Source organism: Natronococcus pandeyae, assembly GCF_008122205.1.
Taxonomy (GTDB): domain Archaea; phylum Halobacteriota; class Halobacteria; order Halobacteriales; family Natrialbaceae; genus Natronococcus; species Natronococcus pandeyae.
The window spans coordinates 284,816-396,378 of the sequence record NZ_PHNJ01000002.1 but is presented as its reverse complement, the minus strand read 5'-3'; the positions used below and the strand labels follow the sequence as shown (position 1 = coordinate 396,378).

Annotated in this window: 108 protein-coding genes, 1 tRNA gene and 1 pseudogene (1 of these 110 cut by a window edge); 58 read left to right on the top strand and 52 right to left on the bottom strand. The window is 64.8% G+C overall.

The annotated features are described in order from the left end of the window. Positions 1-71: 71 nt before the first annotated feature. The 5 genes from CV102_RS05515 (at position 72) to CV102_RS05495 (ending at position 5,248) form a co-directional block, all read left to right on the top strand. Positions 72-923 carry a CBS domain-containing protein gene (locus CV102_RS05515; protein WP_148856887.1) on the top strand — a complete coding sequence of 284 codons (852 nt, stop codon included), beginning with the start codon at positions 72-74 and terminating at the stop codon, positions 921-923. Next, positions 916-2,697, top strand: coding sequence for a glycine--tRNA ligase (glyS, locus tag CV102_RS05510; RefSeq protein WP_148856886.1), 1,782 nt, complete (start codon positions 916-918; stop codon positions 2,695-2,697). The genes CV102_RS05515 and glyS overlap by 8 nt, the downstream gene beginning before the upstream one ends. Before the next feature lie 339 nt (positions 2,698-3,036). After that, positions 3,037-4,179 carry a bacterio-opsin activator domain-containing protein gene (locus CV102_RS05505; RefSeq protein WP_148857112.1) on the top strand — a complete coding sequence of 381 codons (1,143 nt, stop codon included), beginning with the start codon at positions 3,037-3,039 and terminating at the stop codon, positions 4,177-4,179. Positions 4,180-4,226: 47 nt separating this feature from the next. Next, on the top strand, positions 4,227-4,559 hold the full coding sequence (locus tag CV102_RS05500; RefSeq protein ID WP_148856885.1) for a HalOD1 output domain-containing protein: 333 nt from the start codon (positions 4,227-4,229) through the stop codon (positions 4,557-4,559). 98 nt (positions 4,560-4,657) lie between these two features. Continuing rightward, complete coding sequence (locus CV102_RS05495; RefSeq protein WP_148856884.1) at positions 4,658-5,248, top strand: dolichol kinase; 591 nt, start codon at positions 4,658-4,660, stop codon at positions 5,246-5,248. Positions 5,249-5,306: 58 nt separating this feature from the next. Here the strand turns inward: CV102_RS05495 and CV102_RS05490 are convergent, their stop codons facing one another. Then, complete coding sequence (locus CV102_RS05490) at positions 5,307-5,954, bottom strand: helix-turn-helix domain-containing protein (RefSeq protein ID WP_148856883.1); 648 nt, start codon at positions 5,952-5,954, stop codon at positions 5,307-5,309. An 83-nt stretch (positions 5,955-6,037) separates the two neighbouring features. Between CV102_RS05490 and CV102_RS05485 the strand changes: the two genes are divergently transcribed. Next, positions 6,038-6,967, top strand: a complete 930-nt coding sequence (locus CV102_RS05485; RefSeq protein WP_148856882.1) for a DUF6176 family protein — start codon at positions 6,038-6,040, stop codon at positions 6,965-6,967. A 351-nt stretch (positions 6,968-7,318) separates the two neighbouring features. On the opposite strand, the gene CV102_RS05480 is transcribed toward CV102_RS05485, so the two are convergent. Then, positions 7,319-8,785, bottom strand: coding sequence for a flippase (locus CV102_RS05480; protein WP_148856881.1), 1,467 nt, complete (start codon positions 8,783-8,785; stop codon positions 7,319-7,321). Positions 8,786-9,278: 493 nt separating this feature from the next. After that, the gene (locus tag CV102_RS05475; RefSeq protein WP_148856880.1) at positions 9,279-9,779 is read right to left on the bottom strand and encodes a TspO/MBR family protein; all 501 of its coding nucleotides are present in this window, start codon (positions 9,777-9,779) and stop codon (positions 9,279-9,281) included. Positions 9,780-9,917: 138 nt separating this feature from the next. Between CV102_RS05475 and CV102_RS05470 the strand changes: the two genes are divergently transcribed. From CV102_RS05470 to CV102_RS05460, 3 genes are all read left to right on the top strand, one after another. Next, positions 9,918-12,356: a DEAD/DEAH box helicase gene (locus CV102_RS05470; RefSeq protein WP_148856879.1), complete on the top strand. Its 2,439-nt coding sequence runs from the start codon at positions 9,918-9,920 to the stop codon at positions 12,354-12,356. Between the two features lie 253 nt (positions 12,357-12,609). Continuing rightward, positions 12,610-14,205 carry an HTTM domain-containing protein gene (locus CV102_RS05465; protein ID WP_148856878.1) on the top strand — a complete coding sequence of 532 codons (1,596 nt, stop codon included), beginning with the start codon at positions 12,610-12,612 and terminating at the stop codon, positions 14,203-14,205. A gap of 100 nt (positions 14,206-14,305) precedes the next feature. Next, positions 14,306-14,722, top strand: a complete 417-nt coding sequence (locus CV102_RS05460; protein ID WP_148856877.1) for a thiol-disulfide oxidoreductase DCC family protein — start codon at positions 14,306-14,308, stop codon at positions 14,720-14,722. Here the strand turns inward: CV102_RS05460 and CV102_RS05455 are convergent. The 4 genes from CV102_RS05455 to CV102_RS05440 form a co-directional block, all read right to left on the bottom strand. Continuing rightward, positions 14,719-15,498 (bottom strand): Sjogren's syndrome/scleroderma autoantigen 1 family protein, encoded by a 780-nt coding sequence (locus tag CV102_RS05455; protein ID WP_148856876.1) that lies wholly within the window; start codon positions 15,496-15,498, stop codon positions 14,719-14,721. The two genes, CV102_RS05460 and CV102_RS05455, sit on opposite strands and share 4 nt — an antisense overlap. 63 nt (positions 15,499-15,561) lie before the next feature. Beyond that, positions 15,562-15,993, bottom strand: coding sequence for a GNAT family N-acetyltransferase (locus CV102_RS05450; RefSeq protein ID WP_148856875.1), 432 nt, complete (start codon positions 15,991-15,993; stop codon positions 15,562-15,564). A 129-nt stretch (positions 15,994-16,122) separates the two neighbouring features. Further along, the gene (locus CV102_RS05445; RefSeq protein WP_148857111.1) at positions 16,123-16,581 is read right to left on the bottom strand and encodes a TIGR00725 family protein; all 459 of its coding nucleotides are present in this window, start codon (positions 16,579-16,581) and stop codon (positions 16,123-16,125) included. A gap of 110 nt (positions 16,582-16,691) precedes the next feature. After that, positions 16,692-17,936 (bottom strand): MFS transporter, encoded by a 1,245-nt coding sequence (locus CV102_RS05440; RefSeq protein WP_148856874.1) that lies wholly within the window; start codon positions 17,934-17,936, stop codon positions 16,692-16,694. A 168-nt stretch (positions 17,937-18,104) separates the two neighbouring features. On the opposite strand from CV102_RS05440, the gene mdh reads away from it, so the two are divergent. Further along, on the top strand, positions 18,105-19,019 hold the full coding sequence (gene mdh, locus CV102_RS05435) for a malate dehydrogenase (RefSeq protein ID WP_148856873.1): 915 nt from the start codon (positions 18,105-18,107) through the stop codon (positions 19,017-19,019). 158 nt (positions 19,020-19,177) lie between these two features. Beyond that, positions 19,178-20,383 carry an inorganic phosphate transporter gene (locus CV102_RS05430; protein WP_148856872.1) on the top strand — a complete coding sequence of 402 codons (1,206 nt, stop codon included), beginning with the start codon at positions 19,178-19,180 and terminating at the stop codon, positions 20,381-20,383. A gap of 5 nt (positions 20,384-20,388) precedes the next feature. Here CV102_RS05430 and CV102_RS05425 read toward each other — a convergent pair whose 3' ends face one another. Both CV102_RS05425 and CV102_RS26525 read right to left on the bottom strand, forming a co-directional pair. Then, entirely contained in the window at positions 20,389-20,823 is a 435-nt protein-coding gene (locus CV102_RS05425) for a universal stress protein (protein ID WP_148856871.1), read from the bottom strand. A gap of 63 nt (positions 20,824-20,886) precedes the next feature. Continuing rightward, positions 20,887-21,180 (bottom strand): cytochrome P450, encoded by a 294-nt coding sequence (locus tag CV102_RS26525; RefSeq protein WP_233710644.1) that lies wholly within the window; start codon positions 21,178-21,180, stop codon positions 20,887-20,889. Here CV102_RS26525 and CV102_RS05420 point away from each other — a divergent pair. Then, positions 21,078-21,800, top strand: a complete 723-nt coding sequence (locus CV102_RS05420) for a helix-turn-helix domain-containing protein (protein WP_233710643.1) — start codon at positions 21,078-21,080, stop codon at positions 21,798-21,800. The two genes, CV102_RS26525 and CV102_RS05420, sit on opposite strands and share 103 nt — an antisense overlap. A gap of 56 nt (positions 21,801-21,856) precedes the next feature. On the opposite strand, the gene CV102_RS05415 is transcribed toward CV102_RS05420, so the two are convergent. Further along, complete coding sequence (locus CV102_RS05415; RefSeq protein WP_148856869.1) at positions 21,857-22,102, bottom strand: ferredoxin; 246 nt, start codon at positions 22,100-22,102, stop codon at positions 21,857-21,859. Positions 22,103-22,262: 160 nt separating this feature from the next. On the opposite strand from CV102_RS05415, the gene CV102_RS05410 reads away from it, so the two are divergent. Beyond that, a complete protein-coding gene (locus tag CV102_RS05410) occupies positions 22,263-23,012 on the top strand; it encodes a class I SAM-dependent methyltransferase (protein WP_148856868.1) in 750 nt (249 codons plus the stop codon). A gap of 85 nt (positions 23,013-23,097) precedes the next feature. Here CV102_RS05410 and CV102_RS05405 read toward each other — a convergent pair whose 3' ends face one another. Next, the gene (locus CV102_RS05405; protein ID WP_148856867.1) at positions 23,098-24,333 is read right to left on the bottom strand and encodes an RNA-guided endonuclease TnpB family protein; all 1,236 of its coding nucleotides are present in this window, start codon (positions 24,331-24,333) and stop codon (positions 23,098-23,100) included. Positions 24,334-24,387: 54 nt separating this feature from the next. Between CV102_RS05405 and CV102_RS26975 the strand changes: the two genes are divergently transcribed. From CV102_RS26975 to cgi121, 5 genes are all read left to right on the top strand, one after another. Then, complete coding sequence (locus tag CV102_RS26975) at positions 24,388-24,522, top strand: hypothetical protein (RefSeq protein ID WP_267903114.1); 135 nt, start codon at positions 24,388-24,390, stop codon at positions 24,520-24,522. 633 nt (positions 24,523-25,155) lie between these two features. Further along, positions 25,156-25,512, top strand: coding sequence for a DUF7344 domain-containing protein (locus CV102_RS05400; protein ID WP_148856866.1), 357 nt, complete (start codon positions 25,156-25,158; stop codon positions 25,510-25,512). Continuing rightward, positions 25,509-26,243, top strand: a complete 735-nt coding sequence (locus CV102_RS05395; RefSeq protein ID WP_148856865.1) for a DICT sensory domain-containing protein — start codon at positions 25,509-25,511, stop codon at positions 26,241-26,243. The genes CV102_RS05400 and CV102_RS05395 overlap by 4 nt, the downstream gene beginning before the upstream one ends. A 142-nt stretch (positions 26,244-26,385) precedes the next feature. Then, a complete protein-coding gene (locus tag CV102_RS05390; RefSeq protein ID WP_148856864.1) occupies positions 26,386-28,725 on the top strand; it encodes an ATP-dependent DNA helicase in 2,340 nt (779 codons plus the stop codon). Next, positions 28,725-29,228, top strand: coding sequence for a KEOPS complex subunit Cgi121 (gene cgi121, locus CV102_RS05385; RefSeq protein WP_148856863.1), 504 nt, complete (start codon positions 28,725-28,727; stop codon positions 29,226-29,228). The genes CV102_RS05390 and cgi121 overlap by 1 nt, the downstream gene beginning before the upstream one ends. A gap of 33 nt (positions 29,229-29,261) precedes the next feature. Here the strand turns inward: cgi121 and CV102_RS05380 are convergent, their stop codons facing one another. Both CV102_RS05380 and CV102_RS05375 read right to left on the bottom strand, forming a co-directional pair. Continuing rightward, positions 29,262-30,044 (bottom strand): iron-sulfur cluster assembly protein, encoded by a 783-nt coding sequence (locus CV102_RS05380; protein ID WP_148856862.1) that lies wholly within the window; start codon positions 30,042-30,044, stop codon positions 29,262-29,264. Beyond that, a complete protein-coding gene (locus tag CV102_RS05375) occupies positions 30,044-31,108 on the bottom strand; it encodes an amidohydrolase family protein (protein WP_148856861.1) in 1,065 nt (354 codons plus the stop codon). The genes CV102_RS05380 and CV102_RS05375 overlap by 1 nt, the downstream gene beginning before the upstream one ends. Before the next feature lie 185 nt (positions 31,109-31,293). On the opposite strand from CV102_RS05375, the gene CV102_RS05370 reads away from it, so the two are divergent. Beyond that, entirely contained in the window at positions 31,294-32,337 is a 1,044-nt protein-coding gene (locus CV102_RS05370; RefSeq protein WP_148856860.1) for an NAD(P)-dependent alcohol dehydrogenase, read from the top strand. 10 nt (positions 32,338-32,347) lie between these two features. Here CV102_RS05370 and CV102_RS05365 read toward each other — a convergent pair whose 3' ends face one another. Continuing rightward, positions 32,348-32,878: a GNAT family N-acetyltransferase gene (locus CV102_RS05365; RefSeq protein WP_148856859.1), complete on the bottom strand. Its 531-nt coding sequence runs from the start codon at positions 32,876-32,878 to the stop codon at positions 32,348-32,350. Between the two features lie 111 nt (positions 32,879-32,989). On the opposite strand from CV102_RS05365, the gene CV102_RS05360 reads away from it, so the two are divergent. Next, positions 32,990-34,351, top strand: coding sequence for an oxidoreductase (locus CV102_RS05360; RefSeq protein WP_148856858.1), 1,362 nt, complete (start codon positions 32,990-32,992; stop codon positions 34,349-34,351). A gap of 15 nt (positions 34,352-34,366) precedes the next feature. On the opposite strand, the gene CV102_RS05355 is transcribed toward CV102_RS05360, so the two are convergent. The 3 genes from CV102_RS05355 to CV102_RS05345 all read right to left on the bottom strand — a co-directional run bounded on the left by CV102_RS05355 (position 34,367) and on the right by CV102_RS05345 (position 36,240). Further along, a complete protein-coding gene (locus tag CV102_RS05355; RefSeq protein WP_148856857.1) occupies positions 34,367-35,110 on the bottom strand; it encodes a rhodanese-like domain-containing protein in 744 nt (247 codons plus the stop codon). Between the two features lie 138 nt (positions 35,111-35,248). Then, a tRNA-Gln gene (locus CV102_RS05350) sits at positions 35,249-35,321 on the bottom strand. Positions 35,322-35,454: 133 nt separating this feature from the next. Next, the gene (locus CV102_RS05345) at positions 35,455-36,240 is read right to left on the bottom strand and encodes a homing endonuclease associated repeat-containing protein (protein ID WP_148856856.1); all 786 of its coding nucleotides are present in this window, start codon (positions 36,238-36,240) and stop codon (positions 35,455-35,457) included. Positions 36,241-36,345: 105 nt separating this feature from the next. Here CV102_RS05345 and CV102_RS05340 point away from each other — a divergent pair, with 105 nt between their 5' ends. Both CV102_RS05340 and CV102_RS05335 read left to right on the top strand, forming a co-directional pair. After that, complete coding sequence (locus CV102_RS05340; RefSeq protein WP_148856855.1) at positions 36,346-36,936, top strand: IMP cyclohydrolase; 591 nt, start codon at positions 36,346-36,348, stop codon at positions 36,934-36,936. A gap of 55 nt (positions 36,937-36,991) precedes the next feature. Then, positions 36,992-37,720, top strand: a complete 729-nt coding sequence (locus CV102_RS05335) for an SDR family NAD(P)-dependent oxidoreductase (RefSeq protein ID WP_148856854.1) — start codon at positions 36,992-36,994, stop codon at positions 37,718-37,720. Positions 37,721-37,845: 125 nt separating this feature from the next. On the opposite strand, the gene CV102_RS05330 is transcribed toward CV102_RS05335, so the two are convergent. Together CV102_RS05330 and CV102_RS27200 are read right to left on the bottom strand one after the other, a co-directional pair. Continuing rightward, positions 37,846-38,679 (bottom strand): class I SAM-dependent methyltransferase, encoded by an 834-nt coding sequence (locus CV102_RS05330; RefSeq protein WP_148856853.1) that lies wholly within the window; start codon positions 38,677-38,679, stop codon positions 37,846-37,848. Between the two features lie 112 nt (positions 38,680-38,791). After that, positions 38,792-39,544 (bottom strand): annotated as a pseudogene (locus CV102_RS27200) (helix-turn-helix transcriptional regulator); the annotation flags it as partial. Positions 39,545-39,674: 130 nt separating this feature from the next. Between CV102_RS27200 and CV102_RS05320 the strand changes: the two are divergent. Next, positions 39,675-40,490 carry a helix-turn-helix transcriptional regulator gene (locus CV102_RS05320; protein WP_187432862.1) on the top strand — a complete coding sequence of 272 codons (816 nt, stop codon included), beginning with the start codon at positions 39,675-39,677 and terminating at the stop codon, positions 40,488-40,490. A 42-nt stretch (positions 40,491-40,532) separates the two neighbouring features. On the opposite strand, the gene CV102_RS05315 is transcribed toward CV102_RS05320, so the two are convergent. After that, positions 40,533-41,690 (bottom strand): pyridoxal phosphate-dependent aminotransferase, encoded by a 1,158-nt coding sequence (locus tag CV102_RS05315; protein ID WP_148856852.1) that lies wholly within the window; start codon positions 41,688-41,690, stop codon positions 40,533-40,535. Positions 41,691-41,819: 129 nt separating this feature from the next. Between CV102_RS05315 and CV102_RS05310 the strand changes: the two genes are divergently transcribed. Together CV102_RS05310 and cysE are read left to right on the top strand one after the other, a co-directional pair. Continuing rightward, positions 41,820-42,488 (top strand): metallophosphoesterase family protein, encoded by a 669-nt coding sequence (locus CV102_RS05310; RefSeq protein WP_148856851.1) that lies wholly within the window; start codon positions 41,820-41,822, stop codon positions 42,486-42,488. 251 nt (positions 42,489-42,739) lie between these two features. Further along, positions 42,740-43,249, top strand: a complete 510-nt coding sequence (gene cysE / locus CV102_RS05305; protein ID WP_148856850.1) for a serine O-acetyltransferase — start codon at positions 42,740-42,742, stop codon at positions 43,247-43,249. Positions 43,250-43,273: 24 nt separating this feature from the next. Here cysE and CV102_RS05300 read toward each other — a convergent pair whose 3' ends face one another. Further along, positions 43,274-43,663, bottom strand: coding sequence for a hypothetical protein (locus CV102_RS05300; protein ID WP_148856849.1), 390 nt, complete (start codon positions 43,661-43,663; stop codon positions 43,274-43,276). Positions 43,664-43,752: 89 nt separating this feature from the next. Then, on the bottom strand, positions 43,753-45,153 hold the full coding sequence (locus tag CV102_RS05295; RefSeq protein ID WP_148856848.1) for a phosphoglucomutase/phosphomannomutase family protein: 1,401 nt from the start codon (positions 45,151-45,153) through the stop codon (positions 43,753-43,755). Between the two features lie 122 nt (positions 45,154-45,275). On the opposite strand from CV102_RS05295, the gene CV102_RS05290 reads away from it, so the two are divergent. Together CV102_RS05290 and CV102_RS05285 are read left to right on the top strand one after the other, a co-directional pair. Next, positions 45,276-45,863, top strand: coding sequence for an NADPH-dependent FMN reductase (locus tag CV102_RS05290; RefSeq protein WP_148856847.1), 588 nt, complete (start codon positions 45,276-45,278; stop codon positions 45,861-45,863). 192 nt (positions 45,864-46,055) lie between these two features. Beyond that, a complete protein-coding gene (locus tag CV102_RS05285) occupies positions 46,056-46,622 on the top strand; it encodes a hypothetical protein (RefSeq protein ID WP_148856846.1) in 567 nt (188 codons plus the stop codon). Between the two features lie 193 nt (positions 46,623-46,815). On the opposite strand, the gene CV102_RS05280 is transcribed toward CV102_RS05285, so the two are convergent. From CV102_RS05280 to larB, 3 genes are all read right to left on the bottom strand, one after another. After that, a complete protein-coding gene (locus CV102_RS05280; protein WP_148856845.1) occupies positions 46,816-47,070 on the bottom strand; it encodes a GIY-YIG nuclease family protein in 255 nt (84 codons plus the stop codon). Between the two features lie 102 nt (positions 47,071-47,172). After that, positions 47,173-47,322, bottom strand: a complete 150-nt coding sequence (locus CV102_RS27370; RefSeq protein WP_252488735.1) for a DUF7563 family protein — start codon at positions 47,320-47,322, stop codon at positions 47,173-47,175. A 122-nt stretch (positions 47,323-47,444) separates the two neighbouring features. Continuing rightward, positions 47,445-48,203: a nickel pincer cofactor biosynthesis protein LarB gene (gene larB, locus CV102_RS05275; RefSeq protein ID WP_148856844.1), complete on the bottom strand. Its 759-nt coding sequence runs from the start codon at positions 48,201-48,203 to the stop codon at positions 47,445-47,447. Between the two features lie 264 nt (positions 48,204-48,467). On the opposite strand from larB, the gene CV102_RS05270 reads away from it, so the two are divergent. After that, positions 48,468-48,635 carry a DUF1931 family protein gene (locus CV102_RS05270; RefSeq protein ID WP_086888072.1) on the top strand — a complete coding sequence of 56 codons (168 nt, stop codon included), beginning with the start codon at positions 48,468-48,470 and terminating at the stop codon, positions 48,633-48,635. Positions 48,636-48,835: 200 nt separating this feature from the next. Here the strand turns inward: CV102_RS05270 and fni are convergent, their stop codons facing one another. After that, positions 48,836-49,894, bottom strand: a complete 1,059-nt coding sequence (gene fni, locus CV102_RS05265) for a type 2 isopentenyl-diphosphate Delta-isomerase (RefSeq protein ID WP_148856843.1) — start codon at positions 49,892-49,894, stop codon at positions 48,836-48,838. A gap of 129 nt (positions 49,895-50,023) precedes the next feature. On the opposite strand from fni, the gene CV102_RS05260 reads away from it, so the two are divergent. Next, positions 50,024-50,440 carry a hypothetical protein gene (locus tag CV102_RS05260; RefSeq protein WP_148856842.1) on the top strand — a complete coding sequence of 139 codons (417 nt, stop codon included), beginning with the start codon at positions 50,024-50,026 and terminating at the stop codon, positions 50,438-50,440. A gap of 15 nt (positions 50,441-50,455) precedes the next feature. Here CV102_RS05260 and rpiA read toward each other — a convergent pair whose 3' ends face one another. Further along, positions 50,456-51,163: a ribose-5-phosphate isomerase RpiA gene (gene rpiA, locus CV102_RS05255; protein ID WP_148856841.1), complete on the bottom strand. Its 708-nt coding sequence runs from the start codon at positions 51,161-51,163 to the stop codon at positions 50,456-50,458. A gap of 641 nt (positions 51,164-51,804) precedes the next feature. On the opposite strand from rpiA, the gene CV102_RS05250 reads away from it, so the two are divergent. Beyond that, positions 51,805-52,533, top strand: coding sequence for an ABC transporter ATP-binding protein (locus CV102_RS05250; protein WP_148856840.1), 729 nt, complete (start codon positions 51,805-51,807; stop codon positions 52,531-52,533). After that, on the top strand, positions 52,533-53,828 hold the full coding sequence (locus tag CV102_RS05245; protein WP_148856839.1) for an ABC transporter permease: 1,296 nt from the start codon (positions 52,533-52,535) through the stop codon (positions 53,826-53,828). The genes CV102_RS05250 and CV102_RS05245 overlap by 1 nt, the downstream gene beginning before the upstream one ends. Positions 53,829-53,949: 121 nt before the next feature. On the opposite strand, the gene CV102_RS05240 is transcribed toward CV102_RS05245, so the two are convergent. Then, the gene (locus CV102_RS05240) at positions 53,950-54,564 is read right to left on the bottom strand and encodes a DUF5518 domain-containing protein (protein WP_148856838.1); all 615 of its coding nucleotides are present in this window, start codon (positions 54,562-54,564) and stop codon (positions 53,950-53,952) included. 154 nt (positions 54,565-54,718) lie between these two features. Next, positions 54,719-55,807 carry an AI-2E family transporter gene (locus CV102_RS05235; protein ID WP_233710635.1) on the bottom strand — a complete coding sequence of 363 codons (1,089 nt, stop codon included), beginning with the start codon at positions 55,805-55,807 and terminating at the stop codon, positions 54,719-54,721. A 135-nt stretch (positions 55,808-55,942) separates the two neighbouring features. Here CV102_RS05235 and CV102_RS05230 point away from each other — a divergent pair, with 135 nt between their 5' ends. Both CV102_RS05230 and CV102_RS05225 read left to right on the top strand, forming a co-directional pair. After that, positions 55,943-57,151: a thiamine ABC transporter substrate-binding protein gene (locus tag CV102_RS05230; RefSeq protein ID WP_148856837.1), complete on the top strand. Its 1,209-nt coding sequence runs from the start codon at positions 55,943-55,945 to the stop codon at positions 57,149-57,151. 188 nt (positions 57,152-57,339) lie between these two features. Next, positions 57,340-57,651, top strand: coding sequence for a DUF7521 family protein (locus tag CV102_RS05225; protein ID WP_148856836.1), 312 nt, complete (start codon positions 57,340-57,342; stop codon positions 57,649-57,651). Positions 57,652-57,691: 40 nt separating this feature from the next. Here CV102_RS05225 and CV102_RS05220 read toward each other — a convergent pair whose 3' ends face one another. From CV102_RS05220 to CV102_RS05200, 5 genes are all read right to left on the bottom strand, one after another. Continuing rightward, complete coding sequence (locus CV102_RS05220; RefSeq protein WP_148857108.1) at positions 57,692-60,064, bottom strand: ATP-dependent DNA helicase; 2,373 nt, start codon at positions 60,062-60,064, stop codon at positions 57,692-57,694. Between the two features lie 115 nt (positions 60,065-60,179). Then, complete coding sequence (locus tag CV102_RS05215; RefSeq protein ID WP_148856835.1) at positions 60,180-60,806, bottom strand: metal-dependent hydrolase; 627 nt, start codon at positions 60,804-60,806, stop codon at positions 60,180-60,182. A gap of 62 nt (positions 60,807-60,868) precedes the next feature. After that, positions 60,869-61,834: a metal ABC transporter permease gene (locus tag CV102_RS05210; protein ID WP_148856834.1), complete on the bottom strand. Its 966-nt coding sequence runs from the start codon at positions 61,832-61,834 to the stop codon at positions 60,869-60,871. 2 nt (positions 61,835-61,836) lie between these two features. Then, positions 61,837-62,589, bottom strand: coding sequence for a metal ABC transporter ATP-binding protein (locus CV102_RS05205; protein ID WP_148856833.1), 753 nt, complete (start codon positions 62,587-62,589; stop codon positions 61,837-61,839). A gap of 75 nt (positions 62,590-62,664) precedes the next feature. Further along, positions 62,665-63,660, bottom strand: a complete 996-nt coding sequence (locus tag CV102_RS05200) for a metal ABC transporter substrate-binding protein (protein ID WP_148856832.1) — start codon at positions 63,658-63,660, stop codon at positions 62,665-62,667. A gap of 491 nt (positions 63,661-64,151) precedes the next feature. Here CV102_RS05200 and CV102_RS05195 point away from each other — a divergent pair, with 491 nt between their 5' ends. Further along, positions 64,152-64,739 carry a DUF1684 domain-containing protein gene (locus tag CV102_RS05195; RefSeq protein ID WP_148856831.1) on the top strand — a complete coding sequence of 196 codons (588 nt, stop codon included), beginning with the start codon at positions 64,152-64,154 and terminating at the stop codon, positions 64,737-64,739. A gap of 178 nt (positions 64,740-64,917) precedes the next feature. Here the strand turns inward: CV102_RS05195 and CV102_RS05190 are convergent, their stop codons facing one another. Next, positions 64,918-65,598, bottom strand: a complete 681-nt coding sequence (locus tag CV102_RS05190; protein ID WP_148856830.1) for a class I SAM-dependent methyltransferase — start codon at positions 65,596-65,598, stop codon at positions 64,918-64,920. Between the two features lie 297 nt (positions 65,599-65,895). On the opposite strand from CV102_RS05190, the gene CV102_RS05185 reads away from it, so the two are divergent. From CV102_RS05185 to CV102_RS05170, 4 genes are all read left to right on the top strand, one after another. Then, on the top strand, positions 65,896-66,942 hold the full coding sequence (locus CV102_RS05185; protein ID WP_148856829.1) for an extracellular solute-binding protein: 1,047 nt from the start codon (positions 65,896-65,898) through the stop codon (positions 66,940-66,942). Between the two features lie 184 nt (positions 66,943-67,126). Continuing rightward, entirely contained in the window at positions 67,127-68,629 is a 1,503-nt protein-coding gene (locus CV102_RS05180) for an ABC transporter permease (RefSeq protein ID WP_148857107.1), read from the top strand. A gap of 109 nt (positions 68,630-68,738) precedes the next feature. After that, complete coding sequence (locus CV102_RS05175) at positions 68,739-69,317, top strand: DUF7090 family protein (protein WP_148856828.1); 579 nt, start codon at positions 68,739-68,741, stop codon at positions 69,315-69,317. Positions 69,318-69,396: 79 nt separating this feature from the next. Then, positions 69,397-69,714, top strand: a complete 318-nt coding sequence (locus CV102_RS05170) for a nucleoside triphosphate pyrophosphohydrolase (RefSeq protein WP_148856827.1) — start codon at positions 69,397-69,399, stop codon at positions 69,712-69,714. Between the two features lie 46 nt (positions 69,715-69,760). Here CV102_RS05170 and CV102_RS05165 read toward each other — a convergent pair whose 3' ends face one another. From CV102_RS05165 to CV102_RS05150, 5 genes are all read right to left on the bottom strand, one after another. After that, positions 69,761-70,543, bottom strand: a complete 783-nt coding sequence (locus CV102_RS05165; protein ID WP_148856826.1) for a DUF7089 family protein — start codon at positions 70,541-70,543, stop codon at positions 69,761-69,763. After that, entirely contained in the window at positions 70,543-70,632 is a 90-nt protein-coding gene (locus CV102_RS27365) for a hypothetical protein (protein WP_449289625.1), read from the bottom strand. Before CV102_RS27365 ends, CV102_RS05165 begins: the two co-directional genes overlap by 1 nt. Positions 70,633-71,016: 384 nt before the next feature. Then, positions 71,017-72,201 carry an OapC/ArvC family zinc-ribbon domain-containing protein gene (locus tag CV102_RS05160; RefSeq protein ID WP_148856825.1) on the bottom strand — a complete coding sequence of 395 codons (1,185 nt, stop codon included), beginning with the start codon at positions 72,199-72,201 and terminating at the stop codon, positions 71,017-71,019. Further along, complete coding sequence (locus tag CV102_RS05155) at positions 72,201-72,602, bottom strand: DUF2073 domain-containing protein (RefSeq protein ID WP_148856824.1); 402 nt, start codon at positions 72,600-72,602, stop codon at positions 72,201-72,203. Before CV102_RS05155 ends, CV102_RS05160 begins: the two co-directional genes overlap by 1 nt. Positions 72,603-72,607: 5 nt before the next feature. Next, positions 72,608-73,246, bottom strand: a complete 639-nt coding sequence (locus CV102_RS05150; protein WP_148856823.1) for an Era-like GTP-binding protein — start codon at positions 73,244-73,246, stop codon at positions 72,608-72,610. 1,552 nt (positions 73,247-74,798) lie between these two features. Here CV102_RS05150 and CV102_RS05145 point away from each other — a divergent pair. Further along, positions 74,799-76,529 (top strand): Cdc6/Cdc18 family protein, encoded by a 1,731-nt coding sequence (locus CV102_RS05145; RefSeq protein ID WP_148856822.1) that lies wholly within the window; start codon positions 74,799-74,801, stop codon positions 76,527-76,529. 129 nt (positions 76,530-76,658) lie between these two features. Here the strand turns inward: CV102_RS05145 and CV102_RS05140 are convergent, their stop codons facing one another. Continuing rightward, positions 76,659-77,699, bottom strand: coding sequence for a S26 family signal peptidase (locus CV102_RS05140; protein WP_148856821.1), 1,041 nt, complete (start codon positions 77,697-77,699; stop codon positions 76,659-76,661). A 96-nt stretch (positions 77,700-77,795) separates the two neighbouring features. On the opposite strand from CV102_RS05140, the gene CV102_RS05135 reads away from it, so the two are divergent. After that, positions 77,796-79,337: a DNA-directed DNA polymerase II small subunit gene (locus tag CV102_RS05135; protein WP_148856820.1), complete on the top strand. Its 1,542-nt coding sequence runs from the start codon at positions 77,796-77,798 to the stop codon at positions 79,335-79,337. On the opposite strand, the gene CV102_RS05130 is transcribed toward CV102_RS05135, so the two are convergent. After that, complete coding sequence (locus tag CV102_RS05130) at positions 79,330-79,773, bottom strand: hypothetical protein (RefSeq protein ID WP_148856819.1); 444 nt, start codon at positions 79,771-79,773, stop codon at positions 79,330-79,332. The genes CV102_RS05135 and CV102_RS05130 overlap by 8 nt on opposite strands. A 222-nt stretch (positions 79,774-79,995) precedes the next feature. On the opposite strand from CV102_RS05130, the gene CV102_RS05125 reads away from it, so the two are divergent. From CV102_RS05125 to CV102_RS05110, 4 genes are all read left to right on the top strand, one after another. Then, on the top strand, positions 79,996-81,174 hold the full coding sequence (locus CV102_RS05125; RefSeq protein ID WP_148856818.1) for an aspartate kinase: 1,179 nt from the start codon (positions 79,996-79,998) through the stop codon (positions 81,172-81,174). Between the two features lie 286 nt (positions 81,175-81,460). Continuing rightward, positions 81,461-81,607, top strand: coding sequence for a DUF1328 family protein (locus CV102_RS05120; RefSeq protein WP_148856817.1), 147 nt, complete (start codon positions 81,461-81,463; stop codon positions 81,605-81,607). A 247-nt stretch (positions 81,608-81,854) separates the two neighbouring features. Continuing rightward, positions 81,855-83,201 carry a tryptophanase gene (locus CV102_RS05115; protein ID WP_148856816.1) on the top strand — a complete coding sequence of 449 codons (1,347 nt, stop codon included), beginning with the start codon at positions 81,855-81,857 and terminating at the stop codon, positions 83,199-83,201. A 131-nt stretch (positions 83,202-83,332) separates the two neighbouring features. Next, positions 83,333-83,950: a CHRD domain-containing protein gene (locus tag CV102_RS05110; protein WP_148856815.1), complete on the top strand. Its 618-nt coding sequence runs from the start codon at positions 83,333-83,335 to the stop codon at positions 83,948-83,950. A 109-nt stretch (positions 83,951-84,059) separates the two neighbouring features. Here CV102_RS05110 and CV102_RS05105 read toward each other — a convergent pair whose 3' ends face one another. Beyond that, positions 84,060-84,422, bottom strand: coding sequence for a hypothetical protein (locus CV102_RS05105; protein WP_148856814.1), 363 nt, complete (start codon positions 84,420-84,422; stop codon positions 84,060-84,062). A gap of 74 nt (positions 84,423-84,496) precedes the next feature. Further along, positions 84,497-84,913 (bottom strand): GNAT family N-acetyltransferase, encoded by a 417-nt coding sequence (locus CV102_RS05100; protein WP_148856813.1) that lies wholly within the window; start codon positions 84,911-84,913, stop codon positions 84,497-84,499. 230 nt (positions 84,914-85,143) lie between these two features. Here CV102_RS05100 and CV102_RS05095 point away from each other — a divergent pair, with 230 nt between their 5' ends. Genes CV102_RS05095 through CV102_RS05080 form a run of 4 tightly spaced genes read left to right on the top strand, consistent with a single transcriptional unit; the run spans position 85,144 to position 88,335 of the window. After that, the gene (locus CV102_RS05095; RefSeq protein WP_148856812.1) at positions 85,144-86,079 is read left to right on the top strand and encodes a substrate-binding domain-containing protein; all 936 of its coding nucleotides are present in this window, start codon (positions 85,144-85,146) and stop codon (positions 86,077-86,079) included. Between the two features lie 12 nt (positions 86,080-86,091). Further along, positions 86,092-86,808 carry an ABC transporter permease gene (locus CV102_RS05090; RefSeq protein ID WP_148856811.1) on the top strand — a complete coding sequence of 239 codons (717 nt, stop codon included), beginning with the start codon at positions 86,092-86,094 and terminating at the stop codon, positions 86,806-86,808. After that, positions 86,805-87,572, top strand: coding sequence for an amino acid ABC transporter ATP-binding protein (locus CV102_RS05085; RefSeq protein ID WP_148856810.1), 768 nt, complete (start codon positions 86,805-86,807; stop codon positions 87,570-87,572). Before CV102_RS05090 ends, CV102_RS05085 begins: the two co-directional genes overlap by 4 nt. A gap of 31 nt (positions 87,573-87,603) precedes the next feature. Continuing rightward, entirely contained in the window at positions 87,604-88,335 is a 732-nt protein-coding gene (locus tag CV102_RS05080; protein ID WP_148856809.1) for a TOBE domain-containing protein, read from the top strand. A gap of 420 nt (positions 88,336-88,755) precedes the next feature. On the opposite strand, the gene samp2 is transcribed toward CV102_RS05080, so the two are convergent. Together samp2 and CV102_RS05070 are read right to left on the bottom strand one after the other, a co-directional pair. After that, complete coding sequence (gene samp2, locus CV102_RS05075; RefSeq protein WP_148856808.1) at positions 88,756-88,980, bottom strand: ubiquitin-like small modifier protein SAMP2; 225 nt, start codon at positions 88,978-88,980, stop codon at positions 88,756-88,758. Between the two features lie 573 nt (positions 88,981-89,553). Next, a complete protein-coding gene (locus CV102_RS05070; RefSeq protein ID WP_148856807.1) occupies positions 89,554-90,642 on the bottom strand; it encodes a bactofilin family protein in 1,089 nt (362 codons plus the stop codon). Positions 90,643-90,808: 166 nt separating this feature from the next. Here CV102_RS05070 and CV102_RS05065 point away from each other — a divergent pair, with 166 nt between their 5' ends. Beyond that, positions 90,809-91,798, top strand: a complete 990-nt coding sequence (locus CV102_RS05065) for a replication factor C small subunit (RefSeq protein ID WP_148856806.1) — start codon at positions 90,809-90,811, stop codon at positions 91,796-91,798. A gap of 12 nt (positions 91,799-91,810) precedes the next feature. Here CV102_RS05065 and CV102_RS05060 read toward each other — a convergent pair whose 3' ends face one another. The 3 genes from CV102_RS05060 to CV102_RS05050 form a co-directional block, all read right to left on the bottom strand. Continuing rightward, positions 91,811-92,935, bottom strand: a complete 1,125-nt coding sequence (locus CV102_RS05060; RefSeq protein ID WP_187432861.1) for a HAMP domain-containing histidine kinase — start codon at positions 92,933-92,935, stop codon at positions 91,811-91,813. A gap of 118 nt (positions 92,936-93,053) precedes the next feature. After that, the gene (locus CV102_RS05055; RefSeq protein ID WP_148856805.1) at positions 93,054-93,749 is read right to left on the bottom strand and encodes a hypothetical protein; all 696 of its coding nucleotides are present in this window, start codon (positions 93,747-93,749) and stop codon (positions 93,054-93,056) included. Beyond that, entirely contained in the window at positions 93,746-94,426 is a 681-nt protein-coding gene (locus CV102_RS05050; RefSeq protein ID WP_148856804.1) for a hypothetical protein, read from the bottom strand. The genes CV102_RS05055 and CV102_RS05050 overlap by 4 nt, the downstream gene beginning before the upstream one ends. Positions 94,427-94,674: 248 nt before the next feature. Between CV102_RS05050 and alaS the strand changes: the two genes are divergently transcribed. After that, positions 94,675-97,455: an alanine--tRNA ligase gene (gene alaS, locus CV102_RS05045; RefSeq protein WP_148856803.1), complete on the top strand. Its 2,781-nt coding sequence runs from the start codon at positions 94,675-94,677 to the stop codon at positions 97,453-97,455. Positions 97,456-97,606: 151 nt separating this feature from the next. On the opposite strand, the gene CV102_RS05040 is transcribed toward alaS, so the two are convergent. Beyond that, on the bottom strand, positions 97,607-98,593 hold the full coding sequence (locus CV102_RS05040; protein ID WP_148856802.1) for an acetamidase/formamidase family protein: 987 nt from the start codon (positions 98,591-98,593) through the stop codon (positions 97,607-97,609). Between the two features lie 209 nt (positions 98,594-98,802). Then, positions 98,803-100,107, bottom strand: a complete 1,305-nt coding sequence (locus CV102_RS05035) for an ArgE/DapE family deacylase (RefSeq protein WP_148856801.1) — start codon at positions 100,105-100,107, stop codon at positions 98,803-98,805. Between the two features lie 205 nt (positions 100,108-100,312). On the opposite strand from CV102_RS05035, the gene CV102_RS05030 reads away from it, so the two are divergent. From CV102_RS05030 to CV102_RS04995, 8 genes are all read left to right on the top strand, one after another. Then, a complete protein-coding gene (locus tag CV102_RS05030; protein ID WP_187432860.1) occupies positions 100,313-101,371 on the top strand; it encodes a Bug family tripartite tricarboxylate transporter substrate binding protein in 1,059 nt (352 codons plus the stop codon). A gap of 175 nt (positions 101,372-101,546) precedes the next feature. Further along, positions 101,547-102,464, top strand: coding sequence for a hypothetical protein (locus CV102_RS05025; RefSeq protein ID WP_148856800.1), 918 nt, complete (start codon positions 101,547-101,549; stop codon positions 102,462-102,464). Further along, the gene (locus CV102_RS05020) at positions 102,461-103,972 is read left to right on the top strand and encodes a tripartite tricarboxylate transporter permease (RefSeq protein ID WP_148856799.1); all 1,512 of its coding nucleotides are present in this window, start codon (positions 102,461-102,463) and stop codon (positions 103,970-103,972) included. Before CV102_RS05025 ends, CV102_RS05020 begins: the two co-directional genes overlap by 4 nt. A gap of 99 nt (positions 103,973-104,071) precedes the next feature. Then, positions 104,072-105,322, top strand: a complete 1,251-nt coding sequence (locus CV102_RS05015; protein ID WP_148856798.1) for a M20/M25/M40 family metallo-hydrolase — start codon at positions 104,072-104,074, stop codon at positions 105,320-105,322. Positions 105,323-105,380: 58 nt separating this feature from the next. Continuing rightward, entirely contained in the window at positions 105,381-106,175 is a 795-nt protein-coding gene (locus CV102_RS05010) for an alpha/beta fold hydrolase (RefSeq protein ID WP_148856797.1), read from the top strand. Between the two features lie 87 nt (positions 106,176-106,262). After that, positions 106,263-107,552 (top strand): AMP-binding protein, encoded by a 1,290-nt coding sequence (locus tag CV102_RS05005; RefSeq protein ID WP_148856796.1) that lies wholly within the window; start codon positions 106,263-106,265, stop codon positions 107,550-107,552. 212 nt (positions 107,553-107,764) lie between these two features. Next, positions 107,765-109,075: an RNA-guided endonuclease InsQ/TnpB family protein gene (locus tag CV102_RS05000; protein ID WP_148856795.1), complete on the top strand. Its 1,311-nt coding sequence runs from the start codon at positions 107,765-107,767 to the stop codon at positions 109,073-109,075. 208 nt (positions 109,076-109,283) lie between these two features. After that, entirely contained in the window at positions 109,284-110,012 is a 729-nt protein-coding gene (locus CV102_RS04995) for a type 1 glutamine amidotransferase (protein ID WP_148856794.1), read from the top strand. 346 nt (positions 110,013-110,358) lie between these two features. On the opposite strand, the gene CV102_RS04990 is transcribed toward CV102_RS04995, so the two are convergent. Continuing rightward, a protein-coding gene (locus CV102_RS04990; RefSeq protein ID WP_148856793.1) for a (Fe-S)-binding protein crosses the window boundary here: on the bottom strand, positions 110,359-111,563 show its 3' portion. It continues 994 nt past the right edge of the window; only the last 1,205 of its 2,199 coding nucleotides appear in the window; the start codon falls outside the window, past its right edge — the gene reads right to left on this strand; its stop codon occupies positions 110,359-110,361.

Below are 111,563 nucleotides of genomic sequence, written 5' to 3'. Positions count from 1 at the left end.
TCGGAAACCGAGACGATAGACCGGCGTGTGAAACACTGGGTTTATACTCATTTTGGCCGTACCGTGGGGATATGAACGTAGTCGACGCGATGACGCCGCGGGAGGACGTGGTAACCGTCGAACTCCCAGGTACCCGAGAGGACGTACTCGAGTACCTGCAGGAACAGTCGTTCTCGTCCGTGCCGGTCGTCTCGGAAACCGACGAGAGAGTGGAGTACAGAGGGCTGATTTCCCGAGACGTGCTGATCGAGCAGCCCGACGAAGACCAGCTCGTCATGCTGATGGACGAGGTCCCGACGACGACAGCCGAGACCACGCTCGAGGAGGTCGCACAGCTGATGGTCGAGGAGGGCGCGCGCCGCGTGCCGGTCGTGGACGGAGAGCTCGAGGGGATCGTCACGGTGACCGACGTGATCCACGCGATCGCGGCGGGGGACCAGGAGACCGACGACACCGTCGGCTCACACGCGAGCGAGGACGTGAACACGAGCTACGAGGGCGCGCCGCTGCCCGTCGCCGAACGTGAACTCTACTACGCGAACGTCCCGTACACGGTCGCACTCGACGACGACGGCCGGATGAGCGGCGTACTCACGGAGGTCGACATCATCGACGTCGCCCGTATCGTCGAGGGCGAGGAGGAGACGGGTGACAACTTCCCCGACCAGGACTCCGAGTGGTCGTGGGAGGGAGTCAAGGGTGTCGGGAGCCGCTACCTCCCGACACGGGACATCGAGATCCCGAACGGGCCGGTCCGCGAGTTCATGAGCGACGAGGTCGTGACGGTCTCGGCCGAGAGAACGGTTCAGAAGACCGCACAGCTGATGATCAGCAACGACATCGAACAGATCCCGATGGTCACGGGCGAGCAACTCGTCGGCATCGCCCGCGACGTCGATCTTTTGGAGGCACTCTATGAGTGAGCAACGACAGACGGACGTAGCCGAGACGGACGAATCGACGAGCGAGAAACTGGTCGAACTGGCCAAACGGCGGGGCTATTTCTTCCAGTCCTCCGGCGCCTACGGCGGCGTCGGCGGGTTCTACACCTTCGGTCCGCAGGGTGCCGCACTGAAGGGCAACGTCGAAGACGCCTGGCGCGACCGCTTCGCCGTCGCGGAGGGGAACATGGAGATCGACGCGCCGACGATCATGCCCGAACCCGTCTTCGAGGCGTCGGGCCATCTCGACGGCTTCGACGACATGCTCGTCGAGTGTCCGGAGTGCGGCGAGAGCCACCGCGCGGATCACGTCGTCGAGGACAACACCGAGTACGAGGACGCCGAGAGCCTCCCGATCCCGGAGGTCGAAGACGTCATCGCCGAGTACGAACTCGTCTGTCCCTCCTGTGACGCCGGCCTCGCGGGCCAGGCCGTCGAGGCGTTCAACCTCATGTTCGCGACGAACATCGGTCCCGGCGACTCGGATCCAGGCTACCTGCGCCCCGAGACGGCCCAGGGCATCTTCGTCGAGTTCCCCCGTCTCAAGGAGTACGCCCGCAATCAGCTCCCGTTCGGCGTGACCCAGATCGGTCGCGCCTACCGCAACGAGATCAGCCCGCGGCGCTCCATTATTCGGACCCGCGAGTTCACGCAGGCCGAGCTCGAGTACTTCGTCGACCCCGAGGAAGACGAACCCCCCCTCGAGCGCGTCGAAGACGTGGAGGTAACGCTGTACCCCGCGAGCGAGCAGAACGCGGAGGACGGTGACGAGGTTCGGACGACGATCGGCGACGCCGTCGACGACGGGGTCATCGGCAGTCCGTGGGTCGCGTACTTCCTCGGCGTGGCGAAGCCGTGGTACGACGCCGTCGGCGTCGACATGGACCGGTTCCGGTTCCGTCAGCACCTCTCCGGCGAGCGGGCCCACTACGCCGCGGACTGCTGGGACGCCGAGAGCGAGATCGACGGCAACTGGATCGAGATGGCCGGCTTCGCCTACCGGAGCGACTACGACCTCTCGAAACACGAGGAGCACTCCGACGACCGGTTCACGATCTTCAAACAGTACGACGAGCCACAGACGGTCGAACGCGCGGTGGTCGACCCCGACATGAGCTACCTGGGGCCGGAGTTCGGCGGCGACGCGCAGGCCGTCGTCCAAAAACTCGAGGAACTCGCGAGTCGCGACCGCGCCGCCTTCGACGGCGAGACGGTCGAGATCGTCCTCGAGGGCGAGAGCCACGAACTCCCCGTCGAGAAGACCGGCTTCGCGGTCGAAGAGCAGACCGAAGCCGGCGAGCACATCACGCCTCACGTCGTCGAACCCTCCTTCGGCGTGGACCGATTGGTCTACACCGTCCTCCATCACGCCTACAGCGAGGACGAGGTCGCCGGCGAGGAGCGAACCTACCTCGACCTCGATCCCGAGGTCGCGCCCACCTTCGTCGGCGTCTTCCCGCTGCAGAGCGACGACGAACTCGAGGCCGAGGCCCGCGACATCGCCGCGGCGCTTCGCGCGGAGGGCCTCGCCGTGACCTACGACGACTCGGGCAACATCGGTCGACGCTACCGCCGTCAGGACGAGGTCGGCACACCGTTCTGCGTGACGGTCGACTACGAGACCGTGGAGGCCGACGAGCGGTCGGTTACGGTCCGGGAGCGCGACTCGACCGACCAGAAGCGGCTGCCGATCGACGACCTGCCGGAGACGCTGTCGGCGCTTCGGACCGGCGAACTCGAGTTCGAAGAACTGTAGACGCGGATCCGACTCCGTATCGGCCGGTCCGTGAGCCCCACGACTTCCGGTGAGAGCCGCGCCACCACCGCCATCGGGCGCGAACGACGCGGTAACTCGTCGGCTACGCGCCCTCGTACCGTTTTCCTTTCAAATTTGGAACCACTGGAACACATTTATCCGGTGGCACCATACCCGTGGTATGGACCGGCATCGATCCGGCGAGGCGTCGTTCGGACGCAGCGTCAGTCGTGTCCGCACGCACCGATCGGAACTCGGCTATCGCAGTATCGGACGGGGTAGGGACGGGTACAGCCGTTTCGAGGAAGGCCGTTGACCCGTTCGTCAGACGATGGAGCCGTGACGGATTCGCCGACGAGCGACGTTCCCGACGAAGAGTCGAACGACCAGCAGACGGACGAGCGGCAGTATCGACCGCCCGGAGACCTCGCTCAGCGCGTGTTCGATATGAATCCGGTCAGCACCGTCGTGATCGGCCCGAAGGGTGAGTTCGCCTTCGCCAACAGGCGTGCAGTAGAGACGCTCGGTCTCACGAGCGAGGAACTCGTCGGCCGAGCGTACGACCACTCGGACTGGAACATCTACTACGACGATGGAACGCCCGTTCCGGCGTCGGAAAATCCGGTTGCGCGAGTCTTCGAGACGGGCGAACCGGTGCTCGGATTCGAACACTGGATCGAACGTTCGGACGGCTCCGAACGGTGGCTATCCAGTAATTCGGCACCAATTCTGGACGAGACGGGAGCCGTCGAGTACGTCGTCGTCGCGTTCGAGGACGTGACCGCATTGAAGCGACGCGAGGAGCGATTGACCAGCGACCACGTCCGGCACCTCGAGTTTCGCGCCGACGAGTCGGCAGTCCCGCCCTCCCTTCGCACCGAGGGGTACGAAACGCGGATCGATATCGACTCCGTCGTCTTGCTCCCCGACGGGACGACCGTCCAGTACATGGGAACGGCGGATCTCTCCGCGAGCGAGTTCGTCACCGCCGTCGAAGAGGTCCCACACTTCACCGACGCACGGTTACTCAGCTCGATCGACGGCTACAATCGCATCGAAGCCCACGCGGAACCCGAGACGGTATCCCAGGTGTTTTCCTCCCTCGGCGGCCGCCCCCGCGACATCGCCATCGCTCCCGACGAGGTCAGGTTCCGCGGAGAGCTTCCGGGCGACGTGGATCGCCGACTGGCCGCAGACGGGATTCGGCAGTTCCACCCCGACGTCGAACTGGTGTCCGAGGAACTCGTCTACTCGCCGCACCTGCTGTACGACGTCGTCGCAGACGCGCTCACCGAGCGGCAACTCGCCGTGCTCGATTCCGCGTACTTCGGCGGCTACTTCGACACGCCGCGGACCAGCACCGGCGACGAACTGGCAGACCGGTTCGGTGTCACCCGACAGACCTTCAACCAGCACCTGCGCAAGGCCCAGCTGACGGTCTTTCGCCACCTCTTCGAGAAGTCCGGTGCGGACGCACGCTGACTGGTCAGCGTCCCCTCTTACCCCGGTGTCTGTTATAGTGTAGGTCAATGAACGACAATACAACTGCACCCGACTCTACTCCCGCTGCTCCGTTCGGTGAGGACAGTGTAGGATACGACCCGACTACGGAAGCGGCATACACTCGTTTCGATACGGATTACAACACAGTCGTCGTGGCGATCGTCGAAGCCGTGGCAACCGTTACGAACCGCGAACCCGAAGCCATGGAACCGCTGTACGCGGTCATCGATCCCGAAGCACTCACCGACCTCGTGTCGTCGGTCCGAGAAACGCCCGTCGAAGTGGCTTTTTCGTACGAAGACTGTCGAGTGAGCGTTTCGAGCCGCGGTACCGTCGTCGTCGAGCAGCCAGACGAGTGAGCCCCAGAACGGGCCTTGCGCGACTGGGTCCGGTACGATCGGTCGCGTCGCGAACGTAACCGACGGACTGAAGGTATCGTCGTTCGAGGGTTGCGGTGATGGCTGACGAACTAAAGCGCCGTCTCGTCCACGCCAGCGGGGCGGGGCTGGTCGCGCTGTATCTCCTCGCGGACTCTCTCGGTCTCGGTCTCACCTGGGAGCGGTTTCAGCTCCTGATGGTGGTCCTCGCCCTCGGCGTCATCGGCCTCGAGTTCCTGCGACTACGCGTCGGTCTCGAGTGGTGGATCTACGAGAAACTGACTCGCGAGTACGAACAGGACCAGTTCGCCGGCTACGGCTACTACATGGTCAGCATGACGATCGCCGTCCTCCTGTTCCCGGCCGAAATCGCCCTGCCGGCGATGTTGATGCTCGCGGTCGGCGATCCGATCAGCGGTGCGGTGTCGGACAACAGCCTGAAGCGAATCAAGGGAGCGAAGGTTCTCGTCACGATGTTCGTCGTGAGCGTGCTCCTCGCTACTCCCTTCCTCTACGAGTATCCCCTCGCCGTGCTCGCGGCGGCGGTGGGCGCGACGATCGCCGACGGCGTCAAGTTACGGGTCGGCGATTTTATCGTCGACGACAACCTGACGATCCCGATCTACGCAGGCGGGTTGGCGTATCTGGCGCTCGTTTTCCTTCCCGCATAGCATCTGGCGCTCGTTTTCCTTCCCGCGTGCCGATCCGGTGTCCGTGTATACCAGCGAGCTAAGGTCCAGTGTCGAGAACCTGTTCGACCGCTCGAGCCTCGCCCCGGCGAAGCAGCTCCGAGGCCGTCGAGACGGCACACTCGAGTTCGGCGGCGACGGTCTCGATGCCGTGCCGGCGTGGTACCTCGTAGTAGCCGACGCTCTGGGCAGTCCGCAGCGCTTCGCGCTGGCGGTCCGAAAGGGGCCGTTCGGTCGCCGTCAACTCGTCGTGGGCCCACAGCACGTCCATGGAAACCCCGTCGGGAACCGTCTCGAGAATCGCTCTGAGATCGTCCGGGTGGCCGACGAGTGTCAATCGCATCGTCCGATCGGATCGAACCTCGATCGGCGGGACGACAACGACGGTATCCTGTGCGAGCGCGTTCAGTAAGGAACGTCCCTCCGGACCGAGCTCCCGGCGAAGGTAGAGAAAGAAGCCGTCCTCGACGGGCGTGATCTCGTACTCGCGAACCAGGTGCCGGTCGGCGACCAGCGGCTCGTACGCCTCGGGATCGCCAAAGACGAACGACGTGATCGTCTCGACGCCCTCGACCGCCTGTCCGCCGAGAATCAGTTCCCGCTCGAGATCGGGAGACGAACAGATCCCCTCGTGGATCGGGGAGAGCGCTTCCGGCGCGTACTGCAGTTCGATTCGGACCGACTTCATAACCGATCGTACAGGGGCGTGACACTTAAAACGGCGATAGGTTTCGGGAACACTGCGAACGGCATCGACACCAACTATCTGGTATGAACGCTCGTCCGCGGGTTCGCCGGAGCCTCGTTCTCGGAGCAATCACCGTCGCCGCTGGGGTCGGCTACGCGCGGTACCGCAGGCGTTCCGCGTCGGCCACGACCGAGCCGAGAGTGATCACTGAACGCCACGCGAGCGCGTTTCTCGTCCGCCGGCGCGTCGACGAGAGCCGACTCGAGTCGGTTCGAGAAGCGGTCTCGCAGACGTGCGACGACGATGGCCCCGACCAGTTGCTCGGCCTGGAGGGCGCGACCACGGCGTCGCTGTTTCTCGACACCGGCGGGGAGGAGCCAGAACTAATCTGGTACGTCGAACTTCCGCGGTCCGCGACGGTCGACTGGAACGATCCGAAGTTACGAGTCGAGGCGGCGTTTCCCCTCGAGCACGAGGCGATCGCCGACGAGGGGGACGCGGTCGACCACGAACTGCTCGTCCACGCCGTCAACCCGGTCCGGCCGCGCACCGCGACGGGCGAACAGGACGGTCCGCTCGTCGTCGCCGGCCCGGACATCGGCGTCGACGTCGAACTGGTACAGATGCGCCTCGAGCCGGGAGTTCCGGAGCGATTCGCGGACTGGTTCGCCGGAGTTTCGCGTCGCGTCGAGAGCGGCGAACTCGACCTCGGCCCGATCGAGCGCTGGAGCGCGGAGATGCTCGACGCCGAGAACATGTACACCGAGTCGATACTCCTCGAGCGCCGACCCGACGGCTACGTGCTTTGTGGGTACATGGAGACCGAGAAAATGGAACGGGTGTACGACGCCTACTACGATACCTGGAATCCGGTCGCAAGAGGGTCGGAGGTCGTGCTTGGACGCGTGCTCGAAGACCCGGGACAGCTCCTCGACTACCCGCTCGAGACCGACGTCGAACCGCTCGCGCACGCGGTCGATCCGGATCGGCCGCGGCGACCCGAGGAGTGCTGAGACGCGGGTCGAAGGTCGACGGCAAGGGCACCGTCGAAATCGTACTGTCCGGACGGTTCGAGGGGACCCTCCGTTCGCTACGGGCGAATCACATCCACGCCTCGGATCAGTGGATCGGGGACGGCGTGGAACTCCCTGTTGCCAGGGCGGGTCGTGCACCGAATTCTCGTCGCCGCGCAGACTCGGCACAGATGCGGCGCTGACAGCTCCCGCGTACTCGGTAGCGGTCCCTTCAGCGGTGTCGCTGTCGGTGGAGCGTGTTGCCCGATGGAGGCCACTCGTGATCCCGTTCGAGACGTTTCGATCGGTGTGCAAATCTGTACGCGAGCGGGGTCTCGAGCCCGTCCGGGTTCACGTCAGGAGCGCGATCGTCTCGCGCGGGTTCATCACGCCGCTCAGGGTTGCGAGCACGCCCCAGACGAACACGCCGAGTGCGATAACGCCGGCGAGCGCGAGCACGTTCGAGACGTAGGGAACGAGCAGAAACACCAGGGCGCCCATTCCGAGCGAGATAGCGCTCGCGAGCGCGAACGACCGGCCGAGACGGGCGAAATTCAGCGAGAGCTCGAGGTGCATGACGTAGACGTTGACCAGCGTGTAGATGCCGAACGTGATGACTGTCGCCAGCGCCGCCCCCGTCACACCGTAGATCGGGATCAAGAGAACGTTGAGGACGACGTTTCCGACGGACGTCGTTCCCTTTGCGACCGCCCGCGCCTTTGCGCGCCCGAGGTAGTCCAGCCCGTTCGTAGTGACGTCCGTGATCGACTGGAAGAAGACGTAGACCCCGAGTACCTGAAGAACGGGGGCCGCGCCGGCGTAATCGGCGCCGAAGACGAGATTGATGGCGGGTTCCGCCACGAGGATCATTCCGACCGCGGCCGGGATGTACAGCAAAAAGACGTACTGCAACGAGGTCTCGTAGATCCGAGCAACCTGATCGAGCGAGTCGTTCGCCTTCTGCTCGCCGAACGTCGGCGAGATGGAGAAACCGAGCGATCCGGAGGGGACGGTAACGAACTCGGAGATCTGTTTCCCGAGGACGTAGTAACTCACTGCAATGGGGCTGGCAAAGAACGCGACGAGAACCGTATCGACGCGCCGATCGAGGATATTCGCGCTGTGTGAGGCGGTCAGCGGAACGCTGTAGCGAAGCATCCGGTTGCGAAGCGATTTACTGCCGCCGCCGTCCCGGTACTCGGTGTAGAACCGGCGGTACAGGAACACGGCACCGATCACCGTCGCGAGCGCGAGACCGAGAACGTAGCCCAACAGCGCTCCGGCGACCCCCAGCCCGAGCGCCGTCAACCCGACGACGAACAGGACTCGAGTGACGTTGTTGGTGATTTCGACGACGGCGCTCAGGTCGACCCGGTTGAACCCCTGGAAGAGCGTCTGGTGGTACGAGCAGAGCGACTGGAAGACGAGATAGACCGCCCCGAGGAGGAGCAGCGTCGACAGCTCCGGCGTCTCGAGGACCGTCGCGATCAGATCCCGCGAGAGGACGAGAATCGCCGCGACGATACCGAGCAGCAGTAGTCGGTACTGCAACGAGGTCCGCAAGAGGTAGGGAATCGTCGACGGCTCGGTTTCCTTGTTGTCCGAGACGTATCGTGCGGCGGACCGCGAGAGTCCGAGATCCGCGCCGAGCTGGGCGATGGAGACGATCGCGATGATGAGAAACAGCAGGCCGTACTCGTCGGGTGTCAACAAGACGCGAGCGAGCAACAGCATCAACAGCCCGTTCGCGATATTGTTGACGAGACGAGCCCCGAGTGTGGCCTTGAATCCCTGGACGATACGGTCCGTTACCGACATAGATCGATCGTCACGAGCGCGCCCGTCGTTCGGCGACGTCGGCCGTCCGGTCGGGTCCGATTCGGCAACCGGGAGAGACGGGCGAGTCCAGACGGCGGAGAAAGAGTATCCTGTGAGCGATGCATCGATCTCGATCGCTGAACGGGACGATAATCCGTCGCTTTCACTGGAAGGTGGCAGTTCCGGGACAGTCATTGTAATCCACCCCGTACCGCGAGTTTTCCGAGACGTACCGTCGCAGCGATCGGCGTTGCATCGTCGACACTGGTCGCCGTCCGCATGCCGTCTTCGGCTGGAAACCGATCGGCGGGCGATCGCTCGGTATCCTCGGCGTACCGGGTTTTCCCGCGACCGTTCCGAGCAGCGACACCGACGCTGCCGACAGTAATGCGGAGACTTCTGCGGGGGCTTCGGCCTCGCGCGGAGATGACGAGTTATTCGCCCGGTTATCGATCGAACCGATCACTTCGCGGCGGATCTCACCGGATCCGACTCAGGCGTTCAGCCGCCAGAGTTCGAAGTTGAGCACCGTCGCGAACGTTACCCAGGCGAGATACGGGAGGAGCAACGCCGCGGCACGACGGTCGACGCGCCGGAACGCGGCGATGGTGGCCGTGATGAGTACCCAGAGCGCGATGATGATTCCGAGCGCGACCAGGGGCGCCTCGAGCGTAAAGAAGGCCGGCGTCCAGGCGACGTTGAACGCCATCTGGGCGACGAACAGCCCCAGCGCGAGTCGCCGACCGTCGGCGTCGCTGCGCCAGACCAGCCAGAGCGCGATCCCTAGCAGCGTAAACAGCAGGGTCCAGGCGACGGGGAACGCGATATCGGGCGGGTAGAACCACGGCTTCTCGAGGCTCCGGAACCAGGCCGTGTCGGGCGAGGAGAGGACGCCTGGGACGCTGCCGACGACGTTGACGAGGACGACGAACCCGATCGCGGCGAGTATCGACCCGCCGTCGGGTAACCGTCGGATCGGTGTTCGGGTTTCCATACCCGTTCGTAGGGCGCGGGTGCGTTTATATCGGTGGCCAGCGGGCCGGATTCGTGGCCGTCTCGGGGGGTTACACCGAACGTCCACTTTCACCGCGGTACGAGAACCCTTATTCACAGCGAGGGTGAACGCCCAGCAATGGCAGCGACGGACGAGGACGGCGGCCAGCCCACTATCGATCACCCGCTACTCGAGCCGAACTTCCTCGAGCGACGGCTCTACCAGCTCAAGCTCGCGGGGACGGCCGCGAACCACCACACGCTCGTCTGTCTCCCGACGGGACTCGGCAAGACGACGGTGAGCCTGCTCGTGACGGCGCGACGGCTCGACGAGGTCGGCGGCACTGCACTGATGCTCGCCCCGACGAAACCACTCGTCCAGCAGCACGCGGAGTTCTACCGCGAGGCTCTCAAGGTTCCCGACGACGAGATCGTCGTCTTCACCGGCGACGTCAGTCCGGACGACCGCGCCGAACTCTGGGAGGAGGCGACGATCGTGATGGCCACCCCCCAGGTGATCGAGAACGACCTCGTCGGCAGTCGGATCTCGCTCGCCGGCGTCACCCACTGCACCTTCGACGAGTGCCACCGGGCGACCGGCGACTACGCGTACAACTACATCGCCGAGCGCTACCACGCCGACGCCCAGGAGCCGCTCGTCACCGGAATGTCGGCGTCGCCCGGCGGCGACGAGGAGGCCATCCTCGAGGTCTGTGAGAACCTCGGCCTCCAGGAGGTCGAGGTGATGACCGAGGAGGACGCCGACGTCGACGAGTTCACCCACGACACCGAGGTCGAGTGGGAGCGAATCGACCTCCCCGAGGAGGTGCTCGAGATCCGTGACGCGCTGAACGAGGTGATAACGGACCGCCTCGAGAAACTCAAGGAACTCGGCGTCGCGTCGTCGACCCAGCCCGACCAGTCTCAGAAGGACCTGAACCGGATGCGCGCGGAGCTCCAGGAGCTGATCAACAACGACCAGTCGGAGGGGTTCAAAGGGATGTCCGTCCACGCGGAGGTGATGAAACTCCGGCAGGCGGTCACCCTGGTCGAGACCCAGAGCGTCGAGGCCCTGCGACGGTACTTCGATCGCCAGCGCAACCAGGCCCGCTCGTCGGGCGCGTCGAAGGCCAGCCAGCGGATGGTCTCCGATCCCCGGGTCCGCGAGGCGATGCGACAGGCCGAGAACTTCGACGAACTCCACCCCAAGTACCGCAAGACCCGAATGCTCCTCGCCGAGACGCTGGGTCTCGAGGGCGGCGAGCGCGTGATCATCTTCACGGAATCGCGCGACACGGCCGAGGCCCTGACCGACTTCCTCTCCGAGAGCTTCGACGCCAAACGGTTCGTCGGACAGGGCGACCGCGAGGGCTCCGACGGGATGACCCAGAACCAACAGCAGGAGGTGCTCGACGCCTTCCGCGCCGGGGAGTTCGAGGTGCTGGTCTCGACATCGGTCGCCGAGGAGGGACTGGACGTGCCGGAGGTCGACCTCGTGCTCTTCTACGAACCCGTTCCGACGGCGATCCGGTCGATCCAGCGCAAGGGCCGGACGGGCCGTCAGTCCGAGGGGCGCGTCGTCGTCCTGATGGCCGAAGACACCCGCGACGAAGCCTACTTCTGGATCTCACAGCGCCGCGAGAAGGAGATGGAGTCGGAACTGCGCGAGCTGAAGGGGATGGCCGACGAACTCGAGGACGAACTCGACGCCGCCCAGCAGTCGCTGGCGGCGTTCGACACCGAAGCGAAAGTGAACGGGGGAGCGGAAAAACCGCAACCAGGGAGCGGGGGTTCCAGCGGAAACGAGGGGGTTTCAAACCAGCCAGGACTGCAAAAATTCGACGAAGCGAACTCGGAATCGAGTACCAGCGACGAGGCGACGGCCGACGAGGAGGTCGAAACGCACGAACCGCACGCCGAGGGCGAGACCGTCGAGGTCGTCGCCGACCAGCGCGAGATGGACGCCAACATCGCGCGGGAACTCTCGAGGCGCGAGGAGTACGAGGTGCGCCTGGAAACGCTCGACGTAGGCGACTACGTGCTGTCGGATCGGGTGGTCGTCGAGCGAAAGTCGGTCGCCGACTTCGTCGACTCGCTGGTCGGGGGCGACCGGTCGGTCTTCGAACAGGTCGGTGCGATGGGGCGCCACTACGCGCGCCCGATCGTGGTCGTCGAGGGCGAGGGACTGTACGAACAGCGCGACGTCCACCCGAACGCCGTCCGGGGCGCGCTCTCGAGTCTCGCGGTCGACTTCGGCGCGAGCGTCCTCCGCACCGAGAGCGAGGGCGACACGACCGACCTGCTCGCGGTGATCGCCGGCCGCGAGCAGGAGACCTCGAATCGGGAGGTTTCGGTCCACGGCGAGAAGCAGGCGAAGACGCTGGCCGAACAGCAGGAGTACGTCGTCTCCTCGATCGCCGAGATCGGCCCCGTAACGGCGCGATCGCTTCTCGGCGAGTTCGGTACCGTCGAGGCCGTGATGATCGCGACCGAGGAGGAGTTGATGGAGGCGGAGGGAGTCGGTCGGGTGACCGCCGAGCGGATCCGCGAGGTCATCGGCACCGAGTACGAGGAGTAGGGATCCCTCGACGGGGAGCGGAAAATATATATCAGTTCCGTGTCGACTATCTTGGAGATAGCCGACCTGCTCCCTCCGCAGGCGGTCCGGACAGACGAGTGTCGGAACTGCCTCGATCGAGGAGGGAGCGGCGAATAGCTCGATTAGTAACGGTGCACAATGATGGGGGACTTACACGACACGGACGGACGCGGCGACGCGCAACGCTCGAGCGCGACGCACGCGAGCCAACGGAACAGACGGACCGAGACAGATGACGGCTGACACCGCGTCCGATTCCGCCGGACTGGGGAGCAAAATCAAACGAGGGGTCGCCGACTCTTTCCGGATCGATACGCGGACGCTGGCCGTGTTCCGCGTGTTCGTCGGCCTACTGATCATCGCGGATCTGTTGCTTCGGAGTCGAAATTTCACGTACTTCTACACGGACGACGGCGTCGTCCCGCAGTCGCTCGCACAGTCGATGAGTTCCGACGGTGCGTTCTCGGTCTACCACCTGACGACCGAACCGGTACTCGTCGCCGCGCTGTTCGTCCTGCAGGGACTGATCGCGCTACAGTTACTCGTCGGCTACAAGACACGGATCGCGACGATCCTCTCCTTTCTCTTCGTCGTCTCGCTGGACCACCACAACCCGCTGGTCCTGAGCTACGCCGACGTTCTGTTCCGACTGCTGCTGTTCTGGGCCATCTTCCTCCCGCTCGGCGAACGGTGGTCCGTCGACGCCGTCCACACCGATCGGGAACCGCGGGCGAGCGTCGCGAGTATCGCCTCCGCGCTCATCCTGGGACAGATGGTGTACATGTACTTCGTCAACGGCTACCACAAGGCACAGAACGACCTGTGGACCACCGGCGAGGCGACGCCGTTGATCATGGGGCTGGACGACACGACGTACTTCCTCGCACCCTACCTCCGCGAGTTCCAGACCCTGCTGCAGATCGGCGGGCTGATATGGTTCATCCTCCTCCTGTCTTCGTGGGCGCTGCTCCTCGTGGTCGGTCGGCGGCGCATGCTGCTCGCCGCGATGTTCATGGGGGGCCACGCGTCGTTCATCTTCACGGTGCGGATCGGTGCGTTCTCGTACGTCGCCATCGCCGGCCTCACCCTGTTCCTCCAGGCACAGTTCTGGGAGGATCTACAGGCAGTCGCTCGCTACCTCGAGATCGACCAGCGACGGTTCGCGGATCGACGAGCCGAACTCGAGCGGTTCGCGGCCTCCTTCCCGGAGGCCCGGTTCGATAGCGAGCGCCAGCGGCGCGCGAGACAGACGGCCTACAGCGCGGGCATCGGCGTCGTCCTCGTCTCGATGGTGCTGTTTACGGCCCTGAGTTTCGCTCCGATCGGCGGCGTCGCCGACGAGGAGACGGTCGTCGAGGAACGGATCGAGGGGACTGCCCAGCAGTTCAGCATCGACCAGCCGGACTGGAGCGTCTTCGCGCCGACGCCGCGGACGACCGACGGCTACTACGTCTTCCCGGCACAGACCGCAGACGGCGACGTGATCGACGTCTACAACGGCCAGGCGACGGTCTCCTACGACCGGCCGTACGACGAACTCCAGAAACAGTACGGCACGTACCGGGAGCGATTTTACATGAACAGCGTTCGCCGCGGCGGTTACCACGATAGCAACGACGCACCCGAGAAGCTGGCCGAGTACATCTGCACCACGTGGGAGGACGAACACGACACGGAGCTCACCCACGTGAACATGTACCGGGTCACCGAGGACGTGGCGATGAACACGACGGCCTCGCCGGCGGACCGCGAGACGAGCACGGGGCTCGTCTACCAGTACGGCTGCGGCGACAACGAGCCGTCGGAGATACAGCCACCGGGGAACTAATCTACGAGACTGTGTGACCGGTAAACGGCGGGACGGAACCCGTTCTCGGGACGGTGACCGGAACCCTGAACTTCGATCGTCGCGAACGCTCACCTATCCGATGAGCGAAGAGATTCCCGACGAGGAGCCGATCGTGCTCTTCGATGGCGTCTGTAACCTCTGTGCTGGCTTCGTCCAGTTCGTCGTCCCGCGAGACACGGAGGGTGTCTTTCACTTCGCGTCGCTCCAGTCCGACGTCGGCAAGCGACTGCTCGCCGAGCACGGCCTCGCGGACGACGAACTGGACTCGATCGTCCTCATCGAGGGCGAGGACGCGTACGTCAAGTCCTCGGCCGTCATCAGGATCGCCACCATCCTCGGCGGGGTCTACACGCTCGCTCGCCCGCTGCGATTCCTCCCGCGGCGGCTGCGCGACTGGGGGTACGACCTCGTCGCCGCCAACCGGTATCGGCTGTTCGGCAAGAAAGACCAGTGCATGATGCCGACCGGGAACGTTCAGGAACGATTTCTCGATTAGCGAAGCACGTCGAGCGTCTCGCTCGCCTCGCGAGCGGCTTCCAGACACTCCTTCGCGTACCGCGGATCGTCCGTCTCGGCGGCCTCACGCGCGAACTTCTCGAGTGCAGCGACCAGCGAGGCGTGAGCGTCGTCGAGACCGCCCGGCGGTGACGCGTTCTCGGGGGGCGTACGGCTCGATCCGGAGTGATGCTCGTCGTACTGCGCTCGGTTCGTCCCACTCCCTCGAGACGGCTCGGGCTGGGACGACTGTGTCCGGACCTCTCGATCCGGCGTCGGTCGGGACGACGGTGACGTGGGCTGGTCGCTCGAGTCGCCGGCCGGATCCGTCTCGGCCGTCTGTCCCCTCCGCTCCGGGGCGGCGTCCGGAGCGTCTCCGGCGGGAGCCGAGTCGTCGCCGGCCGTTCCGGGCTGGGGTCGATCGGTATCGTCGGGTTCGGTCGCCGACTCCTCGGCTGCCGACTGGGTAGCCGGCTCCTCAGCTGCGGACTGGGGGGTCGATTCCGCGGCCGCTGACCGATCGGCCGAAGAATCGGCCGGCTGTGCCTCGAGATCCGTCCCCTGGACGGCGTCGGGGTTCCCGTGACAGCTGGGACAGAACGTCGTCCCGTCCTGCTGGAAGAGCGGATCACCGCAGGTGCCACAGTGGGTGTTGGTCATCGTCGCGCCCTTCAGCAGGAGGTCGCTCATCCGCTGGGTAGCCTTCCGGTCGGCCTCGTCGCGCTCGTACTTCTCTCGAAGCTTCTCGCGCTCGGCTTCCTTGTCGAAGTCGCTCATATCCGTTTCAATGCGCCGGAAAGTCGAAAAAGCTGCGGAGCGCTCGGCGCCTCGAAATCCGGCTCACTCGGTCCGGCGGTACATCCCCTTCGAGGCCGGCCGGGTCTCCTCGAAGCCGAACCGCTCGTAGAAGCCGTCGACGTCCGCCACGAGGGTGACGTACGCTCGCGGCGGAGCTTCCGCCTCGAGATACGCCTCGAGATGTTCCATGATTTGCGTCCCGAGCCCTCGTCCCTGGTGGTCCGGGTGAACGGCCATATCCGAGATCTGGTAGACCGTGCCGCCGTCGCCGACGATCCGGCCCATGCCGACGACCTCGGCGGACGGTTCGTGGACCGCGATCACGCCGTAGAGCGAGTTCGGCAGGCCGCGTTCGATCCCCTCGAGCGAGCGCGGCGGCATGCCGGCGGCCTCGCGCAGCGCGGCAAACGTCTCGGGATCGGGCAGTTCCTCGCGGATCGCGTAAAAACCGACTCGTTCATCATCTGCAGACATACGGGAGCTACTGTCGGCCGTCCCTATAGTAGCCACTGAACGTCAGTGCACACCCGATCGCACGACAGCTGTGCGATCAGTGTGTGAATCGTTCCAGTTGGTACGATACTTGTAGGATTCGCTGAGGCGCTACCGATCGGTGTCCGACTCGAGCGCTTTTTCGACGGCGTCGACGGCTGCCGCGGCCGTCTCGGCTGTTTCGACGCCGGGAACGTCGTGGGTTTCGAGACCGACGATCGGTCGATCGTAGATCCCGGCGAAACCGATCTCCGAGAGCGTGCCGTGGCTGCCAGCCAGCGCGACGACCGCGTCGCCGTTCAGCGGGACGAGCGCGTTTCTAGCGTGTCCGAGACCGGTCGCGATCGCGACGTCGACGTACTCGTTCGCCGCCGCCCGCCGCTCGCCGGGGAGGATCCCGATCGTCGTCCCGCCCTCGGCTTTCGCGCCGCGGCAGACGGATTCCATCGTGCCGCCGCGGCCGCCACAGACCACCGTGTGTCCCCGTCGACCGAGTTCCCGACCGATCTCCTCGGCTCGCGACTCCGCCTCGTCCGTGATCGCACCGCCGCCGATGACGCTGACGCGCATACTCGAGACCGCGACGGCGAGCACAAAGACGGATTCGGTCGCGACGCTCGCGACCGATACTGTCGGCTGTAACTGCGTGTGAGATTCGCTACAGCCGTCCGGTAAATCCACTACGCTGACGTACAGTCGACAGTATACTCGCTTCGGGATCGGACGAGGAGGTATCCGCCGAGGACGAGGCCGAGCGCAGGGAACGCCGCGAGGACGCCGAAGAGGAGGGGTGTCCCGCCGTAGGTGATCGCGATACCGGCGATCGACGCCCCCGCGGCCCCGATCCCGAAGACGCCGAGGTAGGTGTAGCCGAAGGAGAGCCCCTGGATGTCCGCGGCGACGTGCTCGCCGATGAGCGCCTGGTGGATCGGGACCTCCATGAAGACGAAGAAGCCGAGTGCCGCGCAGACGGCGACCGTCGCGAGCAGGCCCATTCCCGCGACGAACGGGAACAACACGGTGACGGCGAGCAGCGCGACGAACGCCACGACGATCGCCCGTTCGGGCGAGCGAGTGTCACTCAGCCTGCCGCCGACGTACTGCCCCGCGGCGCCGATCAGCAACAGGCCGGCGTAGGCGTACTGGCTCGGTTCGACCGTCTCACCGGCGATTTCGACGGGTTCGAAGGCCGGCAACCCGGCGAGGACACCCGGCAGGAACGTAAAGAGCCCGCGGTAGTACGTCCCCGCGAGGACGGCGATCGTGAACATGACGAGAAAGCCGCCGACGAACAGCAGCCGCGACCGGTCGATAAACGACGAGAGCCGATCTGCAGCCCCGGTCGTCGCGGACTCCGCCTCGGTAGCGTCCACTCTCTCGTCGAACTCGAGCCAGGTCGCCGCGAGGATGGCGATCGCGGCGGGGACGACGAACAGTCCGGCGACGACTCGCCACTCGAGGAACGTCAGCATGAGCGCGGCGATCAGCGGACCGACCGCCGTTCCCACGTTGCCGGCAGCGCCGTGGTAGGCGAGGACGGTCCCCTGCTGGGCCGAACCGCGAGTGATCAGCGAGAGACCGGCAGGGTGGTAGAGACTCGCTGCGGCGCCCCAGATCACGAGCGCGAGACCGAGTAGCCAGATCGACGGCGCGAGGGCGACGAGGACGAACCCGCCGCCCATGCCGGCCATCGAGAGCACGACGAGGCGTTTCGACCCGTACCGATCCGCGAGCACGCCGCTCGGGAGCGCGCCGACGCCGATGAGTCCGTATCCAACCGCAACGACCGTGCCGAGGACGGCCGCCGAGACGTCGAAGGTCTCGAGCCAGACCACGACGAACAGCGGAATCGTGAGTTCGTAGAGGTGGAACGTCGCGTGCCCGAGCATGGTAAAGCGGGCGATCGTGCGATCGTTCCGGTCCATACGGATCGCCACTCGAACTGACGGGATAGCCGTTGTGGAACCGCGACACGCTTGCGCTCGTCCGCTCACGAACGGGTTCGACGATCGACGTATCATCGATCGTCATTTTCGGTCTATCGTGGGGAATCCGACGGATTTAACGCGAGGGGAGGTACAGGTTTACGTGGTATGACGAAAGTTAGCGTGGTCGGCGCGGCCGGAACGGTCGGGGCCGCTGCAGGCTACAACATCGCGCTTCGGGATATCGCGGACGAACTCGTCTTCGTCGACATTCCGGACAAGGAAGACGACACGATCGGACAGGCTGCCGACGCCAATCACGGCGCAGCCTACGATTCGAACACCACGATCCGGCAGGGAGGCTACGAGGACACCGCCGGCTCGGACGTCGTCGTCATCACCGCCGGCATCCCGCGCCAACCGGGCCAGACCCGGATCGACCTCGCGGGCGACAACGCACCGATCATGGAGGACATCGGCTCCTCGATCGCCGAGCACAACGACGACTTCGTTACCGTCACGACCTCGAACCCGGTCGACCTGCTGAATCGTCACCTCTACGAAACGGGCGACCGCGGCCGCGAGAAGGTAATCGGCTTCGGCGGCCGACTCGACTCCGCCCGGTTCCGCTACGTCATCTCCCAGCGCTTCGACGCGCCCGTCCAGAACGTCGACGCGACGATCCTCGGCGAGCACGGCGACGCGCAGGTCCCGGCCTTCTCGAAGGTCCGCGTCAACGGTCAGGACCTCGAGTTCACCGACGACGAGAAGGACGAACTGCTCTCCGAGCTCCAGACCTCGGCAATGAACGTCATCGAAAAGAAAGGCGCCACGGAGTGGGGCCCAGCCACGGGCGTCGGCCACACGGTCGAGGCCATCCTCCGAGATACGGGCGAAGTGCTGCCCTGCAGCGTCAAACTCGAGGGCGAGTACGGCCACGAGGACACTGCCTTCGGTGTCCCCGTAAAGCTCGGCGCCAACGGCGTCGAGGAGATCGTCGAGTGGGACCTCACCGAGTTCGAGCGCAACCAGCTCGGCGAGGCCGCCGAGAAGCTCTCGGAGCAGTACGACGAGATCGCGTAACGACGACGGCTAGCCGTCGCTCGTAACCGACTCGTTTTTTCGCGGCCGACGAACGTGGAAGGGGTGGAGTTCGTCACATGGCGCCGCGTTGCCGGGTCCTGTACGGCCGGGAGCCGTGTGAACGCTTTTTTGGGCCGTCGTGGAAGCGTGCAGAACGGATGACCACGCTGTCGTTCGCGCTGCTCGTCGGGGCGTCAGTTCTCACCTGCCTGTTCATGGCGTGGGTACTCGGGGCCAACAGCAACTCGCCGCCGTTCGCCCCCGCGATCGGTGCGAACGCGATCTCGACGATGCGAGCCGCGTTCGTCATCGGCCTGCTCGCGGCTGCAGGCGCGCTCTTACAGGGCGGAAGCATCTCGGAGACGATCGGCGCGGACCTGATCGACGGCGTCACGATCACGCCGCTGGCGGCCACGGCCGGGTTGCTCACCGCGGCAACGTACATGGCCGTCGGTATCTACACGCGGTACCCGATTCCCGCGGCGTTCGCGACGACGGGCGCGATGATCGGTGTCGGGCTCTCACTCGGTGGCGATCCGGCCACCGGAACCTACCAGCGACTGGGAACGTTCTGGGCGCTCGTCCCGTTTATGTCCGGCGGGCTGGCCTACGCCACCGCAACGCTCCTGCGACGCGACGACGTCCCCGAAACGGTCGGCGTCCCCCTGCTCGGGGGAATCGTCGGCGCGATCGTCGTCAACGTTCGCCTCGGCGTCGTCCCGGATCCGGTCGCCGATCAGGGGAGTATCGCCCGGTTCGTCTCCCGCCAGTTCGGCGGCGGGCCGACGCTCGTCGCCGACATCGATCTCGGGACCGTCCTCGTGACGATCGCTGTCGGGGCTCTCGCCTTCTACTGGGTTCGCAAACGGGTGCTCGATTCCGTCGAGCAGGGGATCCGCTCGTTCCTGCTCGTGCTCGGCAGTATCGTCGCCTTCTCCTCGGGCGGCTCGCAGGTCGGGCTGGCGACCGGCCCGCTCGAGAACCTCTTCCGCGTCGAACTCGGGCTCCCCGGAATCGTGCTGCTCGCGCTCGGCGCGACCGGCCTCCTCGCCGGTGCCTGGATGGCCGCCCCGCGACTGTTGCAGGCGACCTCGAGGGAGTACGCTCAGCTCGGCGTTCGGCGGTCGATCGCCGCGCTCGTCCCCGGCTTCGTCATCGCTCAGCTGGCGATCGCGCTCGGAATTCCGATATCGGTCAACAACATCATCCTCTCCGGCGTAATCGGCGGCGGGCTGGCGGCGGGATCGGCCGGCGTCTCGAAACGGAAGATCGGCGTCACGATCGTCTTCTGGCTGTCGACGCTCGGAAGTTCGATCGTCGTCGGCTACGGGCTCTATCAGGTTCTCGCGGTCGTCGTCGGCTGAGCGGACTACTCGAGTACCGTCACCGGTTGCGGCGTCCGTTCGACGACCGTCGTGGCGATGTCGCGGCCGAGAAAACGGCGGACGAACCCCGTCGTCTTGCTGTCGTGGCCACACATGACGACGTGGTCGACCTCGTGGTCGCTCGCGTACTGGGGAACGACGGTTCCAGGCCGGCCCTCCACGACGTCGATTCGAACTCGATCTGCTGCTCTCGGGGCGTCGATCGCCTCCAGCAGCCGAGACGCGCGGCCGCGCGCCTGGTCCGTCCGCTCCTCGCTTCGCTCGAGCACTCCGCCCTCGCTGAGCGGCGCGTCGAGCGGCGTCACCACCGCGAGCAGCGTGACCGCGGCGCCGGGAAACGTCTCGAGGGCGTAGGTGAGCGCCTCGTCCTCCCGCGGGCGGCCGAGCGTCGGAACGAGGACGTGGTCGGGATCGACCATGACACGAGCTTCGACGCCGACTCCTTTCGGTCTATCGCCAGCGATCCGGGACGGCCTCGCTCGCTACCGGTTTCGAATTCGCATCTCGACCGGCCCCGGATCGAGCGACACCTCGAACTGCGGATCGACCGACTCGGTGATCCGTTCGAATGCGATCCGCCGGACCATCGTCGCCAGCGTTAGCTGGAGTTCGGTCATGGGGAAGCGCATCCCGATGCAGTGGCGCGAGCCGCCGCCGGACGGGGAATAGGCGTATTCGGGCCGATCGGCGTCGTCCGCAAGCCGGCCGTCCGCGTCGAGCCAGCGGTCGGGCCGGAACGACGCGGGGTCGTCCCAGCAGCGGTCGTCGCGCTGGATGCTGTAGCGGCCAACTGTACCCTCGTCCCCGACTCGAGTCGTTCCGCCGCGAGGAACTGCTCTCGTGGGACCTGGATCACGACGCCGGGACCCTTCGGTTCCTCTCGCTGGTCGTCGGCGACCCCGATGTCATCGACGAACTGGCCGACGATCTCGAGTACGTGCGCCGGTACGACCTCACGCCGGTCGACGAGGACACGTTCTACGGCTACGCCGAGATGGACCACCGGGACCCGGACGCGTCGCTGATGGGTGCGTTCGACGTACCGGGGCTGGTGATCGTGCCGCCGATCGTCTACACGGCCCGGGAGAACGTCCACGTCACCGTCCTGGGCGAGTCCGACGCCATGTCGCGGCTGCTGGATCGGTTCCCCGAGGACATCGGCGTCGAGGTTCAGCGCGTGAGCGAACACCAGCGCGCGATGGAGACGCTGGCGGGGCGGCTCACGGCCAGACAGTTCGAGGCCCTGGAGGTCGCCCACGAGGAAAGATACTACGAGGTGCCCCGATCGGGGTTGCTGGCCGCAGTCGCCGACGCACTCGAGTGTTCGGAGAGCACGGTGTCGACGCTGTTGCGGTCCGCGGAGGCCGCGTTAGTCGAGGCCGCGGTCGCGCGCTAACCGCGGATCGAACGGGACGCCGTCGACATGTCCGGCGGTCGTCGAGAAACGCGAGATCAGGGAATCAGCTGCTCGCCGTCGTCGTCGTAGATCGTGATTGCGTCGACCGGGCAGGTCCGGGCCGCGAACTTCGCGTCGAGTTCCGCCTCCTCGGGGACCTCGCGAACGAAGATCCCGTCTTCGACCTCCTCGCTGTCCTCGAGTACGGCCTTCCCCTTCGATTTGTCCTCTTCGAAGGCGTCCCACTCGGCGACGCACTGGTACATCCCGATACAGGTGTCCTCGTCGAATTCGACCTTCATGCGTCAGCGTTGGTGATTATAACGTATAGCGCTGACGGGACCGCGTTCGGGTTTCTCGAGCCCGTTCGGAGTTCGGAGCGACGCCCGAGCGGCGCGAGGGACGGCACTCGTAACCACACCTCGCCGTCGTTTTAGTATCGATCGAACCGTCGGCTCTCCCATGGCGATCACCGCACGCCAGGCGGCCGATCCGCTCGGGCGAGCGATGCGTGACTACCAGCGCGGCACACTCGGGACGCTACGCTACCGCGACGGAGCTACCACCCAGGACGGGCGAGTTGCCGAGTACTACTTCGAGTCGCCGGAGCACTGGGCCGACGAGCGAATCGCTGTCCTGGAGCGCATCGCGAACCGGGATGGGCCCGTTCTCGACGTCGGGTGTGGTGCGGGTCAGTACGCCTGCTGGTTGCAAGAGCGAGGGCTCGAAGTAACCGGAATCGACGCCAGCCCGCACGCCGTTGAAGCGGCACGGGAGCAAGGACTCGAGAACGCACGCGTGATGGACATGTTCGACCTGACGTTCGATCCGGGACGGTTTGCCACCGTTCAGGTGTTCGGCACGCAACTGGGACTGGCCGCGTCGTTCGCCGGCGTACGAGAACTGCTCGGATCGGTCGCCCGCATCACCGACGAGGACGGCGTCGCGGTCGTTGACAACTACGATCCGAACGCGATCGCTGACGACCTGCTGGGTTACCGACCGGATCCGCGCGACGGCGTCGCTCACCGGTGTTTTCACCTCGAGTACGAGCCGAACGACGAGTCGGAGACGGTAGTAGGGCCGACCCTCCACTTCCTGCTGTTCGGGCCGGACCGGCTCGCGGACGCAACGATCGGGACCCCCTGGCGCGTCGCGGATATCGTCCGCGAGGAACGCACGTACGTGGCAGTTCTCGAGAAGTCGGCATAGAACGACCGTGCATCGAGAACGGTGACATCCTCCCCGCCGTGAACGGCGGGGCTTCCCCTACAAGGGGAATCCAATCTGGCAGGTTTCAGTCCTGGTAAGCCGCGAGCGTCATCTGCGAGGATTTCTCGCTCGTCTCGCGGTGGACTGTGGCGCTGTCACTGGCGCTCCCATTCTGTGGCGAGTCATCGCGTTCCGGTTCCCAAGGAACGCTCTCTCCCCACGGATCTACGCGGCTGGCGATGTTCGCCGCTGCGTTGATGTCTGCTTGGAACTCTGTTACGTGGCAGTCGTCGTGTGGACAGACGAACTCTGCCTGCTCGTCGCGACGGCCAAGACGATCGCAAGCGTGGCAGGTCTGCGACGTGTACGCCGCATTGACGTACTCAACCGGAATGCTGGCCTCGGTGGCCTTGTCTTCGATTCGGCCCTGAAGACGAGCGAACGCCCACGCGTGCAAGCGTCGGTTCATGAACTTACCGTAGTTGAGCCGTTCCCGTATATACGACAAGTCCTCGAGCACGATCACCGGGTTCTCGAAGGACTGGGCGTACTCGACAGCACGCCGGGACACCTTCTCGACGATATCCGTTAGGGCGTTCTGGTAGTGATCGAAACGTTCGTCCACACGCCACTCGGCGGCGTCACGCTCTTGCAGACGCTTCAACGTCGTGAACATCTCTTTGCGGAGGTGTCGAGCACGACTGCCACTTTCGAGCATCGGTTTCCGTGGTACGTCGCGCTTGAGGGCACAGCCCGTAATCAGCGCGCTCTCGCCTACGTCGAAACCGATGTACGTCGGATCGTCCGGTTCGGTCGGTTCGTCGACCGAGAACTCGACGGTGACGTGCAACTCCCACGACGTTCGGTGGCGCTGTAGCCGCAACTCGCCCGCTTTCGCATCGTCGTTCAGAAGGTCGAACCAGAGCGATTCTTGTTCGGGATTGATCCGAAGCGGAATCCAGAAGTTCGTCCCACGGCCGGGTTGCGGCGCCTGCCAGACAAAGCCGTATTCGCGCTTATCCGAGTAGTCGAACTTCGCGGCCCGGTTGACGAGTCGAAGTGGATGCTCGTCGTCAAGCTCGCCGGCGTTGTACGTTTTCCGAAGCTTCGGGACGTATGACTTGAGCGCGTCTTTGGCCTGATACGGCAGGTCGTAGGGCGTCACAACGTCGTTGACGGCTGACATCGTGTTCGCTCCGGCATCGAAGGCGTCGTGGAGTGCTTCGCGGTAGGTGTCCAAGAGTCGCTGTAGGCGTTGCTCTTTGCCCGCAGTGGGCGTGGCGAGCGTGGCCTGCAGCGTTTTTGTCACCGTGTCGGACACACCCTTAGAAAAGTATTAGACAAACTTAAGTGTATCGGAGTGAAAGAAGGTGGTATGACGAATATCAATTTCGAGGTAGAGGACGACCAGTACGAGCGGCTGAAAGAGACGAAGGAACGTCACGGGCTGACCTGGAAGGGGATGATGCTCTACGCCGAAGAGAAGCTGGATTCCGAGAGAGGAGAATGACCGGTGGACAGCGTAATCAAGTGACGCGATTCCCACCCGGCCTAAAGGCCGGGGTTCCCTCGCTGCTTAAAGATGGTATCCGGATTACACCGGCTCGCTGAGAGAATCGAACACCACGAAAGCCCCTGGGCCGCTCGAGTCGGGGGGCTCGCTGCGCGCTCGCTTTGCTCGCGTGCTTGCGTCGCCCGCCGTCCCCGAGCGGCCCAGCCCCTTTCAGTCCCACCCGAGCCGGTTGCCTGGCCAGGCATCGTAAGTGGGACTGAAAAGGGCTTTCGTGGTGGTCTCACCGGACACTGAGTACTCACAGTCGTATCTGAACACAGCCGCAGAATCGGACGAACGCAGTTGATCGAGGGAGCAAACCACGGTCGTTCGAACAGTCCCACTGTCGTTCACCACTCTCGTCGGGACCGTCGTTCCCTGTCTGTTCACGGCGTGGTACTCGAGACGGCCAGCAACTCCCGTCGGCGACCGGGCCGCCGGTACACGAAACGAGTCGTATTAGGTCGTGGGTTCACCCCCTGTTCGTTTTTCGTTTCGTTCGAAATAGTACGAGCTGTCAGTGTTAGATACAGTCGTTCGGATTCGGAACACGACTTATACGAAGGGCCACTGTACCGGGTGGTAGCTCCAATGGATAACTATCTCGAGAATCTCTCTCTCCTTTCTACGAACGACACCGAGCGATCCATCGACGAGCTGCTCGAACTCCTCTCCGATCGAAACGTTCGCATTACGGTAGCCTATCTGTACGACCACCCGAACGCAACGCTCGGGGAACTCGCGACGGTGATCGTCGGCAAAACCGCCGTCGACGAGAGCCGGTTCGGAACCGAGTCGGACTACGAGCGCGCGTACGTCCACCTCTACCACTCGGTGCTGCCGCGACTCGACGACCACGAGTTGCTCACGTTCGACCCCGACGAGAAAGCGGTTAGCGACGTCGACGTACCGCCAGTCCTCTTTACCGTCCTTGGAGTCGAAGAATGACGATCGACAGCCTGCGAGATGCACTCGAGAGCGTCGAACGCGAGCGGAAACGGCTCGAGGTGTACACCGCCGAGCCCGCCGTCGCAGCCGAACTCGAGCGGCAGTTTACGACCCGAAACGTGACGGTCGATCATCGACAGGCCGAAGCGTTCGACGACGGGTTCGTGGCGATTCGCGACCCCGACAACGGGTTCCGGGGGACGCTGGGTCTCGATCAGTTCGACGCGATCCTCTCGCCCGAGACCCACCTGCCGTGGGCGGTCGAATCGACCGACGTCGACACACGAGAGCTGTTCGATTTTCTCGAGAATACGCTGTTTGCGTCCTACGATCGGCGGCAGATGCTGGCTGCCTCCAGAGAGATCGAGGAGCGAGCGTGGCGCATCGGGGAGGGAACGTTGTACGCGGGCTTCGAGAGAGAAGCAGCGCTCGTCGATCAACTCGAGGTGTACGATCGCCTCGCATCCCACGAGATGCTGACAGCGATCGCGTTCGTCGACGATACGTGGGGCCGGTCAGCGACCGACCTGACGGTCGTTCCCGATTCGGACGAGATCGGGGCATTCTGGTTCGTCGTCTTCGACGGCGCAGGGAGCGATCTCCAGAAGTGTGCGCTGGTCGCGGAGGAGCGACGCGCCGGACAGTACTACGGCTTCTGGACGTACGATCCCGAGTTCGTCGACGAGCTAGTCGACTACCTCGAGCGTACCTACGACCCCCAGAACGCGTGAGAACGCTCGGTAGTCGGGAGGATCAGCGGATCCATAGACGTCTTTTATGCAGTCCCCCCCGAGCCAACGGGAACCGTCTCGAGCGAGTCCGCGGAGCGACGGAGACGACAGTTTAAACCGGGGCACGCGCCAACAGCGGGTAATGAATATCGAGGAGCTATCGGGGCTCCCGCCCGGCGCACTCGAACACTTCCGGAGCGAGGGGATCGAGGAGCTCTACCCGCCCCAGGCGGCGGCCGTCGAGGCCGGTGCGACCGAGGGCGAGAACCTCGTCGCCGCCGTCCCGACCGCCAGCGGGAAGACGATGATCGCCGCGCTCTCGATGCTGTCGGCGATCGAACGCGGCGGAACGGCACTCTACATCGTCCCGCTGCGGGCGCTCGCGAGCGAAAAGAAGGCCGAATTCGAGGCCTACGAGGAGTTCGGTGTCGACGTCGGCGTGACGACCGGCAACTACGAGAGCACCAGCGAGTGGCTCGCCACGAAAGACATCGTCGTCGCCACCAGCGAGAAGGTCGACTCGCTCGTGCGCAACGGTGCCGACTGGCTCTCCGAACTCACCTGCGTCGTCAGCGACGAGGTCCACCTCATCGACGACCGGAACCGCGGCCCGACGCTCGAGGTGACCCTCGCCAAACTCCGCAAACTGAACCCCCAGCTTCAGACCGTCGCGCTCTCGGCGACGGTCGGCAACGCCGACGAAATCGCCGACTGGCTCGACGCCGAACTCGTGGACACGGACTGGCGCCCGATCGACCTGCAGATGGGGGTCCACTACGGAAACGCGCTGAACTTCGACGACGGCTCGACCCGCGAGGTGCCCGTCGAGGGCAGCGAGAAGCAGGAGGCCGCGCTCGTCCGCGACATCGTCCAGGAGGGTGGTTCCTCGCTCGTGTTCGTCAACTCCCGGCGGAACGCCGAAGCCGCCGCGCGCAGGCTGGGTCAGGTGACGAGCCGCGAACTGACCGACGACGAGCGCGCGGAACTGGTCGAACTGGCCGACGAGATCCGAGAGGACAGCGACACGGAGACGAGCCGGGATCTCGCCGACTGCGTCGAACGAGGGTCGGCGTTTCACCACGCGGGGCTCTCCAGCACCCAGCGCTCGATCGTCGAGGACGCCTTCCGCGAGCGCCTGCTGAAGGTGATCTCGGCGACGCCGACGCTCGCGGCCGGGGTGAACACCCCTGCCCGGCGCGTCATCGTCCGCGACTGGCGCCGCTTCGATCCGAGCGCCGGCGGGATGGCGCCCCTCGACGTCCTCGAGGTCCACCAGATGATGGGCCGCGCCGGCCGACCGGGGCTCGACCCTTACGGCGAGGCGGTCCTGCTCGCCAAAAGCCACGACGAAAGTCAGGAGCTGTTCGACCGCTACATCTGGGCTGATCCCGAGGCCGTCCGGTCGAAACTCGCGGCCGAACCCGCCCTGCGGACCCACGTGCTCGCCACCATCGCCTCCGGCTTCGCCCGCACGCGGGAGGGGCTGCTCGAGTTCCTCGAGGCGACGCTGTACGCGAGTCAGTCGACCGAAGCGAGGCGGCTCGAGAGCGTGACGGATAACGTCCTCGACTATCTCGAACGGAACGATTTCGTCGAGCGCGACAGGAGCGGCGACGCCGACGACGCCGGCGCGTTCACCTCGGCCGCCGATCTCGCTAGCGGCGGGCGAAGCGAAGACCTCGAGGCCACCAGCCTCGGTCACACCGTCTCGCGGCTCTACCTGGATCCCATGAGCGCCGCCGAGATCGTCCACGGACTCGAGGACGCCGACGAGCGGCCGACCGCGCTCGGCCTCTACCAGCTCGTCTCTCGGACGCCGGACATGTACGAACTCTACCTGCGCTCCGGCGAGGACGAGAAATTCGGCGAACTCTACTACGAGCGCGAGGCCGAACTGCTGGGCGACGCGCCGAGCGAGTTCGAGGAGGAGCGCTTCGAGGACTGGCTCGCGGCGCTGAAGACCGGCAAGTTACTCGAGGACTGGGTCGAGGAGGACGACGAGGAAGCGATTACGGAACGATACAAGATCGGTCCCGGCGACCTGCGGGGGAAGGTCGACACCGCCGAGTGGCTGCTGGGGGCGGCCGAGTCGCTCGCGAGTGAGATCGACAGCGAGTGGACCGTCGCCGTCCGGGAGGCCCGCGCCCGCGTCGAGCACGGCGTGAGTGAGGAGTTACTCGAGCTCGTCTCGGTCCGCGGCGTGGGTCGCAAGCGCGCCCGGCAGCTGCACGGGGTCGGCATCGAGGAGCCTGCGGACCTCCGCAACGCCGACAAGAGCGTCGTCCTCGGCGCGCTCAAGGGGGAGAAGACGGCCGAAAACATCCTCGAGAACGTCGGTCGGGAGGATCCGTCGATGGACGGCGTCGAGCCGGCCGAGTCGGCAGCCGCAAAGACGGCGGGCTCGAACGGCGAGGACACGAACGGAGACCCAACGGCGGCGACCGAATCCGACGAGAGCCAGTCCAGCCTGGGTGACTTCTAATGGAGCTACTCGAGTGCCGTCTCCGGATCGACGACCTCGACGCGTTCGTCGCCGACCTCGGCGAGATCGGCGAGCGCCACGGGACGACGATACAGGCGTTCGACGCGCGCTACGTCGCCGGCTCTCGCCATCTCGAGCGCGCCGTGGAACTGGCCGACCGGGCGATCGACTGCGGGGAGAACGTCGCCCGAGACCGGGCCGTCGAGATCCTGTTGTACGCCGCCGGCCGCCGCCAGATCGATCGCGCGCTCGAGATGGGTGTCGGCGACGGCGAGAATCACGCGGTGGTGCTGGCCGACGGCAGTGAGGGTGACGAGACGACGGCGCTCGAGGACGTTCGAGAACTCGACGCGTTCGTCGGCGCCGAGTCGACGCTCGAGGAGCCGGACGAGGAGACCTTGCAATCGTTCTTCGGTATCACCGACGCCGAACGGGAGGCGACCGACGCAAGCCTCGGCGCGCTCGTCCGCGAGCGGGTGGCGCTGCTCGAGGTCGAGAAGTAGCGTCGCTTCGTCGTCCGGGTCAACAGCACGCCGTCAGTCGGACGGCGTGCGCTCGAGACGGTTCTCTCTGGCTTCTCGCAGCCCGTCACAGATCCCACCCTGACCGGACATGTTGACCTGGGTCAGTCGCCCTCGCCGGTGAACCAGTTCGAACTCCTCGGGGTCGATCGGCTCGCCCTCGGGCGTTCGGAACAGCACGTCCGTCGGCGCGTCGGTGATACCCGTTTCGCGGGCCTTCTCGAGGTAGTCGTCGATCGGTTCCGCAGGGACGGTGACGCCGACGGCGCGGTCCGCGAGGTAGATCGTGACGCGGTCGTCCCGGTCGGCGCGTTCGAAATCGCGCAAGCGAAGCGAGACGATCGTTTCGGGATCGAGCCCCGCCTCCTGCAGTACTTCGACGGCGTCGTACTGGCGAGCGATCCTGGCTTTGCGGTCGAGTTCCGCCCGAACCGGGTCGATCCCCCCGTCGGCGTCGGGGAACGCATCCTCGAACGACAGCCCCGCGTTCACGCCGCGGTTGATCTCGGCCTCGTGCATGTGTTCGTGGAGGTAGATTCGGCCCCGCTCTACGCCGGGGAGCGATTCGACTTCCTCGCGGGCGTCGGCCGCCATCATCCAGGCGAACGCCGGCGAACACCACGCCGTCGGCAGGGTGACGTGAATCGTGACGCGGTCGCCGTCGATCTCGATCGCGTCGACGTACTCGAGTTCGACGATCGAGCGATCCAGCTCCGGATCGGTGACGCAATCCAGTCTGTCGCGGACGGCCTCGCGGGTGACGGGAGGGGCGGGGCCGTCGGATTCGCGGTCGGTCATCAGTCGTCCGCCGCGGCGGGTTCCTCGCCCGCGTAGTGGTCCTCGAGGCCGAACTGCTGGCTGATCTCGTCCTCGCGGAACTGCGCTTTCTTGGCCTCGATGTCGATGTCGTACAGTTCGGCCGCGTTCTCGCCCATCACCTTCTTTTTCGTCTCGAGGTCCCACTCGACGCCGTACTCCGCGCGGTGTTCCTCGGTGAGTTCGGCCTCCATCACCTCCTCGACGAGCCAGTCGGGGTTCCAGATCGCGTAGTCCGAGCCGAACAGGACCCGATCCTCGCCGAGCCACCAGAGCAGTTCCGACAGGATCTCCGAGAACTTTCCGGGCCGGTTCTGGGCGAACGGCGCGGCGACCGCGAGTCCGCCGTAGACGTTGGGTTCCTGGCCGGCGATCCAGCAGAAGTCGTCCAGTCGCGGGAGTCCGACGTGTTCGACGACGAAGTTGAGGTCGGGGAACGACGACGCGGCGTCGTCGACGTCCTTGACGTCGAAGGCGTCGCGGTTCAGCGGCCGGATCGTCGGCCCCTTGTGCGGGTGGATGTTCTCGATGCCGAGTTCCTCACACTTCTCTAAGAACTCGAAGGCCTCCTCGTCGTCGAGGCGCCACCCTTTGGACTCGCCGCGCCACTCGGCGGTGTAGAGTTTGACGCCCTGGATGTCGTAGGTGTCGTGCAGTTCCTCGAGGTGTTCCATTCCCGCCTCGCCGTCTCGAGGATCGAACGAGCCGTTGAGAACGAACCGCTCCGGATACTCGGTCGCGAGTTCGGCGTTCTGGTGGGTCGTGTTGAACCCGTCCTCGTAGAAGTCGGTGAGGTAGGTCGGCTGGAAGATCGCCATGTCCGCGGCGGCGTTCCCGAACAGGTCCTCGACCATTCGATCGGCACCGTACTTCCGGTATTCGTCCATTTCCCACTCGAGATCCTCCGGTGTGAACGTCGTGTGGTAGTCGTAGAAACACTGGATGAACTCCTCCCCGCCCTGGTGTTTGATGTTCTCCTCGGTCGCGTCCCACAGGTGGACGTGCGCATCGATGACGAAGATTGATTCGCCGTCTTGCTCGTACATTGCGTCACGATAATTGGTAACAATGGACATTATCTCTTTTTAAGGAGGAACAGAATTACTCGAACGAATATAGTCGAGTTCCACACTCTCAGATAAGAGCCGAGTACGCAACATGTGGACAGTCGGCTCCGTATATACTTTGGGCGAACGTTTTCTATGAGTGCGGTGAACTGTGGTGTGTTACCATGCAAGCAGCCAGACTCCACGAGTACACCGACGAGATGAGTGAGGCTCTCGAGATCGACGACGTCGATCGGCCGGATCTCGAACGCTCGGATCAGGTTCTGGTAGAAGTCGAAGGCGCCGGCTGGTGCCAGACGGACAACCACATCATCGAGGGGATGTGGGAGGAGTACGCCCCGCAGGACCTGCCGATGACGCTGGGCCACGAGAACGCCGGTATCGTCGCCGAGGTCGGCGACGAGGTGACGCTGGTCGAGGAGGGCGATCCGGTAATTTGCCATCCGGTCCAGACCTGCGGTATCTGCCGCCCCTGCCGGCTCGGCGAGGACATGTACTGCGAGAACAGCGCGTTCAACGGACTGACGACCGACGGCGGCTTCGCCGAGTACCTCCAGACCAACGAGCGCGCGGTCATCCCGCTCCCCGACGGGGTCGATCCGACGGAGATCGCTCCCCACGCCGACGCGGGGATCACGGCCTACCACGCCGCGAAGAAGGCCGTCCACGAGCTCAATCCCGGCGACACCTGCGTCGTCATCGGCGTTGGCGGGCTCGGCCACATCGGCCTGCAGTGTCTCGACGCGATGAGCGCCGCGGACGTCGTCGCCGCGGACATCAAGGACGAAGCGCTCGAGCTAGCCGAAGAGCTCGGCGCCCGCCACACGATCAACTCGACCGACGAGGACCTCCCGAGCGCCATCATGGACCTGACCGACGACGAGGGGGCCCAGCAGGTGCTCGACTTCGTCGGCGCCGACGAGACGACCGCGACCGCACCGGAGATGGTCGCCGCGGGCGGCGACCACCACGTGATCGGCTACGGCGGCCACATCCACGAACCCTGCCAGGCACTGGTCAACGGCGAGTTCTCCTTCAAGGGGACGCTCGTCGGCAAGTACGCCGAACTCCAGGAGCTCGTCGCGCTTGTCGACCGCGGCGACGTCGAACTGCGTACCGAGGTCTACGATCTCGACGAGATCAACACCGTCGCCGAACGGCTCGAGCACCGCGAGATCGAGGGGCGGGCGGTAATCACCCCGCCCTGAGCACGGTCACTTACCCCTCGAACCACTCCTCGGCCAGCAGTCCGTACCGATGGAGGTCGACGCGGTCACCCTCGACGAACGCCTCGTCGCGGAGCCGCCCCTCCTCGGTGAACCCCGCCTTCTCGAGGACGCGACGCGAGGCGGGGTTGGTCTCGTACACGCTGGCCGACACCTTCTCGAATCGTCGTTCGGCGAACGCGTAGCGACACGCCTGCGAGACCGCGTCCGTTGCGTACCCCTCTCCCCAGTGATCCGGATCGATCATGTAGCCGAGTTCGGTCGTCCCCCAGGTTTCGTTAGGCTCGTACAGCCCGATCGATCCCACGGGCTCCCCGTCGACGGCGATCACGAACTGCAGTTCCTCGGCGTCGTCGAGCGACTCGATCCGCTCGCGCTTCTGGGTTCGGTTCAGCGGGTCGGCGGTCCCGAGGTAGCGACGGATCCGCGGATCGTTGACGAGGCCAGCCAGGAACGCGGCGTCGTCGCACTCGATCGGTCGCAGTTCCACGAGGTCGCCTCGAAGAAAGGTCACACCCGGCATACCCTCCGATCGGCTCCGGTATACTTGAAACCGGGGGCGGTGTGTCAGCCGGTGTCATCGGTTGCGGAGGCGGCGCTACCCTCTTGTGCGGCGACGTGATACGTTTCAGGCATGGCGACCCTCGAGGAGCCGCTCGAGATCGGCGGCGTCGAGATTCCGAACCGGCTCTACCGCGCGCCGCTGCTCGAGTGCGCCGGCAACGGTCCGGACGCCGTCGAGACGCTAATCGAGGACCTCGAACCGGCCGCCGCGTCGGGCGTCGGCCTCGTCTGCCAGGGGGCGACGATCGTTCGCGGTGACGGCGGCTGCGCGGCGCCGGGGATGACGCGCGTCCACGATCCCGACTTCGTCTCCCGGCTGTCGAAGCTGACCGACCGCATCCACGACCACGGCGGCCGAATTTTCCTGCAACTCGAGCACGGCGGACTGCGGAGCATGGAGACCTGGCACGCCGAGTACCGCCGCGAGCATCCGGACCTCGAGCAACTCGCGGTCTCGGAGCCGCCCTGGCAGCTGCGGGCACTCGACCGCGCGGGGTTTCTCTCGTACGATCCGCACGTCCTCACGACCGAGGAGGTGTACGAGCTGGCCGCGGATTTCGGTCGCGCGGCGGGCCACGCCGCCGACGCGGGCTACGATGGAATTCACCTCGCGGGCGCGAACATGGGAATCGTCCAGCAGTTCCTCTCGCCGTTCTACAACCGGCGCGACGACCAGTTCGGGGGGTCGCCCGAGGCTCGACTCCGATTTCTCGCGGTCGTCCACGACGAGATCCGCGACCGGGCCGGCGACGTGCCGCTGATCACGAAGGTCCCGGCCGAGACGCCCGCCCCGCCCGCGCCGGTCGTCCGGCAGAAGCTGTCGCTCGAGGACGGCGTCGAGATCGCCCGACGGCTCGAGCGGATCGGCTACGACGCGGTCGTTCCCGTCCGGACATCGGTCGTCTGGGACATGAGCATCACCAGGGGGGAGTACCCCGACCGGGCCTGGGAGAACGAGGCCTTACAGGAGGAGTACGACGCGGCCTTCGGCGGGGCGCTGCGGAAACGGCTCGTGTCCGCGGCGAATCGCGTGCAGGCGCTCCAGTACGACTTCGAGCCGGCCTGGAACGAGGATTTCTGCCGCCGTGTTCGCGAGCAGGTGTCGATCCCCGTCCTCGCCGAAGGCGGGATTCGCGAACGCGAGGAGATGGATCGACTTCTGGGAAAGGACAGCAAGCGCGACGACGAACCGACGGCCTGCGACATGGTCGGCATGGCGCGTCCGTTCTACGCCGAGCCGCGACTCGGCGCACGGCTGCTCGAGACGGAGCGTGAGAGCCGGGAGAGGAACGAAACCGCGCGCGTCCTCTGTGAGAGCTGTAACAACTGTACGGTACCGCAGGTGACCGGCGCGCCGGGGATCTGCCGGACGCCAGCGATCCTGCAGAGACGGGGCGAGCTCGAGCGCGAGGGTGCGTACGAACGGCCCTGATTCGGAATCGTGGCGTCAGGCAGCAATAACGTCGCTCGTCGCTTCCTCGAGCGTCAGTTCGCGGGTGTAGTCCGGAGCGTCGACCTCGAGCAGCGACTCCTCGTCGAGGCCGGTGAAGTGAAGCGTCAGTTCGTAACTGCCGTCGTCGCCGACGAGGCTCAGTTCGCTCTGGTCCGTCTCGAGGGTTCGAATCCGAACGGATTCCCCGGCGTAAGCGGGGTCCGAACGGCCCTGGACCTGGTACGCGGTGAGGCTCTGTGTCGCCTGTTCGCCGTCGACTGGATAGCCCTGGTTGACCCACGCCTCGAGGCCCTCGTCGAGCGCGTAGACGTTCTCGTAGCCGGCGTCGATCAGCGACGCCGCCCGCTGTCCGGCGAGGGCGTGCGGACAGACGCAGTAGGTGACGATGCGATCGTCCGCGGACCAGTCGTCGACCGGATCGTCCGAGACGCCGTCGGGAGCCCTGCTGAAGACGGCGCCCGTGATTCGGAGGTCGTCGTACTGGTCGGCACCGCGGGCGTCGACCATGCGAGCCTCCTGGCGCTGGTACCAGTAGACGACGTCCTCGAGCGGAGCGAGCGGGACGTCGACGCCGTCGATCGAGAACGTGTCGTAGGCGTCGGTGTCGATCGATCGCTCCTCGGGTTCGGACTCCGGTTCCGGTCCGTAGCCGTCCGCGGAGTTGTCGTCACCGGAACAGCCCGCGACGATCGTGGCGCCCGTCGTCGCCCCCACAGCGAGAAACTGTCGTCGTCTCATTGGAACTCTTTAGAGACGGTAGCTCAATATGGATTCTGGTCGGGGAACGTCGGCTCGGTCGACTGGATACCCCTTCGTTTCGACTGGAGATCGAGAGACAGCGCTAGGAGAGGTCTCGAAACGAAGTGAAACGAGAAGTAGTCCATCCTGGATTCGAACCAGGGTCGAAGCCCCCAGAAGGCTTCAGGATTGGCCGCTACCCCAATGGACTGACATGCTCCCGTTGGCTTCGGTCACCAACGGCGTACCAGTCTGTAGATGGCGTCCGTATTAGAGTGTTACGAACTCGGTCGCGGCTCGGGGTGGGTACGGAGCGTGGTCAGATCACAGTCTTCTGGCTGTGATTAGCGCGTCAGCACGTCTGCATGTGCCTTTCGATGACAGTTCGCACAGAGAACGCGGCACCGTTCGATTTCGGTGCGGATCCGTTCTTTCGTTCGATCGTCGGAGATCAATCGTGCGACGGTCGCCTCCTTGGTCTCGGCTTCGTGGTGGAAATCCAGACAGGCGGGGTTCGACTCTCGACACCGATCGCACCCGTGCCTGCGTTTTCGATCGTGAGCCCATTTTCGCAGTTCCCGTTCCGGCGGTTCGTGGTGGACGATCCGGTGGCAGTTGGCGCACAGTACGATACACTTCGCGATCTCGGCGCGGAGCGCCTCTGTCCCGTAGCCGAAGGTAACCATTCGTCCGACCGCCATCTCTTTCGTCGTTTCGTTGACGTGGTGGAAGTCCAGACACGCGGCGGTGTCGACGCCACATCGTAAACAGCCCCGGTCGCGTTTTTGTTCGTCGAGCCAGGAACGGAGGCGAGCGCGGCGGCGTAACGTTCGATCCGTATTCCGTTCGGCGTTTCGGTAGTGCCATCGCTGGTCGACAGAGAGGTCGTCCCAGTCGCAGTCAGGAGGGAGTTCGACACCGTCAGGTCTCGGCAGAACGCGGGAGCCAGTAGACGGAGCGGTGTCCAGCCCTGCTTTTTCTTTCGCATCGTTCCAGCCGCCACACGTTCGGATTATCGTCGCCGATGCAGGCGTCAATCCGAGCTCCTCGTACTGCGCCTTCGTCGGCGATTCCCCGAGCTGCTCGGCCGCCCGTCGCAGGGCCTCGAGACACGCCGCTTCCGTCGTCATGCCGACGTTAGTCGCGCCATCCGATATAAACCTGCACAGCGGCGAGTCGTCGACGATCGTGCACAAACCGACACGCATTTTTCCCGCGGCTGTGCACCCACGTGTATGTACGTCGGACGATTCGTCGTCGTCGGCCCCGAGGTCGGCGCCTACCGCGTCTCCTCACGCTCGTTCCCGAACCGCGAAATCACCGCTCGAGACGAAGCGCTCACCGTCGGTCCCACCGCGGACGCCCCCGAGACCGACAACCCGTACGTCTCCTACAACTGCCTGCGCGTCGTCGAGACGCCGACGGGCGAGACCGCCGCCTTCGGCAACGGCTCGCACGTCGATCCGATCGCGGAGAAACTCGAGCTCGGCTACCCCGCCCGAGACGCCCTCGCGGAGAGCCTGCTCGCGCTGGACTACGAAAAGGACGACTACGACACGCCCCGCATCGCGGCGACGATCGGGGGCGACGGCGAGGCGCTGATCGGCACCGTCCGGAAGGACGCCCTCCTCGTCGAGACCGTCGACGAGCCGACGCTCGTCGCTACGTACGAGACGAACGCGCCGGAGCCGATCGACCTCGAGGCCGACACCGCTGAGGACGCGGCGAGCGAGGTCTACGACCTCGAGTTCGAGCACGCGGTCTGTGCGGCCGGCGTCGCGCGGACCGACGACGGCTTCGAGACGGCGATCGAGAACGGCGACTGAACGGCGGAGGCGAGCGGCCGGAACTGCAAAGCCGCTCCCCGCGTCTCGTACCGATATGCCCGCTGCACTCGTCACCGGATCGTCCAGAGGAATCGGAAGCGCGATCGCCCGTCGGTTCGCCGCCGACGGTTACGACGTCGCCGTCAACTACCACTCGAGCGAGGACGCCGCGAGACGAGTCGCCGACGAGATCCGCGACCAGGGACAGGCGGCGATCGTCGTCGGCGCGGACGTCTCGGACCCCGACGAGGCCGCTCGACTGGTCGACGCCGCCGGAGAGACGTTCGGCGGTCTAGATCACGTCGTCAACAACGCCGGAATCGACCAGCACGTGTACACGGAACATCTCGAGCCGGCCGACTTCGATCGGATCATGGACGTCAACGTCAACTCCGCGTTCAACGTCACGAAGGCCGCGCTCTCTCACCTCCAGGAATCTGAGGACGACCCCTCGGTGACGAACATTTCCTCGATTCTCGCCCATACCGGCGCAGCGATCGAGTGTCACTACGCCTCCTCGAAAGGAGCGCTGCTCTCGCTTACCAGGAGTCACGCGGAGGATTTCGCGCCCGAAATCCGGGTAAACGCGGTCGCGCCGGGCCACGTCGAGACGGACATGACGAGCGATCGGACGCCCGAGGAGAAACGCGAGGAACTGGCGCGGATTCCAGTCGACCGGTACGGACAGCCCGAAGACATCGCCGACGCGGTCGCCTATCTCCGCGACGCGACCTTCGTCACGGGCGAGACGCTGAACGTGAACGGCGGCGAACTGATGCAGTAGCGCTCGGCGTTCAGTACCAGTAGGTTGTGGTATCGCTGATGTTCGTAGAATCGCGCTGAATACCGAGTACATGCCTCGTGCTGTCTTCACTGTCAGGCACACATCTCAAAAGAGCGCATCGGCCGCTACCGCTCCCTCTCTGCGGTGACGACGTACGATTCCATCGGCGAGACGATTCCTTCGTCGTCAATGTACGCGTGTAATGCATCCTCGACCTCTCGGATCAGTTCGTCCCGGACCTCTTGCTCGACGGCTGCGATCGAGTTGGCGAGCGGCGAGCTAGCCGCCTCGCGGCGGACGAACTCCGCAACCGACGGATAGCGCACAGAGCCGATCTCGATGGTGACTGAGACGTCATCGAACCCCGCATCGTGGACGAGTGTTCGGAGGCCCTCCCCGTCCCATGGAGGGAACGGAGAGCGCATCATTTCTCCGGCTTCGTCTCCGATGTGTCGCTCCAAGGCGTCGGCTAACACGACGTATGCAGGCTGGTAGTCGAGCGATCGCCAAACGCTCAGCGTCACACGTCCATCCGGTTCGAGAACCCGACGCATCTCCCCGACTGCAGCGCCAGGTTCGTCGAAGAACTGGAGGGCCTGTTGACAGCAGACGACGTCGAACCCCTCGTCGGAGAACGGAAGGTCGGTCGCGTCACCCTGTCGCCACTCGATCGACGGCTGGGTGTCGACAGCGGCTTCCGCTGCCACTGCAAGCATCTCTTCGTTGCTGTCGAGCCCTACGATGGATCCGCTGGTACCAACCCGGGATGCGACACGACGTGACACGATGCCAGTCCCACAGGCGACGTCCAGGACTCGATCTCCCTCGTGTATCTCGCCAGTCTCGATCAGCCGGTCTGCCCATGGTGCGAAAATCGGTGGCACGAGATACTGTTCGTAGGCCTCGGAAGCACTCTGTTCGACCTGCCAGCCGGCCGATCGACGTGCGTGATTACTCATGAACTCTCACCACGAGTTCGGGTACGCCGCGAACAGAAGTATAAATGCCTAGTGAAATATTTCACGCCCTGAAAGCATCGTCGGCGAGGGAATTCGAGTCGGAGAGCCTCGATTAGTGGACCGATTCGACCGAGAGGAGGTCAGTTTCGTCATCGAGCGGTCGGATCTCATCCCGGAACTGTTCGTAGTACGACTCCGCCCACGCGCGCATCTCGTCGCTCCCGGTGTCAACGAGTGACTGCAACGCCCCCGTCTCCGTGTCGTAACAGCAGATGCTGACCCGATCATCGAACAGGCAGATCCCACATCGGTCGTCGAGCGGAAGGTCGTCGTGCAGTAAGACGGTGTAGTTGGCGCGCGTCGCCGTCTCCACGACCGTTTCTTCGTCCCACGAGAGGAGGTCCTCGAAAACGGCGGACGGGTAGATGTATTCACACTCCCTGCCATCCAGGACGTGGTCGAAGAACGGCTCTAAATTCCCCGATTTGAGCAGTGCCATGCCGAACCCGCGCATCGTTTCCGTCGTTGTGATGGGCTTCGTGAGCCGTTCGATCGGTTTGTAGGGATAGCCGGGCCCTGGCTGGAGATCACCATATCAGTGAACAGCTCAACGCTGAAGCCGTTGAACTCGCGTGGCAACCATGGCCAGATCTCGCGGAGCCGCCGCCGATACGTCATCGCCTCCGTGAAGTCCTCGAACTGATCGGCCACGAACTCACCCAGCCCGGTCAGCTGGTACGTCTTCCATCTCGTTCGATCCAGTGGCGACCTGGAAGTCGGTGAGGATTCGGCCCATAGTCGGGGAGGACGCTCCCGTTGCGGTGCGCAGTTCGTCTCGGTCACACGAACCCCTATTCAGAGCGTTGAATCGTAATAGAGGGTTCTCGTTGGTGAACCTCCTGTCCCAGTATCGAGGGAGGAAACCGGTTCAATTTCCTTTTTATCAGCGATTGAGAGGCCCCAATAGTTTTTGTGCGAGTTTGCGTACCTATACCATGGTGACAGATAGCACAGTACACTGGTACACAGACTCGCCGATCGGTGACATCGCGTATCTCACACGGTCAGAACACCGCATCCCGGCACTCGTCGCGCTGACAGAACGTCCCCGGAGTCGCTCTGAACTCTGCGAGTTGACCGGCGTCTCCTCGTCGACGATACGACGGACGCTGACCGAATTCGAAGACCGGCGCTGGATCCGCAAAGACGGGTACGAGTACGTGGCAACCCGACTCGGAGAGGCGATCGCATCCGAGATGGACGGTCTAATCGACCGGGTCGAAACCGAGCGAAAGTTACGTAACGTCTGGCACTGGCTCCCCGATGCAGTCAGTGAGTTTCCCATCGAGACGTGGGCGGAACTGAACGTAACTGTCGCCGACTCCAATGCCCCGTACCGTCCGGTGACCCGATTCGAGTCGCTTCTCCAGAAGACGACCACGGTACGATATCTCCGACCCGAGGTTGCGTTGATGGAACCCTGTTTCGACGTTCTCTACCGACAGGTCCACGACGGCGTCGACGTGACGCTGATCGACCGACCAAACTGCCACACATACTTTCTGTCGACGTACCCGGAGCGCAGTTCTGAACTATTACAACAGGACAATTTCACGGTGCTCGAGCACGACGAATTACCGCCATACGGAACTGGGCTTCTCGACGAACGCGTCACCATTAGTTGTTACGAGCAGGAGAGCGGAACAGTTCAGGCAGTGATCGATACCGACGCACCGCCAGTCCGCGGGTGGGCACAATCGGTCTACGAAAACTACCTCTCCGATGCTCGACCGATCGAATCCCGACTGTAGCGTGACGATCCCAGCGACGATATGTGACCTGTACTTGATTTGCTACTGGTACGTTTCTAGCCCGGCCTCGAGCCGATCGAACCCCTCCTCGAGCCGGTCGCGGGAGTTCGCGAACGAGAGTCGCAGCCGTCCCGGCGCCGCGTCGCCGAAGCCGTCTCCCGGAGCGAGCACGACGCCGTGTTCCTCGAGCAGGTATTTCGCGATCGAGAGGCTGTCGTCGTCGATTCCCGGGTCGAGAAACGCGTAGAACGCACCCTCTGGTCGGGGACAGGAGAGACCGTCGATCTCGGCGACGCGGTCGACGACGAGGTCTCGACGGCGGCGGAACTCCCGGTACATCTCCTCGAACGGCTCCTGGGGTCCCGTGAGCGCGGCGATCGCGGCGTGCTGGGCCACGCTCGAGGCGCAGGCGGTCGTCGACTCGTGGATCTTGACGACCTCGTCGATCAGGTGGCCGTCGCCCGCGAGCCACCCCAGTCGCCAGCCGGTCATCGCGTACGTCTTCGAACAGGAGCCGACAGTGAGCACGTGGTCGGGATGGCCGGTGTAGGCTGCGATCCCCTCCGCTCTACCGTCGTAGGTGAGCCCGAGGTACACCTCGTCGGCGATCACGTACGCGTCGTGGTCGGCGGCGGCCTCGACGACCGCGCGACACTCGTCGGGATCGAAGACGCGGCCGGTCGGATTGGACGGCGTCGTGAGCACGACCGCCGCGGTGTCGTCGCTCATCGCGTCGATAACGCGGTCGGCGTCGAGGCCGAACCCCGACTCGGCCGGCATCGGCACCTCGCGGAACGAGCCGTCCGCGAGGAACGCCTGCGTTTCGTAGTTCGGCCACGTCGGCCCGGGGACGACGAGTTCCTCGCCGGGCGACACCGTCGCCAGGACCGCGAGGTGGAGCGCTTCCATCCCGCCGACCGTGACGACGATCTCGTCCGGGTCGTGTCTGACGCCGAAATCGTCGGCCAGCGTGTCGCTGATCGCGCGCCGACACGCCGGCAGCCCCGCGTTCGGGGTGTAGTGCGTCGCTCCGTCGTGGGCGGCGCGTGCAGCCGCGTCGACGACGTGTTCGGGCGTATCGAAATCTGGCTCTCCAACCTCGAGTCGGACGAGGTCGCCGTCGTGGCGTTCCGCGAGGTCGAACATGACGCGAATGCTCGAGCGTTCGGCTCGGCGGACTCGATCCGTTGGTGTGGGCATACGTCACAAACGGAGATTTGCTTCAAAAGGGATTGGGTGCCGGAAATCGCTGGTCTCTCTGGCTCGTCGTCGTGGTTGGTCGTCGGTTCCGGCCAACCTACATGGACCTGGCTCCTGTTAGTCTCGTTCATGCAGGTCGGACTCATCTCGGACATCCATGGCAACCGGGTCGCCCTCGAGGCCGTTCTCGAAGATATGCCGCCCGTCGACGGCCTCTACTGTGCGGGCGACGTCGTCGGCTACAACCCCTGGCCCGCGGAGTGCGTCGACGAGATCCGGAAGCGCGGGATTCCGACCGTCCTCGGGAACCACGACGCCGCAGTCGCCGAGGGGACCGCGTTCCGATTCAACAGCATGGCACGGGCCGGCGTCGAGCACGCGATCGAACAGCTGTCGGACGAACAACTGGCGTGGCTCGCCGACCTCCCCGACGAACGCCTCGCGTGCGACGGTCGACTGAAACTCGTCCACGGGCATCCGGACGACCCGCAGCGGTATACGCGGTACACGTATCCGGAGGGGTTCTCCCCGCGACTGCTCGAGGACGAGGACGTGCTCGTGCTGGGCCACACTCACGTCCAGCACGCCGAGCGATACGCGGAGGGCATCGTCGTCAACCCCGGTAGCGTAGGCCAGCCCCGCGATGGCGATCCGCGAGCGGCCTACGCGGTCGCCGACCTCGACGCGATGACCGTCGAGACCCACCGCGTCGAGTACGATATCGAGGCGGTCACGAACGCCGTCGCGGCCGCGGGGCTACCGACGCGAATCGGAACGCGCCTCGAGCGTGGCAAGTAACTCGGCCCCGTTCGGGAGGCGACCGATCGGTGCTACCGACGGTTCGTGTCACGGCGTCCCGAGCGCAGCAACGAAGCGGTCCCTTTTAGACCATCGATCGAAGTAGTGCCAGCAATGTCTCTTCCCGGCCACACCGCGCGTATCGATGGAACTCCCTCCGAACCCGCTGTGGCCCGCTGTCGTCGCTCAGAACCAGCGCTGTCGAACGCGAGAACAGTCCGCCTCGAACCCGCTGGCAACCTCGAGCACAGATGATCGGCAAATTCCGCGAAGACGTCCGGGCGATGTGCGATCGCGACCCCGCGGCGACCGGGTGTCGCGTCGTCTGGCTGACCTATCCGGGCGTCCACGCTATCTGGGGACACCGGATCGCGCACCGGCTCTGGAACCGGGGGTTTGAGCTCATCGCCCGCGTATTCGCCTACTTCGTCCGCCTGCTGACCGGCGTCGAGATCCATCCCGCCGCGACGGTCGGGGAGCGCGTCACCATCGACCACGGGATGGGCGTCGTTATCGGCGAGACGGCCGAGGTCGGCGACGACGTCCACATGTATCACGGCGTCACCCTCGGTGGGGATACGAACGAACCGGTCAAGCGTCACCCGACAGTCGAAGATGGGGTCCGAATCGGCGCGAACGCGACGCTGCTCGGTGACATCACGATCGGTGAAGACGCGGCCGTCGGTGCGGGGTCGGTCGTCACCGACGACGTCGAGCCCGATACGACGGTCGCAGGCGTTCCTGCGAAACGGATCGGCTGACGAGAGAAACCGCGAGAACGGCCGTTACGTCTGCTCCTCGTCGACCGTGCCCTCGGAACCGGGCGGCTGATCCGACGCCGGCACGCCGTCTTCGTCCGTGACACTGTCCTCGTCAGCTTCGGACTCCGAGTCCGTCTCACCGACCGCGTCGTCGGTCATCGCCTCCTCGGGATCGGAGACGTAGCCGAGTTCGAACCAAAGTTTGGCCGTACAGTCCATCGGCTGCGTGTCGAGTTCGACGTTCTCCTCGTGTTTGCTCAGGTAGCCGTTACAACGACCGTGCTTGACGACGTTCATCAGCGTCGCTTCGGAGCCACACTCCGGACAGTCGATCGAGTAGGCGCCCTTCCCGGTCTGATGCCAGGCGTCGGGCTCGAGTTCCGTGTACGCCGCTTCCTCGGACCGTTTGCTCATAGTTGAAAGTCGGTTCCCGGGCCGGTAAACGTGAGCCCGGAGTACGCAACCACGAAAACGGGTGATCGAGGGGACGAGCGGCGAGTTCGTTACCCGTCTACGAGCGGTTCGACCAGTTCCTCGCCCGCCTCGAGCAGTTCCTCGACGCGCTCCTCGTCGGTCGCCTCGGCGTACACTCGCAGCTTGGGCTCGGTCCCGCTGGGGCGAACCAGGAGCCAGGAGCCGTCCTCGAGCTGGAGTTTGAAGCCGTCCGCGGTGTTGACGTTCTCGACCGGCGTGCCGGCGACGTCGTCGGGGATCTCGTCCTCGAGGTCGTCGATCACGCGCGCCTTCTCGTGGTCGGGACAGGCGACGCTGATCTTGTCCTGGACGACGGTACCGTGTTCGTCGAGCAGTCGGTCCACGCGGTCGTCGATCGGCTCCTCGGCGTGCATCGCCGCCGCGAGCACCGACAGCAAGACGCCGTCTTTCTCGCGGACGTGACCGCGGATCGTGAAGCCGCCGGACTCCTCGCCGCCGATCAGAGCGTCGTGGTCGGCGATCGCCTTCGCGACCCACTTGAAGCCGACCGGCACCTCGTGGACGTCCTCGTCGTGGGCGGCGGCGACCCGGTCGATCAGGAACGTCGTCGACACCGTCCGGACCACGGGTCCGGAGTCGTTCTCGAGCAGGTAGTCGTACAGCGCGGCGAAGAAGAGGTTCTCGTCCAGGTAGCCCCGCTCGGGGGTCACGACGGCGAGGCGGTCAGCGTCGCCGTCGTTGGCGACTCCGAGGTCGACGTCGGCCGCGTCGTCGGTGACTCGCTCGGCCAGTTCCTCGAGGTTCCTGGGCGCGGGTTCGGGCGCACCGCCGCCGAAGTCGGGGTCCTGGTCACAGCGCAGACAGTCGACGTCGGCGCCGGCCCGCTCGAGGATGGCGTCCGTCGTCCCGCGGCCGCTCCCGTGCATCGCGTCGTAGGCGACGGTCAGCCCGTGGAGATCGGCGCTTCCGGTGGTTTCCTCGACCAGTTCGAGCGCGGCGTCGGCGTGTGGCTCGACGAAGTCGACCTCCTCGGCGGTGCCCTGTTCGTCGGCCGGCAGCGCTTCGGGTTCGGCGAGTCGGTCCTCGATCGCGTCCATAACGTCCGGCAGGGCCGGCGCACCGTCCTCGGGGATGAACTTCACGCCGTTGTACTCCGGCGGGTTGTGCGAGGCGGTGACGACGAGCGCCCCTGCGAGGTCGCGTTCGACGATCGCGTGGGCGAACAGCGGCGTCGGCCGATCCCGCTCCGGGAGAAGCACGTCAAATCCGTTCGCACACAGCACGCGCGTTAGCTCCTCCGCGAAGCCGCGGGAGGTCTCGCGCGCGTCGTAGCCGATCGCGACCGGTCCGTCGCGACCCTCGTCCTGAAGATACGTCGCGACCGCTTGCCCGACCATCCGAACTCGGGGTTCCGTGAACTCCTCGAGTGTTGCCCGCCATCCGTCGGTTCCGAACGAAATCGTCTCCATACCCGCCCCCTCATCGTCCGGTGCGAAAAAGGCGACGCTGGAAGCGTAGTGCCGGGCGGGAGTCGGTCGAGTCCGGCATATGAAGTCAACGGCGTTTTGGCGACCTGCCCGGTAGTACAGTCATGGACACCCCCTCCGTTCTCGCCGTTTCCGGAAGCCTCCGCGACGAGAGCTATACGCGCACGGCGCTGCGATACGTCCTCGACGCCGCCGACGAGGCCGGCGCGGAGACGACCCTGCTCGACTTACAAGAGTACGACCTGCCCGTCTACGACCCCGACGTCGACGACCAGGGTGACGGCGAGGAGGTGATGCGACTCGCCCGCGAGGCCGACGCTATCGCCCTCGGAACGCCGGTCTACCACGGCTCGTACTCCGGCGCGCTGAAGAACTTCCACGACTACTGCGGCTGGGACGAGTACGAGGATACGACCGTCGGCCTGCTCGCGACCGCGGGCGGCGGCAGCTACGGCTCGACGCTCGATCACCTCCGGATTACGGTCCGCGGCGTCCACGGCTGGGTACTCCCCCACCAGGTCGGGATCCGCGGCGCGTCCGGCGAGTTCAACGCGGATCCGGACGCCATCGACGGCCGCGCGTTCGCCGACGAGAAACTCGAGGAGCGAACCCGAAAGCTCGGACGGATGCTCGTCGAGTACGCCTTCATCGAACCAGACGTGAGTTCGCCGCGGACGGCGGCGAACGAGTGACGATCGGTCGTACTGCAGCGCCGTCCCTGCGCTCGATAATCGATCGTTCGCACAGGACAGAGCCACGACAGACAATATTTGCTACTTTTTTACGCGCATCAGGTGTTCTGTTTATGCGTGACAAGCGCCTATCTACGCCCGAAACTACCGCCTCGGTCGAATCGATTGGAGAGTAGTTGATAGGTAATCAAAATGGTTCAATACGAACAGCAACGGAAGATAGCGATAGACCGCCCCTGGATCCGCGCGAGCGGCGTCGGCGCGCTGGTCGGCGGTGCGATGACGGCGATTCTCGGGGCGATCGCACTCACGGATCCGGCACCGTGGGTGTACGATATCATCGACCCGCTTGCAGTGGTCGCGTTCGTCCTGCTCGCGCTGGCGCTGCCCGCTTATTACGTCCACGAACACGCCGGGTTCGGTCGCATCGGATCAATCGGATTCGGCCTTATGGCCGTCGGAATGGTGGTCGTCGCGGTAGCGTTCCCCGCACTCTTCGTCGCGGAACAGGCGTTCCTGGCGTTCGTCGGCGGTTTCCTCGCGGCGTTGGTCGGGGCGATGATCTACGGCTACTCGATGCGGAAAAGCGGATCCGGTTCCCGGTCCGCAGCGGGACTCCTCGTCGCGGCCCTGCCCGTCGGGCTCGCCGTAAGCCTCGGCCTCGCTTCGATAACCGGCGGCATCGTTCCCCCGTGGGCCGGACCCATGGTCCTGTTCGGTCTCGCGTGGGCCGCACTCGGTCGAGATCTCGCGAAGTAACCGGACATCTCCCGTTCGCGTGACGGGAAGCCAATTTTGGACGTTCCGTGCGCGATCCGTGCTTCGCATTCAGCGCGGCTTTGTACGATCCGTCTTCGACGGGAAACCCAGCGTTCGGTACGTATCCGCACGTGACGAATCGACCACCCGAATCCAGTTCTGGTCCTGTAACTCGAGCCCACCGATCGAAAACTCACTCGAGTCCGACCAGCCGTTCCTTCTGCGTCCGCGTTAGTTGTTTGATCTCGTACTCGCGGGACATCGCCGCGGACTTCGACTCGTAGCCCTCGTGGTAGCAAAGCTCCACCGGCGTCCGGCCGCGGGTGTACTTCGCACCGTCTCCCGCATCGTGTTCGGCGACGCGTCGCTCGAGGTCGGTCGTGTAGCCCGTATAGAGCGAGCCGTCGGCGCACTTGAGGACGTAGACGACGTGGTCGGCGTCGGCCATCGGGCGGCAGTACGGCACCGTTCCGTAAAAATCGTCTCGTCCGCGGGTTCGGTAGCTAGGGTCGGGGTCCGGGTTCGTGTTCAGTGGCGATACTCGAACGGGTCAGGAGCCGCGGGCGCGTTCTTTCGCGGCTTCTGCGATCCCAGCGTTCGCCGAACAGCTGACGCAGGCGTGAATCTCGCCGTACTCGTCGGCGAAGACGCGTGCGAAGCGTTCGGACACGTGCGCGTCGCAATGGTCACACTTGGGCATTGGTCACACCGGCTGAAGCCGGCACCCAAAGTTACCCGGTGTGTAAATAAATACTCTTTCCCATACACTGTTTGGCTTTCGAACGACGGAAGAATATTTTTCCTAAACTGGTAGCAATCGGGTCAGTTTCGAGCGTCGTCGAGCGCCCGCGCAATCAGCGTCGCCTGTGCACCTGCGACGAATCCCGCGTCGACGTTGACGACCGACAGCACCGTACAGGACTGAAGCATCCCCGAAAGCGCCGCCTCGCCGTCGCCGGCGTGGCCGTAGCCGCTCGAGACCGGAACGCCGATCACCGGCGTGTCGACGAGGCCGGCGACGACCGTCGGCAGGGCGCCCTCGCGGCCGGCGGCGACGATCAGTACGTCCGTCTCGCGGAGTCGCTCGAGCTGGTCGAGCATCCGGTCGAGCGCCGCGACGCCGATGTCGTCGACGCGATCGATCGTCGCGCCGGCGTCCCGACAGACGGCCGCAGCCTCGTCTGCGACCGGTCCGTCGACGGTTCCCGCGGTGACGATACCGACGGTCGCGTCGAGCGTCGATTGCTCGTGGTCGGCCGTGCGAACGAGCACGGTCGAACTCCAGCGCTCGAGCGTGGCGTCGGGAAACGACTCGAGAAGAGTAGACTCGAGCGTCTCGATCTGTTCGTCGTCGGCCCGGGTGATCAGCGCTCGGCCGGTGGTCTCGAGTGCGGTTTCGGCGAGAGCGACGACCTGGGGGGCGGATTTGCCCGCCGCGAAGATGCCTTCCGGAATCCCGCGGCGCTGCTGTCGGGCGGCGTCGAACCGGCCTGCGTCTCCGGTCACGTAGCCCCTGAGTTCGGCCTCCGCCTCGGTCGGCGAGAGCGAGCCGTCGGCGACGGCCTCGAGGAGTTCGCGCATACCTGCTCTCGGCGACGGACACACTCGAATCCGTCGACCGCCCGTCGAGTCGAGTCGGTTTCGGAAACGCGCGCGAGCAGAGCCAGACCGCGCGCGAGCCGGTTCCTCCGGTTCCAGCGCGGGGAAATCGGATTGGCGAACTCATCAAACATATATTTTCCGGTGAAATGGGGAGGCCAAACAGGCGAACTAACCGCTGCAACCCCGGTATCGTGCGAATTAACCAAAACACTTATAATAGGGAAACAGGAACGGATACAGCGTATGGCAGACCTTATCGTCAAAGCAGCTGTGAAGGAAGCGCTCGATGACAAGAACGTCGCGTCGGACTTCTACGACGCACTCGACGAGGAAGTCGACCAGCTTCTCGAGGACGCCGCACGCCGTGCCGAGGCAAACGACCGGAAGACGGTCCAGCCTCGCGACCTGTAAGACGCGCCACTCGAGATTATTTTTATCGACGCACCGACAGGAGAGTCCCAACTGAAGCCGAGTGCGCAGCGGGCAGACGAAACACCCATCAGCGACAGCGCTGGCCGTCAGTTCGCGATCGAACGGACTGTAACTACCGGTGGCGACGGGAACTGGACTATCTCGTAGCGTCGAGTCACCACAAGAATGGAGGAACCCCGTTAGCGACGCTGCTCGAGGTACTCCTTGGTCCGGCCGGAGACCACGTACTCGGTGTCCCGAAGGTCGTCGATCGAATCCGAGCCGGTGACGAACATCGCCGTCTCGAGTTCGAGCGTGAGCGTCTCGATCAGTTCGGTGACCGCGTCGGCACCCTGCCCCGCTGGCCGGAGGAACGGCTTCGCGAGACCACCGGCGCGTGCGCCGAGCGCGATGGCCTTCGCGACGTCGAGACCGGAGCGGACGCCGCCGCTGGCGATCACGCAGTCGTGGGCCGCGGTGGCCTCGAGCGTGCTCACGGCGGTCGGAATTCCCCACGCTCGGAATAGCTTGCCGACCTGCTCGCGCCTGTCGTCACCGACCGCAGCCGCCCGGTAGGACTCGATTCCCGACCACGTCGTGCCGCCCTGGCCCGCGACGTCGATGGCGTCCACGCCGGCGTCGGCGAGTCGCTGCGCGGTCGATCCGGAGATCCCGTTTCCGGTCTCCTTGACGACGACCGGCACCGAGAGACCGTCGGCGACGCGTTCGATCTCGGCGAGACAGCCGCGGGCGTCGACGTCGCCCTCCGGCTGGACCGCCTCCTGGAGGAAGTTCAGGTGGATCGCCATCGCGTCGGCGTCGATCATCTCCACTGCCTCCTCGACGGCCTCGAGGTCGTACTCGAGCAGTTGTGCGGCGCCGATGTTCCCGTAGAGGACTGCGTCCGGCGCGACCTCGCGGACGACCGTGTAGGACTCGAGCAACTCCTCGTCGTCGAGTTCGAGGCCGGCGCGCTGGCTGCCGACGCCCATCGCGACGTTCGTTCGCTGGGCGGCTTCGGCGAGCGCCCGGTTGATCTTCGTCGTGTTCGGGTGGCCGCCGGTCATGCTCTCGATGACGATCGGCGCGGCCACCTCGGATCCGAACAGGGTCGTCGTCGTGTCGACCTCGTCGCGGTGAATCTCCGGGAGTGCCTCGTGGATCAGTTCGATATCGGCGAACCCCGTTCCCGCCGTCTCGACGTCTTCTTCCTCGATGATGCGAATGTGGTCGTCCTTTCTGTCGGCTGTTTCGGGCATCGAATTGTCTCTACCGAATAACGGACCGAGGGTGTTGAAAAGGTGTCCGTTCACGGTCCGGCGAGTGGTGTGACAGTCGAAAGCCGGGCCCGATTTTTTCACGGTTCCCGACGTACAGCGAGAGCAGAGATGTTGCGCAAACTGTTGATCGCGTTCGGTATCTTCGAAATCGCGAAGCCACAACCGGTTATCGACGCCTGCGAGCGGATCGGGCTCGAGAATCCCGAGGAGGCGGAACTGCGGCCCTGGGCGCTTCACGGAGCCCGACTCGAGGGGGCCCTGTTCGTCTGGCTGCTCGCCCGCCGGGAGTCGGGGTCGACGATCGCCAGCACGCTTCTCGGAGTCGTCGGGGGAGTGCTGGTGGTCCTGCCACAGCCGATCATCGAACTGAGTCAGACGCTGGTCTACGAGAACGTCGACGAACTCGAGTTGAAACCGTGGATCAAGCCCGCAGCCCGTCTCCTGGGCGTGCTCTACCTGACTGTCGTCGCGCTCTCGGTGTTCGGTGACGAGTCGACAGACGACGCGACGAGCGGCCAGAACTAACCGTCAGCGGCGCTCTCAGTACTGGCGTTCTTCGACCCCGTCGTCCGTTCCAACGTACGTCGTGTCCGCCAGATCGACGAAGATGCCGTGTTCGACGATCCCCGGAACCCTCGAGAGCCGAGCCGCCAGCGTCTCGGGATCGTCGATCGGGCCGAACTCACAGTCGAGCACCAGGTTTCCGTTGTCGGTTACCACTGGGCCGTCCTTCCCTTCGGCGCTTCGCAGCGTCGGTTCGCCGCCGAGGTCGCCGACGCGGTCGGCGACGACGGTGTGGGCGTCGGGGAGGACTTCGACTGGAACCGGGCGCTCGAGTCGAGCGGCCAGCTTGGACGGATCCGCGACGACGACGAACCGATCCGCTGCCGCGTCGACGAACTTTTCGCGTGCGTGGGCCGCGCCACCACCCTTGATGAGCGTGCCGAACGCCGCTGCGTCGGCGTCGTCGACGACCTGGTCGGCGCCGTCGATCGAGAGGTCGATCCCCTCGACCGCGTCGAGAGTAGTGAGGGGGATGCCGGCCTCGAGCGCTAGCTGGCGGGACTGAAAGGAGGTCGGAATGCCACGCACGTCGAGTCCGTCGTCGACGGCCCGTCCGATCGCTTCGATCGCGTGGGCCGTCGTCGAGCCGGTTCCGAGCCCGACGACGAACCCGCCCTCGACCTCCTCGGCCGCACGTTCACCCGCACGCCGCTTCGCCGCGTCGGCTCCGCCTTCGGTCTTCATACGTCGTGGAGCGAACCCCGGCGGCAAAAACGTTGCAGTCGTGTCGACGCCCGTTTGCCGTTTCGTCGGCGAGCGACTCGCTCGAGGCTCGAGCGGGACGACGGTTCCGACAAAAATGATGGGTCGCACGCCACGCGTGTGGCTGGCTGTATTCCCTGCTGGCCATCCCCTGTGGCCGTCTTCGTGTTCGACGCCGCTCGTTTTGTACTATCCGCAGACTTTCACTCTGTGAGACGAATCCCTCGGTACCGATAGGGGAACCCGTCCACTGACGCTACGTAATCGCGTGGCCCTGGCGCAGGACCGTCTCGACGGGGACGACGTGAGTCCGTCTCGCTGGGAAACGTGTTTCATACCGTGCAACACGTACTGGAGGAAGGGTACTTGTCGCTCTCGGCGAGAGTGTGAGATGGCTGGGCCACACGGTGAGCTACGGTCGTCAGACGTCACAATCTTCCACCAGCGGTCGCAGCCGCACCGCACCCTCTTTGCTCCGAATTCGACGGGCCCGACGCGAGCGTCGCTTCACGCTCAGCGTTCGAGCGACGATCGTGACGGTGCCCTACAGCCAGTTCGAACAGGGAGACTCGAGCGCCCCGTCGGTCAGGTATCTTTTTCCTTGATTCCGTAGACGGGACCCCATGGCGACTACCGACACGGCGGTCTCGCTCTCGAACGTCCGCAAGACCTACCGCGTCGGCGAACCCGTCCACGCGCTCGACGGGGTCTCACTCGAGATCCCTCGCGGCTCGTACACGGCGATCATGGGCCCCAGCGGCTCGGGAAAGTCGACGCTGATGAACCTGGTCGGCTGTCTCGACACGCCCTCCGAGGGAGACGTGTTCATCGACGACCGTAACGTCGGGAGTCTCAGCGGACGCGAACGAACCCGTCTTCGGGGAACGCAGGTCGGCTTCGTCTTCCAGACGTTCAACCTCATGCCGCGGCTGACCGCGCTCGAGAACGTCGCGCTCCCCCAGCTATTCCAGGGCGCCGACCGGGTCGAACGCCGAGAGCGGGCGCGGGCGTTGCTCGAGCGGGTCGGCCTCGCCGACCGGGAGGATCACCGGCCGAACGAACTCTCCGGCGGCCAGCGCCAGCGAGTCGCACTTGCGCGGGCGCTGGTGAACGATCCGGCGATCGTGCTGGCCGACGAACCCTCCGGAAACCTCGATACCGAGACGGAAGCCGAGGTGCTCGACCTCTTCGGCGAGTTTCACGAGGCCGGAACGACGATGGTCGTCGTCACCCACGAGCGCCACGTCGCCGAGCGAGCAGAACGGATCGTCCACTTGCTCGACGGAAAGATCGAACGCATCGAGGAACTCGACGGCGTGACCGACGAACTCGACAGCGGGGCGAACCGCTGATGCGTCCGGGTGCGAGTCTACGCCTGGCCTGGCGGTCGATCCGCGGACACAAACTTCGCTCTGCACTGACGACGCTCGGGGTCGTGATCGGGATCGCGGCGGTGATCGCCTTCGTCACGCTCGGCGCGAGCCTGCAAGCCGGGATCATCGGCGACATCAGCCCGGACGACCAGCGCAACGTCTACGGCTGGGCCGCCGACCCCGACACCGAGGGCGGGCCGCTGGCGGGCGCACAACCGATATTTAGCCAGGACGATCTCGAGTCGGTCGAGGAACTCGAGGAAGTAGAGGCAGCCTACGGCTACGCGCCGATCCAGAGCCAGTCGGTGTCCGACGGGGACGAACAGATCGCCCAGGGCGACGGACTGATCGCGTCCGGCCCGTCGTACATCCGTGAGGAGCGACTCGCGGACGGCAGGCAGTTCGAGATGGGCGAACGCGAGGCAGTGATCAACCCCGCGGCCGCGGAGCAGTTCGAGGAGAACGTCACCGTCGGCGACGAACTCACGATCACGGTCATCGGCGGCGAGCAGACGACGGTCGAAGTCGTCGGTATCACCGACAGCTCCGAGGGACTGAGCCCGTTCGAGGGGTTCGAATCGTCGCCGCGGATCTACGTACCGACCGATCCCTACTACGTCGAGCAGGCGGGCGGGTTCGGAATCGGCGATGGAGGGGGCGAAGACGGTGCCGAGACGAACGGCGGGGACGGCGCCGACGCTCGCTTCATCGCCATCATCGTCGAGGCGGAGTCCACCAGCGAGGCGGATATCGACGCCGCCCGCGAGAGCACCGTCGCGTACCTCGAGAGCGACGCAGCCGATGCGAGCGAGTTCCTCGGCGACGACCTCGAGGTCACGTTCCAGACGAGCACGGAGCTGCTCCAGCAGCTCCAGGACATCCTCGATCTCCTGCAGAACTTCATCGTCGGCATCGCCGCCATCTCCCTGCTGGTGGGCTCGATCGGGATCGCGAACATCATGCTCGTCAGCGTCACCGAGCGCACCCGCGAGATCGGGATCATGAAAGCGGTCGGGGCGCAGAACCGGGACGTGCTCGGCCTCTTTCTTACGGAGGCAGTGATCCTGGGAATCATCGGCGCCATACTGGGGACGGCGCTCGGCCTCGTCGCGGGCTATCTGGGCGCGTGGTACATCGATCTCCCGCTGGTCTACCCCTACGAGTACGTCGCCCTCGCGATCGCAGTCGGGATCCTCGTCGGGATCCTCTCGGGGCTCTACCCGGCCTGGCGGGCGGCGCGGACGGATCCGATCGACGCGCTCCGGTACGAGTGATACTGCCGGACAGAAGTCAGTGAGAAGCCGGTCGCGAAATTCCGGCCGTCATCGCTGGTGATGCCCGAGTTCGAGCGACCGATCTTCGAATAGTTCTCTCCGACAGTACGAGCCGAGTGCGTCACTCGTCTCGGTCGGACTCGTGTTCTTCGTGCCACCGCAGCGGATCGGAGGCATCGGCTTCGGCGCCTTCGGCGGCTTCCGGCCGGTCCCCGCGGTTCGGTTCGCTCGAGCGAGTCACGTCGTCGCGCTCGGTCTCGAGTGGGTCCCGCGTCTCCGATCGGGGACTGCCGTCGGTCGTCGCCGTTCGTCCTCTCCTCGATTCCCGTCCGCCCATTCCGATCGTCTCTCGCGTCTTCGCGTGCTGTTCCGGATACTCACGCGCCAGGTAGGCGCCGAGATAGCCGCCGAGCAGCGACAGTCCGACGGTGTAGAGGAACGCGAACAGCACGAGCGCGAGGATCATGAGAACGACAAACGCGAAACCCCCGGCCGGAGCGGCGGCGACGCCCATTCCGAAGCCAACGACTCCGATCGCGAGAATCGCGATGGCGGCGATCGGAACGAACGTGACCGCACCGGCGAGGGCGCCGGCGAGCGCCCCGTCATGCTCGTCCGGTCCCTCGAGAAAGCCTGCGACGGCACCGCCGATGATCGTCGAGAGCGGGATGAACGAGAGGACGATACCGACGACGGCACCGATGATCGCGTTGATGATCGTTCGGCCACTGGCCATACGGATTCTACGGCGAGCAGATAGAAAAGGTGGATGGATGAGTAGGCCGGGGACGAGACGCGGACTCGAGCGTCATACGGTCTGCTGTAAGTCATTGCCGGTGCGACCGCAGACGTATCGCGGTTACCCCGGTAAATCGTTACAACAGACCGTATCAGTCGTCGGACGAGTCGCCGGGTTCCGCCTCGATGGGTTCGGCTGTCGTCTCCGACTCCGGCCTTGCGAAGTCCTCGAGCGTCGTGTTTCCGTTGACCTCGTCGGCGAGCAGGTCGACAGCCTCGACGAAGACCGCGACGATCAGTGGGCCGACGACGATCCCGATCGCGCCGAGCGTAAAGAGGCCGCCGGTGAAGCCGACGAAGTAGAGACTGCCGGGCAAGCCGGCGGAGCGGCGAGCAAGTCGCGGTCGAACGGCGACGTCGGGAAACCAGGCGACCAATCCGACGCCGAGGACGCCGACCAGCGCCGCCGCAGCCAGTTCGCCCGCAGCGACGTGGTAGAACGCGATCGGTGCGACGAGCAGGCTCGGGCCGATGATCGGGACGAACTGCAAGATCGCGGCGAACAGCGCGAGCGTGAACGCCATATCGTAGCCCAGGAGCCGAAACAGCGGGTAGCCGATTAGCAGCGAGGCGAGCGACGTAGCGAGCTGGAGCACGTAGATCGCGTACAGTGTCTCCCGGGCGCGAGTGGCGAGCGCGTGGACGATGTCACGGTACTCGTGTGGAACGGGAGCGATGGCCGCTCGCCCGGCGGCGTCGCCCTTGTACAGCAATGCGAACAGCAGGATGACGAAGAGGGCGAACTTGATCGCGAGCACCGGCAGCGACGAAACGACGGAGACGGCGAGCTCACGCAAGAAGGTCACGGCGAGCGTCTGGACCTCTCCGGCTTCGATCGTGTACGTCACGTCGAACACCGTAACCGGCATCTCCGGCGGAACCTCCTCGACGAGGGCGATCACCTCGTCGATTCGGAAGTACAGCGTGAGGACGAGCGGCGAGAAGACGGCGACCGCACCGACGAACCCGATCAGCGTCGCGGCGATTGCGGACATCCACTCCGAGAGCCCCCGTCTGACCAGCCACCCCTGTACGGGGAGCAGAACGTAGGCGACCGTCAGCGCGAAGAGGATCGTCCCGAGGACTTCGAGCAGGATCGCTCCGGTCACGAGGCCGAGTGCGGCAACGACACCAGCGAGCACGTAGCGACGTCGCCGCGCTCCGTTCGCGTTCGCTGTCACACCGGTGAGTCTCAGTCGACGGGTAAAACCCTTCTGACCCCGGCTCGAGCCCGGTGAAATCGCCGCGAGAAGACGGACGGCGGTCGATACGGAACGATCCCGGCGCTTAAGATGATACGGCGTATCACTACCGCTATGAAACGGCGTTCGGTCGTACGGGCCGTCGGCAGCGGTGGACTCGCCGGGTTGGCCGGCTGTTTCACCCGCGAAGCGGACGAGGAGGACGAGGAGGACCCGTCCGACGTCGACGACCAGGACGAACCCGACCCCGAGCCCGAAGAGCCCGACCTCGACGGGACGCTCCGGATCGCTACCACCGAGTCGATAGTCCGCGGCGAGCGAGCCGCCGACGAGCGACTCAGGGAACTGTTCGAGGAGGAGTTTCCCGACGCGGAACTCCAGTGGACGATCCCAGAAGCCGGTCTCGATCACTACGTCCAGCGCGTTCATCAGGAGGCCGAAATCGATGCGGACGTCTACTTCGGGCTCACTCCAGCCGCGCTCGCACGGGTCGACCGCGAACCCGAGGGGCGCGAACTCTTCCGTGAACTCAACCAGGATCGGATCACGGCCGCCGACCGCATCCGCGAGGACCTCGAGTTCGGCGATCCGAACGGTCGCGTTCTCCCCTCGGGCGTGCGATACAGCTGTCTCCTCTACGAGGATGTCGGCGATGACGATGGTGACGATGGTGACGATGGTGACGACGAGATCGATGCCGTCGATAACGGCGATCACGGTGAACTCGAGCCCCCCGAAACGCTCGCGGACCTGACTGCTCCCGAGTACGAGGAGTCGCTGCTGATTCCCCACCCCGAGCGCTCCGATTCGGGACTGGCGTTTCTCCTCTGGACGATCGACGCCTTCGGAAGCGACTATCTCGAGTACTGGCGTGGACTCGAGGAGAACGGCGCCCGGATTACCGACGGCTGGGCAGCCTCCGACGAGGCCTACGCGGCGGGCGAGCGACCGCTGTCCGTCGCCTACTCGACCGATCCGGTGCTCGCCAACCGAGAGGATCGAGATCCGGATCGGTACCGGGTCGCGTTCCCGGACGAACAGGGGTACGAGAACCCGCTCGGGATGGCCATCTTCGAGCACGCCGAGGAGGTCGATCTCGCCTACGACTTCCTCAACTTCGCCCTCTCGAACGAGGTGCAGGCCGAACTCGCCGAGCGACAGCTTCAGATTCCCGCGGTCAGCAGCGCGTTCGTCGATCTCGACGAGGAGTTCGAGGAGCACGCGGAGATACCGGTCGAGGCGGCCTCCGTCGGATACGACCGGTTGCGAGAGGATCTCGAAGAGTGGCTCGACGACTGGAGACAAACGGTCGGCGGCGGATAGCGCCGCGAGTCAGCCGCGTCGATGACGATCAGTGAGGCGTACCGAACATCTTCAGTTCGGCTCCCTTCGAGTGAGAACCGGCCTCGCTACTGAAGTGTCGACGCGAGCGAACAGAGCACGACCGTGAGACGCGAGCGACCGCACGCCCGGAACCGAACGACGACCAGGAACACGAACCGAGCGCACGCATGAACGAGTACACCGTTCTCATCGCGAGTGCAAATACGGCGACGCTGCTCACCGGTGGCGCAGTCGCGGTGCTCGCCTACCGGGCGTTCCAGCGTACCGAGGCCGCGGCGCTGCGGGCGGTCGCCGTCGGCTTCGCGTGTATCGCCGTCGGATCGGTCCTCGGCGGCGTGCTCCACCTCGTCGGGGGCAGCATCGCCCTCGGCGTCGCCGTCCAGAGTTCGTTTACGGCCAGCGGGTGTGCGATCCTCCTGTACTCGCTGTACGCCGAGACGACGACCACCACGACCGTTACCGTGAGGGGGTCGCGGTGAGTGAGTCGACGGACTCGAGGCAGACGACTGACGGCGATTTTTACGAGAGGCGCGAACGGAACCGCTCGAGGCCGTGCTCGAGCATGTCGGGACTGACTGGCTGGAACTCGCCCTCGTCGGGCAGGTACGGCCGAACCGAATCCCAGCTATCGCGGGCGTAGCGCTCGTCTAACAGCACGCGAACGCCGACGTCCTCGGGCGAGCGGATGACCCGACCGATCGCCTGGCGAGCCTTCCGCACCGCGGGGATCGTCAGCGCATAGGTGAACCCGTCGCCGAACTCGTCGTCGTAGGCCCGGCGGACGGCTTTCGTTCGGGGGCTCGAGGTGTTGACGATCGGGACGCCACAGACGACGGCCGCGGAGAGCCGGTCGCCGCTGTAGTCGACGCCCTCGGTGAGCGTCCCCCGGAGGCTCGTGACGAGCACCTTCCCGTCACCCGCGAAGAACTCGCTTTTGAGCGACTGGGTCGTCTCGTCGTCGCTCGCGGCGTCGAGCAGGACGGGTTTCTCGATCCGCTCCTCGACGACGCCCGCGGCCCACTCGGCCTCCGCGTAGCTCGGCATGCCGACGAGGACGTTTCCAGGGAGGCGAGCGACTTTCGCGATAGCGTCGGCGTAGTGTGTTCTCGTCGGATTGGTCTCGCCGGCCCGTCCCCTGTTCTCGTAGGTGTACTTGGGTGCGGCGACCGCGAAGCTCTCGCGGTTCGTCTCCGGGAAGTGCAGTCCGTACCGCCGTTCGACGACCGGGCGGTCCTCCTCGCGAGCGAGGTAGTCGAGGCCCGTCACCTCGGTGAAGGCGTCCATCGGCTCGAGTGTCGCGCTCATCAGGATCCCGCCGCCGAAGCTCCCGAGGCGCTCGCCGATAGCGTCGCTCGGCACGCAGTTGTGCAGGGCGAGTCGGGCGGTGTAGGCCCGGCGCCACGAGTCGGCGGGTTCGGTGTCGTCCCAGGTCCGCTCGAGTTCGATCTCTCGGAAGTAGTCGGTGTGGTCGCGACGGTACCACTCGCCGAGGACGCGGCCGGCGGCGGGCGCGGCGCGGGTGCGTTCCTCGTCCTCGGCCTCGTTCAAGACGCGCTCGACGACGGCGCCGGCGGCCTCGGCTCGAACCCAGACCGCGTCGCTGTAGCCGGCGTCGGTGGCCCACTCGGAGAGTTCGTCCTCGGCGGGGACCTGCGGATCTCGAAGCGGGATCTCGTCGTCCGCGAGGTCTGTTAGATTCGACTTCCATCCCCGGTGAGTCCGGTCGAGATGGGCGGTGATCCGGCGGTCGAGTTCCTCCCGGAGGTCCCGGACGAACTCGAGCGTGCGGTTCAGTTCCTCGAACGAGACGTCGCTGTCGGCCAGTTCTCCGCGCACGAGGTCGGCGTCGGCCGTCTTCGACCCGCCCTCTGCCTGGCGCCCCTCTCGCTCGAACTTGATCGGCTGGATGACTCGCGAGAGTTCCGTTTCGGCGTCGCGAAGGGTTTTGTCGGCGACGCCGTCGCTGACCAGATCGCGCACGCGCGGCTCGAGCATGTGCGCTTCGTCGCAGACGACGAACGTCGAGTCGTCGAGCAGGGCGCCGGTGAAGGTGGTCGTCGTCGTCGGATCGAACGCGTGGTAGTAGTTCCCCATGACGACCTCGACGTGACCGAGCAGCGCCCCCATCACGGAGTGGGGGCAGGTGCCGTGACGAACGGAGCGAGCGACGAGGTCCTCGGGCGTGAGCAGGCCCGCACTGGTGAAATCGAACGGGACGGCCTCCGAGGCGTCTCCGTCGCTCTCCTCCTCCGGCAGGTCCTCGAGGTACTGCGCGTAGAACGGGCAGTACTCGGTTTCGGAGCCGACGGGGCCGCCCTCGCCGTAGGTCGGCATCTCCGGCGGGTAGGCGGCTGTCTCGCCGGCAGTCTCGAGAAATCGGCCGGCCGTTCCCGTCTGCCCGCTGTCCGCGAGCCCGGTCTGTTGCTGGCGTGCGCGTGCGGTCAGGGTTCCGGCCGTCGTGTCGCCGCCCTCGCCGGTGAGGTCGCGGGTTCGATCGCGCAGCGTCTCACACCGGTCGTAGACGTTGCCGTCGTCGATCTCGCCCGCGCCCTCGCGATTGTACGGACAGACGTCGGCCTTGCCGACGAGGGTCAGTCCCGAAACCGGGTTCCAGTCGTCGGGCAGGTTCGCGTTGATCGTCTCGAGGTCGGCCTCGAACTGGCGCAGTTGCTGTTTGACGCTCGTGAGCACGAACACGCGCTCGTAGTCGGTGTCGGGATCGCGCACGAGGTCGATCCCCGCGGTGAGCGCGATCATCGTCTTTCCGGTCCCACAGGCACCCTCGATGACGGTGTAGCCGTCGTCTCGAGCGGTGTCGACTGCGGTCTCGATACCGTCGACCTGCTCGTCGTAGGGGTGCTCGTGGCCGAAGATCGGGCGCCAGTCCGTCATTCTTGCCGTACTCATCGTCGGTCGTCCATAGCGTTGACGGACTGTGGTCGCGGCTTCGGATATAAACGTGCGGGCCGACCCTCACAGGGGGCCGTACCGGCGGTCACGAGGGCGTTCATCGGCTCCGGGTCTCGACCAGTCGGTCGACCGTCGTTTCGACGACTCGTTTGGCGCCGAGCACGGATTCGCGGAGGACCGGAGCACCGTCGTAGAGCCACAACAGCCCGGCCAAGCCGGCCATTCCCAACTGGAGCAGGATGTACGTCGACGGATCCCCGGAAAACAGTTCGTGGGAGTAGACCCCGAGCAGTCTGAAGAACTGCTCGAGGAAGCCGGGGCCGTGCTCGTGGGCGTGGAGATGGGCCTCGTCCTGTCTGAACGGCCAGAGGATGATCCAGACGCTGAAGTGGCCGTCCCTGACGTAGCCGTCGACGACGTCGGCGGGGAGATGCAGGAGGTAGCCCAGGGCGAACGCGATTCCGGTTCGCGATCGGCCGTACGATCTGGCGAGCGCGCCGACCGCGATCGAGAGCGGAACTGCAAAGAAGATCGAGTGGCCGATCGCGTACCCAATCTCGAACACCTCGAACTCCCACGCCAGCGGCTTGTCGATGAGATCCGGGAGGACGGAGGCGAAGACGACCGCGAACGCCTCGAGACCGCCAGGCGACTCGCGGTAGTAGGCGTGACAGAACAGCGAGTACACCAGGTAGCCCATAATCGCGTGTTCCCATGGCCACATGCGTGCTCAGTTCGCCCCTCCGATAATAAAATTGTCTTTGTTATTATTAACCATTGTTCACCTTATCGGTCGCCAAGGACCGCGAGAAGGTAGATCGCGATCGCGACGAGGACGATCGCAGCGCCGGTCGCGATGTCGAGCCAGTAGGAGCTCAGAATGCCGCCGAGAACCGCTACTTCGCCGAAGATCACCGAGAGAACCAGTCCGTGGTTGAAACTCGAGGTGAGCTGCATCGCCGCCGCGACCGGAACGACGAGCATCGCGGCGACGAGGATCGCGCCGAGAATCTGCATCGCAGCGACGACGACCAGCGCGGTGACGACGATCAACACGGTGTCGTAGAACCAGACGTTGATCCGGGCCAGCCGCGCGGCCTCCCGGTCGAACGTGATGAACAACAGCTGTTTGTGGGTCAACGCGACCATTCCCAGCACGACGAGCGCGAGGCCGACCATGAGCTGGACGTTCTCGAAGGGAACGAAGAGGATGTTCCCGAAGAGATAGCTCTCGATCTCCCGGCCGAACGCGATCCCGTCGCCGTAGGAGATGACGGCGACGCCGAGCGCGAAGCTGCCGGTGAGGACGATCGCCAGCGGAACGTCGGCGTAGGAGTCGGTCGTCACCGCGAGGTACTGCATCCCCAGCGCCGCGATCGCGGCGGCGAGCAGCGCCCAGAGCAGCGGATAGTTCGCCCATTCGACGGTCGAACCGATGAACAGCCCGATCGCGACGCCGCCGAATGCCGTGTGCGCGAGGGCTTCGCCGATCAGCGCCATCTGTCGGTTGACCAGGTACGCGCCGACCAGCGGTGCGGTGAGACCGACGAGTATCCCGGTCGTAAACCCGTGCTGGAGAAACGTACTGCAGACGAGCCACGTGTCGATCGCGCCGCACGTCGTTCCCCAGAACGCATCGAACAGCGGAGGAAAGAGCCAGTAGACGAACCCGACGACAGCGGCGATCGTCGCCGGCAGTCCGATCGCAACCGTCGTGAGCTGTCGGCGGGAGTCGAAGATCTCGGCAGCCATGCTCAGTCACCCGACGCGACGCTAGCAGTGCCGGCCGCTCGCGCCGAACTGAACGCCCGCTCGAGCGCGTCGCTCTCGAGGAACTCCGCGGTTCCGCAGTGTTCGTAGAGCTCGCCGTTCAGACACGCGATCGTGTCCACGTGTTCGGTGACGACGCCGATGTCGTGTTCGATCAGGACGATCGTGATCCCGCGCTGGTTGAGGTCTTCGAGCAGGTCGTAGAACGCGTCCCGGGACTCCGTATCGACGCCGACCGTCGGCTCGTCGAGCGCGAGCAGATCCGCTTCGGATGCGAGCGCTCGCGCGATGTACGTTCGCTGTTTCTGTCCCCCCGATAGCCGACTCATTCGGCGGTCGGCGAGATCTGCGATTCCGACCTGTTCGAGCGCGTCGTCGACGATCGCGGCATCCTCGTCGTCCAGCGGCGAGATTCCGGCGTGGGCGTACCGCCCCATCGTGACGACTTCGCGAACGGAAATCGGCATCGTCGACTCCCCGTCCGACGAGTGCTGTGAGACGTATCCCAGCCGCGTTCCGTCAGTGAACGCGTCCGCCGGCGTCCCGAACAGCTCGACGCGTCCGCTATCCGGTTGCTGGAGGCCGAGCATGATCTTGAGGAGCGTGGTCTTGCCGGAGCCGTTCGGGCCGATCAGCCCGAGAAACTCGCCCTCCTCGATCGCGAGCGAGACGTCTCGTAACACGGGCCGGTCGTCGTACGCGAACGTGACGTTTTCGACGGTAATTGCGTGGGTCATGGTGGAAGCTCGATCGGGAAGACAGACGGTAGTACACCTGTGATTTGGTCCAGCTACATATAGAATTTGCCTTCTCTAATCCCCGGTTGCGTCGAGCGCGATCTCGAGCGACGGGAAGTTGATCTCCCGCATGTGGTCGACGTAGCCCCACTCGGGGTCGATGTCGTCGACCTGCGGGTGCTCCTCGAGTTGCGTTTCGACGGGCGAAAGTGGGAGAACCTCCGCTTCGGTCTCCTCGGCGAGCGATTCCGCGAGGTGGCGCGGCTCCCCGATATCGTAGAGAATGTGTTCGATGCCGTGCTCGTCGATAACCCCCTCGATCTCCTCGATCTCCTGGGCGGAGGCTTCGTTGTCGGGTGAGATGCCGATCGGCGAGTCGATATCGACACCGTACCGGTCGTTCCACCACTGGAAGGAATCGTGGGTGGCGATGACGATCTGATTCAGCTCCGCCCGGTCGACGATGTCCTCGAACTCCTCGTGGATCTCCTCGAGTTCCTCGTTGAACGCGGCGGCGTTGTCCTCGTACTCCGTTTCGTGGTCCGGATCGAGTTCGGCGAACCCGGCCGCGATGTTGTCGACGCCGTTCTGGCACTCGACTGGGTCCATCCACCAGTGTTCGTCGTCGTCCTCGGCCTCGCTGTCGAAGAACTCGATCCCCTCGGAGGCGTCGATGACGGTAACGCTCTCGTCGTCCTCGAGTTCTGCGGCGGCGTCGTCCTGCCAGCTCGCGAAGTCCCGCATGTAGACGAAGGCGTCGGCGTCTTCGATCTCCTGGACGATCCCCGTTCCCGGGTCGTAGTCGTGGCCGTGCTCGCCGGTCGGAACGAGGTCGGTCACCGCGATATGATCGCCGCCGACCTGACGCGCGAAATCCCAGAGCGCCGGCATCCCGGCGGTGACGGTGTACTCCCCGTCGTCGCTGTCGTCGTCATCACCGTTTCCAGACTGCGGATCCTCGTCGAGACAGCCCGCCGCACTCGCGGCGAGCGCTCCGACTCCCGTCGCGAGAACGCTTCGACGGGTCAGTCGGCTCCGGTTCGAACGATCGGACTTCGGATCAGTGGTCATCAGCAGCTATTCCCCTACCCGAAGTAAAATAGTTTGCGATACTATACTATTGTTTAGTCGTGTCTAATCCGGCCGAAAAGAGTAGTTTATGGGCCAGAAACCGAATTAGGCGTTCGAATAATAGTGTGAATTATCGTCTCGGCTCCGACCTCCGGCACTCACTCGAGGACGAACAACACCGATGTTTTTAGTACTATCTAAATATTTAGTTTGTATAGCAAAATATAAATCGGTGGCGGACGCCGGTTCAGTCGCGTTCCGGGTACGCCGGAGCGTCGAATCGACCGTGTTCCGACGCAGTGGAACACGAACGAATGCCAGGTGAACCGCTCCGATACGGGACCGGAACTCGTGATCAGCACCTCACCCGGGAAACGGAGTTCAGTCCGCCAGCCGTGTCTCGTTTCCGTTTCCCCGGTCGTCCCGTCAGGTTCCCGCATTTCGAACGATTCAAACGTAACGTCTTCCAGTGTCGGCAGCCAAGCGGTCGTATGGCCGACTTTCCCGACGGAGATGTCGATCGCTGGCGCGACGAACTCGAGACAAAGCGCGCCGAGAAGGACGAATTCTTCGCCGACCATCCCCAGTCGCCGATTCCGCCCGAAGAGCGCGACGACTTCGACGGACTCGACTACTTCGATCCGGACCCGGACTACCGCGTCGTCGCGACCGCCGAAGTCCACGACGATCCCGAGGTCGTGCTGATGGAGACGACCGCGGACCGCGAGATGCGCTATCTTCGGACCGTCACGCTCGAGTTCGACGTCGAACGGGAAGACGAGGACCTCGAGGACGGCACGTTCGAACTGGCCGGCTATCAACTCGAGAGTCCAGACGAGGAGCCGCTGTTCGTCCCGTTCCGCGACAAGACGACCGGCCAGCAGAGCTACCGGGGCGGGCGCTACATGGAACTCGCGCCGGATCGTGACCTCGAGACCGGCGACGAGATCGTCGTCGACTTCAACCTCGCGTACACCCCGTTCTGTGCCTACAGCGAGACCTTCGACTGTCCGCTGCCCCCCGAGGAGAACTGGCTCGAGATCACGATCCCGGCGGGCGAGCGGTTCGAGTCGAACTGATCCCGTCGGTGTGATCGTGACAAAGGGGGGTTGTTTCGACTCGAGTGACGGCGAGTTTCGACTACTGACTCGGAACCGTGTGAAGGATGTGAATCGAATGACGTGAGCCGGGTCGGACCGGTTCTCGAATCCGGCTCGAGTGGAAACCAAGGGGTTCGCCGGGGAGTTCCACCTGAAATCAAGGGGATACGCCGACCGTCAGGAGGGTCCCGTACTCGCGGTAGCGTTCGACCATCGCCTCGCGGCTGTCCCAGTCCTCGAGCGGGAACTCGGCCTCGCTGGGGATCGAAATCTCGCGGTCCGGGACGTTGTCCTGTTCGGCGACGTGGAGTCCCGCGTCGCGGAAGGCCTCGCGGTACTGGTCGCGATCCCAGCAGGTCATCTCGATCGAAATAAACTCCTGCCACTCGTGGGAGTGGACGTTCTCCTCGTAGTAGTTGACCGCACAGTAGAACGTCCCGCCGGGACGGAGCACGCGCGCGATCTCCTCGAGCGTCTCGTGGGGATCGGCGGCGTAGTAGAACGCTTCCATACTCCAGACGTGATCGATCGAGTCGTCGGCGAACGGCAGCGAGCCGAAGTCGCCGACGACGTAGCTCACCAGTCCGTCGTCCGTGTAGCCCGCGGCGTTGTGGGCCATCTCCGGAGAGCCGTCGAGTCCGTACACCCGTCCCGCGTCCTTGGTGTCCCGCAGTGCGCGGCCGGCGTAGCCGCTGCCACAGCCCAGGTCGAGAATGGTGTCGCCCGGTTCGACCGGCATCCGCGCGAGCGCGTGCTTGGCCGTGTGCCAGTGGCGCTCCTCCATTCCCCTGTCCTTGCCGCTCGTAGCCCAGTCGTTGAACTCTTCGCGAACGCTCATAGGGGACCCATCAGCCCAGAGCGTCAAAATCGGTTCGACTCGAGCGCCAGCCGCGGAACGGCGGCCCGGCTTGCTCCCTCGGCGGTTCGTTCCGAACGGCTGCTCCCGCCTCGAGGGAGTCACCGACAGGTTCTTTAGGCTGCCCTAAAAAGGTGGAAACGGAGAGGTTTAGGTCGGCCGAAAACCGTGGGCATCGGACGGCCGCCGATCGGACAGCGTACGCTGTCTCACCCTCTCGACCGTTCTACCGCGGATAATCGGAAGGTATTTGTGTTTTAGGTCAGCCTAAAACTAGATATGCAACAGCGCGATACAGAACGGAACGGCTGCTCGACGATCGGACGACGACGGTTCCTCGCGACGACTGGCGCGGCGGTCGCCGGAACCGCCGGCCTCGCCGGTTGTCTGGGTAACGACGGCGACGGACTCACGATCTACTCCGGGCGCTCGGAGGACCAGATCGAACCGATCTTCCGCGAAGTCGAAGAGCAACTGGACGTCGCGATCGAGGATCGGTACGGGGACTCCGCCGGAATGGTCGGACAGATCGTCGAGGAGGGAGAGGACAGCCCCGCGGATCTCTTCTACACGCAGGACTCGGGCACTCTCGGCCAGCTCAAGGAAGCGGGTCGAACCGCAGAACTGCCCGACGACGTACTCGAGACCGTGCCCGAGTCGTACCGCGATCCGGACGGGACCTGGACCGGCGTCTCCGGGCGAACGCGGTCGGTCGCCTACAACACCGACGAGTGGGAGGCCGAGGACCTGCCGGACGACATCTTCGAGTACGCCGAGGACGACCGGTTCGAGGACGAACTCGGGTGGCGAACCGACTCCGGTTCGTTCCTCTCGTTCATCCGCGCGATGATGATCGAGTACGGCGAGGACGAGACCAGGGAATGGATCGAGGGACTCCAGGAACTCGGGATCAACGGCTACGAGGGCGGCTCGACGACCCCACAGGCCGTCGCGGACGGCGAGATATCCGTCGGTCTGGTCAACCACTACTACGTCGGCCGACTCATCGAGGACGAGGAGGACGCGCCGATCAACGTCACGTTCACCGACGGCGACGTCGGCTCGCTGTTCAACGTCTCCGGCGTCGCGCCGGTCGACACGGCGGACGATCTCGACCTCGCCCAGGAGTTCGTCGAAGCCGTCCTCAGCGAGGAGATACAGGAGCTCTTCGTCGAACTGAACGCCGAGTACGCCGTCATCGAGGACGTAGAATACGTCGGCGACCTCCCACAACTAGACGAACTGAACCCGCCGACGTTCGACCTGAACGATCTCGCGGACGTCGAACCCGCACAGGACCTCCTCCGCGACACCGGCGTCCTGTAGCTCGGCGGGCAGCACTCCGTATTCGAGCGGACGAACGCAGAGTTAGGAAGCCATAAACCGCCACCCCGGCAAGGAGCAATTCGTGAGCGATCGCGTCTCGACGACCGACGATACCGCGTCCGTCTTCTCCCGGAGAGACCACGCTCTCGGACTGACGCTGTTGAGCGGTGCCGTCGCCGCGCTGATGGTCTTTCCGCTGACGTGGATCTTCATCCGCGCGTTCGAGGTCGATCCGGGTCGCGCCTCCGATATCCTGCTTCGTCCCCGGTCGCTCGAGATCGCGTTCAACAGCATCGTCCTGATGGCCGGCGTCACGGTTCTCTCGGTGCTCATCGGCGTGCCGCTGGCGTGGCTGACCGTCCGGACCGATCTCCAGTTCAAACGGTTCTGGACGATCGTCATCGCGCTCCCGCTCGCGATTCCGAGCTACCTCGGCGCGCTCGCGTACATCTCCGCGTTCGGGCCGCGGGGCGAACTCCAGTCGTTGCTCGCCCCCCTGGGCGTGGAACGGCTGCCGGAGATCTACGGACTTCACGGCGCGATCCTCGTGATCACGCTCTACACCTATCCGTACGTGTTCCTGACGACCCGCGCGGCGCTGAAAACGTTCGACACGACGCTCGTCGACGCCGCACGAACGCTCGATCACGGCTACTGGGAGACGTTCCGCCGCGTTACGCTCCCGCAGGTGTGGCCGGCGATCACCGCCGGCGCCCTGCTCGTCGCGCTGTACGCGGTCTCCGACTTCGGGACCCCCGCGTTCATGCAGGTCGACGTCTTCACCCGGCAGATCTACGTCGAGTACCGCGGCTGGAACCTCGATTACGCCGCGATGCTCTCGGTCCAGTTGATCGTCGTCACCGTCTTCATCCTCGCGCTCGAGTCGAAGATCCGCGGTCGCGAGAAGGTGTACACCGACTCGAGCGGCGGCCAGGGGCTCACGGTCGAACTCGGCGCCTGGCGGCTGCCGGCGCTGGCCGCGTGTTCGCTCGTCTTCCTGGCGACGCTCGTGCTCCCGGTGCTCATCTTCACCTCGTGGCTGGTCGGCGGCGCGACGAGCGACGTCGCCGCCTACCAGTTCCAGTGGGAGTACGCGTTCAACTCGGCGGCGGTGTCGGCCGCGGCCGCGGTGGTCGCCGCCGTCGCCGCGTTGCCGGTCGCGTACCTCGCCGCGCGGTACGACACGCGACTCGGCGAACTGTTCGAGCGGGCGACCTACGTCGGCTACGCGGTTCCCGGAATCGTCATCGGCCTCGCGCTCGTGTTCTTCGGAGCTAACTACGCCGGCGTCGTCTACCAGATGCTCCCGCTGCTGATATTCGCCTACGTCGTCCGCTTCATGCCCCAGTCCGTCGGCTCGACCCGGACCGCGATCCTGCAGGTCAACCCGAAACTGACCGAGGCCGCCCGGACGCTCGGCAAGAGCAACGCGGAGACCTTCCGGCAGGTGACGCTCCCGCTGATCGCACCGGGTATCGTCGCCGGCGCGGCGCTGGTCTTTCTGACGACGATGAAGGAACTGCCGGCGACGCTGTTGCTCCGGCCGACAGGCTTCGATACGCTCGTCACCCACATCTGGCGAGCCGAACAGGCCGCCTACATGAGCCACGCCGCGATTCCCGCGTTCGTCATCCTGCTCGTCTCCGGCCTCTCGATGGTGATCATCCTCCGCCAGGAGAACGCCTGAGCGGCCGCCCCAACCGGTTGCGGACGCGACCAGTTGTCAGTGAAGAGCACCACGCCACCGCGAGACACATCCGCAGTATTAAGTCGGTTCCGGAAATTGATCACGCAATATGGAGTACGAACTGGCAATCGAGGGAACGCCCGAAACGGTTCCAGGGGGGACCGGGATTCTCTTGCTTCACCCGAGCACCGGTGAGACGGACCGAATCGACACTGATTTCCTCAAGACCGACACCGACAACTTTCTCGTCGTCTCCACGCGGACGACCGCCCGCGAAGTCAGACAGAAACTCGAGTACTACGACGTCGACGAGAACCGCGCCGAGATTCTCGACACGCTGAGCATCGAACGCGGCTACTCGCGACGCTCCAGTGACACCGTCCACTACGTCGCCGCGCCGGACGACGTCGACGGCATCGTCAACCACATCGACGGCTTCCTCGACGACCACGACGGCAAACTCCGGATCAGCTTCGACTCGGTCACCGAACTCGCCTACTACGCCGGCGAGGAGCAGGCGCTTTCCGCGGCCGAGCGGATCCTCTCGCTGCTCGAGGAACACGACGCTGTCGGACTCTTCCACCTCTCGGAGGATCCACACGACGAGTCGTTCGTCGACGAGTTCCGCGCGCTGTTCGACGGCACCATCGATCTCGACGAGGACGGCAGCGTCGACGCGAACTTCTGAACGCGCGACCCGCGGTATTCCACCGGTTATCACACAATGCCTACGAGTACGACACCCAGGAGTACGGAGGACAACATCCATGCCCACAGAGTACGACAAACTCGTCCGTGATCGCATTCCCGAGCTCATCGAAGCCGAAAACGAGCGGCCGATAACTCATATCGCTGACGACGAAGAGTACGCCGACAGACTCGCAGCAAAGCTTCTCGAGGAGGCGAGGGAGTTCGACGAGTCGAGAGAGCTCGAGGAACTGGCCGACGTCCTGGAGGTCGTCGACGCGATTCTCGAGGCGCAGGATCGATCCCGTGAATCGATCGAGCGTCAGCGTCGCGAAAAGCGGGCGGAACGCGGGGGGTTCGAGGAGCGGCTCGTCCTCGAGCGCGTCGAGGACGCCTGAGTCGGCGCCTTACCGGCGCGAGACCGCGCTCGCGAATCGCTACCCGTTACTCCTCGAGCGCGTCGAACGTCTTCTCGGCCCACGTGATCGCGTAGTCGGGGCCGTGCTCCCGGTAGGCGTCGGTGTCGAGGGCGGCGAACGGCGCCGGGAGTTCGATGGCGTGCTTGAGCGACGCACAGGCTAGCTCCGTCGCGTCGGCGAACTCCGTCTCGCCGCGGGCGACGGCCCGTGGAAGCTCCGAGACGCGGTCCTCGAGTCGCGTTCCGGCGTCCTGCCAGGCGTCGGCGAGTTCGGGGTGGTCGTCGTCCCACTCGGCGAACACCTCGCGCGTGTGAAGCCCCTTCCAGCCGTCGTAGAGCGCGGCGGCGACCTGATAGGTCCCGCCGGAATCGAGGCTCGTCGCCTGATCGAGCGCCCGGTACTCCTCCTCGAAGAAGCCGATGAACTGTTCGGGAACGTCGAGTCCAACCTCGACGAGCGCCTCAGCGAGCAGAAAGTTCAGGAACGGCTCCGGTGATCCCCCCACGCGAGGTTTGACGATGACCGTCGGCGGGTCGGTCTGGCGCGTCCAGGCGATGCTGCCGTCCCCCGGCATTCCGACCGTGAAATCGGACCCCGCGTAGCGGGCGAGCAGTTTCGGTGCGTTCGCCGGAAGCCACTCTGCGGGGTAGCTCGCTGGCTCGAGCGCGTCGACGAGCAGCCCCAGATCCTCGGCCTGGGCGGGCGGGAGCGTCTCGAAGTCGCGCTCGCAGTCGACGACGACGGCGTCCGGTGCGTGCTCTTCCCGAATCGCCTCGACCGGGCTCGAGAGCTCTCGAACCTCGAACATCAGACGAAGACTGTCTGGAAGATTATCAGGACCGACAGCAGCGTCGATGCAGCGACCGTCGCGAGGACGACCTTGGTTGCAGTACTCATGTTCGGAGGCTATCGGCCGCGTCGCTTAAATCCATCTGTCTCGCCCGAAATCGGGGCCAAACCAGTGCTCCATCGGATCGTCAAACCGGTACTCCAACGGAGTCGATCGTCGCTGTCTCACAGGAAAGGTCACACGGAGAGAAACGACGAGGCACCGTTTCCGGTGGAACCGTGGCTCCGCCGGCAGTGATCGGCCTCATTTCTCGGTATCGCGGCGGCTATCGGCGAAACGAGGGGCTCCGAGAAGTGCCTACAGGCGAAACGAGGGGCTCGAGGGGGTGAAAGCCCACGGTAGTAGAAGAACAGAAGCCGCGGTGGAAGAGTAAAGGCCCGTGGTAACAGTGCTGACGTCAGCGAACGAACGGAGAATCGACGCGATCGCGGTTACTCGTCGGCACCGTCGTGCCACGAATCCGGGACGTCGATCACGTACCGGCCGTCCTCCTGGAGCGAGATAATGTACTCGTCACGGTTGTAGAGCTCCATGAGGTTGAGTTCGTACTGTCCGGGACGGACGATCTTGATACTCTCGAACTGCTCGTTGAGTTCCGCCCGGAGATCCTCGATCGACGGCTGTTCGCCCGACGGTTCGCTGACGACTCGGCCGTCGTTCGGCGGCTGGTCGCCCCGACTGTCCGCGCCGGCTTCCGTATTTCCGCCGACGTCAGTGACGACTCCAGAGTCCCCGTCCTGTCCCGCATCTACCGGAAGATCGTCCGCCGGAACGACCTCGCTTCGAGCGCTCGCCTGTGCCGAGTCCTCTGACTCGACTGGATGTGCGTTCGTCTCGACGTCCGTTGCCCCAGTGGGCTGATCGTCTGCTACGGATCGGTCGTCCGCTGCGGATCGATCGGCCGTTACGGACTGGTCTTCCGTCACAGACCGTGTCGCCGTGGTCTGATCGGTCGGAGACTGCGCAGTCACGGACTGATCGGCTCCGGACTCGGTTCCGGACGACCGGTCTTCCGGACGGCGAGCGGAGTCGGGCCACTCGGAGAACCCCTCGCTCTCGGCAGCCGACGTCGTACCGGGTTGGGTCTCGCTCGAGGACGACGCCGACTCCGATGCGTGTCCCCGTTCGGCGTTCTCGGGAGACGTCGACGGCGACTCGATATTCGTCGTCTCCGACGCTGTGGCGTCCGTCGTCGTATCTGTCGCCGTCGTGTCCGTCCCCGTTGTGTCCGTCGTCGTATCCGCCGTCGCTGTGTCTGTCGTTGCTGCGTCCGCTGTCGCTGTGTCCGTTGCCGGGTCTGCCGTCGTTGCATCTCTCGTCGATCCGCCGGTCGACTCGTCGGGCGACCCCGAAGAGACCCATCCACGAACCGTCTCTGCGGCGCGGGACGCGACGCCGTCCGGGTCCGCTTCGGAATCGTCCCCGGACGACGTCTCGGCCACACCGGTCCGGTCTCCACCGGCTCCGGCATTCGATTCAGAAGCGGTACCAGCGGCCGTCGTGCCCGAACTCGGCGCGAACTGGAACTTGTTCCCGCCACAGTCGGGACAGCCCGAGAGCATCTCCTTGGAGCCGTCGGGGAACGTGCGGCCGCAGTTCGTGCATTGGTGCGGCATTAGTTGCGGGACACCAGCGCGCTGATGAGCGTTTCGTCCTTGTGGAGCGTTTCGATCTGGTTCGCTGGTCCGATCACCGTCAGCTTCGCAGTCGACTCGTTCGACCCCATGATGCGGCCGAGAAGCGACGAATCCCGCGTCTCTGACTTCGGATACGTCTCGATCTCGATCCCGTTGAAGCCGTCGGGACTGATCTCGGCCATCGTCATCTCGATGAGTTTGCTCTCCTCGTCCGGAGTGAGCCCCTCCTCGAGGATGACGATGTTGCCGTCGTGGACCCCATCGAGGATCATCCGGATCTTTTCCGTGGTCGCCATCCGATCCATCCGCTCGCCGCTGATGAGGTCGATTTGTACACCGTCCGGGCCGTCCAGGTCGTCTGCGTTAGTTGCTTTCGGCATCGTAATCACCCGAAGTACTCTGCGATGTTGTCGTAGACCTCGTCCATGTTTTCGCCCTCCTTCGCAGACAGCGGGATCGTCTTGTGCTGCGGGAACGCGTCCTCGATTCGTTTGACACTCGAGTCGTCGAGGTCGATCTTGTTCGCGAAGATGAGTACCGGTAGATCGCGTGACTCGACGATGCCGATCAGCATCGTGTTGACCTGCGTAATCGGGTCTTTCGCGCTGTCTAACACGTAGATGACGCCGTCGACGTCCTCACGGAGCCAGTGCATCGCCTCGGCGACTCCTTCGGTCGCCTCACGCGACCGACGAATCGCGTCCTCCTCTTCCATCTCGTCGGTAAACTCCTCGTAGTCGACTTTCGTCGTTACACCGGGTGTGTCGACGATATCGATCGATACCGACTTGCCGTTGCGCTCAATCTCGACGTCTTCTTTCCTGCGTGCACGGCGTGTTTCGTGTGGAACGTGACTCTCCGTACCGATCGCGTCGCCCGTCCAGTCACGAGCGATCCGATTCGCGAGCGTCGTCTTTCCAGCGTTGGGCGGTCCGTAGATACCGATTCGTTTGGGTTCCGCGTCGGTAAACAACCGATCCGTAACCCGGGAGACACTATCCTTGAGTTCTGTTAACAATCCCATCCTTTGGGGCCCTCCAGCACCGCGGGGTGCATCTGCGCGTACTACAAACTGAACCCACTTAAGCCTACGTCAGACGTGTTTACTATCCAACGGATTTGAATTATCAGCATCCACAGTGAACGATCGAATACGTGCGAGGGACGGCCAAATCACCGATTCTGTCGTAACTCGTCAAGCGTAGTGGTGACATAGATCGAGCGTGAAATGGTACCGCTTTTCAGTGAGCGTCTCTGGACCGTTCCAGAAGTGATGGCTGATCGCTATTTCGACGGGAGTTTTCCCGGTGATCCCACCCCCACCCCTTCGTTTCAACTGGAGAGTCGCGAGGGTGTGGGGGTGGGATCGGCGGTGGACGGTCCGGTCGAGGCCCTCGTTTCGCCTCGAGCGGGGAGTTCGGACGGTCTCGACCGGGAATTCGAGGGGTAGAACGGGACTAGTAACTCGAGCCCCTCAGAGAGAGAATTCTAGTAGCAACTAGCAACATAAACAACCTCACCTAGTAACAGCGCGTTTTTGCTAGTGCTGCGGATATTGTTTTTGGCCTATTAGGATAAAACCTTCCCTTCCAAACACTCCCATCCCCACCCCCTCCTTCGGACCGTTCCACCTGAAACGAAGGGGTGGGGGGCTAGACCATCTACACCGTTCCTTGTTACCATCTAACGTAGCTACCTCCCATTCAACGTAATTCCTTGCTCTGTCCTCCTCCCAGAGTCCCACCTCACCTACTGACCGATCACTACACCATTCGAATCAGACACTTTACCTACACGCACTGCCGGAGCCCGCTTACGTACATCACTGACCACCTGAAGAGCCCACTATCACACGAAGCATCTGGTTCCTCGGGTGCACTCCGGTGAATCGTCTGGTGCGTTCCAGAGTGTACTCCGTCCGCTTGCTCCGGTCTCATTCCGCTCTCGGCCGGTTTCATCCCGTTCTCGGAATACACTTCGTTACAACGTTTCCATTTAACTCGAGGTTCTTGCGCGCCCGCACGACGATTGTCCATCCAGGCAGTCGTTTCTCACTCGAGCAGGAGCGCTCGAAGCGATCAAGTGCCGAATAAGCTCTCGGAGCGACCGGCTGCCGAGTCGAGGCAGAAGCCGCCATCACCAGTTTCGAGCACCGTTCGACGGTGGGCGATTGTAATTCAAAGTGAAGGAGACGAGAGAAATGAAGGAGACGAGAGTGTCGTGCTCGACGTGAAGGAGGGGTGGTCCGATCGAGCCGACGCCAGCGGAACTCTCGGAACTGGAACGAACACGAGTCGTTCGGAGATGATCCAACCGCTGCAATAGCCGGTTTCAGTTCCCGTGGCGAGCGTACTGATCGACAGTAGAGTACATTCGCCTGCGCGGGAGACATACTACACCGTGCGTGAATGAAAGGGAAGAATTTAATATCTCGGTCTTCCTCTGTTTCGTCTGCATCAACTGGATCCGGATCGGGTAACCGTAATACTGGATCGGCTACAACAGCCATCCATACGCCGATATTCCTGTTTTCGGGCCAGTGTTCCACACGAAACAAGGGGGTACTCGAACGACTGATGTCAGATGACAACTCGGAGATACCAGGGGCGGACGAGGTCGAACCCGACGGTACACACGGATTTTCGACGCCGCTCGAGGAAACGGCAATCGGCGACGACGAGCCGAATCAGGGACTGTTCGACGACCTGCTCAGTGGAGAGCCGATCTTCGAGAACAAGGAGGTTCTCCGCCCCTCCTATACCCCACACGAGCTTCCGCATCGAAGCGATCAGATCAACAAGATGGCGACGATCCTCGTCGCCGCACTCCGTGGCGAGACGCCGTCGAACATCCTGATCTACGGCAAGACGGGGACGGGAAAGACCGCGAGCGCGAAGTTCGTCAGCAAGGAACTCGAGAGCACCTCCCAGAAGTACAGCGTCCCCTGTGACGTCGAGTACATCAACTGCGAGGTCACCGACACTCAGTATCGCGTCCTCGCACAGCTCGCGAACAAGTTCATCGAGAAGAACAAGGCGCGAATCGACGAAAAGGTCGCCTCCCTCGAGGAACTTCTCGAGACCGTCGAACAGTACGAGGACGAGGCCACCTCCCACTCCGGGAACGGATCACCGGCCGACGACAGCACGAGCGACGACCCGTTCGAGTCCGCCGTCCACGACGGCCGATCCGCCGACGGCAACCCGACTACCAGCGAAGAGAAAACGGATGACAGTGACGTTTCATTTGCAACCGAAACCGACGCTTCCTCTGGCGATTCTCCAGTAGAAACAGGGGGGTCCTCATCCGACTCGGCCGAGAGCGAACCAGCGCCGACACATCCCCTCGAGTCGACACCGTTTACCGCTCTCGCCGAGGTCGAAGACCGAATCGATTCGCTCGAGGAGGACAAGGAGTCGTTCGAGGAGGTCCCGATGACGGGGTGGCCGACCGACCGGGTCTACAGCGTCTTCTTCGACGCCGTCGACTACGACGAGCGCGTCGTCGTTATCATGCTCGACGAGATCGACAAACTCGTCGAGAAGAGCGGCGACGACACGCTCTACAACCTCTCGCGGATGAACTCGGAACTCGAGAACTCTCGAGTCTCGATCATCGGTATCTCGAACGATCTCAAGTTCACCGATTTCCTCGATCCGCGCGTCAAGTCGAGTCTGGGTGAGGAGGAGATCGTCTTCCCGCCGTACGACGCGAATCAACTGCGCGACATCCTCCAGCACCGAGCCGAGGTCGCGTTCAAAGGGAACGCACTCTCGGGCGACGTGATCCCACTGTGTGCGGCCTTCGCTGCACAGGAACACGGGGACGCTCGCCGGGCACTCGACCTCCTCCGGACTGCAGGCGAACTCGCGGAGCGGTCCCAGGCCGAGACGATCATCGAGGAGCACGTTCGGCAGGCCCAGGACAAGATCGAACTCGACCGCGTCGTCGAAGTCGTCCGCACGCTCCCGACTCAGAGCAAACTCGTCCTCTTCTCGACCATCTTGCTCGAGAAAAACGGCGTCCACAGCATCAACACCGGCGAGGTGTTCAACATCTACAAGCGTCTCTGTGAGGAGATCGACGCCGATGTCCTGACCCAGCGCCGCGTCACCGACCTCATCAGCGAACTCGACATGCTCGGCATCGTCAACGCCGTGGTCGTCTCGAAGGGACGGTACGGCCGAACGAAGGAGATCAGTCTCTCGGTTCCGATCGACGAGACCGAGGCCGTCCTCCTGAGCGACTCTCGCCTGAGTAACATCGACGACATCCAGCCGTTCGTCCAGGCCCGGTTCGAGAACTGACGATCGGAGACGGCGTCCCAGAACCCCCTCGTTTCGACTCGAGAACACCTCTGAGCGACCGCTCTGGAACTCGAGACAGGGAAAATCGGACGGAACTGGGGATCGACGTTCTGGTACTCCCGACGGGTGTTACTCGCGGTGGAAACGGCCGGCGGCCATCGCGACGCCGGTTCCGGTTGCGGCGAGGCCCGTCGCACCGATTCCGCCGGCGACGACGTGTTCGTCGGACACGCCTGGCCCGTTCTCGAGCGAACTGCTGACCGTTTCGATCGTCGGCTGCGGCGCGACGAGTTCACCCAGGATCGAGTCGAAGGTCAAACGGACGTAGCCGAGCCATGGGATCCGGAAGGTCGCCTTTCCGGTGACCCACTCGGGCTGGACGACGTCGGTCTGTGCGCCGGGACCCTGCTGGTACTGATCGTAGTAGGGGTTGGCGTCACCCTTCGTGATGAAGCCGTCGTGGGTGGCGGGACAGGTCTGGATCTCGTTGCAGTTGGCTCCCGCGACGTACTCTTCGTCCGCTTTGGTGTCGACCCAGTTCTCACCCTCGTCGACCCAGAAGTGGGCGCGATGTATCACGGGTGTCTGGAACTCGTTACCGTTCGGTTTGAAGATGATGACGTCACCCGACTTTCCGAACTTCTCGTGGTCCTGTCCGTCCTCGAGGGTGACGACGCCGGTCTCTCCGGCGGGGTCGTCACCGACGAAGCGGTCGTCCGCGACGACGAAGATGAGATCACCCTTCTCCATGTTCGGTTCCATACTGCCGCTTTCGACGGCGACCAGCGGTGGCCAGATGCCACTGACCGCAAAGAGGAGGAGTCCGACGACCACGACGATGGCGACGCTGCCCAGGACGTCGCGTACCAGGACGGCCGAGTCATCGTTCGTCTTGAGGAACCAGCGGAGGACCCCATCGTCCTCGATCGAGACGGTAGCGCCGTCGCCGCTGTCTGCGCGCTCGCTGCGTGCGGGCGCGTTCCCCTGCGCGCCGTCGGGGCCGTCCTGACGGGTCGCGTCTGCGGACGTCTCGTTCCGGTCGGGAGACGGCGCTCTCCCGTGATCCGGATCGCCGGTCCCGTCCGATCGGTCGTCGTGCGGATCGTGGCGGCTGGACTCACCGGTGTTATCGCTGCTGTCGTCGACGTCTCCGGGGTCGGGGCCGCTCATCGTCCCGTCTTATTCCGGGACCGGCAATCAAGGTTCTGTTCGCCGTACCGATCTGCATCCGCTATCCTTTTGCCCCCGGTCACGAATGCGAGGCGTGTGCCACTCGAGGGGCCCGCCCGGATCGTCAGCGAACTCACGAGCCGCGGCTACAACGCCGAACGCGAGGCGGTAACCCGAATCGCGTCCGCGGACGACCCGGCGGCGACGCTCCAGCGCGTCATCGAGGGACTTCCGTCGGACGCGCTGGTCGTTCGCCTCGAGCACGTCGAATCAGTGCTGGACGATCTGAGCGAGTCGGACCCTCCGTCCTCGCCGGCCGACACCCCCACTTCAACTGGAGCTCAGAAGACGAATACACAGTCCACTGCAGGCGGTAGTCCAGTTGAAACGAAGGGGGTGTCGAAGGGTGCCGGACGGTCGTCGGATCCCGACGAACGCTCGCTCGAGATCGTCGGCGACATGACCGGAGAGAGTACGGGTACGGGGGAGTACGGCGACTTCGTTTCGGTGTTCCGGGACCGACTCGAGCGACTGGGATCGAAGCTTCGCGGCCGCGTCAATCACCGGCCGGCGACGGCTATCCAGTCGATGCCCGGCGGCAGTGACGTCGCGATGGTCGGTCTGGTCAACGACGTTCGGTCGACGGCGAGCGGTCACTGGCTGATCGAACTCGAGGACGCCACCGGGACCTTCCCGTGGCTGGTGATGAAGGATCGTGAGTACGCCGACCTCGTCGACGAACTGCTCTGTGACGAAGTGTTGGCGATGGAGGGAACGCTCGCCGACGACTCGGGGATCGCGTTCGTCGACTCGATGTACTTCCCGGACGTTCCGCGGACGCACGAACCCTCGACCGCCGATCGCCACGTGCAGGCGGCGCTCATCAGCGACGTCCACGTCGGCAGTCAGGAGTTTATGGGTGACGCCTGGAACCGCTTTGCCGACTGGCTCCACACGGAGCAGGCCCAGCACGTCGAGTACTTGCTCATTGCCGGTGACATGGTCGAGGGCGTCGGCATCTATCCGAACCAGGACGAGGAACTCGACGTCATCGACATCTACGAGCAGTACGAACTGTTCAACGAGCATCTCAAACGGGTCCCGGGCGACATCGAGATCGTCATGATTCCCGGTAACCACGACGCGGTCCGCCTCGCCGAACCCCAGCCCGGGTTCGACGAGGAGCTTCGAGAGATCATGACCGCCCACGACGCGCGCATCGTGAGCAACCCGTCGACGGTGACGCTCGAGGGCGTCTCTGTCCTGATGTATCACGGCGTTTCGCTCGACGAAGTGATCGCGGAGCTCCCGGAAGAGAAGGCGAGCTACGACGATCCCCACAAGGCGATGTACCAGCTCCTGAAGAAACGCCACGTTGCGCCGCAGTTCGGCGGTCACACTCGACTCGCACCCGAAGAACGGGACTACCTCATCATGGAGGAGGTTCCGGACATCTTCCATACGGGCCACGTTCACAAGCTCGGCTTCGGAAAGTACCACAACGTGCTCGCGATCAATTCCGGCTGCTGGCAGGCCCAGACGGACTTCCAGAAGAGCGTCAACATCGATCCCGACGCCGGCTACGCGCCCATCGTCGATCTCGACACGCTCGACGTCACGGTCCAGAAGTTCAGCTAGCGGGGTCCAGTCGGAACCGAACCGTCGAGGCGCCTTCGAACTGCGGTCCCCGTCCTCGTCTCTCGAATCCCAACTCCTCAGCGGCGTCCTCGATCGGGCCGGCACCGGATGCGATCAGAACCTCGACGGCCATCGACTCGCGTTCGGCGAACCGAACCGGTTCGGCGAGCAGTCGTTTGCACGCTTCGGGGGTTCCGTCGAGTTGCGTGACGTGAACGGTGTCCTCGCGGGCGTCGAAACTGACGAATCCGAGCAGATCCTCGGGATCCGAGCCGCTGTACTGCGACTCCGAGACGTCCGCGTTCGGATCGTGGGTTCCGTCCTCTGCGACGCGCACCGTTCGGTCGTGAACCAGATTTCGCATCACGTCGGTGGGTGAGTCGGCGATCGCCGCCAGCGCGTCGGCGTCGGCCTCGAGTGCGTCCCGTACGTTCATTGGAATGTGGTAATGACACGCACGAACATAAATCCAGTCGGCGCTTTCGGTAGAAGAGGGTACTGTCACGACTGTCGTCGCTCGAGAGTCGCTGCGCGACGGCGCAACCGGACGCGACTACGGGTAAAAATGCGGACGATGAGACACAGTTATCTGCTCGCTCTTGCAACCACCTGCCATGAGTCAATACACCAGCGCGCTTCCCCTCAGTGAGGTGCCAGCATGCGCGTCGTAGCGAAGTTCGGCGGAACGAGTCTCGGCAGCGGTGACCGAATCAACCGCGCCGCGGACTCGATCGCGGCTGCCGTCGAGGACGGTCACGAGATCGCCGTCGTCGCGAGCGCGATGGGATCGACCACCGACGACCTGCTCGACGAGATCACCTTCGACACCGACGAGGCCGACCGCGCCCAGATCGTCAGCATGGGCGAGCGGACCTCGGTCCGGATGCTCAAGGCCGCGCTGACGGCCCGCGACGTCGAGGCGACGTTCCTCGAGCCCGGCAGCGAGAACTGGCCCATCGTCACCGACGAGTACGGCGAGGTCGACGTCGAGGAGACCCAGCGCCGCGCGTTCGAGGTCGCCGAAGATCTCGACGAGACGGTGCCGGTGATCACCGGGTTCCTCGCCGAGGGACCGGACGGCTCGATCACGACGCTCGGCCGCGGGGGGAGTGACACGACTGCGGTCATGATGGGCAAGTACATGGACGCCGACGAGGTCGTCATCGTCACCGACGTCGAGGGCGTCATGACCGGCGATCCCAACGTCGTCGAAGGTGCCCGAAACGTCGGCGAGATTTCCGTCGACGAGCTCCGGAACCTCTCGTTCCGCGGCGCCGAGGTCGTCGCCCCGTCCGCGCTCTCCTACAAGGGCGGAAAGCTCGACGTCCGCGTCGTCCACTACCAGCACGGCGACCTCCTCTCGGGCGGGACGAGCATCGAGGGCGAGTTCCAGAACCTGGTCGACCTTCGCGAGCGGCCACTGGCCTGTCTGACGGTCGCAGGCCGTGCGATCCGCAACCAGCCCGGGGTCTTCAACCACCTCTCGAAACCGCTCAGCGAGAGCGACATCAACGTCGACGCCGTCGCGAGTGGACTCGACAGCGTCACGTTCTACGTCGACGAGGAGGAGGCCGAACGCGCCGAGAACATTCTCCATCGCGAGGTCATCGCGCGCGACGAACTCTCGAGCGTTACCGTCGACGAGTCCCTCGCAGTCGTTCGCGTCACCGGCGGCGAACTCCCCAACCAGCCGGGGATCATCAGCGACATCGTCAACCCGCTGGCAGAGGCACGAATCAACGTCCACGACATCATCACGAGCGCGACCAGCGTCGCGCTCTTCGTCGACTGGGACGACCGGGAGCGGACGCTCGAGTTGACACAGGACCTCTTCTGATACTGCCGAACAGAACTATTTGAAGATCGATCGCTCGGACGCGGCCGTCTCCAGCGGCGACGGTCGCTACTTCGCGATCGACTTCTCATTGACTTCTGTCCGACAGTATGAACGGGAGCGACCGACGTTTCTCGGATCTCCTCGGTCACGGTTACGGGAAAATGCCGCTGAAGCCGGTCTTCCGGGATCCAACGCGGCTCTACCGCCGAATTTCTGGCGGCCGAACCGCTCTCGAGTGGCAGTTTCAGGCTCAACGCACTTTTATCATCCCGCCGAAAGTCGATGTATGTTAGAACTCGCAATACTGTTCTTCGTCATCGCACTGATCGCTGCCGCGGTCGGTGCGACCGGCGTCGCAGGCGTCTCGATGACGATCGCCAAGTGGCTCGTGCTCGCGTTCCTGGTACTGGCCGTGCTGTCGCTCCTGCTCTGATAGCAGGCGGGAGCCTGCGGTCCGATCGCGGACCGCCGTCCCGAGCGACGCTACGAGTCACCCGCTAAACACGCTGCGGATGCCGTTCGTTTTTCACGCCGATCACTGACCCGTAGCGTGCCGTTTTGCTCATTACTGGCGGCATTCGCACAGCGAGTCCCACATCGAGTCGCCGATGGAGCGCTCGTGACGTTCGTGCCCAGGACCTCTCACTCGAGTTGAACTGTCTGGCTCACGAACCCATCCTATGGTCGGTTACAAGTCGAAACTGGTCGAACAGATCCGGCTCCCATCGCGAGCGCAGCGAGAGCGAGCCCTCGAGGAGGCAGGGTACAACGTCTTCAATCTCCCCTCGGACGACGTGTTCGTCGATCTGCTCACCGACAGCGGAACGGGCGCGATGAGCGACGAACAGTGGGCGGCACTGATCCGAGGTGACGAATCGTACGCGGGGTCGCGGAGCTTTGAGGAACTCGAGTCCGCCGTCGAGGAGGTGATGGGATTCGAACGCGTGGTGCCGGCTCACCAGGGACGAGGAGCGGAGAACGTCCTCTACGGAACGCTGGTCTCGGAGGGCGACGTCGTCCCGAACAACACGCACTTCGACACGACGCGCGCTCACATCGCCAACCAGGGAGCGGAGCCGGTCGACTGTCCGGTCGACGACGCCACCGACCCGGATGCGGAGGGGCCATTCAAAGGGAACTTCTCGATCGAGCGGGCCCGTGCGGTCGTCGACGAGTACGGCGCCGAGCGGGTTCCGGTCGTCGTTCAGACGATCACGAACAACTCCACGGCGGGCCAGCCGGTCTCCGTCGAGAACACGCGCCGCGTCCGGGAGTTCGCGGACGAGATCGGCGCGACGTTCGTCATCGACGCCTGCCGGTTCGCCGAGAACGCCTACTTCGTCACCCAGCGGGAGGCCGAGTTCTCGGACGTCTCGGTCGCCGCGGTCGCCCGCGAACAGCTTCCCCTCGCCGACGCGCTCGTGATGAGCGGCAAGAAAGACGCCCTGTCGAACGCCGGCGGCTTCGTCGCGACCGACGACGAACGGCTGTACGAGCGGTGCAAGCAGCGAGCGATCCTCTACGAGGGATTCCCGACCTACGGCGGGATGGCCGGCCGTGACGTCGCGGCGATGGCGGTCGGGCTCCGCGAGGCCGTCGACGAGGCCTACGTCGCCGACCGCGTCGAGCAGATTCAGGAACTCGCCTCGATGCTCGAGTCGGTCGGCGTTCCGATGTACACGCCCGCGGGCGGACACGCGGTCTACCTCGACGCCGGTGCGCTCTTCTCGCACCTCGACCCCGAGCAGTTCCCCGGACAGGCCCTGGTCTGCGAACTTTACCGTGAAGGCGGCGTTCGGGGGGTCGAACTCGGGAGATTCGCGTTCCCCGGCACCGACCGACCCGAACTCGTCCGACTCGCCGTCCCGCGACGGATGTACCACCGAGAACACTTAGAACACGTCGCCGAGACCGCTGCTGCAGTCCTCGAGCGCCGCGAGGAAGTCTCCGGTCTCGAGATCGTCAGCGAGCCAGAGATGGAGGAGATCCGCCACTTCACGGCGACGCTCGAGCCGATCACGTCCTAACGCCGTCGACGTGAAGCACCGGCTGTAGGTGGATCGTACGCGGTTGTACGGCGGCCGTACCACGGGTTGTTCACTGTATGTGAACGAAAACTATGGTGGGGTCGCCCGACGCTCGTTCCAGGTGTCGATCGATGACTGATACGGATTCGACTCGACGAACAGCGCTCAAACTCCTCGGCGTCGGAGCCGTCGCGACCGCGGGCTCCGGCCTCGTCGCGGCGACTCACCACGACGACGAGAAACCGGATCACGACGACGCCGAGAAGAAAACCGAGAGCGTGGACGACCACCTCGAAAAGGCCGACGTCCACGGCCTCTACGTCGCGCGACTGCTGCCCCAGGAGGGCGTCGAAACGGACGCGAGCGGGCTCGCCGTCTTCCAGCACCGTGACGACGAACTGACGTTCGCGCTCACGCTCGCGAACATCGAGAACACGTTCATGTCGCACGTCCACGAGGACGAGCCCCTCGGACCCGTCGCGGTCTGGCTACACGACTTCGAGACGCAGGACGAGGAACTCGTCGAGGGGCCGTTCACCGGCCTGCTGGACGCGGGAACGATCACCGACGACGTCATTCAGGCGGGACGCGTTCCAGAGGCCGAGTCCCAGACCGTCCAGCAACTGGTCGAAAAGATCGAAGCGGGCGAGACGTACGTCAACGTCCATACCGAGGAGTATCCGGGCGGTGAGCTCGCGGGCCAGATCGAGCCGTTCGACGTGCGCCAGCTTCACGATCTTCGGTTGTAACAGAGTGCTCTCCGCTACTCGGGCGCTTTCCGCTATTTCTGGCACGCAGCGGTACCCCTCGTCGATGCTGACTGGTGTAAAAAAAATCGCTCGCGATCAGACGGACGGGCTATCGGCCCGAAATCGCGTCCTTCGCCCGGTCGCGGAACGTGGGTTCCGGCTCGGGCTCTCCACCGAACTGCCGCTTCGCGAGGGAACGGACGCCCTCCTTCGCCGCGTCGGATTCCGCGACGCCGGCCAGCCAGTCGGGCACCTGCGATTCGATTTCCTCTCGTTTCTCCGCTTTGAGCTGACTGTACTTCTGGAGCGCTACGCCGACGCCGATGAACAGGGCGGCGTCGACCAGTTCCGTCCGAAACCGTTCCCGATCCTTCCGTACCGCGATTGCCTTTACGAGCGAGATAACGCCGATCGCGAGGTACAGCTTCGCACTCTTCGACGGGTCACCGCTGAGCATCCGTTGTATCGCCATGCGAAGCCCTGTACCACGTTCTCGGTGTTAAAGTTCCGCCGGCAACGGACGGCTTCCGTCACGACTCCTCCTCGTTACGACTCCTTTCCCGCCACGACGACGCCGCGATGTCGCTGGTCGTCGATCGGCTCGATCGCGAAGCCGAGTGTCTCGTAGAACGGGCGGACGCCGTCGTCGAACCGTGCCGTGAGCCGACACTCTCGCTCGAGCGCGCGTTCGACCAGCGTTCGCCCGATACCGCGTCCCCGGTGGCGACGCCGGACGCTGATCGCCGAGACGTGCGCGCCGCACTCACGGGGCTCGAGGACGAGCGCACCGAGAATCCGCTCCGACGTTCCGTCGACTCCCCCGCTTCCGCCGCGGTGGTCGCCGGCGACGAGGACGTCGTCGGCGTCGATCCGCGCTTCGACGTCGCCGGGGTCGAGCATCGCGCCGTCGAGGATCCGCCGAACCTCGAGCGCGTCGTCGGGTGTCGCCGTCCGGACGTACATCGTACGACGATTAGGCGTTGCGAGCAAACAACTCATCGGTCCCGGGTCAGCCTACTACGTCGCTACGGATTGGCGTCGCCGTACTGTAACGTGATCCAGTTATCGTTTGCAGAGCATTTCGTTGGAACACTCTCCTACAACCGGACGACGCGGAAGGCGAGTTTGGTTGAAACTGAATGTGGTTACTTCCCACCCAAAGCTATTTGCCGATTCGGTGGGTCGTGATATCCATGGCGATACAACGCCGCCGGTTCCTCGCGGTAGCCGGGAGCGGCGTCGCCGCTGGGTTTGCCGGCTGTGCGGCCGTGAGCGACGGTAACGGCGACGAAGGCGACGGCGGACCGGCGATCAGCGGCGAGAGCATCACGCTCACGACGACGACGAGCACCTACGATACGGGTCTGCTCGACGAGGTGAACCTCTCGTTCGAGGAGCGATACGGTGTGGGCGTCGAGACGGTTTCCGAAGGGACCGGTGCCGCGCTCGAGCACGCACGAAACGGCGACTCGGACGTCGTGATGGTTCACGCCCGCTCGCTCGAGGACGAGTTCATCGAGGACGGGTACGGCGTCAACCGCCGCGATCTCATGTTCAACGATTTCGTCGTCGTCGGCGAGTCGGACGATCCGGCGGGGATTTCGGGTGCGGAGGAGATCACCGAGGCGTTCGAGGAGATCGCCGCGACGGAGTCGACGTTCCTCTCGCGCGGCGACGAGTCCGGGACGCACACGAAGGAACTCGAGATCTGGGACGCCGCCGGCGTCGACGAGTTCGGCGAGTGGTACCAGGAACGAGGACAGGGAATGGGAGAAGTGCTCAGCCAGACCAATCAGGGCGGGGGCTACACGCTCGCCGACCGCGGGACGTATCTCTCCATGCAGTCGGATATCGACCTCGAGATCCTCGTCGAGGGGCCGATCGAGGGAGGTCCGGAGCTGCTCGCGAATCCGTACGGAATCGTCGCGGTTAACCCCGCCGTCCACGAGAACGTCGAGTATGACCTCGCGATGGCGTACATCGGCTATCTCACGAGCGTCGAGGGCCAGAAGATCATCGCGGAGTACGCCGTCGACGGCGAACAGCTGTTCTTCCCCGAGGCGCTGGCCGAGGAGCCGAACTTCCAGCAGTACGTGCCGGAGGACTGGGAGAGAACGACCGACGACTGATACGCGATAGGGATGATACCTGGAACCGGAGCGTTGCACCCGCTGCTGATCGAGTTCCCCTTCGAGTGGACGTACATCCGGAGTATCGTCTACGTCTCGCTGTACGTGAGTCTTATCGCGGTCGCGTTGAGCACGCTGTGTAGCCTCCCAGTCGCACTCTTGCTCGGCTTCAAAGAGTTTCGGGGCAAGCAGTTGCTCACCTCGATCATCAACACCGGGATGGGGTTTCCGAGCGTCGTCGTGGGTCTCGTCGTCCTCTTCGCCGTTTCGAACCAGGGACCGCTGGGCTCGTTCGAACTCGTCTTCACCCGCGAGGCGATGATCATGTCGCAGTTCGTCCTCGCCGCACCGGTCATCACGGGCGTCAGCCTCGCGGCCGTCTCGAGCGTCGATCAGGGCGTGCGCGACGCGGCGTTCGCGATCGGCGGCACGCGGCTCGACGTCGCGCTCGTCACGATCAAAGAAGCCAGATACGGCATCGCGACGGCGGTCCTCGCGGGCTTCGGTCGGGCGATCAGCGAGGTCGGCTCCGTCCTCATCGTCGGCGGGAACATCGCCGGACCGGAGGGCGAATCCTACACCCGAACTCTCACGACGGCGATCCAGCTCGAGGCCCGACAGGGACGGTTCGAGACCGCGATGATCCTCGGAGCGTTGCTCGTCGTCCTGGTACTGCTCGTCAACGCCATCGTCGTCCGGCTGGGAAGCGACTCCGGGGGGCTCCGATGACGCTCGACGTTACCGACGTTCACCACGGATACAACGGTGATCCGGTCTTCGAGGAGGTCTCGCTGTCGGTGTCGCCGGGCGAGGTCGTCGCGATCATCGGTCCCTCGGGCGTCGGCAAGTCGACGCTGCTGCGCCTGCTCGCGCTGTTCGAGCGCCCGGATCGAGGACGGATCGAGTACGACGGGACCGACGTCTGGGCGGCCCCGGAGCGCCGGCGGCTGGCGTGTCGCCGACGGATCGGCATGGTGTTCCAGACGGCGAACCTGTTCGACGCGAGCATCCGCCGGAACGTCGAGTACGGGCTTCGCGTCCGTCGTTCGTGGCTCGAGCGCCTCAAATGGCACCTCGAGCGCCTCACCGGTGAGGCACCCGGAACGGGGGAGACCCTCGAGGCGCTCGACGTCGTCGGCCTCGCCGACAGCGCGACCCAGAACGCCGCGTCGCTGTCGGGCGGCGAGGCCCAGCGCGTCGCGTTCGCTCGCGCGCTCGCGTACGATCCCGACGTCCTGTTGCTCGACGAGCCGACCTCCGACCTGGATCCGCGGAACACGGCCGTCATCGAGGACGCCGTGCTCGAGGCGCGTGACCGGGAGATCGGCGTCGTCGTCGCGACCCACGACATGAACCAGGCCGAGCGCGTCGCCGATCGGGTCGCGGTCCTGCTCGGCGACGGCATCATCGAAGTCGGCGAGACGGCGACGATCTTCGAGGCCCCGCGGGACGAACGCACCCGGAAGTTTATCGACGGCGAACTGATCTACTGAGAACGAACCACGCGACTACACGGAGACACCAATGGGCATCGAGAAGGACTTCAGCACGAAACTCTCGGCCGGCGACGTCACGATCGAGCGCCGCGACATCGAGATGCTCGAGGCGATCGACCGACAGGGATCCATGCACGGGGCGGCCGAAGAGCTGGGACGGTCCTACGCGCGGCTCCAGAACCGGATCGTCGAACTCGAGGCGGAAGTCGGCCAGCTCACGGAGCGCCAGCGCGGCGGACGCGGCGGCGGTGGAACCAGGCTGACGGACACCGCCCACGAGCTTCGCCGACGGTTCGACCGCCACGCGACCGAACTCGACGGCGTGGCGACGGTCACCGAGTCGGTGTTCACGGGGACCGTCGACGAGCGAACCGGCGAACTCGCGACCGTCGAGACGGCCGCCGGCCCCATCGTCGCGCTGGCTCCGCCCGGAGTCCGCGAGGTCCAGATCAGCGTCCGCTCGGACGCCGTCGTCCTGACCGATCCGGACGAGACGCCCGAACCGGACGGGACGAGCCTCCGGAACCGCTTCGCCGGAACGGTGACAGCCGTCGAGCCCGGCGAGGAGATCGCCAGCGTGACGCTCTCACTGGCGGAGGACGAGGCCGGAGACGGAAACGGGAATGGGAACGGGGACGCCGACCTCGAGGCCCTCGTCACGCGCTCGAGCCGCGAGCGCCTGGGGCTCGAACCCGGCCGATCCGTCGTCGCCTCGTTCAAGGCGACGGCGGCGAGGGGGACGCGACTCGACTCACAGTAGCTTTCATCGAATAACACCGCGTACGGGCGGACTATGTCTCACCGTGGGCTAACCATCCTTCGCTGGGGTGGCGCGCGCTGTCGACTGGCCGAGCGCAAGCGAGGGCGGTCGACGACACTGCGCGAGGGACGAACGAGCGGAGCGCGGCGCGGAGCGCCGCGGAGCGGCGAACGGCCAGCCGCCGTGAGCCCGCCAGCGAGTGAGTCGGCTGGGGAGGGTGTGGCCATCCCCTGTGTTCGTGCGAGCAGAACCTGTTTCTGTAATCATCACCGCAAAAGCCCTGGCCCTTTTCATTCCCACCCGGCAGCGGTTGGCCCGTATGCAGACTCAACGCCGGTCGTTCAGTGTACGTACGTACCGAATCAACCGATTCAGATTCGAGTCGAAGACTGTATACTGAAACCGCGTTCCCAGCTACTGCTAGTGAGTGCCGCCCTTGATCAACCGCAGCACCGTCACGTGCTCGCTCTCGACCGGCTGATCCTCGGGGACGGGTCGCCCGTCGACCAGGACGCTCACCTCGTGGGGACTGAGGTCGACCTCGCGGAGCAGGTCCGCGTAGGTCGGCTCCGGCGCGTCGGTCGCCACCTCCCCGAGCGCGAGTTCGTGGCTTCCCTCGCCCTTGACGTCGACGGTGACGTGCATGGTCGTCGTTACTCGAGTGTGGACTTGAGGGCGTCGACTGTCGGAGGATCTCGAGACCGTCTGACCACGGCTCCGATACGTGCAAATGCATACCGAACTTTTTCCGCCTCGGGTTCGCTCGCGTCGCTCGGAACCACTCGGCGCAAAAACATCCTCAGAAATCGAAGATTTCTGATGGGCCCGCAAGCGCGGAGCGCTTGCGGACTTCGATGAAAAAGGCCGCCTGCGCGGACTTCGTCCGCTCCGGCGGTGAACCGCTCGCTTCGCTCGCGAATGCAGACTGTGATATCTAGTTGCCCTAAACATACCAATACCTTCAGCTGGATACTCCTACTGGCACCGGGGAATCTCCACGTCCTCCCCAACCGATTCGTTCGCTCACGGGTCGTTCCTCCCCGTTCGCTCACTCATCCCTCGCACGGCGTCGACCTATCGCTCGCTGTTCGCTCGCGATAGCCCAGCACGCGCCACCGCGATGTGTTCGATCGGTTCGAGTTAGGTGATGGTTCGTCACACACAGTAGTCGTACGTGGGTCCGCGTACCGAGCGCTGGCAGAGCGGGATCGATTCCCGTTAGTCGCTCGCGGGGCCGCCGGGTTCGACGCCGCTGGGCCGGTCGCGCTCGCGCTCCTGGATCACCCGCCGGTGACCGTACAGTCCCATCGAGAGCGCGCCGAGGCCGAGCAGGAAGATCACGAAGTTGAGAAGCCCGCCGACGAAGGGAATCTGTCCGAGAAGCGCACCGCCGAGGAGACCGACGACGAGCGCGAGCCACCTATTTTCGAGGTCGGCGTACGAGAGGAGCCACGCGGCGACGGCGAACCGGCCGTAGACGACGCCGATCCACACCAGGAGCGCGAACAGGAACGCGCCGACGACGGTGACGGGAATCCCGATGATCGTAATCGCGATCGCGACCAGCAGGATCGGCACGCCGACGAGCACGCCCAGACCCGCGAGACCGGTTCTGACGGGATCGGTCGCGACGCGGCGGGCGACGCCGTCCGAGAACCGGGGGAACAGCGCGAGCAGTATCGCACCGAGAAGCAGATTCAGCACGAATGCGTAGACCGCGAAGAGCCACTCGGCGAACGGCTGGACGGTCGGCTCGAGGCCGACGCCGATCCGCGAATCCTCCGTGATCTCGCCGGCAACCGCGTCGGTGTTCCCCTCGAGGGTCCCACCGTACCGGAGGTCGCCGTCGATGGCCGCGTTCTCGCCGAGCCGGATCGTCTCCGCCCCGATCGCCGCGTCGCCTGCGATCGTGCCGTCGATCTCGACGGTTCCGGCGCCGGCCTCGAGCGAGCCGCCGATCGTCGCGTCCTCGGCGACGACGAAGTTGCCGCCGGCGCCGCTGACGTCGCCGTCGACGGTGCCGGTGATTTCGACGTTGCCGGACACGGCCTCGACGTCGCCGCCGACCTCGCCGTCGATCTGGACGTTGCCCGCGAACGCGCTGACGTCTCCGGTGACGGTGCCCCGGACGATTACGTTGCCCGCGAAGGCTTCGACCTCGTCGACCGTTTCGCCCTCTTCGACGACGATCGTTCCGCCGGCTCGCTCGTCAGACTGGGCGGCGACTGACGCTGGCATCGTACCCAGAAGGACGACGACGAGCAGAGCGATCGCGACTCGCGCTCCGATGGACGTTCGAAACCCCATACACACCGCACATCGTGTGAGATGAAAAACATGTGTCCCACCCGTCTCCGATTAAAACAGTTCGATCGCGGTTCCGGACGGAGTGACTGGCTCGGCGGCCACTCCGTGGGCTGTCTCGAGCACGCCCTTCGGGCGATTTATCTGCCGGCCGCCCCTTGCGAGCGGTATGAGCGAGGCCGACGCCGAGGCGGTGGAGCCGACACCCGGCAAGACCGAGGTCTGGATCGAGAAGTACCGGCCGGAGCGACTCGACGAGATCAAGGGCCACGAGAATATCGTGCCGCGACTGCAACGCTACGTCGAGCAGGGGGACCTCCCCCACCTCATGTTTGCGGGGCCAGCCGGAACCGGCAAGACGACCGCAGCACAGGCCATCGCCCGCGAGGTCTACGACGACGACTGGCGCGAGAACTTCCTGGAACTCAACGCCTCCGACCAGCGCGGGATCGACGTCGTCCGCGACCGGATCAAGGACTTCGCGCGCTCCTCGTTCGGCGGCTACGACCACCGCATCATCTTCTTAGACGAGGCCGACGCGCTGACCAGCGACGCCCAGTCCGCGCTGCGCCGGACGATGGAGCAGTTCTCGAACAACACGCGCTTCATTCTCTCGTGTAACTACTCGAGCCAGATCATCGATCCCATCCAGTCGCGGTGTGCGGTCTTCCGCTTTACTGAACTCACCGAGGACGCCGTCGAGGCCCAGGTCCGGGAAATCGCAGACACCGAGGGCATTCAGGTCACGGACGACGGCGTCGATGCACTGGTGTACGCCGCCGACGGCGACATGCGGAAGGCGATCAACGCCCTGCAGGCCGCGGCCGTGATGGGCGAAACCGTCGACGAGGAGACGGTGTTCGCGATCACCTCCACCGCCCGCCCCGAGGAGGTCGAGGAGATGGTCCAGCACGCCATCGACGGCGACTTCACCGCCGCCCGCGCCGCACTCGAGGACCTCCTGATGGAACGCGGCCTCGCCGGCGGCGACGTCATCGACCAGCTTCACCGCTCGGCGTGGCAGTTCGACCTCCCCGAACAGGCCACCGTTCGGCTGCTCGAGCGACTCGGCGAAGTAGACTACCGGATCACCGAGGGTGCGAACGAACGGCTGCAACTCGAGGCGATGCTGGCGTCGCTGGCGCTCGAGAACGAATAATCGCGACTGCGATCACCGCTCGAGTTCGAATTCCGAATCGAGCGCAGACCGGATTGAGGTGCTGCCGAACGCGTTCTCCCAGTCGACCGTCGTCCCAGTGATATCGACGCGCGTCCCACCCTCGTCGCTCTCGCCGATCGACACCGACCAGCCGTGGGCGTTGGCGATCCGGCCGACGAGCGCGAGGTCGTCGCCGCGCTCGAGACGTTTCTCCCCTTCCGACTCCAACGGTGGGTCGCCGTCGTCGCCGACAAAAAACCCGTTCGAACTCGCACCGACGTGAATCGTCATTGGCTCGGGGCCCCTGCCCGCGGAGCCGCTCCGCAGGAACAGTCGTTCGAGCAGGTCCGCGAGCCGTTCCTTGTCGGCTTCGAGCACTCGATCCTCCTCGAGGTGGAGGGTTCGATCGTTCGGCTCGTCCAGTCGCGCCCAGGCGCGGCGGGCGATATCGTGCAGGGCGACGGGTTCGACCGCGGCGATCACGTCTCGTCGCCGCGAGAGGGTCGATAGCGCGTCGAGCGACTCTCCGAGCCGTTCGTGAGCGGCCTCGACCGCCGCGACGTGGTCAGGGTCGTTCGTCTCCCGCGCAATTTCGAGGTAGCCCTGGGCGAGGCTGAGCCGCTCGCGAAGGTCGCCGTCGACGAGTCGATCGATTTCCTCGAGTCGGTCGCGCTGAGCGGCGAGCACCCGTTTGCGGTGCGTTCGGTCAGTCCCGCCGGCGGACTCGGTAGCCGTTTCGTCCCCGCTGCTGGCTGACGGTCGTTCGTCGGACGCCGGTTCGTGGGAGACCCAACGAATCTCGTCGGCGAGGTGAACCGTCGATCGGTCGCCGTCGCGGCGGACGTAGCCCTCGATCCCGTCGGTCGCGCGGGCGGTCGTCGGCGCGTAGCTCGGGTCGGCGTAGAGCACCAGCGGAGTATCGTCGCAGGCGTCGACGACCTCGAGCAGGTGCGAACCCTCTGCGGTCGTCGGCGTCTCGGCGAAGACGACGCAGTCGGCGGCGGGCGCCCGCTCGCGGATCGCGTCGAGCGAGACGGCCGGCGCGACCGAGATATCGGACGCGGCCCGCTCGAGAGCGGCGGCTCCCTCGAGGGCGTCCGATTCGGTGGCTGCGACGTACAGGACGATAGTCGTCATGGCGATGCGGAAGACGCGTCCGTTGTCACGTACTGCGAGTCAACGGTCGCAAATAGTTACTGGTCAGGGAGCTGTCGCGCCGACGGTCGGACGGCCGAGCGGAACGACCGATCGTCGGCTACGACTCCGCTCGCTCGCTCGCGACTCGCGACGCGACCGCGGCACGGAGCGTCGCCTGCCAGTAGGCGCCGACGACGCCGACGGACACGAGCCAGCAGACCGCAAACGGCAGATACCACTCGAGGCTGCGCGGCGGGACGGTCCCGGCGAACCGGGCGACGCCGACCGCGGCGACGGCCAGTATCATCGTGACGAATAGCTGTTGTGAGCCGGCCGCGTCGCCGCGGGCACCCCGCCAGGGGCGCAGCGAGCCCGTTTGCCGGACGTCGGTCGCGAGCAACGCGAGTGCGCTCGCCGCAGCGCCGACGGTCAGCGCGATCGCCGCGTCGACTCCGAGGACGTACCGGCCGGCGGCGATGTCCCCGAGGAAGACCGGAACCAGCGGCAGCCCGAACGAGACCGCCGGCCCGCCGTTCCAGGCCGCATAGCAGAACGGGACGACCGTGATCGTCGCGGTCGCGAGCGCGATGAGCACCGTACTGACCGCGTCGAACCGCGGCGTCACCGTCTCGAGCGGCGTGTCGCCGATCGTGATTGTCGTTCCCGCGTAGCTGACGCCGAAGAGACCGACCAGGACGGCCAGATAGGCGGCGACGACCGCCGTTCGACGCCGCTCGAGGCCGACCAGCGGATGCTCGAACTCGGTCCCGCCGGGAAGGCGTCGGCCGAACACGCGGCGATCGTCGGTACTCACGGGTCGTCCTCCGTAACGACGGTCGCGAACCCGTCGTGGTCGCGCTGGTCGTTGTCGAGATCGATCGCGGTCGGGGTGACGGCCCAGCCGGCGGCGTCGAAGATCGCCGCGACCGCCTCGCGGCCGCGTTCGTAGGAGGCGATCCCGTGTTTCGGTCGGGCACCCGTATCCTCGTGGGCCTGCATGGAGACGACACCCTCGAACGACCAGCAGCGAACGTGGAGGCGGCCGCTGGTCCCGTAGTAGGTTTCGGCAGCCGTCGCCTCCTGGCGGACGTAGCGCCCCGTCGTCCGATCCCGAGCGTAGCGGGTGTACTCTTCGGGTCGGCGGAGCCAGCCGTCGTCGGTGAGAACGTCCATGACGCGCTCGAGACCCGCCTCGTCCGTCTCGGCGGCCGGGAGGAGGACGACGTTGATCGGGGCCGTCGCGACGAACGCCTCGCGGTCGGTGCCATCGGCGTCGTCGGCGGGCCGGTACTGGTAGCGCGCGACCGGCGTCTCGTCCTCGTCGGTGATCGGCCGATCGGTCCATCCGTCCACGGGGGCCGGCGCCGCGGTTCCCTCGACCGTCCGATCGATCGACGTTCCGTCGGGCGGCGGCGGCAATGCGAGGACGGCGACGAGCGTGCCGACCCCGGCAACCCCGCCGCTCCGTAGCAGGGATCGTCTCGTCGACACCGTTAGACACCCCCCGTCCGTGACCGCACCGACCGTTCCACCTCTTCGCGGCGAGACCGTTTCCCCAGCACCGTATCACCAATATTGTTACCAGAAAAACACTTCACACGATATATATTTTCCGAAGAGAACGACAGCGCCGGACGAAACGCGGTCGTTCGTGAGATCGGGTTCGGTCGTGTCGGCTGATTTCCCCGAAATGGCCGTTGCGGAACTATTTTACCCGCTGCACGGCCAACACATGGGTAATGAGCGAACTGGAGGAAGAGTACCGCCTCGAGTACTTCGAGGAGGAAGGGTTCGAGCGCAAGGAGTGTCCCTCCTGTGGTGCGCAGTTCTGGACGCGCGACCACGAGCGGGAGACCTGTGGTGAGCCACCCTGCGAGGAGTACGACTTCATCGGGAACCCCGGCTTCGACGAGGAGTACAGCCTCGAGGAGATGCGAGAGACGTTCCTCTCCTTTTTCGAGGACCACGACCACGAGCGGATCGAGCCGTACCCTGTCGCGGCGAACCGCTGGCGGGACGACGTCCTGCTGACGCAGGCGTCGATCTACGACTTCCAGCCGCTGGTGACGAGCGGGGAGACGCCGCCGCCGGCCAACCCGCTAACCATCAGCCAGCCCTGTATCCGAATGCAGGACATCGACAACGTCGGGAAGACGGGCCGACACACGATGGCCTTCGAGATGATGGCCCACCACGCGTTCAACGCGCGCGAAGATCTCGAGGATCCGGAGCAGTACGCCTACGAGGGCGAGGTCTACTGGAAGGATCGGACCGTCGAACTCTGCGACGAGTTCTTCGCCTCGATGGGCGTCGACCTCGAGGAAGTCATCTATATCGAGGATCCGTGGGTCGGTGGCGGCAACGCCGGGCCCGCGATCGAGGTCATCTTCAAGGGCGTCGAACTCGCGACGCTCGTCTTCATGTGCATGGAGCAGGATCCCGACGGCGAGTTCGAGATGAAAGACGGGAACTCCTACTCCTACATGGACACCTACATCGTCGACACCGGCTACGGGCTCGAGCGGTGGGCCTGGGTGTCCCAGGGGACGCCGACCGTCTACGAGGCGATCTACCCCGACATGATCGAGTTCCTGAAGGGGAACGCCGAGATCGACCACACCGACGAGGAGTCCGAACTCGTCCACCGCGCCGCCAAACTCGCGGGCCACATGGACATCGACGAGGCCGAGGACATGGAGACCGCTCGCGGCGAGATCGCGAGCGAACTCGGCGTCGACGTCGACGACCTCGAGGAGCTGATGGAACCCCTCGAGGACATCTACGCGATCGCCGACCACTGTCGGACCCTCGCCTACATGCTCGGCGACGGGATCGTTCCCTCGAACGTCGGGACGGGTTACCTCACCCGGATGGTCCTCCGGCGGACGAAACGCCTCTGTGACAACGTCGGCGTCGACGCGCCGCTGGACGAACTCGTCGACATGCAGGCCGAACGGCTGGAGTACGAGAACCGCGACACGATTCGCGACATCGTCCGCACCGAGGTCGAAAAGTACCGCGAGACGCTCGAGCGTGGCGGTCGGCGGGTGGAGGCGCTCGCCGCCGAGTACGCGAAGAAGGACGCCTCGATCCCGACCGAAGAGCTGATCGAACTCTACGACTCTCACGGCATCCAGCCGGATATGGTCGAGGAGATCGCCGACGAGGCCGGCGCCGACGTCGACGTCCCCGACGACTTCTACAGCCTGGTCGCCGAGCGCCACGACACCGTCGAGTCGCTCGAGGAGGCAGCGTCCGACACGGACGCCCGGTTCGAGGATCTGCCGGAGACGGAGAAGCTCTACTACGACGACCAGCAACGCACGGAGTTCGAGGCCGTCGTTCTCGACGTCTTCGAGCGCGAGGACGGCTACGACGTCGTGCTCGATCAGACGATGTTCTACCCCGAGGGCGGCGGCCAGCCAGCCGACACGGGGACGCTCTCGACCGACGACACGAGCGTCGAGGTCACGGACGTCCAGACCGAAGACGGCGTGATCCTCCACCGGACCGACGCGGATCCGGGCAAAGGTGAGTTCGTTCGGGGCAAGATCGACGTCGAACGTCGCCGACAGCTGATGCGCCACCACACGGCGACCCACATCGTCATCCACGCCGCTCGGCAGGTTCTCGGCGAGCACATCCGCCAGGCGGGTGCCCAGAAGGGCGTCGACTCCTCGCGGATCGATATGCGCCACTACGACCGTATCTCCCGGGACGACGTCAAGCAGATCGAAAGCCGGGCGAACGAGATCGTGATGGACAACACGCCGGTCACCCAGGAGTGGCCCGACCGCCACGACGCCGAGAGCGAGCACGGCTTCGACCTCTACCAGGGCGGCATCCCGCCAGGCGAGCAGATCCGACTGATTCACGTCGACGAGGACGTCCAGGCCTGCGGCGGCACACACGTCGCTCGAACCGGTGAGATCGGGACGATCAAGGTGCTCTCGACCGAGCGGGTCCAGGACGGCGTCGAGCGAATCACGTTCGCCGCCGGCGAGGCAGCCATCGAGGCAACCCAGCGCAAGGAGGACGCCCTCTACGAGGCCGCGGAGGTGCTCGACGTCTCCCCCGAGGACGTTCCCGAGACGGCCGAACGCTTCTTCGAGGAGTGGAAGGGCCGCGGCAAGGAGATCGAGGACCTCAAGGAACAGCTCGCCGCGGCGCGGGCGGGCGGCGGTGGCGGCGGCGAGGAGGTCGAGGTCGGCGACACCACGGCGGTCGTCCAGCGGATCGACGCCGATATGGACGAGCTACGCGCGACCGCGAACGCGCTCGCCGAGGACGAAAAGATCGCCGTGCTGGGCAGCGGCCAGAGCGGCGCCCAGTTCGTCGTCGCCGTCCCCGACGGTGTCAACGTCAACGCCGGCGAGGTCGTCGGCGAACTCGCCGCGAAGGTCGGCGGCGGCGGCGGCGGCCCGGCGGACTTCGCCCAGGGCGGCGGCCCCAACGTCGACGATCTGGACGACGCGCTCGAGGACGCGCCGGACGTATTGCGGCAGATTCAGGACGCCTGATCGGTCGAGCCGTCGACCGCAGTTCGGCCTGCCGTCGCGTTCATACTGTCGAACGGAAGCCGATGAGAAGTCGATCGCGAAGTAGCGGCCGTCGCCGCTGGAGACGGCCGCGTCCGAGCGATCGATCTTCAAATAGTTCTGTCCGGCAGTATCAGGAGTCGCCGTTCTCTTGCTCCGGGAAGATACTCTCGGGAAGGTACGCCGAGACGACCCAGTTCGGCGCGTCGACGATCTCGTTGATCTTCAGGTCGACGGCGGCCGAACAGAGGATGTAGGCCTCGCCCCGCGTGAGGCCGCGCTCCTCGTGGAGGTGGTCGATCATGTGTCGCACTGCGAGCCGCGCCGCCTCCATCAGGTCGTCGGCGATGCCGGTCGTCCCGTACATCCGTTCGTCCTGCCCGGTCGGTGTGAACGGGCCGTCACTCTCGAACTGGGGTTGTTCGATTCCGGCGTCTTTCTTCAGTCCGAACCGGGCGGTGACGAACATCGGTGCCTCGATACCCGTCACGGAAACCTCGCCGTCGCCCTGGGCGGCGTGACAGTCGCCGATCGAGAACAGGGCGTCGTCGACCTCGACGGGGAGGTAGACGGTCGAACCCGCAGTCATGTGCTTGACGTCCATGTTCCCGCCGACGTCCCGCGGGGGAAGCGTCTCGTGTTCGCCCGGTTCGGCGGGTGCGACGCCGATGGTGCCCGGGAACGGGTCGAGAGGGACCTCGATCCCGTTTACGAAATGACCGACGTCGTCCTCGAGGTCCCAGATGTGGACGCCGGCCTCCGGGAACTCCTCGGGAAGGAGCCCGAGCCCCATCTCGCCCGGGAGAAAGCCGGTGTACCCCCAGCCCTTGTGCTGGAGACTGAGCAGTTCGACGACGAGCGCATCGCCCGGTTCGGCTCCCTCGACGGCGACGGGACCCGTCAGCGGGTGGACCGGGTCGAAGCTGACGTTCGAGAACTCCTCCGGACCGCACTCGATAGTCACCTGGCCGTCGACGGCGTCGCGACACTCGAACCGGACGACGTCTCCGGGCTCTACCGTGAGCACGGGGTCGAGGCTGTTGTCCCACGCGTTGTGGATGTTTTGATCGGCATCGCTGAGGGAGTAGTCGACGCGGTGTCCGTGATGTTGTCTCGCCATACCGTCTCACGGTACGCCGTTACCGAAAATAAGTGCAGGCGTCTCCCGTAATCGACGTGTCACGACCGTGCCGATCGACCGTCCGGCGTGGTAGCTCTCGCTGGCGACGGTCGACGATCTGCTCGTCGTCCGACGACGTCCGGAACGTACAGTGCGTCCCGGATGACGTAATCACCCGGTATGGATGTGATCGCTCGGCGTGGACGTAATCACTCGGCGATTCCGCAGTAGTCGATCGCGGAGACGGCCAGCGTCTGGGCGGTCTCGAGCAGCGAGGAAACCGTCGTGTACTCGTCGACGCCGTGGAGGTTCGGTCCGTAGGGGCCCGCCGTGACGACGGGGACGTCGTAGTATCGCTGGTAGAACCGTTCGTCGAGCGCGGCGTTCCCGCCGACGAAGCTCCCCTCCTCGCCGGTGATCGACTCGGCGTTTCGTTCGACGATCTCGACGATCTCGGCGTCGCGCGGGACTTCGTGGGGAGCGGCGTTCCAGCCGGCCCACTCGACGATTGGCGGGTTTGCAGCGAGCCACTCGTCGTCGTCGGCCGCCTCGGCGATTACGCCCTCGATCGCTTCCCGGACCTCGCCTCGAGTCTCGCCCGGCGGCCATCCGACCCGTCCCTTCATCGTCACTTCGGCGGGAACCGTGGCGGGCCAGTCGCCGCCCTCGACCACGCCCAGGTTGATGTTCGTCACGTGGCCCTCGAGGGACGGATCGGCTCCGTACGCCGGCGGAAAGTCGATTCTGTCCTGGCGTTTCTCGTTCAACTCCTCGAGTGCCCCCCGAATCCGGCAGGCCTTGTCGAAGGCGCTGACACCCTGGTGGCCCCACGCGGCGTGAGCCTTCTTGCCCGGAACGGTCACGTCGAAGAACATCACGCCGGCGCTGGCGATGCCGACGTTCGGGAGACCGAACGGCTCCGGAATAATCGCCGCGTCTGGAACGTAGCCGCGCTCGAGCGCCGAGAGGACGCCGCCGACGCCGCCGGCCTCCTCCTCGATCGTACTCTGGAGGTAGAGGTCGCCGGCGAGTTCGATACCCTCGTCCGCGAGGGTTTCGACGGCAAGTACCATCGCGGCGAGTCCGCCCTTCATATCCGAGACGCCCCGGCCGTAGAGTTCGTCGCCGTCGCGACGGAGCGCCCACGGATCGGACTCCCACGCCGACTCCGGGTCGGCCGGCACGACGTCGATGTGGCCCGAGAGTGCGAGCGTCGGCCCTTCCCCCTCTCCAGGGATCGTCGCCACCGCGTTCTCTCGGCCGTCGTAACCGTGCTCGTCGTACGACGACGTTCGGAAGAAGCCGGGGTGATCCGACAGTCGCTCGACGCTCGGTTCCCAGGTGTCGACCTCGAGATCGAGTCGGTCGAACGCCTCGAGCATCACCGCCTGTCCGCGAGGCTCACGTCCCGTCACCGATTTCGCCGAGACGAGTTCCTCGAGCAGTTCCAGCAGGTCGGACTCCCGGTTTGCGATCGTCTCTTCGACGCGGCGCCTGGCATCCCGTTTGTTCATGCGAAAGGATGGGCCGTCGGCGCGATATACGTGTGGGCCTGTCTCGCTGATGACAGTATTGGGTTCCGATACGTGTATGTCTGGCTGAATGTATGCTAGACTTTTCAACTGCATTCAAAATGACCTCATATTTATTGTGAAAATATGCCGATTTCGGCTTTTATCCGAAAGTATTATCCGTCCTTGTTTCATGTGCTCGAGTATCATGGACCGTAGAACGTTCATCAAGACAACAGGTGCAGCGGGTGCAGTGGGACTGAGTGGGGTCGCTGGATGTCTCGGTGACGACGGAGATGGGGACGACGGCGACTTCCCCTCCGAATCGCTCACCTGGATGATTCCGTGGGGTGAAGGTGGTGGTACCGACACGTACGCTCGCCAGATGGCTCCGATCATGGAGGATCCGCTCGGCCAGTCGATCGAGATCGACAACCGGGAGGGTGCCGGCAGTATGCTCGGCAGCGAGTGGCTCGTCCAGCAGGACAACGACGGATACACGTTCGGAACCGTCAACCCGCCGGGATGGAGTTTTACCTGGCGAGCCCAGGAGGTCGACGGCTGGCATCCCGACGACCTCGAACCGATCGCACACTCCGGCGTCTTCGGCTACACGCTCATCGTGAACGACGACGCCGCCGAGGAGGCGGGAATCGACGACTTCGGCTCGCTTCGAGACGCGTACGCCGACGACGAGATCAGCGGCTTCGGCTACCAGGGTGCAGGGAGCGACAGCCACCTTACGACGCTCATGCTCAGAGACGAGTACGGCCTCGAGTACGACAGCGCCGTTCCGTACGACGGCGGTGGCCCGACCATGGAAGCGGTGATCGGCGGCGAAGTGGCGGCTGGCTTCGCGACGAACACCTCCGCCGTCGCTGCCGAGGAATCCGGCGAGGCAACCGCCATCGTCAACCTCATGGACATCGATCTCGACCACGTCTTCTCCGGCATCGACCCGATCTCGGACTACGGCGACAGCCTGGCCTGGATCACGGAGTTCTATCAGGTGCAGGTCGCACCGCCGGACACGCCGGAAGACGTCCGTGAAACGATCATGGAGGCCGTCCAGGAGGCAACCGAGGACGAGGACACCCAGGAGTGGGAGGAAGAGACGGGTAACATCGTCGAGTTCGGCGACATGGATGACGCCGCGGATCAGTACGTGGGGAGCGTCGACGAGATCGAATCGCAGGTCGACGACGCCATCGGTGGCTTCGACGAGTTCCAGCGGATGGTCGACGAGGAAGAAGACGAAGAGGAGTAGTCGACTCATCCGGAACGTCTGCTGTGTCGCTTTCGAACGTGAGGAAACGAGATATGTCACAATACAAATCTGATACTGCAGGGAGCGCTCGCGACTGCCGCCGAGCGCTGCGGGCTGGTACCATCGTCGTTGATCGAGACGTATTCGAAGCCGAATCTGTTGGACGGGACCGACCATGGAACAGGACAACTCCACGATAAACGCGACTCGGGCGGCCCTGGCAGACGCCGGTGAGAAGGCGCTGGGCGAACGACCGACGATGGAACACGCGTTGCTTCTACTGTTCCTGGTCGTCGGCCTCTATATGTACCTCGGGGCGTCGGAGTACGCGTCGGCCGCACAGACGTTTCCGCGGCTCATGGCCGGCGGAACGGTCGTTCTCTCGTTCCTCCTGCTTACCCGGAACTACCTGACCGTCGCCGCGCCGGTGATCGGTGCGGCGCTAGGTGCGTACTTCGTCTACGGCGGCGCCACCTCCTTCATCGACGACGGGGAGGGACTGCTTCGGCTGGCCGTCGGCGTCGGGTTACTGATCGGTGCCGTCGGCTACCGCGAGCGGTTCGGTGCCGCGGTCGAGTCGTTCGTCGCGGAACCCATGCAAGTGATGGGCGACAAGGAGACGTCCGGTGCGCCGGTCGCGGACGAGACCGAACTCGAGGACGTCGACGAAGCCGACGCCGACGCGGCAACCGAAGGTACCGAGACGGACGCGGACACCGCCGAAACGGAAACGGAAGCCGAAGCGGAGAGCGACTCGTCGGCGATGTACGTCTACGATATCGACGATCCGCGGGGGCCCATCGTTACCGGGCTGCTCTGTACCGGCTACATGGTGTTGACGTTCCTGATCGGGATGCTGTACGCGACGCCGATTTTCGTCGTCGCCTGGGTGCTCTGGGTTCGGATGGAACTCATAAAGGCCGTCGGACTCACCGTCCTCAGCTTCGCCACTGCCTACCTCTTTTACGACCTCATCCAGGACGACATCGCCGAGGGGTGGCTCACCGGCTGGGAACTGCCGCCGCCGGACGACCTGCTCGGGCTCTCGATATACGCCGGTGACCTGCTCCAGTGGGCGGTGATGATCGTATGACGGTTGAGTCCTTTATCGGCGCGGTCGAGGCGCTGTTGACGGTCGAGACGATGATCTGGCTGCTCGCCGGCGTCATCATCGGCATCATCGTGGGCGGGCTTCCGGGGCTCGGCCCGCCGCTCGGGATGGCGATCATCCTCCCGCTGACGCTCCCGCTCGAGGCCGCGAGTGCGATCATCTTGCTGGTCGGCGTCTACAGCGGGTCGATGTACGGCGGTTCGATCGCGGCGATCCTCATCAACACGCCGGGGGTGTCGTCGTCCGCGGCGACGATGTTCGACGGCTATCCGATGTCGAAGCAAGGCCGGGCAGCGACCGCGCTGGCGATCTCTGCGACGGCCTCCGCGTTCGCCGGACTGTTCACCATCACGGCGCTGATCCTGTTCTCGCCGGGGTTGATCGAGATGGTGCTCCGGGTCGGGACGCCCGAGCGGTTCCTCGTCGCGATCCTCGGACTGGCGATGATCACCGTCGTCACCCGGGGCTCGTTCGCGAAGGGGATCCTCGCCGGCGTGGCGGGGCTGCTGGTCACGACCGTCGGTATCGCGCCGATGTCGCTCGATCAGCGCTACTCCGAAACGATGTACCTGTACGACGGGATCGACTTCGTCGCGGTGCTGATCGGTCTGTTCGCGATCGCGGAGATGATGAAACTCGCCGGCCAGGAAGGCGGGATCGCGAAGGGCGACGTGACGATCGACAGGGCCGGCATCACGGAGGGGATCGTCTCGACGCTCAAACACCCCATCACGGTGTTCAAATCGGCGAATATCGGCATGATCGTCGGCGCGATTCCCGGCGCGGGCGCGACGGTATCGAACTTCGTCGCATACTCCGAGGCGGTTCGTTCCTCGAGCGATCCCGACTCGTTCGGTTCCGGGAACGAGATCGGCGTGATCGCCTCCGAGGCATCTAACAACGGGACGGTCGCCGGCTCGCTCGTTCCGGCGATCTCCTTCGGGATTCCGGGAAGTTCCTCGACCGCCGTCCTCATCGGCGGTCTGCTCATGCACGACCTCCGTCCCGGTCCGAGCATGTTCGATCCGAGTGGCGAACTCACGCTGACGTACACGATGTTGCTGGCGTTGCTCGTCGGCAACGTCGTCATCCTCCTCTTCGGTCTGTCGATGGTGACGCAACTCGGCTACCTGACGAAGATCGACACCGATTACATCATTCCGATGGTCGTCGTCCTCTCGTTCCTGGGGACGTACGCGCTTCGGATCAACCCGATCGACATCCTGACGATCATCGTCTTCGGCGTGATCGGGTTCTACATGGTTCGGTACAACTACTCGGTGATCGCGTTCGTCCTCGGGGTGGTCCTCGGGGACATCGCCGAGGAGAACCTCTACACCTCGCTGCAGCTCTCGGACGGCTCGTACATGATCTTCGTCAACCCGCTCGAGTACGGCCGCTGGCTCTCGTTCGTCCTGTCGGTCGTGATCGTCGCGCTCGTCTTCGGACCGTTCGTCAAGCGCTGGTGGGCGGACAGAATCTCGTCGTAGTCCGAAACATCGGCCCGTTGACGACCTCGGGGCGCGTTTTCGTCCCGTTTCCCGAACCGGATGCCCCGGTATTTTGTGAGCTCACTTCCAGACTCGTGTATGGAGTTCGCGACGACGTGGGACGAGGAGTTGCGGTCGTTCGCCGACGAACTGTGTCGGTTCGAGACGACCGCAGGAAACGAGGCGCCGGCCCAGGAGTGGCTCTACGACGTCCTCGAGGATGCTGGCTTCGAGACCTACCGCTGGGAGGCCGACGCCGGAACGCTCGCGGAACACCCGTCGTTTCCGGACGACCCTGCCGAGATCGAGACGGCCAACCGACCGAGCGTCGCGGGCGTCCTCGAGTTCGGCGACCCCGAGGCGGGTCGGACGCTCGTTCTGAATGGCCACGTCGATGTGGTACCGCCAGGAACCGGCTGGAACGGAGCGCCGTTCGAGCCCCGGTGGGCGGACGGAGAGCTCACCGCTCGCGGCGCGGCGGATATGAAGTGCGGGCTGGCGACCTGCGTGTTCGCGGCGCGCCACCTCGCGTCGTCGGCACAGTCACTCGACGGCAGGATCGTCGTCGAGAGCGTCGCCGGCGAGGAGGAAGGCGGCATCGGTGCGGCCGCCGCGGCCCTGGAGAACCCGTACCCGTTCTCGCGTGACGCAGCGATCGTCGCCGAACCGACCGACTGTCGGCCGGTGACGGCAACCGAAGGGAGCCTGATGAAGCGGCTTCGTCTCGAGGGACGGTCGGCCCACGCGGCGACGCGCTGGCACGGAGAGTCGGTCCTCCCCCGGTTCGAGCGGATCCGGCGGGCATTCGAGGACCTCGAGGCCGAGCGCGGCGAACGAGTCGGGCATCCGCTGTACGAGGAGTTCCCGATTCCGTGGCCGGTCTGTTTCGGCCGTGTCGAGGCGGGTCGCTGGGCCTCGTCGGTTGCGGACGAACTCACCGCGGAGGTCCGCATCGGCGTCGCGCCTGGGGAGACGGTCGCCGAGGTCGAACGGGAGTTCGAGGAGCGGCTGGGCGGGGTCGTCGCCGAGGATCCGTTCCTCGAGTCCCGACCACCCGAGTTCGAACGGTTCTCGATCCAGTTCGAACCGGCCGAGATCGAGGCGGACGAGCCGGTGGTTCGGGCGGTACAGTCGGCGATGGAGGCCACTGGTCTCGAGCCGACCGCCCCTCAGGGTGCGACCTACGGCGCCGACAGCCGCCACTACGTGCGAGCGGGAATCCCGACCGTTCTGTTCGGGCCGGGGAGCATCGAGCAGGCACACTTCCCCGAGGAGAGCATCGAGTGGGAAGAGGTCCTCACGGCCGGTGAGACACTCACCGAAGCGGCCAGGTCGTACCTCGCGGCCTGACGTCGGGAACCCCGCTCGAACCGAAACCATCCTGTCCCGCGAGGACGATCCCTCGAGTATGCCCACCGCATCGAACGGCAGTGTCTCGCTGTACTACCGCCGCGAGGGCGACGGCGAGCGCGGAGATGTGCCCGTCGTCTTCGTCCCGGAGGCCGGACTCGGCGGCTGGTCGTGGGGATGGCAACACGCCGCGCTCACCGGACCGTACGAGACGGTCGTCTGGGACCTCCGCGGGACGGGCCGGTCGGACGCGCCAGAGGGACCGTACGCCATGGGGACGCTCGTCGACGACCTCGAGACGATCCTCGAAGCGATCGGCGCGCGGAGCGCACACCTCGTCGGCACGGGTCTCGGCGGTGCAATCGCGCTCACCGCAGCCCGAACCTCGACCCGCGTCGAGTCGCTGTCGCTGTTCGGCACCGCCGCCTCCGGTGACGCGTTCGACCTCGAACCCCTCTTCGCACCGCCGGACGACCCAGGGGAACTTCGAACGTCGCTCGAGGCGGGGCTCTCCGTCGACTTTCTCGACGAGCAACCGGACGTCGTCGACGGCATCGTCGACTGGCGAGCTGACGGCGACGCAGCCCGCGAGGGATGGGAGGCACAGGTCGCCGCGCTCGAGACGTTCGACGCGTCGTCCTCGCTCGTTTCCGTGACCCAGCCGACGCGGGTCTTCCACGGGACGGACGACGCGCTCGTCCCGCCGTCCGCCGGCCGGAACCTGGCGGACGGGCTTCCGCGCGGGGAGTTCGTCCCGGTCGAGGGCGCGGGCCATCTCGTCACCATCGAACGCTCGCGAACGGTCAACGACCGACTGCTCGGGTTTCTCGAGACGAACGCGACCGACAGGTAACGACTCCCAACCCATCGAGGCTTGGCCGGCCCGTTGCTTGCCATTGTGCCCCGCCGTACTACGTAGTCGGACGTCGAAAACAGAGCCGTGACTCTTTCGCTGGCTCGTCGCGCCGAACGGTCCCCCGACCGTACAGCTGTCGTCGACATCTCCGAAGAGCATCTCTACGCACCCGCGGAAACCGTCCACGCGGATCGCGTCTCCTACGCGGAGCTGTCGCAGATCGTCGGCCGAACTGCCGGCGCACTCGCCGATCACGGCGTCGAACCCGGTGACACCGTCTGTCTCGTGACGCGAAACCGCGTCGCGTCGATCGCGTTCCTGTTCGCGTGCCGTCGACTGGGTGCGACGCTCGCACCGATCTCGCATCGGCTGACACCGACGACCGTGAAACGCCCGTTCGACGCGCTCGAGCCGTCTCTCGTCGTCGCCGAAGCGGCCCAGCGCGACCTCGTTCGATCGATCCGGTCGGAGCAGACCGCGACGCTCGACCAGCTCGCGGATGCCGACGCGTCGACCGTCACTACTCCGAAGCGGTCGACCGACGTGGACGCGCCGCTGCTCGCACTCCACGGCGAGCCCGGCCGCCCCGTCGTCGCGTTCTCCGCGAGTGCGGTCGAGTGGAACTGCATCAGCGCCATCGTCACGTGGGGGTTCTCGAGGAACGATTCGGGGATCGTCCTCGATCCGCTGTCGGCTCCCGACGGGCTGTTTCGTGTCGCGTTACCGCTGTTGTACGTCGGTGGGCAGCTCCTGCTCGACCGGGCCTTCGATCCCGGCGACACGCTGACGGCGATCGACGAGCGCGACGTGGCGCTGCTCGGCGGCCGCGCGGCACCGATTCGAGAGCTCGCGGCCGGTGAGAACGCCGACGCACTCGCGGGACTCGAGCGCGCGATCTGCGACCACGCGGCCGACGAGGACGCGCTCGAGACGCTGCTCGAGCACGACGTGTCCGTCTCGTCTGCGTACGGACTGCTCGAGTGTCCAACGGCGATGAGCCGAGCGGTCGCCGAGCCGACGGCGGACGACGAGATCGGACGACCGATACTCGACTGTCGGGCGCGACTAGTCGACGACGAGAGCACTGTCCTCGAGGGTGCCGCCGAGGGAATCCTCCAGCTTTCGGGACCGGTCGTCGCCGACGGCTACGTAAACCTCGCCGATACCGGCGACGCGACCGGCTCGAGAGAGGCGAAACAGGAGGACGGCTCGAACGAAGAGGCGAGAATGGAGCGAGGAACCGACGAGGCTGACGAGCACGGTTCTGCAGGATCGGCCGACGAGGACGACGATACGAGACGGTTCACCGACGGATGGTTCGACACCGGCGACCGATTCCGACGGGACGAGGACGGCGTCTATAGTAGCCACTGAAAGTCAATGCACACCCGATCGCACGACAGCCGTGCGATCAGTGTGTAACTCGTTTCAGTTGTTACTATACTATCTTTAAACAGCGAAAGAATCCCGCCGTTCACGGCGGGCGTGAATCGCGTCACTCAACTACAGAATCCACCGCTCGATGGCAAACCGGATATTCCACGCTAATCCGAGTCACTAAGTAGGTCTGTCTACATAGGCTATGTATGGCGATTGAGGTCACTCGCACCTACGTTGGTTCCATCCAGAACCACCGGCAGGTCTGCGATGGCCTCGACTCGCTCGGAGACTCCGCCTCGAAAATCTGGAACATCGCACGATGGACAGCCGACCGCATCTGGGGCGCAACAGGCGAAATACCAGATGAAGGGACGCTCAAAGCGTACATGAAGAACCAGTCATGCTGGAAAGATTTGAACGCACAATCCAGTCAGAAAGTCATCGAAGAACTTTCCGACGCTTTCCAGTCCTGGTTCGACCTGCGACAGAAAGACCCAGAAGCGAATCCGCCCGGCTACCGCAAACACGGCGACACTCGACCCAAGAGTACAGTCACGTTCAAAACAGACGGGTTCAAACACGATCCCGAGAACAACCGCGTCCGACTCAGCAAAGGCTCGAACCTCAAGGAGTATTGGTCGGACTTCATTCTCTGTGAGTACCAGACGCGCCCCGACGTTGATCTCTCGGAAGTCAACAGAGTGCAGAACGTTCGCGCCGTCTGGAACGGCGAGGAGTGGGAACTACACTTCATCTGCAAAGTCGAACTCGAAACCAACGACTCAGCAGGCGACGGCGTTGCGGGAATCGACCTCGGCATCAAGAACATCGCCACGGTCGCCTTCCCCGACGAATACGTTCTCTACCCCGGCAACTCGCTCAAACAGGACAAGCACTACTTCACCCGAGCAGAGTACGATACGGCGGGTAAGAACGGCCCGTCCGAGAAGTCGATGTGGGCACGTCGGAAACTCGCAGACCGCGAGACGCATTTCTACCACGTTCTCACAGACTCCATCATCACGGAGTGTGTCGAACGGAACGTGGGAACGCTCGCGGTGAGTTGGCCTGAAGACGTGCGAGAATCAGACTGGGGCAAAACGGGGAACAAGAAGTTGCACTCGTGGGCGTTTGACCGCATCTACCAGTACCTCGAATACAAAGGTGAGATTCGTGGCGTCGAGGTACTGAAGGAGAACGAATGGGACACCAGTAAGACCTGTTCACGGTGTGGTGGCGACACGAAGTCGAACCGTGTTGAACGTGGCCTGTACGTCTGCTCGTCGTGTGAGTTGGTAGCCAACGCGGATTGTAACGGAGCGGAGAACATGCGACAGAAGATAACTCCGAGTCCTCACGGCGAGGATAGGAGTAACGGCTGTGTGGTGGTTCGAGAGACCTTCGGTCTCTCGTCATCACGAAAGGCGCTTTGCGCCTTTCGAACGACACAGCCATCGACATACTTGTTCGACCGCGAAAGCGGGACGTTCAACACGAGAGAACAGGTCGTGTCGTAAACCAGCAAATATCCCAACTGCGGTACGGGAAGCCTCGCCGTTTACGGCGAGGAGGATGTCACCGGGGCTGAGTACTGACCGATTACTCCCGTTCCGTTCGACACTCAGTAGATCGAGTGACCGTTCAGGTTTTCTTCTGGCTCCACAGTTGCGGCAACGCCGGCGCGTGGCGGAAAGCATTTTTCCACGGAGTAACCATGTATTGCTGATGAGCCAGCTTCGTATTGCCGTCCTGAACGCATCGCACCAGGACGAGAACACGACGCGAAACTTCCGACGCGAACTCGACGCCTCCCTGGCCGAGTTCGACGTCACCGAGGGCTCGCTGCCGAAGACGTTCGACTTCGACGGGGTCGTCGTCACCGGCTCCCGGTCCTCGGTCTACTGGGACGACGAGTGGATTCAACCGACCAAGGAGTGGGTGGGCGAGGCGATCGAACGCGATATTCCGTTCCTCGGCATCTGCTGGGGTCACCAACTGCTCGCGGACGCCCTCGGCGGAACCGTCGAGAGCATGGGTGCCTACGAGGTCGGCTACAGCGAGATCGAGCAGACCAGCGACTCGCGGCTGTTCGACGGCATCTCCAGCGAGTTCACCGCCTTCACGAGTCACGCCGACGAGGTCTCCGCACTTCCGGCCGGCGCCGAACCGCTCGCACAGAACCACTACTCCAACCACGGCTTCCGCAAGGACCGGGTCTTCGGCGTCCAGTTCCACCCCGAGTACGACACCAGGACCGCCCGCGATCTCGTCCACAAGAAGGAGCTCTCGGACGAACGCCGCGAGTCCGTGCTCGCCGAGATCACCGAGGAGAACTACCAGCGAGCCTGCGAGGCGAAGCTGGTGTTCGAGAACTTCCTCGAGTACGTGGCCGAACTGCAGTCGAGCGAAACGGCGGTAGACTCGAGTCCCGATCTCGAGCGCACCTCCTCGTAGCGTCACCGTCGGGTATCCGCCGATCCGAGTCTCGATCAGGTTGCACTGCGACGGCGATCCCTTTTAGATACTGCCGCCGCCCGGTCCGGAGATCAGCGCTGGTCGATCGATCAGTTGCTCGTCTACTCTCGTCGAGGCAGTCGTCTTCGAGTCGCATGGTATCGTTCGCCCCGCCTTGGCCGTGCCATCTGATTTAAAAAATCACCTTCCGCGAACGACTGCCAGTCCGGTCTGCATCCCCCTCTGGATCCGGACACTCACCGATTTCGCGATCCAGGGACTCGAGATGCGGAACGAAACTCCCGCCGAAAACAGAACGAGAATCGAGTGCGATCCGAGAGCCGACTCAGTCCGCCGCGATCTCGAGGTTCGCTTCTTTTTCGGCGCCGATCGCCTCGACGATCAGCTCCGCGATGTCGACGATCTCGATCTCGTCCTCGTAGCCGCCGGTCTTGCGGCCGTCCTCGTACATCGTCATGCACATCGGACAGGCGACGACGAACTTTTCGACTCCCGACCCGGCGTCGGTGTCCTCGAGCGCCTCGCGAATTCGCTCCTCGCTCGGCTTGGGCTCTTCCTCGAAGTCCATCCAGAGACCGCCGCCGCCGCCGCCACAACAGAAGGAGTTGTCGCGGTTGCGGGGCATCTCGTCGAGCGTACAGCCCGTGGCCGTGATGAGCGCGCGCGGGGCCTCGTACTCGTCGTTGTACCGGCCCAGGTGACACGGATCGTGGTAGGTGACCGTGTAGTCGAGTTCGGTGCCGGTGAGCCCGAGTTTCCCCTCCGTGACGAGCTCTTCGACGGCCTGGGTCCAGTGGAGGACGTCGATCTCGCCGTCGGCGTTCCACTCGTCTTCGTAGTCGAACGGCATCATCGGATCGTCGGCGAACTCCTCGAAGTCGAGCTCCGGATACTCGTTCTTGAAGGTGTTGTAGGAGTGGGGATCGGTGCAGACGATCTTGTCGAACTCGCAGTCCTCCCACGTTTCGACGTGGTGACCGGCGAGTTCGATGTAGAGGAACTCCTCGCCGACGCGGCGGATGTCGTTGCCGTCGTACTTCTCGTCGTCGAAGAGGATGCCGAAGCTGACGTCCGCTTCCTGCAGGATCGTCGCCAGCGAGCGAGCGACCTGCTTGTTGCGGTCGTCGTAGCTCGGGTAGTCGCCGACGTACCAGAGGTAGTCGACCTCTTCCTCGCGGGCGTCGGTGACGTCGAACTCGAGTTCGTCGGCCCAGTCGGCCCGGTTACGCGGCGAGTCGCCGAACGTGTTGCCGTCCTGCATGACGTTCTGGAAGACGTCCTGCATGCTCGGAGCGATGTCACCCTGGTCGGTCATCTGCCGGTTGAGCCGGGTAAAGGACTGGAGGTGTTCGATCTCGACCGGACAGGCGTCCATACAGGCCATACAGGCCATACAGGACTCCATCGTCTCGGTGTTGATGACGCTCGTGCCGCCGTCGGCGATGATCGGCTGCTCCTCGCCGCCGGCCTCGAGTTCCTCGCGATACTTCTTCAGGTCGAGGATGACGTTTCGCGGGTCGAGCGGGCGGT

Bases quoted from the DNA above. Each gene is read 5' to 3' on its own strand.
- CV102_RS05125 (WP_148856818.1), top strand. From the start codon at position 79,996: ATGCGCGTCGTAGCGAAGTTCGGCGGAACGAGTCTCGGCAGCGGTGAC.
- CV102_RS05090 (WP_148856811.1), top strand. From the start codon at position 86,092: ATGATACCTGGAACCGGAGCGTTGCACCCGCTGCTGATCGAGTTCCCC.
- CV102_RS05480 (WP_148856881.1), bottom strand. From the start codon at position 8,785: ATGTCGGTAACGGACCGTATCGTCCAGGGATTCAAGGCCACACTCGGG.
- CV102_RS05310 (WP_148856851.1), top strand. From the start codon at position 41,820: ATGCAGGTCGGACTCATCTCGGACATCCATGGCAACCGGGTCGCCCTC.
- glyS (WP_148856886.1), top strand. From the start codon at position 916: ATGAGTGAGCAACGACAGACGGACGTAGCCGAGACGGACGAATCGACG.
- CV102_RS05000 (WP_148856795.1), top strand. From the start codon at position 107,765: ATGGCGATTGAGGTCACTCGCACCTACGTTGGTTCCATCCAGAACCAC.
- CV102_RS05330 (WP_148856853.1), bottom strand. From the start codon at position 38,679: ATGAGTAATCACGCACGTCGATCGGCCGGCTGGCAGGTCGAACAGAGT.
- CV102_RS05020 (WP_148856799.1), top strand. From the start codon at position 102,461: ATGACGGTTGAGTCCTTTATCGGCGCGGTCGAGGCGCTGTTGACGGTC.
- CV102_RS05340 (WP_148856855.1), top strand. From the start codon at position 36,346: ATGTACGTCGGACGATTCGTCGTCGTCGGCCCCGAGGTCGGCGCCTAC.
- CV102_RS05190 (WP_148856830.1), bottom strand. From the start codon at position 65,598: ATGAGCGTTCGCGAAGAGTTCAACGACTGGGCTACGAGCGGCAAGGAC.
- CV102_RS05360 (WP_148856858.1), top strand. From the start codon at position 32,990: ATGGCGACCCTCGAGGAGCCGCTCGAGATCGGCGGCGTCGAGATTCCG.
- CV102_RS05395 (WP_148856865.1), top strand. From the start codon at position 25,509: ATGACGATCGACAGCCTGCGAGATGCACTCGAGAGCGTCGAACGCGAG.
- CV102_RS05285 (WP_148856846.1), top strand. From the start codon at position 46,056: ATGGTTCAATACGAACAGCAACGGAAGATAGCGATAGACCGCCCCTGG.
- CV102_RS05380 (WP_148856862.1), bottom strand. From the start codon at position 30,044: ATGACCGACCGCGAATCCGACGGCCCCGCCCCTCCCGTCACCCGCGAG.
- alaS (WP_148856803.1), top strand. From the start codon at position 94,675: ATGAGCGAACTGGAGGAAGAGTACCGCCTCGAGTACTTCGAGGAGGAA.
- fni (WP_148856843.1), bottom strand. From the start codon at position 49,894: ATGCCCGAAACAGCCGACAGAAAGGACGACCACATTCGCATCATCGAG.
- CV102_RS05390 (WP_148856864.1), top strand. From the start codon at position 26,386: ATGAATATCGAGGAGCTATCGGGGCTCCCGCCCGGCGCACTCGAACAC.
- CV102_RS05240 (WP_148856838.1), bottom strand. From the start codon at position 54,564: ATGGCCAGTGGCCGAACGATCATCAACGCGATCATCGGTGCCGTCGTC.
- CV102_RS05415 (WP_148856869.1), bottom strand. From the start codon at position 22,102: ATGAAGGTCGAATTCGACGAGGACACCTGTATCGGGATGTACCAGTGC.
- CV102_RS05485 (WP_148856882.1), top strand. From the start codon at position 6,038: ATGAACGCTCGTCCGCGGGTTCGCCGGAGCCTCGTTCTCGGAGCAATC.
- CV102_RS05200 (WP_148856832.1), bottom strand. From the start codon at position 63,660: ATGACCACTGATCCGAAGTCCGATCGTTCGAACCGGAGCCGACTGACC.
- CV102_RS05455 (WP_148856876.1), bottom strand. From the start codon at position 15,498: ATGAGCGACTTCGACAAGGAAGCCGAGCGCGAGAAGCTTCGAGAGAAG.
- CV102_RS05515 (WP_148856887.1), top strand. From the start codon at position 72: ATGAACGTAGTCGACGCGATGACGCCGCGGGAGGACGTGGTAACCGTC.
- CV102_RS05465 (WP_148856878.1), top strand. From the start codon at position 12,610: ATGACGGCTGACACCGCGTCCGATTCCGCCGGACTGGGGAGCAAAATC.
- CV102_RS05150 (WP_148856823.1), bottom strand. From the start codon at position 73,246: ATGGGATTGTTAACAGAACTCAAGGATAGTGTCTCCCGGGTTACGGAT.
- CV102_RS05080 (WP_148856809.1), top strand. From the start codon at position 87,604: ATGGGCATCGAGAAGGACTTCAGCACGAAACTCTCGGCCGGCGACGTC.
- CV102_RS05035 (WP_148856801.1), bottom strand. From the start codon at position 100,107: ATGAACAAACGGGATGCCAGGCGCCGCGTCGAAGAGACGATCGCAAAC.
- CV102_RS05165 (WP_148856826.1), bottom strand. From the start codon at position 70,543: ATGTTCGAGGTTCGAGAGCTCTCGAGCCCGGTCGAGGCGATTCGGGAA.
- CV102_RS05115 (WP_148856816.1), top strand. From the start codon at position 81,855: ATGGTCGGTTACAAGTCGAAACTGGTCGAACAGATCCGGCTCCCATCG.
- CV102_RS05440 (WP_148856874.1), bottom strand. From the start codon at position 17,936: ATGGACCGGAACGATCGCACGATCGCCCGCTTTACCATGCTCGGGCAC.
- CV102_RS05175 (WP_148856828.1), top strand. From the start codon at position 68,739: ATGGAGTACGAACTGGCAATCGAGGGAACGCCCGAAACGGTTCCAGGG.
- CV102_RS05300 (WP_148856849.1), bottom strand. From the start codon at position 43,663: ATGAGCAAACGGTCCGAGGAAGCGGCGTACACGGAACTCGAGCCCGAC.
- CV102_RS05445 (WP_148857111.1), bottom strand. From the start codon at position 16,581: ATGCGCGTCAGCGTCATCGGCGGCGGTGCGATCACGGACGAGGCGGAG.
- samp2 (WP_148856808.1), bottom strand. From the start codon at position 88,980: ATGCACGTCACCGTCGACGTCAAGGGCGAGGGAAGCCACGAACTCGCG.
- CV102_RS05270 (WP_086888072.1), top strand. From the start codon at position 48,468: ATGGCAGACCTTATCGTCAAAGCAGCTGTGAAGGAAGCGCTCGATGAC.
- CV102_RS05410 (WP_148856868.1), top strand. From the start codon at position 22,263: ATGGCGATCACCGCACGCCAGGCGGCCGATCCGCTCGGGCGAGCGATG.
- CV102_RS05145 (WP_148856822.1), top strand. From the start codon at position 74,799: ATGTCAGATGACAACTCGGAGATACCAGGGGCGGACGAGGTCGAACCC.
- CV102_RS05450 (WP_148856875.1), bottom strand. From the start codon at position 15,993: ATGTCTGCAGATGATGAACGAGTCGGTTTTTACGCGATCCGCGAGGAA.
- CV102_RS05400 (WP_148856866.1), top strand. From the start codon at position 25,156: ATGGATAACTATCTCGAGAATCTCTCTCTCCTTTCTACGAACGACACC.
- CV102_RS05205 (WP_148856833.1), bottom strand. From the start codon at position 62,589: ATGACCCACGCAATTACCGTCGAAAACGTCACGTTCGCGTACGACGAC.
- cgi121 (WP_148856863.1), top strand. From the start codon at position 28,725: ATGGAGCTACTCGAGTGCCGTCTCCGGATCGACGACCTCGACGCGTTC.
- CV102_RS04995 (WP_148856794.1), top strand. From the start codon at position 109,284: ATGAGCCAGCTTCGTATTGCCGTCCTGAACGCATCGCACCAGGACGAG.
- CV102_RS05460 (WP_148856877.1), top strand. From the start codon at position 14,306: ATGAGCGAAGAGATTCCCGACGAGGAGCCGATCGTGCTCTTCGATGGC.
- CV102_RS05095 (WP_148856812.1), top strand. From the start codon at position 85,144: ATGGCGATACAACGCCGCCGGTTCCTCGCGGTAGCCGGGAGCGGCGTC.
- CV102_RS05320 (WP_187432862.1), top strand. From the start codon at position 39,675: ATGGTGACAGATAGCACAGTACACTGGTACACAGACTCGCCGATCGGT.
- CV102_RS05260 (WP_148856842.1), top strand. From the start codon at position 50,024: ATGTTGCGCAAACTGTTGATCGCGTTCGGTATCTTCGAAATCGCGAAG.
- cysE (WP_148856850.1), top strand. From the start codon at position 42,740: ATGATCGGCAAATTCCGCGAAGACGTCCGGGCGATGTGCGATCGCGAC.
- CV102_RS05290 (WP_148856847.1), top strand. From the start codon at position 45,276: ATGGACACCCCCTCCGTTCTCGCCGTTTCCGGAAGCCTCCGCGACGAG.
- CV102_RS05160 (WP_148856825.1), bottom strand. From the start codon at position 72,201: ATGCCGCACCAATGCACGAACTGCGGCCGCACGTTCCCCGACGGCTCC.
- CV102_RS05155 (WP_148856824.1), bottom strand. From the start codon at position 72,602: ATGCCGAAAGCAACTAACGCAGACGACCTGGACGGCCCGGACGGTGTA.
- CV102_RS05280 (WP_148856845.1), bottom strand. From the start codon at position 47,070: ATGGCCGACGCCGACCACGTCGTCTACGTCCTCAAGTGCGCCGACGGC.
- CV102_RS05110 (WP_148856815.1), top strand. From the start codon at position 83,333: ATGACTGATACGGATTCGACTCGACGAACAGCGCTCAAACTCCTCGGC.
- CV102_RS05365 (WP_148856859.1), bottom strand. From the start codon at position 32,878: ATGCCGGGTGTGACCTTTCTTCGAGGCGACCTCGTGGAACTGCGACCG.
- CV102_RS05210 (WP_148856834.1), bottom strand. From the start codon at position 61,834: ATGGCTGCCGAGATCTTCGACTCCCGCCGACAGCTCACGACGGTTGCG.
- CV102_RS05245 (WP_148856839.1), top strand. From the start codon at position 52,533: ATGCGTCCGGGTGCGAGTCTACGCCTGGCCTGGCGGTCGATCCGCGGA.
- CV102_RS05170 (WP_148856827.1), top strand. From the start codon at position 69,397: ATGCCCACAGAGTACGACAAACTCGTCCGTGATCGCATTCCCGAGCTC.
- CV102_RS05100 (WP_148856813.1), bottom strand. From the start codon at position 84,913: ATGTACGTCCGGACGGCGACACCCGACGACGCGCTCGAGGTTCGGCGG.
- CV102_RS27370 (WP_252488735.1), bottom strand. From the start codon at position 47,322: ATGCCCAAGTGTGACCATTGCGACGCGCACGTGTCCGAACGCTTCGCA.
- CV102_RS05370 (WP_148856860.1), top strand. From the start codon at position 31,294: ATGCAAGCAGCCAGACTCCACGAGTACACCGACGAGATGAGTGAGGCT.
- CV102_RS05215 (WP_148856835.1), bottom strand. From the start codon at position 60,806: ATGTGGCCATGGGAACACGCGATTATGGGCTACCTGGTGTACTCGCTG.
- CV102_RS05185 (WP_148856829.1), top strand. From the start codon at position 65,896: ATGCAACAGCGCGATACAGAACGGAACGGCTGCTCGACGATCGGACGA.
- CV102_RS05425 (WP_148856871.1), bottom strand. From the start codon at position 20,823: ATGGTCGATCCCGACCACGTCCTCGTTCCGACGCTCGGCCGCCCGCGG.
- CV102_RS05220 (WP_148857108.1), bottom strand. From the start codon at position 60,064: ATGACGGACTGGCGCCCGATCTTCGGCCACGAGCACCCCTACGACGAG.
- CV102_RS05060 (WP_187432861.1), bottom strand. From the start codon at position 92,935: ATGACGACTATCGTCCTGTACGTCGCAGCCACCGAATCGGACGCCCTC.
- CV102_RS05065 (WP_148856806.1), top strand. From the start codon at position 90,809: ATGAGCGAGGCCGACGCCGAGGCGGTGGAGCCGACACCCGGCAAGACC.
- larB (WP_148856844.1), bottom strand. From the start codon at position 48,203: ATGCGCGAACTCCTCGAGGCCGTCGCCGACGGCTCGCTCTCGCCGACC.
- CV102_RS27365 (WP_449289625.1), bottom strand. From the start codon at position 70,632: ATGAGTACTGCAACCAAGGTCGTCCTCGCGACGGTCGCTGCATCGACG.
- CV102_RS05120 (WP_148856817.1), top strand. From the start codon at position 81,461: ATGTTAGAACTCGCAATACTGTTCTTCGTCATCGCACTGATCGCTGCC.
- CV102_RS05085 (WP_148856810.1), top strand. From the start codon at position 86,805: ATGACGCTCGACGTTACCGACGTTCACCACGGATACAACGGTGATCCG.
- CV102_RS05345 (WP_148856856.1), bottom strand. From the start codon at position 36,240: ATGACGACGGAAGCGGCGTGTCTCGAGGCCCTGCGACGGGCGGCCGAG.
- CV102_RS05130 (WP_148856819.1), bottom strand. From the start codon at position 79,773: ATGAACGTACGGGACGCACTCGAGGCCGACGCCGACGCGCTGGCGGCG.
- CV102_RS05500 (WP_148856885.1), top strand. From the start codon at position 4,227: ATGAACGACAATACAACTGCACCCGACTCTACTCCCGCTGCTCCGTTC.
- CV102_RS05040 (WP_148856802.1), bottom strand. From the start codon at position 98,593: ATGGCGAGACAACATCACGGACACCGCGTCGACTACTCCCTCAGCGAT.
- mdh (WP_148856873.1), top strand. From the start codon at position 18,105: ATGACGAAAGTTAGCGTGGTCGGCGCGGCCGGAACGGTCGGGGCCGCT.
- CV102_RS05015 (WP_148856798.1), top strand. From the start codon at position 104,072: ATGGAGTTCGCGACGACGTGGGACGAGGAGTTGCGGTCGTTCGCCGAC.
- CV102_RS05470 (WP_148856879.1), top strand. From the start codon at position 9,918: ATGGCAGCGACGGACGAGGACGGCGGCCAGCCCACTATCGATCACCCG.
- CV102_RS05195 (WP_148856831.1), top strand. From the start codon at position 64,152: ATGGCCGACTTTCCCGACGGAGATGTCGATCGCTGGCGCGACGAACTC.
- CV102_RS05070 (WP_148856807.1), bottom strand. From the start codon at position 90,642: ATGGGGTTTCGAACGTCCATCGGAGCGCGAGTCGCGATCGCTCTGCTC.
- CV102_RS05230 (WP_148856837.1), top strand. From the start codon at position 55,943: ATGAAACGGCGTTCGGTCGTACGGGCCGTCGGCAGCGGTGGACTCGCC.
- CV102_RS05105 (WP_148856814.1), bottom strand. From the start codon at position 84,422: ATGGCGATACAACGGATGCTCAGCGGTGACCCGTCGAAGAGTGCGAAG.
- CV102_RS05295 (WP_148856848.1), bottom strand. From the start codon at position 45,153: ATGGAGACGATTTCGTTCGGAACCGACGGATGGCGGGCAACACTCGAG.
- rpiA (WP_148856841.1), bottom strand. From the start codon at position 51,163: ATGAAGACCGAAGGCGGAGCCGACGCGGCGAAGCGGCGTGCGGGTGAA.
- CV102_RS05430 (WP_148856872.1), top strand. From the start codon at position 19,178: ATGACCACGCTGTCGTTCGCGCTGCTCGTCGGGGCGTCAGTTCTCACC.
- CV102_RS05010 (WP_148856797.1), top strand. From the start codon at position 105,381: ATGCCCACCGCATCGAACGGCAGTGTCTCGCTGTACTACCGCCGCGAG.
- CV102_RS05315 (WP_148856852.1), bottom strand. From the start codon at position 41,690: ATGCCCACACCAACGGATCGAGTCCGCCGAGCCGAACGCTCGAGCATT.
- CV102_RS05140 (WP_148856821.1), bottom strand. From the start codon at position 77,699: ATGAGCGGCCCCGACCCCGGAGACGTCGACGACAGCAGCGATAACACC.
- CV102_RS26975 (WP_267903114.1), top strand. From the start codon at position 24,388: ATGACGAATATCAATTTCGAGGTAGAGGACGACCAGTACGAGCGGCTG.
- CV102_RS05475 (WP_148856880.1), bottom strand. From the start codon at position 9,779: ATGGAAACCCGAACACCGATCCGACGGTTACCCGACGGCGGGTCGATA.
- CV102_RS05180 (WP_148857107.1), top strand. From the start codon at position 67,127: ATGGTCTTTCCGCTGACGTGGATCTTCATCCGCGCGTTCGAGGTCGAT.
- CV102_RS05490 (WP_148856883.1), bottom strand. From the start codon at position 5,954: ATGAAGTCGGTCCGAATCGAACTGCAGTACGCGCCGGAAGCGCTCTCC.
- CV102_RS05225 (WP_148856836.1), top strand. From the start codon at position 57,340: ATGAACGAGTACACCGTTCTCATCGCGAGTGCAAATACGGCGACGCTG.
- CV102_RS05495 (WP_148856884.1), top strand. From the start codon at position 4,658: ATGGCTGACGAACTAAAGCGCCGTCTCGTCCACGCCAGCGGGGCGGGG.
- CV102_RS05025 (WP_148856800.1), top strand. From the start codon at position 101,547: ATGGAACAGGACAACTCCACGATAAACGCGACTCGGGCGGCCCTGGCA.
- CV102_RS05355 (WP_148856857.1), bottom strand. From the start codon at position 35,110: ATGAGACGACGACAGTTTCTCGCTGTGGGGGCGACGACGGGCGCCACG.
- CV102_RS05335 (WP_148856854.1), top strand. From the start codon at position 36,992: ATGCCCGCTGCACTCGTCACCGGATCGTCCAGAGGAATCGGAAGCGCG.
- CV102_RS05375 (WP_148856861.1), bottom strand. From the start codon at position 31,108: ATGTACGAGCAAGACGGCGAATCAATCTTCGTCATCGATGCGCACGTC.
- CV102_RS05250 (WP_148856840.1), top strand. From the start codon at position 51,805: ATGGCGACTACCGACACGGCGGTCTCGCTCTCGAACGTCCGCAAGACC.
- CV102_RS05030 (WP_187432860.1), top strand. From the start codon at position 100,313: ATGGACCGTAGAACGTTCATCAAGACAACAGGTGCAGCGGGTGCAGTG.